Annotated in this window: 101 protein-coding genes, 3 tRNA genes and 3 pseudogenes (1 of these 107 only partly in view); 76 read left to right on the forward strand and 31 right to left on the reverse strand. The window is 48.7% G+C overall.

The features are described from left to right. From CCC32_RS00425 to CCC32_RS00440, 4 genes are all read right to left on the reverse strand, one after another. Positions 1-775, reverse strand: partial view of a ComEA family DNA-binding protein gene (locus tag CCC32_RS00425; RefSeq protein WP_287071423.1) — the beginning only. The gene continues 1,304 nt to the left of window position 1, outside the view; the window shows 775 of its 2,079 coding nt (coding positions 1-775); its start codon is at positions 773-775; its stop codon lies beyond the left edge, outside the window. 148 nt (positions 776-923) lie between these two features. Next, positions 924-3,887, reverse strand: a complete 2,964-nt coding sequence (secDF, locus tag CCC32_RS00430) for a protein translocase subunit SecDF (RefSeq protein WP_394358833.1) — start codon at positions 3,885-3,887, stop codon at positions 924-926. 258 nt (positions 3,888-4,145) lie between these two features. Further along, the gene (locus CCC32_RS00435; RefSeq protein ID WP_022316708.1) at positions 4,146-5,231 is read right to left on the reverse strand and encodes an endonuclease/exonuclease/phosphatase family protein; all 1,086 of its coding nucleotides are present in this window, start codon (positions 5,229-5,231) and stop codon (positions 4,146-4,148) included. A 4-nt stretch (positions 5,232-5,235) separates the two neighbouring features. Further along, positions 5,236-6,195: a rhomboid family intramembrane serine protease gene (locus CCC32_RS00440; RefSeq protein WP_287071428.1), complete on the reverse strand. Its 960-nt coding sequence runs from the start codon at positions 6,193-6,195 to the stop codon at positions 5,236-5,238. Positions 6,196-6,439: 244 nt separating this feature from the next. On the opposite strand from CCC32_RS00440, the gene CCC32_RS00445 reads away from it, so the two are divergent. After that, on the forward strand, positions 6,440-6,712 hold the full coding sequence (locus tag CCC32_RS00445) for an HU family DNA-binding protein (RefSeq protein ID WP_042519121.1): 273 nt from the start codon (positions 6,440-6,442) through the stop codon (positions 6,710-6,712). A 533-nt stretch (positions 6,713-7,245) separates the two neighbouring features. On the opposite strand, the gene CCC32_RS00450 is transcribed toward CCC32_RS00445, so the two are convergent. Continuing rightward, positions 7,246-8,307, reverse strand: a complete 1,062-nt coding sequence (locus tag CCC32_RS00450; protein ID WP_278840941.1) for a glycosyltransferase family 9 protein — start codon at positions 8,305-8,307, stop codon at positions 7,246-7,248. 36 nt (positions 8,308-8,343) lie between these two features. Beyond that, complete coding sequence (locus tag CCC32_RS00455) at positions 8,344-8,952, reverse strand: DUF4254 domain-containing protein (RefSeq protein WP_022316712.1); 609 nt, start codon at positions 8,950-8,952, stop codon at positions 8,344-8,346. A gap of 118 nt (positions 8,953-9,070) precedes the next feature. On the opposite strand from CCC32_RS00455, the gene CCC32_RS00460 reads away from it, so the two are divergent. From CCC32_RS00460 to rnc, 4 genes are all read left to right on the forward strand, one after another. Continuing rightward, on the forward strand, positions 9,071-10,096 hold the full coding sequence (locus CCC32_RS00460) for a 4-phosphoerythronate dehydrogenase (protein WP_044065185.1): 1,026 nt from the start codon (positions 9,071-9,073) through the stop codon (positions 10,094-10,096). A 155-nt stretch (positions 10,097-10,251) separates the two neighbouring features. Further along, positions 10,252-10,488 carry an acyl carrier protein gene (locus CCC32_RS00465; RefSeq protein ID WP_022316714.1) on the forward strand — a complete coding sequence of 79 codons (237 nt, stop codon included), beginning with the start codon at positions 10,252-10,254 and terminating at the stop codon, positions 10,486-10,488. Between the two features lie 361 nt (positions 10,489-10,849). After that, positions 10,850-12,112 carry a beta-ketoacyl-ACP synthase II gene (gene fabF, locus CCC32_RS00470; RefSeq protein WP_022316715.1) on the forward strand — a complete coding sequence of 421 codons (1,263 nt, stop codon included), beginning with the start codon at positions 10,850-10,852 and terminating at the stop codon, positions 12,110-12,112. Next, a complete protein-coding gene (rnc, locus tag CCC32_RS00475; RefSeq protein ID WP_287071668.1) occupies positions 12,105-13,124 on the forward strand; it encodes a ribonuclease III in 1,020 nt (339 codons plus the stop codon). Before fabF ends, rnc begins: the two co-directional genes overlap by 8 nt. A 617-nt stretch (positions 13,125-13,741) precedes the next feature. Here rnc and CCC32_RS00480 read toward each other — a convergent pair. The 3 genes from CCC32_RS00480 to CCC32_RS00490 all read right to left on the reverse strand — a co-directional run bounded on the left by CCC32_RS00480 (position 13,742) and on the right by CCC32_RS00490 (position 16,095). Next, a complete protein-coding gene (locus CCC32_RS00480; RefSeq protein WP_287071434.1) occupies positions 13,742-14,824 on the reverse strand; it encodes a C1 family peptidase in 1,083 nt (360 codons plus the stop codon). 100 nt (positions 14,825-14,924) lie between these two features. After that, positions 14,925-15,653 (reverse strand): tRNA 2-thiocytidine biosynthesis TtcA family protein, encoded by a 729-nt coding sequence (locus tag CCC32_RS00485; protein ID WP_042519113.1) that lies wholly within the window; start codon positions 15,651-15,653, stop codon positions 14,925-14,927. A gap of 73 nt (positions 15,654-15,726) precedes the next feature. Next, on the reverse strand, positions 15,727-16,095 hold the full coding sequence (locus tag CCC32_RS00490; RefSeq protein ID WP_022316720.1) for a DMT family protein: 369 nt from the start codon (positions 16,093-16,095) through the stop codon (positions 15,727-15,729). A 299-nt stretch (positions 16,096-16,394) separates the two neighbouring features. Between CCC32_RS00490 and CCC32_RS00495 the strand changes: the two genes are divergently transcribed. Further along, positions 16,395-16,973: a hypothetical protein gene (locus CCC32_RS00495; protein WP_022316721.1), complete on the forward strand. Its 579-nt coding sequence runs from the start codon at positions 16,395-16,397 to the stop codon at positions 16,971-16,973. An 11-nt stretch (positions 16,974-16,984) separates the two neighbouring features. Further along, a complete protein-coding gene (locus tag CCC32_RS00500; protein WP_022316722.1) occupies positions 16,985-17,509 on the forward strand; it encodes a hypothetical protein in 525 nt (174 codons plus the stop codon). 245 nt (positions 17,510-17,754) lie between these two features. Here CCC32_RS00500 and CCC32_RS00505 read toward each other — a convergent pair whose 3' ends face one another. From CCC32_RS00505 to CCC32_RS00525, 5 genes are all read right to left on the reverse strand, one after another. Then, the gene (locus CCC32_RS00505) at positions 17,755-18,780 is read right to left on the reverse strand and encodes an IS110 family RNA-guided transposase (RefSeq protein WP_042517114.1); all 1,026 of its coding nucleotides are present in this window, start codon (positions 18,778-18,780) and stop codon (positions 17,755-17,757) included. Between the two features lie 775 nt (positions 18,781-19,555). Continuing rightward, positions 19,556-20,110 carry an NADH peroxidase gene (locus CCC32_RS00510; protein WP_042519110.1) on the reverse strand — a complete coding sequence of 185 codons (555 nt, stop codon included), beginning with the start codon at positions 20,108-20,110 and terminating at the stop codon, positions 19,556-19,558. A gap of 250 nt (positions 20,111-20,360) precedes the next feature. After that, positions 20,361-21,998 (reverse strand): RluA family pseudouridine synthase, encoded by a 1,638-nt coding sequence (locus CCC32_RS00515; RefSeq protein ID WP_287071442.1) that lies wholly within the window; start codon positions 21,996-21,998, stop codon positions 20,361-20,363. A gap of 120 nt (positions 21,999-22,118) precedes the next feature. After that, entirely contained in the window at positions 22,119-22,352 is a 234-nt protein-coding gene (locus CCC32_RS00520) for a DUF4248 domain-containing protein (RefSeq protein WP_022316725.1), read from the reverse strand. Positions 22,353-23,059: 707 nt separating this feature from the next. After that, positions 23,060-25,036, reverse strand: a complete 1,977-nt coding sequence (locus CCC32_RS00525; RefSeq protein WP_287071445.1) for an AAA domain-containing protein — start codon at positions 25,034-25,036, stop codon at positions 23,060-23,062. A 368-nt stretch (positions 25,037-25,404) separates the two neighbouring features. Here CCC32_RS00525 and CCC32_RS00530 point away from each other — a divergent pair, with 368 nt between their 5' ends. The 4 genes from CCC32_RS00530 (at position 25,405) to CCC32_RS12620 (ending at position 30,149) form a co-directional block, all read left to right on the forward strand. Then, entirely contained in the window at positions 25,405-26,421 is a 1,017-nt protein-coding gene (locus CCC32_RS00530) for a YqiA/YcfP family alpha/beta fold hydrolase (RefSeq protein ID WP_044072183.1), read from the forward strand. 2,016 nt (positions 26,422-28,437) lie between these two features. Continuing rightward, positions 28,438-29,307, forward strand: a complete 870-nt coding sequence (gene dinD, locus CCC32_RS00535) for a DNA damage-inducible protein D (protein ID WP_044073934.1) — start codon at positions 28,438-28,440, stop codon at positions 29,305-29,307. Between the two features lie 108 nt (positions 29,308-29,415). Next, a complete protein-coding gene (locus CCC32_RS00540; protein ID WP_287071453.1) occupies positions 29,416-29,709 on the forward strand; it encodes a hypothetical protein in 294 nt (97 codons plus the stop codon). 29 nt (positions 29,710-29,738) lie between these two features. Next, positions 29,739-30,149 (forward strand): HNH endonuclease, encoded by a 411-nt coding sequence (locus CCC32_RS12620; protein WP_353755980.1) that lies wholly within the window; start codon positions 29,739-29,741, stop codon positions 30,147-30,149. Between the two features lie 386 nt (positions 30,150-30,535). On the opposite strand, the gene CCC32_RS00545 is transcribed toward CCC32_RS12620, so the two are convergent. Then, on the reverse strand, positions 30,536-31,051 hold the full coding sequence (locus CCC32_RS00545; RefSeq protein WP_353755982.1) for a regulatory protein RecX: 516 nt from the start codon (positions 31,049-31,051) through the stop codon (positions 30,536-30,538). Next, a complete protein-coding gene (gene prmC / locus CCC32_RS00550) occupies positions 31,039-31,872 on the reverse strand; it encodes a peptide chain release factor N(5)-glutamine methyltransferase (RefSeq protein WP_287071456.1) in 834 nt (277 codons plus the stop codon). The genes CCC32_RS00545 and prmC overlap by 13 nt, the downstream gene beginning before the upstream one ends. Before the next feature lie 156 nt (positions 31,873-32,028). Between prmC and metG the strand changes: the two genes are divergently transcribed. The 6 genes from metG to CCC32_RS00580 all read left to right on the forward strand — a co-directional run bounded on the left by metG (position 32,029) and on the right by CCC32_RS00580 (position 36,336). Next, the gene (gene metG, locus CCC32_RS00555) at positions 32,029-34,095 is read left to right on the forward strand and encodes a methionine--tRNA ligase (protein WP_022315713.1); all 2,067 of its coding nucleotides are present in this window, start codon (positions 32,029-32,031) and stop codon (positions 34,093-34,095) included. 113 nt (positions 34,096-34,208) lie between these two features. Further along, positions 34,209-34,349 carry a hypothetical protein gene (locus CCC32_RS00560; protein ID WP_231572921.1) on the forward strand — a complete coding sequence of 47 codons (141 nt, stop codon included), beginning with the start codon at positions 34,209-34,211 and terminating at the stop codon, positions 34,347-34,349. A gap of 120 nt (positions 34,350-34,469) precedes the next feature. Next, on the forward strand, positions 34,470-35,435 hold the full coding sequence (gene ribD, locus CCC32_RS00565) for a bifunctional diaminohydroxyphosphoribosylaminopyrimidine deaminase/5-amino-6-(5-phosphoribosylamino)uracil reductase RibD (RefSeq protein ID WP_022315715.1): 966 nt from the start codon (positions 34,470-34,472) through the stop codon (positions 35,433-35,435). 67 nt (positions 35,436-35,502) lie between these two features. Continuing rightward, a complete protein-coding gene (locus tag CCC32_RS00570) occupies positions 35,503-35,757 on the forward strand; it encodes a TIGR03905 family TSCPD domain-containing protein (RefSeq protein WP_042519097.1) in 255 nt (84 codons plus the stop codon). 93 nt (positions 35,758-35,850) lie between these two features. Continuing rightward, a tRNA-Arg gene (locus CCC32_RS00575) sits at positions 35,851-35,922 on the forward strand. Positions 35,923-36,018: 96 nt separating this feature from the next. Further along, positions 36,019-36,336 carry a DUF3467 domain-containing protein gene (locus CCC32_RS00580; RefSeq protein ID WP_022315717.1) on the forward strand — a complete coding sequence of 106 codons (318 nt, stop codon included), beginning with the start codon at positions 36,019-36,021 and terminating at the stop codon, positions 36,334-36,336. Positions 36,337-36,476: 140 nt separating this feature from the next. Here CCC32_RS00580 and CCC32_RS00585 read toward each other — a convergent pair whose 3' ends face one another. Continuing rightward, on the reverse strand, positions 36,477-36,890 hold the full coding sequence (locus tag CCC32_RS00585) for a DUF4878 domain-containing protein (RefSeq protein ID WP_042519095.1): 414 nt from the start codon (positions 36,888-36,890) through the stop codon (positions 36,477-36,479). 153 nt (positions 36,891-37,043) lie between these two features. After that, positions 37,044-37,694, reverse strand: a complete 651-nt coding sequence (locus CCC32_RS00590; protein WP_156145696.1) for a YiiX/YebB-like N1pC/P60 family cysteine hydrolase — start codon at positions 37,692-37,694, stop codon at positions 37,044-37,046. 547 nt (positions 37,695-38,241) lie between these two features. Here CCC32_RS00590 and rpsL point away from each other — a divergent pair. The 33 genes from rpsL (at position 38,242) to rplQ (ending at position 56,398) form a co-directional block, all read left to right on the forward strand. Continuing rightward, a complete protein-coding gene (rpsL, locus tag CCC32_RS00595) occupies positions 38,242-38,619 on the forward strand; it encodes a 30S ribosomal protein S12 (protein ID WP_022315720.1) in 378 nt (125 codons plus the stop codon). A gap of 137 nt (positions 38,620-38,756) precedes the next feature. Next, positions 38,757-39,233, forward strand: coding sequence for a 30S ribosomal protein S7 (gene rpsG, locus CCC32_RS00600; protein WP_022315721.1), 477 nt, complete (start codon positions 38,757-38,759; stop codon positions 39,231-39,233). Between the two features lie 25 nt (positions 39,234-39,258). Beyond that, positions 39,259-41,376, forward strand: coding sequence for an elongation factor G (fusA, locus tag CCC32_RS00605; protein ID WP_022315722.1), 2,118 nt, complete (start codon positions 39,259-39,261; stop codon positions 41,374-41,376). Between the two features lie 98 nt (positions 41,377-41,474). Further along, on the forward strand, positions 41,475-41,780 hold the full coding sequence (rpsJ, locus tag CCC32_RS00610; RefSeq protein WP_009228666.1) for a 30S ribosomal protein S10: 306 nt from the start codon (positions 41,475-41,477) through the stop codon (positions 41,778-41,780). Positions 41,781-41,804: 24 nt separating this feature from the next. After that, positions 41,805-42,419 carry a 50S ribosomal protein L3 gene (gene rplC / locus CCC32_RS00615; protein WP_022315723.1) on the forward strand — a complete coding sequence of 205 codons (615 nt, stop codon included), beginning with the start codon at positions 41,805-41,807 and terminating at the stop codon, positions 42,417-42,419. Continuing rightward, entirely contained in the window at positions 42,419-43,048 is a 630-nt protein-coding gene (gene rplD / locus CCC32_RS00620; protein WP_022315724.1) for a 50S ribosomal protein L4, read from the forward strand. Before rplC ends, rplD begins: the two co-directional genes overlap by 1 nt. Positions 43,049-43,069: 21 nt before the next feature. Beyond that, positions 43,070-43,414, forward strand: a complete 345-nt coding sequence (rplW, locus tag CCC32_RS00625) for a 50S ribosomal protein L23 (protein ID WP_022315725.1) — start codon at positions 43,070-43,072, stop codon at positions 43,412-43,414. Positions 43,415-43,422: 8 nt separating this feature from the next. After that, complete coding sequence (rplB, locus tag CCC32_RS00630) at positions 43,423-44,247, forward strand: 50S ribosomal protein L2 (RefSeq protein ID WP_042519092.1); 825 nt, start codon at positions 43,423-43,425, stop codon at positions 44,245-44,247. Between the two features lie 21 nt (positions 44,248-44,268). Then, positions 44,269-44,535: a 30S ribosomal protein S19 gene (gene rpsS, locus CCC32_RS00635; protein WP_022315727.1), complete on the forward strand. Its 267-nt coding sequence runs from the start codon at positions 44,269-44,271 to the stop codon at positions 44,533-44,535. Between the two features lie 29 nt (positions 44,536-44,564). Further along, positions 44,565-44,969, forward strand: a complete 405-nt coding sequence (gene rplV, locus CCC32_RS00640) for a 50S ribosomal protein L22 (protein ID WP_022315728.1) — start codon at positions 44,565-44,567, stop codon at positions 44,967-44,969. A gap of 9 nt (positions 44,970-44,978) precedes the next feature. Beyond that, complete coding sequence (rpsC, locus tag CCC32_RS00645; RefSeq protein WP_022315729.1) at positions 44,979-45,701, forward strand: 30S ribosomal protein S3; 723 nt, start codon at positions 44,979-44,981, stop codon at positions 45,699-45,701. 14 nt (positions 45,702-45,715) lie between these two features. Further along, entirely contained in the window at positions 45,716-46,144 is a 429-nt protein-coding gene (gene rplP, locus CCC32_RS00650; RefSeq protein ID WP_287071483.1) for a 50S ribosomal protein L16, read from the forward strand. Positions 46,145-46,146: 2 nt separating this feature from the next. Further along, positions 46,147-46,341, forward strand: coding sequence for a 50S ribosomal protein L29 (rpmC, locus tag CCC32_RS00655; protein ID WP_022315731.1), 195 nt, complete (start codon positions 46,147-46,149; stop codon positions 46,339-46,341). Positions 46,342-46,343: 2 nt separating this feature from the next. Then, positions 46,344-46,610: a 30S ribosomal protein S17 gene (rpsQ, locus tag CCC32_RS00660; protein WP_082026239.1), complete on the forward strand. Its 267-nt coding sequence runs from the start codon at positions 46,344-46,346 to the stop codon at positions 46,608-46,610. Positions 46,611-46,612: 2 nt separating this feature from the next. Further along, on the forward strand, positions 46,613-46,978 hold the full coding sequence (gene rplN, locus CCC32_RS00665) for a 50S ribosomal protein L14 (RefSeq protein ID WP_009231165.1): 366 nt from the start codon (positions 46,613-46,615) through the stop codon (positions 46,976-46,978). Between the two features lie 19 nt (positions 46,979-46,997). Then, positions 46,998-47,318, forward strand: a complete 321-nt coding sequence (gene rplX, locus CCC32_RS00670; RefSeq protein WP_022315733.1) for a 50S ribosomal protein L24 — start codon at positions 46,998-47,000, stop codon at positions 47,316-47,318. Beyond that, positions 47,318-47,875, forward strand: a complete 558-nt coding sequence (gene rplE, locus CCC32_RS00675; RefSeq protein ID WP_022315734.1) for a 50S ribosomal protein L5 — start codon at positions 47,318-47,320, stop codon at positions 47,873-47,875. Before rplX ends, rplE begins: the two co-directional genes overlap by 1 nt. Positions 47,876-47,878: 3 nt before the next feature. Further along, positions 47,879-48,181 (forward strand): 30S ribosomal protein S14, encoded by a 303-nt coding sequence (gene rpsN / locus CCC32_RS00680; RefSeq protein ID WP_022315735.1) that lies wholly within the window; start codon positions 47,879-47,881, stop codon positions 48,179-48,181. Between the two features lie 61 nt (positions 48,182-48,242). Then, complete coding sequence (gene rpsH / locus CCC32_RS00685; protein ID WP_022315736.1) at positions 48,243-48,638, forward strand: 30S ribosomal protein S8; 396 nt, start codon at positions 48,243-48,245, stop codon at positions 48,636-48,638. A 14-nt stretch (positions 48,639-48,652) separates the two neighbouring features. Continuing rightward, positions 48,653-49,219 (forward strand): 50S ribosomal protein L6, encoded by a 567-nt coding sequence (gene rplF, locus CCC32_RS00690; protein WP_022315737.1) that lies wholly within the window; start codon positions 48,653-48,655, stop codon positions 49,217-49,219. A gap of 18 nt (positions 49,220-49,237) precedes the next feature. Beyond that, the gene (rplR, locus tag CCC32_RS00695; RefSeq protein ID WP_287071497.1) at positions 49,238-49,582 is read left to right on the forward strand and encodes a 50S ribosomal protein L18; all 345 of its coding nucleotides are present in this window, start codon (positions 49,238-49,240) and stop codon (positions 49,580-49,582) included. Between the two features lie 6 nt (positions 49,583-49,588). Further along, positions 49,589-50,101 carry a 30S ribosomal protein S5 gene (gene rpsE, locus CCC32_RS00700; RefSeq protein WP_042519089.1) on the forward strand — a complete coding sequence of 171 codons (513 nt, stop codon included), beginning with the start codon at positions 49,589-49,591 and terminating at the stop codon, positions 50,099-50,101. A gap of 15 nt (positions 50,102-50,116) precedes the next feature. Beyond that, positions 50,117-50,293 carry a 50S ribosomal protein L30 gene (rpmD, locus tag CCC32_RS00705; protein WP_022315740.1) on the forward strand — a complete coding sequence of 59 codons (177 nt, stop codon included), beginning with the start codon at positions 50,117-50,119 and terminating at the stop codon, positions 50,291-50,293. A 29-nt stretch (positions 50,294-50,322) separates the two neighbouring features. Then, entirely contained in the window at positions 50,323-50,769 is a 447-nt protein-coding gene (gene rplO, locus CCC32_RS00710; RefSeq protein ID WP_022315741.1) for a 50S ribosomal protein L15, read from the forward strand. Positions 50,770-50,773: 4 nt separating this feature from the next. Continuing rightward, entirely contained in the window at positions 50,774-52,117 is a 1,344-nt protein-coding gene (secY, locus tag CCC32_RS00715) for a preprotein translocase subunit SecY (protein ID WP_022315742.1), read from the forward strand. 11 nt (positions 52,118-52,128) lie between these two features. Then, positions 52,129-52,926, forward strand: coding sequence for a type I methionyl aminopeptidase (map, locus tag CCC32_RS00720; protein ID WP_287071504.1), 798 nt, complete (start codon positions 52,129-52,131; stop codon positions 52,924-52,926). A gap of 3 nt (positions 52,927-52,929) precedes the next feature. Continuing rightward, a complete protein-coding gene (infA, locus tag CCC32_RS00725) occupies positions 52,930-53,148 on the forward strand; it encodes a translation initiation factor IF-1 (RefSeq protein ID WP_022315744.1) in 219 nt (72 codons plus the stop codon). Positions 53,149-53,161: 13 nt separating this feature from the next. Beyond that, positions 53,162-53,278, forward strand: coding sequence for a 50S ribosomal protein L36 (rpmJ, locus tag CCC32_RS00730; RefSeq protein ID WP_006950529.1), 117 nt, complete (start codon positions 53,162-53,164; stop codon positions 53,276-53,278). Positions 53,279-53,361: 83 nt separating this feature from the next. After that, positions 53,362-53,742, forward strand: coding sequence for a 30S ribosomal protein S13 (rpsM, locus tag CCC32_RS00735; RefSeq protein ID WP_022315745.1), 381 nt, complete (start codon positions 53,362-53,364; stop codon positions 53,740-53,742). A gap of 11 nt (positions 53,743-53,753) precedes the next feature. Beyond that, complete coding sequence (gene rpsK / locus CCC32_RS00740) at positions 53,754-54,140, forward strand: 30S ribosomal protein S11 (RefSeq protein WP_042519081.1); 387 nt, start codon at positions 53,754-53,756, stop codon at positions 54,138-54,140. 83 nt (positions 54,141-54,223) lie between these two features. Further along, complete coding sequence (rpsD, locus tag CCC32_RS00745; RefSeq protein ID WP_287071513.1) at positions 54,224-54,829, forward strand: 30S ribosomal protein S4; 606 nt, start codon at positions 54,224-54,226, stop codon at positions 54,827-54,829. Between the two features lie 11 nt (positions 54,830-54,840). Continuing rightward, positions 54,841-55,833 (forward strand): DNA-directed RNA polymerase subunit alpha, encoded by a 993-nt coding sequence (locus CCC32_RS00750; RefSeq protein WP_287071514.1) that lies wholly within the window; start codon positions 54,841-54,843, stop codon positions 55,831-55,833. A gap of 73 nt (positions 55,834-55,906) precedes the next feature. Next, positions 55,907-56,398 carry a 50S ribosomal protein L17 gene (gene rplQ, locus CCC32_RS00755; protein WP_287071517.1) on the forward strand — a complete coding sequence of 164 codons (492 nt, stop codon included), beginning with the start codon at positions 55,907-55,909 and terminating at the stop codon, positions 56,396-56,398. Between the two features lie 374 nt (positions 56,399-56,772). Here rplQ and CCC32_RS00760 read toward each other — a convergent pair. After that, a pseudogene (locus tag CCC32_RS00760) lies at positions 56,773-57,072 on the reverse strand (IS1634 family transposase); the annotation flags it as partial. Between the two features lie 397 nt (positions 57,073-57,469). On the opposite strand from CCC32_RS00760, the gene CCC32_RS00765 reads away from it, so the two are divergent. From CCC32_RS00765 to hydF, 4 genes are read left to right on the forward strand one after another with little or no spacing between them, the layout of a single operon-like run. Then, positions 57,470-58,942, forward strand: a complete 1,473-nt coding sequence (locus CCC32_RS00765) for a monomeric [FeFe] hydrogenase (protein WP_287071523.1) — start codon at positions 57,470-57,472, stop codon at positions 58,940-58,942. Continuing rightward, complete coding sequence (hydE, locus tag CCC32_RS00770; protein ID WP_042518156.1) at positions 58,926-59,957, forward strand: [FeFe] hydrogenase H-cluster radical SAM maturase HydE; 1,032 nt, start codon at positions 58,926-58,928, stop codon at positions 59,955-59,957. Before CCC32_RS00765 ends, hydE begins: the two co-directional genes overlap by 17 nt. 8 nt (positions 59,958-59,965) lie before the next feature. Then, complete coding sequence (gene hydG, locus CCC32_RS00775) at positions 59,966-61,387, forward strand: [FeFe] hydrogenase H-cluster radical SAM maturase HydG (protein ID WP_394358835.1); 1,422 nt, start codon at positions 59,966-59,968, stop codon at positions 61,385-61,387. Positions 61,388-61,394: 7 nt separating this feature from the next. Next, positions 61,395-62,591, forward strand: coding sequence for a [FeFe] hydrogenase H-cluster maturation GTPase HydF (gene hydF, locus CCC32_RS00780; protein ID WP_287071531.1), 1,197 nt, complete (start codon positions 61,395-61,397; stop codon positions 62,589-62,591). Between the two features lie 146 nt (positions 62,592-62,737). On the opposite strand, the gene CCC32_RS00785 is transcribed toward hydF, so the two are convergent. The 8 genes and pseudogenes from CCC32_RS00785 to CCC32_RS00815 all read right to left on the reverse strand — a co-directional run bounded on the left by CCC32_RS00785 (position 62,738) and on the right by CCC32_RS00815 (position 71,029). After that, a complete protein-coding gene (locus CCC32_RS00785; protein ID WP_287071533.1) occupies positions 62,738-64,045 on the reverse strand; it encodes a VapE domain-containing protein in 1,308 nt (435 codons plus the stop codon). 159 nt (positions 64,046-64,204) lie between these two features. Further along, positions 64,205-64,663: a DUF6078 family protein gene (locus CCC32_RS00790; RefSeq protein ID WP_287071535.1), complete on the reverse strand. Its 459-nt coding sequence runs from the start codon at positions 64,661-64,663 to the stop codon at positions 64,205-64,207. Positions 64,664-65,807: 1,144 nt separating this feature from the next. Next, entirely contained in the window at positions 65,808-66,101 is a 294-nt protein-coding gene (locus tag CCC32_RS00795) for a helix-turn-helix domain-containing protein (RefSeq protein WP_287071537.1), read from the reverse strand. A 7-nt stretch (positions 66,102-66,108) separates the two neighbouring features. Beyond that, entirely contained in the window at positions 66,109-67,665 is a 1,557-nt protein-coding gene (locus tag CCC32_RS00800; RefSeq protein WP_287071540.1) for an RNA-binding domain-containing protein, read from the reverse strand. Between the two features lie 96 nt (positions 67,666-67,761). Next, positions 67,762-68,673, reverse strand: a complete 912-nt coding sequence (locus CCC32_RS00805; RefSeq protein ID WP_287071543.1) for a hypothetical protein — start codon at positions 68,671-68,673, stop codon at positions 67,762-67,764. A 41-nt stretch (positions 68,674-68,714) separates the two neighbouring features. Continuing rightward, positions 68,715-70,001: a WG repeat-containing protein gene (locus tag CCC32_RS00810; protein WP_287071545.1), complete on the reverse strand. Its 1,287-nt coding sequence runs from the start codon at positions 69,999-70,001 to the stop codon at positions 68,715-68,717. A 105-nt stretch (positions 70,002-70,106) separates the two neighbouring features. Then, positions 70,107-70,172: pseudogene (locus CCC32_RS12625) on the reverse strand (zinc ribbon domain-containing protein); the annotation flags it as partial. 578 nt (positions 70,173-70,750) lie between these two features. Next, entirely contained in the window at positions 70,751-71,029 is a 279-nt protein-coding gene (locus CCC32_RS00815; RefSeq protein WP_287071547.1) for a hypothetical protein, read from the reverse strand. A gap of 486 nt (positions 71,030-71,515) precedes the next feature. Here CCC32_RS00815 and CCC32_RS00820 point away from each other — a divergent pair, with 486 nt between their 5' ends. Next, positions 71,516-72,796, forward strand: coding sequence for an ATP-binding protein (locus CCC32_RS00820; protein WP_502705596.1), 1,281 nt, complete (start codon positions 71,516-71,518; stop codon positions 72,794-72,796). Positions 72,797-72,991: 195 nt separating this feature from the next. After that, entirely contained in the window at positions 72,992-73,231 is a 240-nt protein-coding gene (locus tag CCC32_RS00825) for a hypothetical protein (RefSeq protein ID WP_022317505.1), read from the forward strand. Positions 73,232-73,392: 161 nt separating this feature from the next. On the opposite strand, the gene CCC32_RS00830 is transcribed toward CCC32_RS00825, so the two are convergent. Beyond that, positions 73,393-74,229 (reverse strand): carboxylesterase family protein, encoded by an 837-nt coding sequence (locus tag CCC32_RS00830; protein WP_287071554.1) that lies wholly within the window; start codon positions 74,227-74,229, stop codon positions 73,393-73,395. A gap of 235 nt (positions 74,230-74,464) precedes the next feature. Here CCC32_RS00830 and CCC32_RS00835 point away from each other — a divergent pair, with 235 nt between their 5' ends. The 7 genes from CCC32_RS00835 (at position 74,465) to CCC32_RS00865 (ending at position 90,861) form a co-directional block, all read left to right on the forward strand. Next, positions 74,465-77,623, forward strand: a complete 3,159-nt coding sequence (locus CCC32_RS00835) for a SusC/RagA family TonB-linked outer membrane protein (protein WP_287071556.1) — start codon at positions 74,465-74,467, stop codon at positions 77,621-77,623. A gap of 23 nt (positions 77,624-77,646) precedes the next feature. After that, positions 77,647-79,518 carry a RagB/SusD family nutrient uptake outer membrane protein gene (locus tag CCC32_RS00840; RefSeq protein WP_287071558.1) on the forward strand — a complete coding sequence of 624 codons (1,872 nt, stop codon included), beginning with the start codon at positions 77,647-77,649 and terminating at the stop codon, positions 79,516-79,518. Positions 79,519-79,638: 120 nt separating this feature from the next. Further along, positions 79,639-80,493, forward strand: coding sequence for a hypothetical protein (locus tag CCC32_RS00845; RefSeq protein WP_287071559.1), 855 nt, complete (start codon positions 79,639-79,641; stop codon positions 80,491-80,493). Positions 80,494-80,536: 43 nt separating this feature from the next. Then, positions 80,537-80,965, forward strand: a complete 429-nt coding sequence (locus CCC32_RS00850) for a nucleotidyltransferase domain-containing protein (RefSeq protein ID WP_231556887.1) — start codon at positions 80,537-80,539, stop codon at positions 80,963-80,965. Then, positions 80,956-81,363 (forward strand): HEPN domain-containing protein, encoded by a 408-nt coding sequence (locus CCC32_RS00855; RefSeq protein WP_022317511.1) that lies wholly within the window; start codon positions 80,956-80,958, stop codon positions 81,361-81,363. Before CCC32_RS00850 ends, CCC32_RS00855 begins: the two co-directional genes overlap by 10 nt. A 216-nt stretch (positions 81,364-81,579) precedes the next feature. Next, positions 81,580-85,494, forward strand: coding sequence for a pectinesterase family protein (locus CCC32_RS00860; RefSeq protein WP_022317512.1), 3,915 nt, complete (start codon positions 81,580-81,582; stop codon positions 85,492-85,494). A gap of 633 nt (positions 85,495-86,127) precedes the next feature. After that, positions 86,128-90,861, forward strand: coding sequence for a choice-of-anchor J domain-containing protein (locus tag CCC32_RS00865; protein ID WP_287071565.1), 4,734 nt, complete (start codon positions 86,128-86,130; stop codon positions 90,859-90,861). Between the two features lie 107 nt (positions 90,862-90,968). On the opposite strand, the gene CCC32_RS00870 is transcribed toward CCC32_RS00865, so the two are convergent. Further along, positions 90,969-91,847, reverse strand: coding sequence for a L,D-transpeptidase (locus CCC32_RS00870; protein ID WP_022316510.1), 879 nt, complete (start codon positions 91,845-91,847; stop codon positions 90,969-90,971). Between the two features lie 374 nt (positions 91,848-92,221). Here CCC32_RS00870 and CCC32_RS00875 point away from each other — a divergent pair, with 374 nt between their 5' ends. From CCC32_RS00875 to CCC32_RS00905, 7 genes are all read left to right on the forward strand, one after another. Beyond that, positions 92,222-94,111 (forward strand): rhamnogalacturonan acetylesterase, encoded by a 1,890-nt coding sequence (locus CCC32_RS00875; RefSeq protein WP_287071568.1) that lies wholly within the window; start codon positions 92,222-92,224, stop codon positions 94,109-94,111. Continuing rightward, a complete protein-coding gene (locus CCC32_RS00880; RefSeq protein ID WP_287071569.1) occupies positions 94,108-97,374 on the forward strand; it encodes a pectinesterase family protein in 3,267 nt (1,088 codons plus the stop codon). The genes CCC32_RS00875 and CCC32_RS00880 overlap by 4 nt, the downstream gene beginning before the upstream one ends. Positions 97,375-97,728: 354 nt before the next feature. Then, on the forward strand, positions 97,729-100,239 hold the full coding sequence (locus tag CCC32_RS00885; protein ID WP_287071571.1) for a helix-turn-helix domain-containing protein: 2,511 nt from the start codon (positions 97,729-97,731) through the stop codon (positions 100,237-100,239). 123 nt (positions 100,240-100,362) lie between these two features. Continuing rightward, complete coding sequence (locus CCC32_RS00890) at positions 100,363-101,217, forward strand: hypothetical protein (protein ID WP_287071573.1); 855 nt, start codon at positions 100,363-100,365, stop codon at positions 101,215-101,217. A gap of 186 nt (positions 101,218-101,403) precedes the next feature. Next, positions 101,404-102,741, forward strand: a complete 1,338-nt coding sequence (gene gdhA, locus CCC32_RS00895) for an NADP-specific glutamate dehydrogenase (RefSeq protein WP_022316504.1) — start codon at positions 101,404-101,406, stop codon at positions 102,739-102,741. Between the two features lie 8 nt (positions 102,742-102,749). Continuing rightward, a complete protein-coding gene (locus CCC32_RS00900) occupies positions 102,750-103,223 on the forward strand; it encodes a septal ring lytic transglycosylase RlpA family protein (RefSeq protein ID WP_022316503.1) in 474 nt (157 codons plus the stop codon). Positions 103,224-104,297: 1,074 nt separating this feature from the next. Further along, a complete protein-coding gene (locus tag CCC32_RS00905) occupies positions 104,298-107,288 on the forward strand; it encodes a PEP/pyruvate-binding domain-containing protein (protein WP_287071579.1) in 2,991 nt (996 codons plus the stop codon). A 632-nt stretch (positions 107,289-107,920) separates the two neighbouring features. Here CCC32_RS00905 and CCC32_RS00910 read toward each other — a convergent pair. Beyond that, positions 107,921-107,993, reverse strand: a tRNA-Pro gene (locus CCC32_RS00910). A 136-nt stretch (positions 107,994-108,129) separates the two neighbouring features. Between CCC32_RS00910 and CCC32_RS00915 the strand changes: the two genes are divergently transcribed. The 6 genes and pseudogenes from CCC32_RS00915 (at position 108,130) to CCC32_RS00940 (ending at position 113,989) form a co-directional block, all read left to right on the forward strand. After that, a tRNA-Phe gene (locus CCC32_RS00915) sits at positions 108,130-108,202 on the forward strand. A 341-nt stretch (positions 108,203-108,543) separates the two neighbouring features. Next, positions 108,544-110,403 carry a DUF8451 domain-containing protein gene (locus tag CCC32_RS00920; protein ID WP_287071581.1) on the forward strand — a complete coding sequence of 620 codons (1,860 nt, stop codon included), beginning with the start codon at positions 108,544-108,546 and terminating at the stop codon, positions 110,401-110,403. After that, positions 110,366-110,638: pseudogene (rhuM, locus tag CCC32_RS00925) on the forward strand (RhuM family protein); the annotation flags it as partial. The gene CCC32_RS00920 and the pseudogene rhuM, both read left to right, overlap by 38 nt. Before the next feature lie 740 nt (positions 110,639-111,378). Then, positions 111,379-112,653, forward strand: coding sequence for a glycosyltransferase family 4 protein (locus CCC32_RS00930; RefSeq protein ID WP_287071583.1), 1,275 nt, complete (start codon positions 111,379-111,381; stop codon positions 112,651-112,653). After that, positions 112,650-113,453 carry a glycosyltransferase family 2 protein gene (locus tag CCC32_RS00935; RefSeq protein WP_287071585.1) on the forward strand — a complete coding sequence of 268 codons (804 nt, stop codon included), beginning with the start codon at positions 112,650-112,652 and terminating at the stop codon, positions 113,451-113,453. Before CCC32_RS00930 ends, CCC32_RS00935 begins: the two co-directional genes overlap by 4 nt. A gap of 188 nt (positions 113,454-113,641) precedes the next feature. Further along, entirely contained in the window at positions 113,642-113,989 is a 348-nt protein-coding gene (locus CCC32_RS00940; protein WP_044071977.1) for a hypothetical protein, read from the forward strand. A 307-nt stretch (positions 113,990-114,296) separates the two neighbouring features. On the opposite strand, the gene CCC32_RS00945 is transcribed toward CCC32_RS00940, so the two are convergent. Continuing rightward, entirely contained in the window at positions 114,297-115,229 is a 933-nt protein-coding gene (locus CCC32_RS00945; protein ID WP_022315627.1) for a peptidoglycan DD-metalloendopeptidase family protein, read from the reverse strand. Positions 115,230-115,343 lie beyond the last annotated feature (114 nt).

Genomic DNA, 115,343 nt, shown 5'->3' on the forward strand with positions numbered 1-115,343 from the left:
ATCCCATTCCCATCTTCACCTTGTAGCGTCCGAGAGTGAGAGCCTTGAGGCGTCCGAGTTTCCTTATAGAGAGATAATATGAATAGAAGTCGTAGCCCATGCTGTTGCGGCCAGAGAAAAACGGTTCGCCGGCATCCTGCGCTCCCACGATGCCCAGTCTGAAATTGTCGGTATAGCGGTATTCGTAGCGAATGCTGTGGCGGTATTTATATCCCATATACCCGTTTTTGTCACCTTTCCGCTCGTAGAGAGGAATGTTGCCGGTGGCGGTGAGGATGTTCTCACCGTATTTGATGATGTTTTTGAGCGTCAGTGAGCTGCGCTTCTCCACGGGAGTTATCACTATGAAGTATGGCAACAGCCGTCGGTTGGTGAATGTCAGAGACCGTATCATGGCGAGTTCGGCTGTGGTTTTCATCTCCTGGTTTCGGTATATATATTCCAGGATGTCAGCCACCTCGTCATCGCTGAGGAATGGTATGCGCTCAAGGTCCTCGCGGGTGGCGTGGTTGATGTCAACCGGCGACTGTTCGAGGTCGCACAGCGCATCGTACATGGATTCCCACTGCGCCAAATCCTCGTCGCTGTCGTCCATCATTTCGCCTATAATCGCCTGCCAGGCGTGTTGCTGTGATGTAGCCTCCTCTTGTGCCGATGAGCAGAGAGAAACGGCGAGAAACAGAATGACAAGCATCCCGTACCTACGGATTATTGATCTAAACCTTGCGTTTGTGTGCATGTTGCGGTATGGTATTAGAATTGTGATTATATTCAATATGTTGCTTTTCAGCTTATATGATACAAAGGTAATGAAAAAAACGGACAAAGAGGTCGGGCTTGATTATTTCTCAAAAAAAAACATCACCCACAATCCTTCCGGATCATGGGTGATGCTGATAGGTTCTTATTTCAGAGAGATGCCGTTATGCCATCTCTTCGATAGCCTTGTCTCCACGCTGACCTTTGTCGCGGCGGCTCAATGTCATGTAGGCAATAGGAGCAGCAACGAAGATAGATGAGAGAGTACCGAATATCACACCGAGAATCATTGCGAACGCGAAGCTGCGGATGTTGTCACCACCGAGGATGAAGATACAGAGCAACACGATCAATGTAGTGAGAGAGGTGTTCACGGTACGGGCCAGTGTCTCATTCAGAGAGTTGTTGAATATCGTGAAGAAGTCGCGCTTCTTGTAGAGGCCGAGGTTCTCACGGATACGGTCGAATACCACCACCTTATCGTTGATAGAGTAACCGATAACGGTAAGGATAGCTCCGATGAACGTCTGGTCGATCTCGAGAGAGAAAGGAACGACGTTCCACAGGAGTGAGTAGAAGCCCAATACCACTACAGTATCGATTGCGAGGGCAACGCTGGCTCCGAGAGAGAATGCCAAGTTGCGGAAACGCAACAGAATGTAGAGGAAGATGGCGATGAGGGCGAAGATGACGCTGATGATAGCACCGTATGTGATATCCTTAGCCACCGACGGACCTACCTTTGCACTGCTGATGATGGAACCACCGGCACGCACGTCAGGATTCTTGAAAGCCTCTACGCTCTTCTGGGTTACCATACCCTCCTTGCTCAACGCCTTGAAGAGGATTTCCTCTACCTCGTCGTCGATTGTAGGGCTGTTAGACTCTATCTTGTAGTTGGTAGAGATACGGATTGTCTTGTGGTCAGTACCCAATGCCAATGCGCTTACAGAACTGTTAGGGAACGAGGTCTGCAGAGCTCTTGACACATCCTCCGGCTCAACAGCCTTCTCCAGTTTCACAACGTAGTTGCGACCACCGGTGAAGTCGATGCTCTTGCTCAAGCCGCGAACGAAGAAGCTAACCACGAATACTGCAATGAGAATACCAACTATTGTGAAGGTCTTCTTATACATGTTCATGAAGCCCACGTGGTTGTTCTGCAAGAAGTTGCGGGAGAGACGTGTGGTGAAGTTCTGTTTCAGCCACTTGTCCTTAGCCAGGCGGTTTTCGTAAACGAGGCGTGTGAGGTATACTGCGGTGAAGAATGAGCAGCAGATACCGATGATAAGAGTAGTGGCGAATCCACGTACAGGACCTGTACCGAATACGAACAGGATAACACCAGTGATGATAGAGGTGAGGTTGGAGTCGAAGATAGCCGAGAAGGCATTTCCGTAACCAGCCTTGATAGCCTCACGCAGAGCCTTGCCCTTGCGAAGCTCCTCCTTCGTACGTTCATAGATAAGCACGTTAGCGTCGACCGCCATACCGAGCGTCAATACGATACCGGCGATACCAGGCATCGTAAGCGCCGCCTGGAACGACGTCAGGATTCCGAGTGTGAAGAAGAGGTTGACGAGCAAAGCAAAGTTTGCCATCATACCAGGGATGAAGTCATACATGAGAACCATGTAGAGCATCAAGAGGATGAACGCCACGGCGAATGAGATGAGACCCTGCTGGATTGACTGTGCACCGAGTGTAGGACCAACCACGTCTTCCTGCACGATACGTGCCGGAGCAGGCATACGTCCGGACTTCAGAGTGTTTGCCAAGTCCTTGGTATCCTCAATGGTGAAGTTACCTGTAATCTGAGAGTTACCGCCTGAAATCTCGCCGTTTACGCGAGGTGCGCTATATACGGCACCGTCGAGAACGATGGCGATAGCCTTGTTGATGTTTGCCTTTGTCATCTCAGCCCAGCGGCGTGCACCGTCAGAGTTCATCGACATGCTTACGCTTGGACGGTTGCTCATCTGGTCGAACTCATCCTTGGCGTCGGTGATCACGTCACCTTCGAGCGGAGCATGGCCGTTGCTCTGTGTAACCTTCAGTGCATAAAGCTCATAAACGTTCTTTACAGAAAGTCCGTCAGCCGGCTTCGCACCCCAAAGGAGCTTGAGGTCAGAAGGCAGAACCTGCTTTGCGGCAGCAGAATAGATAATCTTGTTCACGGCAGCAGTGTCGCGCACGTTGGCATAACCAACAACGCTGAGAGAACCCTGTGGCGCGAGCTGCAGAACTGCGAGAAGCGGATTTGTCTTCTTTGCCTGTGCCATCTGTGCACTCTCAGAGCTTGCAGCAGCCTTGGCAGCGCTGTTCTTGTTGGCGTTGACCTTGAGCTTGGCAGGAGAAGTCTTCTCGGCAACCTCAGCCTTCTCGGCAGCGTCGTCCTTCTTCTCAGTGGCAGCGGTGTCTTTCTTCACCTCGCCGCCGTTAGCCATTGTCTGGTCGAGCTGGCGCAGGTAAGGAGTGATTTCCTCGCTGTTGTATGTCTCCCAGAATTCAAGGTTTGCGCTACCCTGGAGGAGCTTGCGCACACGCTCAGGCTCACGAACACCAGGCATTTCCACCATGATGCGGCCTTCCTGGCCTTCGAGCTTCTGGATGTTAGGCTGTACGACACCAAACTTGTCGATACGGTTGCGAACGACGTTGTATGAGTTGTCGATAGCCGACTGCACCTGTGAGCGGAGAGCCTTCTCCACCTCCTTGTCGGAGCTCTGGGTGCTTACCTGTCCCTTGAGCTGCTGTGTGGCAAAGATTTCTGCCAGGCGGTGGCCAGGTGCGTTCTGACGATAATACTTGATGAAGAGAGAGATGAAGTCGCTCTGACTTGTCTCTTCCTCCTTCTTAGCCTGTTCCATAGACTTCACGAAGGCAGCGTCTGTCTTGTGGTCAGCCAGTGTCTCCACTACGTCCGGAACGGAAATCTCCAAGATAACATTCATACCGCCCTTCAAGTCAAGACCCAGACCGATCTGGGTTTCGAGACATCTCTGGTAGGAATAAATGCCGAGGTACTTCACTGAGTCTTTGTAATCCTGCTGAGCAATAGGATCTTTTATCTTTGCTGCCTCGCTGTCATAATAGTTTGTGGCAACGGAGAAAGACAAATAGAAGATGCTTGCAAGGGTCATCAAGACTGCCAGTACAATTACAATTCCTTTGTTTTGCATTTTGTTTTTATTGATTTAATTATAGTTTTTCAGATATATCCTGCATCATTGCCTTGCTGCTCTGAAGCGGGACTCCGCAGGGGCTCCCCGAGGCTTTGATACGTGAAGTTTCCTGTCGGGGCATGATGGTTTCCGTGTGAGAAAGCACAATACAGCCCTACATAGCGTGCAAAGATACTGATTTTTTTTAAACTTCTTAAACTGTCAGTGTGTTTTTTTATCATTATGCAGAGATTTCTTTACAAATCCCCACAGAGGATAGTGGTCGGAGACATTGATGCTCCTGTCTACGGTGAAGTTGTAGGGGTGCCAGTCGTTGGAGCACATCACGTTGTCGATGCGCACGTAGATACGGTTGTAGTGATAGGATATGCCGGGACCGTTGGCTGTCGTCACGTAGCAGTCGGTGAGGGTTCTGGCGAGCAGATGGTGGCAATATGAGATGGGGGTGTCGTTGAAGTCGCCGAAGAGGAGGATAGGTTCTCCCTTGCGGCTTTCTATATATCTGATGACACCTTCCACCTGAGGCACCCTGCGCTTGGCTGCTTCGCCCAGGCGCACTATCATGCGCTTGGAGTCCTGGCGTACGGAACGGTTCTCCCAGTCTCCCTTTACGATATTGCGGAACTCGCTGCGCTCTTCCAGGGTGAGGCCCGATGTCTCGAAGTGGCAGTTTATCACCGTGGTGCGGTCGCCGTCGATAAGCACCTCGTAGGCTCCGCACATGCAGCCGGAGAGTTCGGGGTTGATGCGCGTCTTCGACAGTATGGGGAATTTGCTCAGCACTATCTGCACCTCGCCGTTCACGCCGTTGCGCATGGTGTCGATGTATTCGTATTCCTTCTTGAAGGCGTCGCGTATGACATCAGAAAACGCCGCCTCCTGCATGCAGACTATGGAGGCGCCGCTGCCGTTCACGTAGTCGGCTATCTTCTGTATGCTTGCCGAGTCGCCGTTGTGGAACATATACACGTTGTACGACATCACCTTTATGGCGCCGTCGGGAGTGGAATGCAGCATGTTGAGTGGTGAATAGAAATGTGCCGGAATGTAGCACAATACGTATCCCGCTAACGGTATGAGCGTGAGGCGCTTCCATGTGAGCAGAAACAATACGAGGAAGCCGCCGTTTATGAGCAGGAATATGGGGAAGACAAGTCCGACATTGGCAAAGAGGGGGTGCTCCACGGGGTTCAGCTTGTAGCTGTATCCCACGGCCAACATCACGCATACCGTGACGGCACTCGCTGCCGCCAGCATGTGCATAGTGAACTTCTTGACTTTGTCCATCCGCTTATTTCTTGCCGTTTTCAAAGAGTTTCCTCTTTTCCTTTTCGCTCAGACTGTCGTATCCGCTCTTGCGTATCTTGTCGAGGATATGGTCTATCTCCTCCTGTTCCTTGTTCTTGCGGGCGTTGTAGTCCCAGTCGCTCTCCCTGCTGCCTCCGCCGAAAGAAGAGTTGTCGTGACCCGGCTTCTTGAAGCGTGAGAAGAAATCTTTCAGTTTGTCGGCAATGCTTCTGCCGCCGGTGCTGCCATAGCCCGAACCATATCCGCCACCATAGAAACCGCCGCCGTATCCACCGTTGGGATGGCGCTGCCAATAGCGGATGAGCAGATAGCCGAAGAGCATGCCGCCGAGGTGTGCGAAATGTGCCACGCTGTCGCCTGGCATTCCGAGGCCGAGCGAAAGTTCAAGCACGGCATATATTGCAACGAACCACTTTGCCTTGATGGGCACGGGTAGCGGGAATATGAATATCCTCTCCTCCGGAAACAGCATTCCGAAAGCCAGCAGTATGCCGTATATCGCTCCGGAGGCACCCACTGTGGTCCATGTGTTGAGCGCGAACTCGTTGGCATGCACCGCCGTCATCACGTCGCCGATGCCGAACTCCGGATATGCTCCCTTCATCGTGAGATAGAAGGAGATGAACTGTGCCACCATCTGTATCAGACCGGCTCCGATGCCGCAGGTGAGATAGTAGGTGAGGAAACGCTTCGGTCCCCACACCGTCTCCACGATGCGTCCGAACATCCATAGGGCGAACATGTTGAAGAAGATGTGCGACAGACCGGCGTGCATGAACATGTATGTCACGAGCTGGTACAGGTGGAAGTCTGACACGAGGAAGAAATGCAGTCCAAGCAGACTGTTGAGGTTGATATTCAGTCGTGAGAAGACGAAATATGCCGCGAACATCAGCACATTTATTATCAACAGGTTTTTCGTTATCGTAGGAATATTGCGCATAATATTAAAACGTCATTATTTGATTAATTCAGGTGGCAAAAGTACTAAAAATATCCGTGAAATGCTATTATAGAGGGGGATAAGACACTTTTTTTAATCTTATTCATAACTTTTTCCTGATTTTTATTTGAATTTAAAAAGGATTGCGCTATATTTGCGAAACATTTTCCTGCGTAAACCTTGCTTCGCCAGCGTATTACGCATGTATACGACAAATTTATTAATCAAATAAAAAACATCAATTATGAACAAGACAGAACTTATAGACAAAATCGCTGAAGGCGCTGGTTTGACAAAGGCTGACGCAAAGAAGGCTCTTGAGGCTACAACAGCGGCAATAAAGGATGCTCTCGTAGCAGGTGACAAGGTGGCTTTGATCGGTTTCGGTACATTCAGCGTTAACGAGCGTCCAGCTCGTGAGGGTATCAACCCTGCAACAAAGCAGAAGATTACAATCGCAGCCAAGAAGGTTGCCAAGTTCAAGGCTGGTGCTGACCTCGACGAGGCTCTGAACTGATTTTTTTCAGAAAGCAACGCTTTTGGCATGATTGCCAAGAAATAAAATAGGGCTTCCCCCACGGGAAGCCCTTATTTTGTTTCTTTATTTTATCCCAAGCCGGTCATTAGGGCTTGTACGCCAACTCCAATATATCCATTGTCATCCATGATAATTGAACCAAAAACGGGCACGCTGCTTGCCCAACTGGGGCAAGTAGCTTTCTCAACTGGGGCAAGCACCTTGCCCCAACTGGGCAGATTTTACGCCAAGCGGTTGTCCAATAAGTTCATATTGCAATATCCATATTCCTATTTGCAGGATTCTGCCGACTTATGCAATTCCTGTCGTCCGAATTCCATTCATCTGATTCCCTTTCGCCTGACAATTATCTCTCGTCTTCAAACCATCCAGACAGTTTGCTGACAATCGGTTGGTAGTCAACTGACTGTTTGTCAGAATATTACAGCAAAAAACCAGATGGTCTGATGGTTTTGGCGTTTTTTTAGTTAGTTCCGTAAAACGGGTACGTTTAGTGATTTTTTCACCGTCACTTACTTTCTTTTCTCCTGTAGTAGAACGATGTCCACCCGTCCGGCAATCTGCTCCGGCGTGATGCCGGTCAGACAAGGATAGTCGCCCTTCGCACATATCTTGTTGCCGTAGATGCTGCATGGTCTGCACGGCATGTCGATCATCACGGCATTGCTCTCGCTCTGTCCCCAGCCCATGAATCCGGCGTAAGGATGGGTAGCTCCCCATACGCTCACCACCGGTGTGCCAACGAGGGATGCGAGGTGCATGTTCGAACTGTCCATCGAGAGCATCACGTCGAGATGGCTCATCAGTATCAGTTCCTTGTCTATTCCGCCGAGCACACGGGACGCTATCTCCAGGCGGGGGTTGCGCTCGCGCCATGCCGCCATGGTGTCCATTTCCGACTTGCCGCCGCCGAACATCAGTATTCTTGCGTCGGGATGGCGGTCGGAGATGATGGTCAGCGTCTTTTCCATCTGCTCCTTAGGGTATATCTTGCCTTTATGGGCGGCAAACGGTGCCACTCCTATCCACTGCTGTTCCTCCGGCTTCACGTTGAACGGTTCGGAGAGCTGCGAGAGTTCGTTGCCGCCGTCGGCAAAGATGGATTCAAACTCCACTTTCACAGGATAGCCCAGCTGTGCGAATACGTCGGCATAGTTGCTGAATGGTGTGGGCTGTTGCACGAGCTGCTTGTTCTCCATCGCCGTGATGGCACGTCGTCCGGCTCTATGCTTGTTGATATGTGCCACTTTGAAACGGTCGATATTGAACCTCATGCGCAGATATTTCGACCGCAGCACGCTGTGCAGGTCGGCGATGGCGGTGAAGTTCTTTGCCATCAGCCGGCGGTAAAGGGCGTTCAGCCCCTTCACTCCATGGTACTCGTTCTTGAGGTCAGCTTCCATAAACCCCACGTTGTGTGGCATGTGCTCGAAGAACGGGCGTGCGAATTTCTGGCTAAGCATCGTAATCCTGACGTCAGGATACTGCTTGGCCAGTGAATAGACTACGGGGACCGTCATTGCGACGTCGCCCATAGCCGAGAATCTTATTACCAGTATATGGTCGGTTTTCATTCGTGTGCAGAAGGCTGTGGAGCGTGGGCTCCCGCCTTATTTCTTGTTTGCGTAGAGGATAGGGTTAGTAGAAGGGTCGTTGTACATCTTCATCTGTCTGTACACCTTCATGTATTTCCTTCCCGCCTTTATGTCGTCGAGAAGCTGGTCTATGGCAGTGCCGAGGTCAACCTGCTGCTCCAGCAGCACGTTGAGCTTCTTCTGGCACTTGTCGATATGCTCATCGGATGCGTCGCTGCGGTCCACCTGCTCCTTCATGTGGTATATCTTGAGGGCGAGGATAGAGAGGCGGTCAACTGCCCATGCCGGACTTTCCGTATTGATGGTGGCGTCAGCCAAGGGCTTCACGTCATTGTATATCATGCGGAAATAACTGTCAATCTGCTCCACGAGGTCCGTGCGGTCCTGGTTGCTCCTGTCGATGCGGCGCTTCAGGTTGAGAGCCTCTACGGGGTCGATGTGCGGGTCGCGGATGATGTCCTCGAGATGCCACTGCACCGTGTCTATCCAGCACTTCAGATAGAGGCGGTTCTCAATGGAGTCGCGGTCGTACGGGTTGTTTATCTGTGTGTCAACATTGTCTTTCACATGGTAGTCGTTGATAGCCAGATTGAACACCTTGTTACATAGTTGTGAGAATGTCATGACTTTACGTTGTTTAAATTTGTGGCAAATCTAATAAAATAATTTTATATGACCAACTAAAACACAATAAATAACCCATCACGAGGTTATAAAGGCAACATTAAAGGTTTTATGAATCATGAAGATTATTGTTGACGACAAGATTCCGTATATTAGGGAGACGCTTGGCGAGATAAGCCCAGACGTTACCTACTTGAAGGGTGCCGACATATCTGCCGGCGACGTTGAGGACGCTGATGCACTGATAGTGAGAACTAGGACATGCTGCGACGAGAAACTGCTGCAGGGGAGCAAGGTGCAGTTCGTTGCCACCGCCACCATCGGCTACGACCACATTGACACAGAATACATGCAGAAGGCAGGGATAAGCTGGATGAACTGTCCGGGATGCAACTCCGGCAGCGTGGCGCAATATCTGCGTTCTACCCTCATCCTGCTGTGCCGCGAAAAGGGCATATCGCCAGAGAAAGACATCGTCGGTGTGGTGGGCTACGGTCATGTAGGCAGCAAGGTGGTGGCAGAGGCACGCGCCATGGGCTTCAAGGTGCTCGTGTGCGACCCACCGCTTGGCGACGGCGGCAGCACGGCAGAACATTTCGTTGACATGCGGCAGATAGAAAGAGAATGCAGCGTCATAACTTTCCACGTGCCACTCACTAAGGGCGGCAACCATCCCACTTTCCATCTTGCCGATGAGGCTTTCTTCGGCAGACTTGCCAAGTGTCCGGTGATAATAAACACGAGCCGTGGCGGTGTGGTAGACAACGGAGCCTTGCTCGCTGCCCTGGACAAGGGGATGGTGAAGGATGCCGTCATCGACACGTGGGAGGGAGAACCCGACATCTCCCTCGCACTATTAAATAAGGTATATATAGGTACGCCCCACATCGCCGGATACAGCGCCGACGGCAAGACGAACGCCGACAATATGGTGATTGAGGGCCTGTGCCGCCACTTCGGGATAGAGAACCGATGGCATATCCTTCCGCCTTCTCTGCCAGACGGTTTCAAGGCAGGCGACAGTGAAGACGACACGAAACTCGCACTCTATAATCCTCTGGAAGACAGCCGGCGACTCAAAAACGCTCCTGAGAAATTTGAGGAATTGCGTGGAAATTATCCTTTAAGAAGAGAAAAATTGTAACAAAACACGCTATTTTCTGCACAGTTATACCCTCTGTGTGCAAAAGAAAGTGCTTTTTTGTTGAATTTATTTGCACAAGTTATAAAAAATGCGTTCCTTTGCACCCGATTTACGAAATTGAATATAATTTAAACACTTTAAAAACATTAACTATTATGTCAGAAATTGAATCAAAAGTAAGAGCTATCATCGTAGACAAACTTGGTGTTGATGAGGCTGAAGTTAAGCCAGAAGCAAGCTTCACAACAGACCTCGGTGCTGACTCTCTCGATACAGTAGAGCTCATCATGGAGTTTGAGAAGGAGTTCAACATCACTATCCCAGATGACAAGTCTGAGTCAATCGCTACTGTAGGCGACGCTATCGCTTACATCGAGGAGAACGCAAAATAATTATCAGAAGTGATATAAATCGAAGGTGAAAGAAGTGAGATGAGACCGGTCTATGGATCTCACTTCACTTCTTTCACTTTTTTTTCTATTAAAGTTGATAAGTTGGCAAGTTGGTGGGTGCAAGCGGAAGGACAGGCAAATTATGCCGTCATAGGGCTTGCTGATCTGAAAGTCAAAATGTCAGTGAATCAACGGGTTTTCGAATTGCGGGGCAGAAGTCTCATGTCTATAAATTCATGACCATTAAGATAGCGAGTCAACGGCTTTGTGTGTTGGCCGGAAAAACGAGCAGTCATATAGTTTCCAATTGTCTTCTCGTCATCCCGACGTTCGTCAACCTTAAAAATAAAACAATTGAAATATGGAATTAAAAAGAGTAGTAGTAACAGGACTCGGTGCCGTTACACCAGTGGGAAACAATCCTGAGGAAACTTGGAAAAACCTTCTCGAAGGCGTAAGCGGAGCCGCTCCTATCACACATTTCGACGCATCCCAGTTCAAGACACAGTTCGCTTGCGAGGTGAAGGGATTCAACGTCAACGACTATATCGACCGCAAGGAAGCCCGCAAGATGGACCGCTACGCTCAGCTCGCCATGGCTTCTGCAGTACAGGCTGTTGAAGACAGCAAGATGGATCTGGAGAGCGTAGACAAGAACCGCATCGGTGTTGTCTATGGTGTAGGTATCGGCGGTATCAAGACATTCGAGGACGAGGTGGGCTACTATGCCACACATCAGGAGAATGGTCCGAAGTTTAACCCGTTCTTCATCCCTAAGATGATTTCCGACATCGCAGCCGGACAGATTTCCATCCGCTACGGTTTCCACGGACCTAACTATGCCACTACATCAGCCTGCGCTTCTTCAACCAACGCTCTGGCTGACGCATTCAACCTCATCCGTCTTGGCAAGGCAGATGCTATCGTTGCCGGTGGAGCAGAGGCTGCCATCTGCGCTTGTGGCGTAGGCGGTTTCAACGCCATGCACGCCCTTTCTACACGCAACGACGATCCGGAGCACGCTTCACGTCCATTCAGCGCAAGCCGCGACGGATTCATCATGGGTGAAGGTGCTGGATGCCTTATCCTTGAGGAACTGGAGCACGCCAAGGCGCGTGGCGCCAAGATCTACGCCGAGATGGTGGGCGAGGGCATGAGTGCCGACGCATACCACATCACCGCTTCTCATCCTGAGGGTCTCGGTGCATGTCTCGTGATGCAGAATGCTCTCAAGGACGCTGGCATGACACCAGAGGACATCGACTATATCAACGTACATGGCACATCAACACCTGTGGGCGACGTTTCAGAGGTGAAGGCTATACAGAAGCTCTTCGGTGAGCACGCTTACAAGCTGAATATCAGCTCTACCAAGTCTATGACTGGCCACCTGCTCGGCGCTGCCGGTGCCGTTGAGGCCCTCGTGTCTGTATTGGCTGTCAAGAACGACATCATTCCTCCTACTATCAACCACGAGGAGGACGACAAGGACGAGAACATCGACTACAACTTGAACTTTACCTTCAACAAGGCGCAGAAGCGTACCGTACGCGCTGCCCTCAGCAATACGTTCGGCTTCGGCGGACATAACGCTTGCGTAATCTTCAAGAAGTATGATGATTAATAATTTCATTGACCGCATGAGGCTTCCTTTCAGCAAGGACAAGGAGCTTCGTGCGGCTCTTTACGAAATCTTCGGTTTCTACCCACACAGGATACAATTCTACAAGCTCGCCCTGATGCACAAGAGTGTGACCAGGCGCAACGAGAAAGGAAAGCCACTGAACAATGAGCGCCTCGAATTTCTTGGCGACGCTATCCTCGACGCTATCGTTGGCGACATCGTATACCGCCACTTCGAGGGAAAGCGCGAAGGCTTCCTCACAAGCACACGCAGCAAGATAGTGCAGCGCGACACTCTGAACCGTCTCGCCACCGAGATGGGCATCACCCAACTGATAAAATTCGGCAAACATACTCCCTCCCACAACAGCTACATGGGTGGGAATGCGTTTGAGGCCCTTGTGGGAGCGATGTATCTCGACAGAGGCTACGAGGCTTGCATGCGATTCATGGAGAAGCGCATACTATCACAGCTCATCAACATCGACAAGGTGGCATACAAGGAGATAAACTTCAAGAGCAAGCTCATAGAATGGTGTCAGAAAAACAAGGTGAAACTCGACTTCAAGCTTCTGGAGCAGAGCCGCGAGGGCAAAAACAGTCCTATATTCAAATACCAGGTGCTCATAGAGGGCCTTGAGGGCGGCGTAGGCGAAGGCTATTCCAAGAAGGAGAGCCAGCAGCTTGCCAGCAAGATAACGCTGCAGCAGCTGAAACGCAAGCCGCAGTTCATCGACGCCGTGTTCACCGCCAAGGGCAACCGCACCAAGATGGAAGAGGCACCGGTGCTCACCGTGCCCGATACGGAGCAGAAGACCGACTTCATAATTCCTCAGGCGAAGGACGAGGGCACAGCCCCTGTATATTCAGACAAGGTGGAGGAGAAGAAGGTGGTCGTAAAAGAGAAGAAGGAGGCCGACGAGTTTGATTTCTCCGACATCCAGGCCACTCCCAAGGAAGTCACTTCAGAGGATATCATCGCGGCTTCAATGGCAGAGGCATACAAAGAATAAGATTCTCACAACCGGCATGCCCCCTGTGTGTATCAGGGCACAGCCGCATGCAGCGCAAATACGGGAAGAGAGCGTACGAAACCATAACGTACGCTCTCTTCCCGTATTTGCATTTATCCCAAATCAATCATTAGGACATTGATTTTTGGAGAGAAAAACCATGTGCCGTCGTCTGGAATACCCCCAGACTTCAATCTGATGCACAGAAGACTGTTTTGGTATTTTTACCTTCAGATATTTCTTTATTGCGATTATAATTATTTTATTTGCAATAAAACAAAATAGAGGATAGTTTTTTCATTAAACCCAAATCGGTCATTAGGACGCTCAATGTAATATTTTACAACTGCTTGCAGTCTTTTGTTTTTTATAAGGCGTCTTTTGCTTGTTTTTAATTCGCAATAGCTCGCTATTACTCATTAAAAGCCAAACAAAATCCACTCTTCTAAAAGAACAAAATCCTGGCCAGCCCTAATGACCGATTTGGGTTAAAAAGCAGCATGATATGGACACATCTGTAATACTCAATCCATTTGTAGCGGGAAGATCTTTTGCAACGTGGCTGGCAAAGGACTATTTGGGAGATACAGGCAGCCTGTATCTGTCGCCCTCTGTCATCAGTCTTCCATAGCCGGCAGAACGATGTTGTTGAGCATTACGGCGATGGTCTTCAGCCGCACATAGTCGAACGACATATACATCAGTCCGCCATACGGATTCTCCGTGCCCCACGAGTTCTTGCAGATGAAATACTTCCTGTCTTCCTTGTCGCGGGCAATGCCGATTATTGCCATGCAGTGGTCGTCGGTGGTGCGGAAAGTGTCAAACTCCCTCTGCCTCATCGTCTGAGAGCAGTTGCGCTTTGCCAACGGCACATCTGCCACACCGTCGGCGAATGAGAATCCCCGTTCACTGATGTCGCCCTCCCAACATACGGGATGGCCAGACCTGACAGACTTCTCCATCAGTTCCATCAGTCTGTCGATAGGCAGGTTGACGAAGCGTTCGTCGTTGTAGTTGTCAGTCAACTTCAATGCCACCTTCTTGTTCATCGGTTCGTGGGTGAAGCTGGTGAACGCCATATATTCGTCGGGCATACACACGCTATGCGTAAACTCCAGCGGCGTATATTCCATTCCCAGCATATACACATGCTTGGGCAGCGGATTGATGCTGCCGTCGAGCACGTTGTCGGCAGCCTGTCGGGCTTTTACAAGTCCCGATCCCCTGCCGACCTGTGCCACGAGTGTAGACCGCAGTTTGCGTACCGCCACATTCATGTTGGCGTCCGTGTGGTAGGAGTCGTAGGGCATCAGTCCGTAGGTCTGTATCAGTCTCACCAGCTGCGGCATCGTTCCGCGGAGCGTTATGTCGCTGCTGCCGTGGCTCAGATAATACCTGTCCGCCTGTTCCTTCATGAAATTTCGTGCCACATAAGCCACAGAGAGGTTCACCGAGTCGCCCCTCTGGATATGTTCCGTCTCTATCGTGGCAAGCATGGCGTATGCCCAGCATAGCGAACTGTGTCCCTGGTCTTTCACGGGTGTCATGCCGAGCCTCACCTCCGTGCGGAATTTCATCGGATTCAGCATCGTCTTTTTCTCGGTTTCGTCGCATGCTGTCATCACCACCGCTGCCAGGGCGATGATGAGCATCATGGCTATATTTGCGTTTGTTCTTTTCTTGATGTCTTTGTACATGGCATTCTCTGTATATGATGTTATTCTTCTATATAGTTGTTCTGCACAGGTCGGTAACCGGCGGCCAACCGACGGGAATGGACAAGCATCTTCGCTTTTGTCATTCCACGAGCTTTCCCTCAGCCTTCAGGGCGTTCCACATCGAGAAACGGGCCTCTGGCGCTATGCGCTCCATCTCCTCGAACAGGTGTGCCACGGTGGAGCGGTGGGAGTCGGTCTCATAGGGACACAGCTTCTTCTGTTTTTCATATCCGTTCGTCTCCGCATAGCGGCGGATGTCAGCCTCTTCTTCCATGCATAGCGGACGGATGATGGTGATGGGCATCTTGCGCATCGTGAGGCGTGCCGGCATAGTGGAGAAATGACCCTGAAACATCTGGTTCATCAGTGCGGTATGCAGTATGTCGTCCTGATGGTGGCCCAGCGCAATCTTGTTGCATCCCAGTTCCTGAGCTTTCAGGAACAGCTGCTTGCGCCTGTTCCAAGAACAGAGGAAGCATGGCGACTTGCGGTTGTCGGTGGTCATGTCGAAGTTTGTGGTCACGAGGTGGAGCTTCACGCCGAAACGCTGGCAGAAGTCTTCCAGATATCTTGTGTCGCTCTCATATCTGATGTTCTGCATCCTGATATGTATGGCGTGCACCTCAATCTTCGGACGGTTTATCGCCTGCTGTCTGCCTAGCATCTCTACCAGAAATAGTGAGTCCTTGCCGCCGGAGAGTCCGATGAGCACGCGGTCGCCGTCTTCTATGAGTTCAAACTCCTTCAGCGCCTTGCGGTAGCGGCGCATGAGCTTGGCTTCGAGCTTCTGTTCTTCGGTAGGTTTCATGTTCTTTTCTCTTGTCTATGTCGTTGTTTATGATTTCCTGTGCCGCCAGCCTTCGCCGGGCATCCGTCTCTCCTTATTTCAGAAACACCAGATACACCGCCGCCACGAGGAAGAAGAAGGCGAGGTAGTGGTTCCAGTGCAGCCCCTGGTTGCCGAACATCATGTTTATCATCACGGTGAACACCAAGAGGCTCACACACTCCTGTATCACCTTGAGCTGCACGAGGGTGAAAGGTCCGCCGTTCTCCACGAATCCGATCCTGTTTGCCGGCACCTGGCAGCAATATTCAAAGAAGGCGATGAGCCACGAGAAGGCGATAACGCCAATCAGGGGCCAGTTGCTCGATGTTCCCGTCTGCTGCAGTTTCAGGTGTCCATACCATGCCAGTGTCATGAAAATATTGCTTGCCAAGAGGAGCAACACAGTGTATAATCCGTTCATATTTTGATTTATCCTTTTAAATCGGCAAAGTTATGAAAATTTGCTCAAAAACAAGAATGTGGCAATGTTTTCGTGATGTTGCTGACGAAATATGTGGCAACAGGTATAGGTGGATAAAAAGAAAAACCTTGGTTTGACAAGATCTCAACGGGAATGCCTACTCCTTTTTAGGGGATTCCCTAACAAATATTATGGTTTTTATCCTTGCGCTGTTCTGCCATAAATAGTAAATTTGCAACGTGATAATAAACAGCGGGGCTTCGGCGCCGGAGATATTAACGACATAAAGACATTGTATCATGAAAAAGTTTTATTCCATAATCACCATTATAATGATGGTACTGACAGCCACGTTGACAACGGGCTGCACCGACGAGAATGAAGATGTGGCGTATAACCTCTGGGGCACATGGGAGGGAAACATGTATATGCAGAGCCAATACAACGGCAGAGTGTATCAGTCGAGCTATTCGGTGTTGGCGTTCGACAAGAACCCATATCAGTATGCCAGCGGAACGGGTTACTGGATTGACTATTACAGCAATGCCCCATGGGACTACTATTCAAGCCGCATACAGTGGAGGGTGACGGGCAACCAGGAGATACAGATATACTCTCAGAATGAGGGCCGCACATATTATATCTACAACTATAGCATGGGCAGCTATCGCTTCACGGGATGGATAGACGACGGACAGAACGACCCCGTATACTTTGAGCTCAGAAAGACATCGGAGCCAGACTGGGGCGACTACGACTGGGACGGATATTACTGGGATGACTATTACTACGGTTACAACTACTCTCCGGCTCGCTCGAAGTCTGTTGTTGAGGCTCCAGTGAGGGGAATAACCAGAAATGATGATACGAACAAATAAATGATACAAACATGAAACAGGTAAAGATCTTCACGATGATGGTGGCGATGCTGCTTATGGCAATCACAGCACATGCCGGAGTGAACAGCAAGAACACGATGCCAAATATCACCTATCCCTATGTGGACAACTGCAACACCCAATACTGCAAGATAGCCTCGATAACCTACGGCAGCACGATAACGATGGTGAAGCTGGTATACAATGTGGCGAAGGTGAATTTTGAAGACACAAAGAACATCGTCATGACCGACTCCAACGGCAAGGAATACAAGCTGAAGTTCATCAACGGACTGAAGGCCGGACAGGAAATGGAAATCGAAGGCAAGAGATTCATCACCCTCGTGTTCCCGAAGATAAAGAAGACTCCGACAAAGGCAAACATCGAATGGGCTGACGGCAATGGATTCATGTTCGAGGGAGTGGACCTGACACAGAGCGGACCGATACAGAGCGTGTTCGACAAGGATGCCCTGGAGAAGGAGCTGAACAGCAAATACGGCAACGGAATGCACTTCCAGGAGGTAGACGAATAACGGTGTCTGCCGGACCTGCTGCATACAGCTTACGCCAAACGGACATAAAGCATATATGTTATTTTTTCATTACGGCTTGTAGCCTCATGCCAAACCGGGCATCAGGCTCCAGGCAATCCCGGAAGAAAGATTTGGGATAAACAACGAGGACTGCGTGGCGGAAATGATTTTCCAATCACGCAGTCCTCTTTATCCCAAATCGCTTTCTATGTTAATATCCAAATGTTTTGACCATTATTTTCAATTTATGCTGAGATTTTATATTCAGGGGTGAATGTTTGGCGATTTCTGACCATGGCTGTGACCAAATGTACAAGTTTGTTCTTGACATTGTTCAGTGCAACCTGCTTCTTCTTTCCTCGTTCTACGAGGCGCATGTAGTACCTCGCCATAATGGGATTGAAGTTGACGGCAGCTAGTGCCGCTTGCGTCAGCATGGCCTTTATCTGGCGGTTAGCCATATAATGTACATGCGGATCGGAATGCACACTGGTTCCCGAATCTTTGCCAAATGGAGCTAGGCCGTAATAGCAGGCAATCTTGCGTGAGTCGTAGTTGAAACGCCGGAAGTTGTCGGTGTACACCATCAGGCACACAGCGTTCTGCGTTCCTATGCCAGGCACCGAGGTCACGATGGTGAACACCTCGGTGAGTTCCTCGTCCGACTTGATGAGATCGGCAATGCGCTTATCTATCTTCTCTATCTCCTTATTGAGTTCAGAGACGATGTGCCGTCCGCTCTGCGAAATCATTGTCTTGACTGGCGACTTCTCCATAGTGAGTCGCTTTTCGCCTCTACGCACCTGGAAACTGCATCTGTGTCTTACGATCATCTGACGGTATAGGAACAGCTCACGCAGTTGTGTAAGCGACTCGCTAAGAGGCTCGTACATAACGGCTTTATCGTAATTCCTCATGGCGTATTCTGCAATCATCGAGGCGTCAGCACGGTCAGACTTCAATCGTCTAAGACCAGATGCGTCTTTGATGCTCTTTGCGTTCTCAAGCCACATGTCGTAGCCTTTACCGTAGAGGAAGTTGCACAGTCCCTTGCTGTAGTCGCCCGTGTTCTCGCCACAGAAGAGCCACAAGGACGAGTCGATACCGCAGGAATTCTGCTCAACCCACTTGACCAACTGCCTATAGCCAGACACGGTTGTCTTGAACTCGTTGAACACTCTAGCAGCGGTTTCTGCCAGTCCGTCTGCAAAAAGGATAGCCACATCAACTTTTTCTTTCGAAAAATCAACTCCGATAAATAAATTCTTCATAACTTTGTACGAGTTATATTGTGTAGAATTGGTCAATAGTTGTATGGACTAACACTCTAACAAGGCTCAGAGCCGATAACTTTCTATCTGGTCTTTGCAACTATGTCGATGAGGACCTAAACGATTTATAGCTTTACGGCTGGGTCATTAGCTGGTTTACCTCTTCGACAGACCGATTCTACCTTTTTACAACAAAGGTACGAAACTGTCTTTAGCAATCATAGTTTTACCTTGATTATTTTGGAGTTTATGCGACTTCGTCGCAATCTTCTGCAAACTTAGAGGTCATTAGGGCTTGCTTGGATTTTGTGTTTTTATAAGAGTTGATTTTGTTTGGCTTTTAATGAGTAATAGCGAGCTATTACGAATTAAAAACAAGCAAAAGACGCCTTATAAAAAACAAAAGACTGCAAGCAGTAAATATAAAATACAATAAACGGCCTAATGACCGTTTTGGGTTTATTGTTGGTTGTAGTCAAGCTGACGAGGATGTTTGTCTGTCTCTGACAGCTGTTGGCAAACCAGGATATCTGTCAGCCAGTGTGCCTGGAGCCTCTGCGCCAACCTCCCAGATAGTGCCGACATGCGACATCAGTCCGCCGCTGATACCTACATATTAATTTTATGAAATAAATGAACAAAAAGACAAACGGTGCTTCTTACGCATAGAAACAAAAATGAGGTATGCTGCACAGAAATAATTCTGTGCCGCACACCCCATCAGTAGACTACCCCTTAAGTCCGGATATGGACTTAAGGGCTATGTCAGCAGTGGTTATTTGAAATATCTCTTGTAGAGGCCCATGAAGCCTGCGCAGTGGCGGGCCTCGTCCTTAGCCATTTCGTGAACGGTGTCGTGAGTAGCGTCCATACCGGCAGCCTTGGCGTTGCGGGCGATGCGGAACTTGTCCTCACATGCTCCACGCTCAGCAGCGATGCGAGCCTCAAGGTTGCTCTTGGTGTCTTTCAGCACGTCGCCAAGGAGCTCAGCGAATTTAGAAGCGTGCTCTGCCTCCTCGAAAGCGTAGCGCTTGAAAGCCTCGGCAATCTCTGGATAGCCCTCACGGTCGGCCTGGCGGCTCATTGCGAGATACATACCCACCTCACCGCACTCACCGTTGAAGTGAGTCTCGAGGTCCTTTATCATTTCCTCGTTGGCGCCCTCCTTGCGGGCAGCGCGCAATTCGTGTACTGTAGCGAAAGTATCTTCTTCACCCTCTACCAGCTCTTTGAACTTAGATGCTGGAGCCTTGCATACCGGGCACTGCTCTGGAGCAGCGTCACCCTCATAAACGTAACCGCAAACGGTGCAAATAAATTTCTTCTTCATAATGTCTTTGTTTTTATATGTTACTTATTTTCTTTTCTGAAAGCGCATCCTTTGATAATTGCTATTATAATTCAGTGCTTTTCTTCATTGGCAAAGGTAGGAATTATTTCAATATGCTGTACGCTTTTTCTTGATTGAATTTTTCTATTTTGGCATTAATTATATTGATTTAACCCCAATCTGCCCTTTGTAGTCCGTCTGTATTCTGACAAGTCCTTGGCTCAGGAAAATGTCTCTTGTCCAGCATCAGTCAGAGGTGGAGTCCGCCACGGGATTCCAGTTCCATTCTCTTGCCCGTCAGCGGATGATGGAATGACACATATTCGGCATGCAGATACATCCTGCCGCTTGTGGGGTGGCCGTATAGGGTGTCGCCAAGTATCGGCGTGGCGAGTCCGTCGGCATGGGCGCAGTGCACTCGCAGTTGATGTGTCCTTCCGGTGAGAGGATACAGCAGAATCTCCGTCTTGCCGTCGGCGGTGGAGATTATCTCATAGCGGGTTTCGGCAGGTTTGCCGTGCTCCTGGTCCACCACCTGTCGCGGACGGTCTGTCGGATCGGCGGCAAGCGGCAGGCGGATTGTGCCTTGGCGTGGAGCGTGGGGAATGCCGTCGAGTATTGCCCTGTAGCGTTTCTCCACCGTGCGTGATGCGAACTGTTCGTGCAGATTGCGCAACACGGTGTCAGACTTCGCCACTACGAGGAGTCCGCTGGTCGCCATGTCGAGTCTGTGGGCAGGCATCAGAAACTGGCTGCCGCCACGCTCCCGCTTCAGAATGTCAACAACAGACTCACGTGCCACGTTGCCCGGCACGGAGAGAATGCCGGCAGGCTTGTCAACCACTATCAGACTCTCGTCTTCATAAACTATATGCAGAACTTCGCAGCTCCCTGCGGCGCTGTCGTGCGGGTCGGCGTCCACATTGAGGCCCTGCAGCATGTGTGTGAGGATAGGTTTGCATTTGCTGCGGCAGGCAGGGTAGTAGTGCAGGTGGTGGCGAATCTCGGTCTTAGGCGACTTCCCCCACCAGAATTCCGCCATGCACACAGGATGCAGACCATGAAGATAGGCATACTGCAGGAGCTTTGGAGCGCAGCAGTCGCCGGCTCCCGATGGCGGCACCCTCTGTGGCGTGGCGGCGAAGATTGATGTCAGGTCGCAGCGTTCGCCACGGGCGTTGAGCATGGAATATTGGTCGAAGAGCCATTGCTGCAGACGGTCAGATTTCTCCTTGCGTTCCTGTCGCAGTGTGGCGATGCGGTTGTCGAGTTCTGCCTTCTGGCGGCGCGGCTCGGCGAGAGTCTCGTCCCATCTCTTCTTGATGCGGCGCAGTTCCGCTTTCTGATATTGGCTCTCTCTGACCATCTGTTCCTGCTGCTGGGCAGAGAGGGACTGGCCGGATGCTCTCAGGGCTGCGCGTCTCTCCTTTGCCTCCGCCATATACTGTCGGAAAGCCTGTATCTCGTTGTCGGCGGCAGTCTGCAGTTTGGCAGTCCTGTCTTTCAGAGCGGTATATTCCGCAGATTCCTTGATGCGTGCTATCTCATGGTTGATGGATGAAATCTCGCGCTCGTGGGTCTTGAAATATCCGTCGGGCTGCTGACTGTCATATACCGACGGCACGAAATATGGCAGGTCGTTCCTGCCTGCCAGCAGTCCGGAGTATGCGGCAAGGAATCCGAGGTCTCCTGTGGCGTCTGTCACCACAAGCACACCGAACATCTTTCCCTTCTCCACTTCGTCTCTCCACTGTCCGTTGCTGCCAATGTAGCGTTGCAGTTCGCCGGCAGCCAGCAGGCATAGCGGGTGTGGCGTATAGTTGAAGGGATAGGTGAAGCGCTCGGGGCGCTCTATATCGGTGTGCAAAGGGTGGAAAATCTCGTTCATACGGCAAAGTTACTGATTATCCGCCAACATCAGCGACGTGACGGGTGGAAAATAATCATGCCGATGGAAAATAATGCAGAAAAGCGGAATGGGGACACCAATGTCTGCCGGTGCCGCCTGTCATGGTTCACCGAGACGCTCCACGATGAGTTTCACCTCCGCCGGTGTGAACGACCGTACGGGCGGCATCTTGCCGTTTTTCAGCAGACGTCTTGACAGTTCCGGTTCCAGACTTATCCATCGGCATAGTTTGCGGAATGCCGACTCTGGTTGCAGGTTGGGACAATACATCTGCGCCAATTCTGTGCGCCCGTAGGCGCGAACCTTGAAATTCATTGCTTCGTTGTTTTTCATGATAAAAATTATTTTTAGTGGATTAAAAATGCTTCTCCCGTCGTGTTCCGACCACTGCCGGCAGGGGAAACGATATTGATATAAATATAAATCAGGGACCGCTGCCACTGATAAGAGTTTCGTTGTTCCACTGTGTATATATGTGATAATGCAAAGTTAGCAATTATTCCGCAAAGCGCAATGTGATTCTGAAAAAATATTTTCATGTTCCCTCGTCTGCCCGCCATCTTGATTATCCCTGATTTGTCATTAAGACGACCTGATGGATGATTGGGGGTTATATAATAAGGTGAGACAATTTGTTGGGTTGTCTTTTTGCAATCGTTTTCGTTACAAAAGCAAACATTTTATTAGTTTTATTCGTTTGTTTCTTCAAAATGTATTACTTTTGCATCAGTTAATACAACATGACACAAATATCATTCGCTATGTTCCGGGAGCGGAACACTGTCTGACCCTTGACAAACAAGGATAATGACAGCACAGACATCAAAAACAGATAAGATACAACAAAAGAGACAACGCAAATGCGATTCGATAAAAAGGAACGAAGAATATAGGAATAGGAAAATGAATGAATTTTTTATAGGTCATAAAGTTAGAACTGAATATAAAAGGGAAAAAGACAGTAAGTAAGGATGCACACAACACGAATACAAGTATGAAATGGAGCAGGATGTTCGTCATCCCGCTCCATTTTTCTTGATTCATACTCTGTCGGCATCCTCTTCTCCGGCATCCTCTTCGCCCGTGACATAAGCATAGAGTTTCTTGTAGAACGCCGTGTGGCTGAGAGTCTCGGCATTGCCCATGATCACGAGTTTCATTCTGGCACGCGTTATCGCCACGTTCATGCGCCGCAGGTCGGAGAGGAAACCTATCTGCCCCTCCTGGTTGGAGCGCACGAGAGATATGAACACGATGTCGCGCTCCTGTCCCTGGAATCCGTCCACCGTGTTCACCGCGATGAGCTTGCGGTAGGGACGGAAGAAGTCGCTCTGCTTTATCAGCTGTCTGAGATACTGCACCTGTGCCCTGTATGGCGAGATGATGCCCACGTCGATACTCTCTTCGAGGATGCGCTCCTTGCCGATCTTCTCGAAATAAGTCTGCAGGGTGTCGAGGGTGAGACGCGCCTCGCGCTTGTTTATCCTTCCGAAACTCTCACCCACAAACTGCTCGTAAGCCTCTGTGCCGGAGGTGTCTATCCATACCATCGGCTCGTCGTAGTCCAGTATTCCCCGGTGTTTCACCTCAGGAGCCGGTTCCACCATTCCGCCATAAAACCAGTCGCTCGAAAAGCGCATTATCCTTTCGTTCATGCGGTATTGCATTTTCAGCAGCGTCACCACCTCGGGCTTCTTTTCCACGATGCGCTCCATCAGCGTCTTGGCGAGTCCGCCACGCATCGCCTCGAAGCTCTTCACCGTTGGCGGCAGCTGACAATGGTCGCCGGCGAGCACCACTCTCGACGCCCTCTTCATGGCAATCCAGCATGCAGCCTCAAGTGCCTGTGCTGCCTCGTCGATGAATAGTGTGGTGTATTTCTGTCCCGACAACACGTGGTTGGCGCTGCCTACGAGAGTTGAGGCTATCACACGCGCCTCGCCGAAGAGCTGGGCGTTGATTCGGCATTCTATCTCTGTGGCGCGGCTCTTCAGGCGTTCCACCTTCTGGTGCCAGTTGTCGGCAGACCCCCGTTTGCGGTTCTGCCGCAGCTGGCGTATCGCCTTGCGGATGCTCCATAGTTCGGGATAGTCGGGATGCGACTCGAAGCGCCGCTCGTAGGTGAAGGAGAGCATCTTGTCATTCACTCGTGTGGGGTTTCCGATGCGCAGCACCGCCACTCCGCGGTCTACGAGCTTTTCGGATATCCAGTCCACTGCCATGTTGCTCTGTGCGCACACCAGCACCTGGCTCTCCCGCTTCAGCGTTTCGTATATCGCCTCTACGAGTGTGGTGGTCTTTCCTGTTCCCGGCGGACCGTGTACCACCGCCACGTCCTTTGACCTCAACACATTGTTCACGGCGAGTTCCTGTGCCGTGTTGAGCCATGGGAATTTTATCGCGTCGAACGAGAAGGTCTGCGCTTTCTGCTTTGAATAGAACAGGTCGCGCAGGTATGCCAGTCGGTTGCCTTTGGCGCGTATCACGCGGTCGAGGGCTTCGAACATCAGTTTGTAGCTGGTCTCGTCGAAGAATAGCTGCACACCCACATTCTCCGTGTTCTGCAGTGTCACGGCGAGTCCTGTCTTGTCGGGAATCACCACCACCATGCGGTCGGTGTCGGCATAGCTCACGGTTCCTGTGGCAATCAGGTCGAAAGCCTTTGCCGTGCCTTTGGCCTGTGTCTTGCCGGTGGGCAGCTTGTCTGCTGTCGCCTCGCTGCCCGTCGCCTCGTCGGTATGGAAGAAACACACGGGTTTTCCGAATTCGAAATTGTGTTCTATTTCGTCGTCGGCAGTGCGATACACCTCGATAGCCAGCTGGTTGAGCGAGTTGTAATAGCTCCTGCCGATCCTCACGGGATGCCATGCGTCGCCTCTGCGGATGCGTCGCGGGAGTCCCATGGCCTGCATCTGCCGTTTGAAGTTCTCCTTCTCCTCGTCGTATTCGGTCTGCAGCAGCGCTTTCTGGCGCAGCAGACTCATTATGGGGCTTTGTATTGTCTTGTCGTTCTCCATCTTGTTGTCTTTTCATTGTCAGGAATGGGGCATTGCCTGACGGAGTGTAAGAACAAAGGTAATGAATTATCCTGATAACGACAACCCGATTGCAGATTTTTGTGGCTGCCTCATGTCTGCTGTGGATATGATGGCATCTGCTGATAATCCCCCCCCCAACGGCATGATCCCCGATTCGGGATAATTCATTTTCCATTGTGCATTAATTCGTCTTTCGTTTTGTATTGAGCATGGATTATGCTACCTTTGCCTGATGAAAAAGCAGTGGGCAGTAGTCCACGTTGCACATATCGGAGAAACCGTTCCTGCAGCTCATCGGCATGTATGCCGGAAGCATGCGGAACCCGAATATAAAACAAGGGAAAAAGATGGAAAAGGAAAACAAATACGTATTGCAGTATCCCTCGATAATGAAGGGCAAGAAGATAATGTATGTCCACGGATTCATGTCGTCGGCACAGTCGGGCACGGTGGCGCGCATCCGTGAGATGCTGCCGTCGGCAGACGTAGTGGCGTATGACCTGCCGGTGCATCCGCAGGAGGCGATGGACCTCTTGAGGCAGAAATGCGAGGAACAGAAGCCCGACCTCATCATCGGCACGTCGATGGGAGGAATGTATACCGAGATGCTGTATGGCTACGACCGCATACTGGTGAACCCGGCTTTCCTGATGGGAGAGACGATGACGAAACACGGGATGCTGGGCAAGCAGACCTTCCAGAACCCAAGGCAGGACGGTGTGCAGGAGTTCATCGTCACCAAGAGTATGGTGGAGGAATACAAGGAGGTGACGCGGCAGTGCTTCGCGGCAGTCACCGACGAGGAGCAGGATAGGGTCTACGGACTCTTCGGCGATGCCGACACCACGGTGGCTGCAGAGACCTATGGCGTGTTCGCCGCCCACTACCGCCAGGCGATAAGTTTCCACGGCGAGCACCGCCTCATAGACAAGTCGCTCATCCATGCCGTCATTCCCGTGGTGCGCTGGATCGACGACCGTCAGGAGGGTCGTGAGCGTCCTATCGTTTACGTGAGCATTGATGCGCTGCGCGATGCCAGGGGCAGCCAGAGGGGAAGTGCGATGAAGGGTTTCCAGACTCTGCTCAACCACTATGCGATGTATGTCGTAGCCCCGTCGCCAAGCTACGACGAGGAGTATGTTGCCGAGGTGCGCCGCTGGGTCAACGACACGGTGAATGTGCCGGCATGGCAGCGCCTCACCTTCACCAACCAGGAGAATCTGCTCTATGGCGACTATCTCATCGCTCCCGTGGCGGAATGTGAGCGCTCCGGATTCATGGGCACTACGATAGCCCTCGGTTCCGACACGTTCAAGACGTGGGACGAGATAATAGAGTTCTTCAGCCGTCTCGGCGGACAATAGTTCTCATGGAGAACGTCTGTATTGATGGTAATCTTTGATACGTCAAAGTCTCCATTATTGCCTGATAGAGGTTTGTGACCAAAAAAACGATCAAAATTGTCAGATTGTCAGGTTTTTGCTGTAATGCTTTGATATACAAATGGTTAGCGACCTGATGGTTGTTTCCGATTGTCTGGATGGTTTGCAGATGAGAGGAAGTATCAGATGGCAGGAATTGCATGTGTTGGCAGAATCCAGAAAACAGAAGTATGGATGTTACAACATTAACTTATTGGGCAGCCGCCTGGCGCATTTTCTGCCCAAGTGGGGCAAGCAGCGTGCCCAAGTGGGGCAAGCACGTTACCCAACATGGGCAAGCACGTTGCCCCAGTTGGGCAGATTTTGTACTCTCTGACAGGATCATAGACTGCTGTCCATCAACCATAGGCTGGGGATACAGCGACATCACGGAATGACAAATGGGTTTAGGGTGTTTTATCTGTAACCCATACGCTCTTGGTTACAACCTAACATTCCCAAATGGGAGTAACAGATTACTCTGCCTCTGACTTCAGCCCCCTCTCGTTCTCCCCCGAAGGGGAGATGCAGGTTACTCCGTTTCTGTCATAGACTGGTGGTGCAGGTTACTCCGTTTCTGCCATAGACTGGTGGTGCAGTTCACTCCGTTTCTGCCATAGACTGGTGATGCAGTTTATTCCGTTTCTGTCATAGACTGGTGATGCCGTTTACTCCGTTTCTGCCATAGACTGGTGGTGCAGTTCACTCCGTTTCTGTCATAGACTGGTGATGCAGTTTATTCCGTTTCTGCCATAGACTGGTGATGCAGTTTATCCCGTTTCTGCCATAGACTGGTGGTGCGGTTTACTTCGCATACTGATGACCATTGGTGGTCAATTTGCAAAATTATGGATAACCACTGGTAAACAGGCAGTCAAGAGTAACCAGTCCCTCCCCTACGGGGGAGGATAGGTGGGGGCTGATGGCAATATGCAGAGTAACTTGTCCTTTCCCATTAGGAAGGTCAGGATGGCCCTAATGACCGATTGGGGTTAAAACAACATAAAACGGTATGATATTTCGATGATACATCAATGATACTTTTCTGTAAAGAGTTCGGAAAAGTATCATTGGCGTTACTCGTTGGCTTGCAGGATTTTAGTCGTTCTGTGAGACCGTAAAATGATACTATGATACTTTTTCGCGGAAAAAACATTCTTATGTTTATATTTTGTGCTTGATTATCGTTAACCACAAATCGGTCATTAGGCCGTTTAATATATAATTCTAATAACTGCCTGCTTGGATTTTGATTTGGGTTAACGAATCTAAAAGCTACGACATTTATAGATGCTAATTTTCACTATAACATGTCATTTTGTTTAAAAACGTAATAAAAACAGTAAAATATTTGCCAATATGAAATATTTTTCCTTAATTTGCAAACAAGACGATGCTGCTTATGTGATAGCGTTCATTCTGTGAGGATGAACAGGCATTTGGATGTATGGAATGATAGACAAATATTTGGTATGGTTTTAAGCCAACGTTTTTTCGACAAACAATATGGTCGAGATTAAGTTCGCTTCAATCCTTCATGGCAGAATTAAATGAATAGAATAAATGTTTCTTATAATTAGATGAATAAATGTTGATTGAATAATGTTGGTATGTTGAGCAATTGCTCACATCGAGCTCAGCCGTATTCGTGAGAAACCGGCTGAGTTTTTTTATGGTTATGCGCTTCCCTGTTGCATCGGTTGTAGAGTTGGTATTTGGCTATCAACTTTTGTCAGCGGATGCTCTCTGCAAAATAAACCGAAATTTCGACAGGCTTATGCGAGATTGTTGTGTTTTATGTTTATCTTTGCGCTCAAATACCCTATCTAATCAATGTTACCGCACTCTTCCTGTCGAACAAGCGCAGTATGCCGACGAGGTGTTAGGCTTTAGCTATAATCTTGGTCTTATGGGGAGTGTTTAGTGAGGAAAAAGAAGAAAACAAAGAAATATTATAACATGGATATTCAAAGAATAAATCAGCATACATCTGCTTTCAATGAGATAACGCATTACATTGAGAGCGATAATGGCAAAGAAAAGGTTGAAGTATGGTTTGCTCGCGAGCTTCAGTCGGTTCTTGGCTATGCACGTTGGGAGAATTTTACAATAGCTATAGGCAGAGCTGTGGAATCATGTAAGTCACAGAATATCAATGTGGATGATCATTTTCGTGAGGTCACGAAAATGATAAGCTTAGCAAAAGGTGCTAAGCGTGAAGTCAAGGACTATATGCTCACTCGTTTTGCCTGTTATCTCATAGCTCAGAACGGTGATCCAAAGAAAGAAGAAATAGCGTTTGCACAAGGTTATTTCGCATTGCAGACAAGGCGGGCTGAACTTATAGCTGAGCATTTGCAGCAAGTTTCACGTCTGGAAACACGCGATCGGTTGCGTGCTTCAGAAAAACAATTGTCTCGCAATATTTATGAGCGTGGTGTTGATGACCGTGGATTTGGTCGTATACGTTCAAAAGGTGACACGGCTTTGTTTGGCGGACATACCACCGAAGACATGAAACTTCGCCTCGGCATCAAGTCAACACGCCCATTGGCTGATTTTCTGCCTACGCTGACCATTGCTGCAAAGAACCTCGCAACAGAAATGACAAACTACAATGTGGAGCAGAAAGACCTTTATGGTGAACCGAGCATTACTGCCGAACACATTCAGAATAATGTCAGCGTAAGGCAGATGCTGGGGCAACGAGGTATAAGACCCGAAAACCTTCCTCCTGCTGAGGACATCAAGAAGGTGGAACGCAGAGTGGCAAGCAACGAGAAGAAAATAGAAAAGACTTCAAGCAAACTGCCAAAGAAGGTTGAGTGATGTTGAATACTTACTGACGATATAAAGGCGTTCAGCGAGGAAAACGAAAATAAAGATTGAGCATGCTGATAATAGTGGCTCATTGATTCTTATAACAGGTTGGAGGGTATGTCTAATATAGAAAGGTACGCAGACTTGCAAGCCGACTTCTACCATTATATGGTGAAATATGGCGGCATTGCCAAAAAGACAAGCGGTGACTATGTGACGAGAATGAAATTCTTGGCGCACCACTATCTTTTGGACGAAACGCTCACACAAGAGAAGATAGAGGACATATTGCGCCAAGAAGACCTGAAACGTGAGAGCAGGAGCGTTTACACCAGCAAGAAGAGCATCTCCGATTTTAGGGCTGGGCTCCACAAGTTTCTCGCTTTCATTCGGATTATTATGGTAGGATAAATGATTCTATCTTGCGGGAATTGAGAACCGTGGAAAACGACCATACGATCAAAGTAACTGAAAAGCAATCGATCATAAAATTGCGTTTGGGACAGGGATTGTTCTGCAACGAACTTATAGATTATTGGCATGGTTGCGCCATCAGCCAATGTCCCTTGACTTGGATGCTCATAGCTTCGCACATTAAGCCTTGGAGAGATTCCGACAACAAAGAGCGCTTAGACCCCTACAATGGTCTGCTGTTGCTCCCCAATTACGACAAACTGTTCGACTTGGGATATATTACGTTCAATCAAAAGGGGCAGTTGCTTTGTTCCCGACTGATAGACAAGTTTGACCGTAAGACCCTCGGGCTAAGCGGTGAACTGCACCTGACGAAGCTTGAGAAACCACATCTGAAATACCTTAAATACCATAACGAGAATTGTTTTCTGCTTTAGCGTTTACGGCATTGTGGGCGACAGCAATTGCAGCAACGTGATGTCGATCAGTTCAACGTCGGGCAAGATCCTACCCATAATCGCTTTGTCTTCTTCGGAGAACTCTTCGGCTTTTTCCAGAGCCACGGAAATGGTTCGCTCAGCCTGTTGAAGTTGGCTGCAAAACCAAAGGATATCGTTCGATGCTTATTTCATTTTCTGCGCTTTTACTTACATCCCTCAATTGGACGTTAGATTTTTATTTGTCCGCGAATTTAGAAAAGAAAAGCGGAAGGCGTAAACCATTTCACTATTCTTAGACTTTTCGCGCATTTATAAACACTCATTCCAAAAGATAAAGAGATATGGTGGGTTGCAAACTATGCTGTATCCCCGATGTAGGGAATTCACTGAAAATCATCCTCAGCCACTTCTTCCTCCCGGTATAATTCTCCCAGGCAGTTGCGTATTTCCTCCATGTCGTAACCTCTGCCGAGGGCATAGCGGATAAGCTTGCAACTCAGTTCGTAGTCGCTCTTCGCCTTCACGCTCTTCATCTTTGCCTTCAGCAGAGGGCGCAGCGAGTCGGTGAAACTCGTTTCCTCAATCTCGTCGATAACCCGCCGGCGGATATCCTCGCTGATATGCTTCATATAGAGAGCCTGGTCCACCTTGTGGCGCCCCCACTTGTCGTATCTCACCTTGTCGTTGGCAAAAGCTCGGGCATAACGCTCGTCGTCGATATACCTGCCCTCCGTAAGAGCATCCACCACACGGTTCTGGGCATCCTCAGCCAGTCCCCATAGCGTCATCTTGCGCCGCATCTCAAACGAGCAGTGTTCCGCACGTGAACACAGTGCGGCGAGCTTGTTGAGGGCCTCCTTTTCCGTAATTTCCTTCTTCCCCTTCATCATTTTCTGCATATAGTGTTCCTGTTCTTGCCGTAGATGTCCTTTATCGTCTTGATGCCCCGATATCCCATATCGCCGAGCATTGTCTCCATCTCGTTGGCATAGAGGGCGTTGATCTCGAAGCAAAGCCATCCCCCAGGGCGCAGCGCATGACATCCGTAGCCGGCGATGGCACGATAGAAGAGCAGCGGGTCGTCGTCGGGGACGAAAAGTGCCAGATGAGGCTCGTGGTCCAACACGTTGGAGTGCATGCCGCTCCTCTCCCTGCCGCAGATATACGGAGGGTTGCTCACTATGGCGTCCCACCTGTCGGTGTCGTGGGGAGCGTTCAGGGCATCCTGTTTCACAAAATTCACCCTTGCTCCGAGCCTTTCCGCATTATCCCGGGCTATGCCGAGAGCCTTGTCGGAGATATCCCATGCCGACACCTCCCGACTCTCATCGTCCAATGCCAAAGTGCAGGCTATGCAACCGCTGCCCGTGCCGATGTCGAGGATGGCAGGGTGGGGCAGGGCGGCGGTGAGGCCGGCAACGATGTCGCAGAGCTGCTCCGTCTCGGGACGTGGGATGAGCACACCAGGCGCCACACCGAAGATGCGGCCGGCAAACGGTGCCTTGCCGGTGACATACTGCACGGGTTCTCCCTCCTTCAGCCTTGTCATGGCGCAGGAGAGCACCTGTGTGTCGGCAGAAGACAGACTCTCCACACCGCCACACACGATATCCGTGAGCGACATGCCGAAAAGGTCGTCGAGAACGGTGCGGCATACAGCCTTCGCCTCGTTCTCGCCATATATGGCGGCGAGTTCTCGCCACAAGTCATTGTATCTCATCTCATAAGTGTTAGAATTGCAAAATTATCGTTTAACGCATTGACCTACAAACTTAATCGCCGATATTTAACGTGAAATTCGAAAAAAACACTAACTTTGCAGTTGAAAACTTGTGATACACATTATATAAATATAAGATAATACATTATTATATATATGGAAGAGAAGAATTTTAAGCGCACCACCGTGACCGCCGCCCTGCCATACGCCAATGGCGGAGTGCATATCGGCCACCTCGCCGGAGTGTATGTACCGGCAGACATCTATGTGCGCTATCTGAGACTGAAGAAACAGGAAGTGATGTTCATCGGCGGTAGCGACGAGCATGGAGTGCCTGTCACTATCCGTGCACGCAAGGAAGGCATCACTACTCAGGAGGTGGTAGACCGCTACCACTCGCTCATCAAGAAGTCGTTTGAAGACTTCGGCATTTCGTTCGACATCTACAGCCGCACGACATCGGCTATACATCATAAGTTCGCATCAGACTTCTTCCGCACACTCTACGACAAGGGAGAGCTGGAGGAGAAGACCGAAAACCAGTTCTGCGACGAGGTGACAGGAGAGTTCCTCACCGACCGCAACATCGTGGGCACCTGTCCAAGATGCGGAGCAGAGGGAGCCTATGGCGACCAGTGTGAGAAATGTGGAGCCACCCTCTCGCCAGACGAGCTTATCAACCCTACCAACAAGAACAACCCTGGCCACGGCCTGGTGAAGAAACCTACCAAGAACTGGTATCTGCCGCTCGGCAAATGGCAGGACTGGCTGAAGAAGTGGATATTGGAGGGACACAAGGAATGGCGACCGAACGTGTACGGACAGTGCAAGTCATGGCTCGACATGGATCTGCAGCCACGTGCAATGACCCGCGATCTGGACTGGGGTATCCCGGTGCCGGTGGAGGGAGCTGACGGCAAGGTGCTCTATGTGTGGTTTGATGCCCCTATCGGATATATCTCGAACACGAAGGAACTCTGCGACGCCAATCCCGAGACTTGGGGAACATGGCAGAAATGGTGGCAGGACCCAACATCGCGACTCGTGCACTTCATCGGTAAAGACAATATCGTGTTCCACTGCATCGTGTTCCCGACGATGCTCAAGGCTCACGGAGATTATATACTGCCGGACAACGTACCGGCAAACGAGTTCCTCAATCTGGAGAACGACAAGATTTCCACTTCCCGCAACTGGGCTATCTGGCTGCATGAATATCTCGTGGACTTCCCGGGAAAGCAGGATGTGCTGAGATATGTGCTCACGGCGAACGCTCCTGAGACAAAGGACAACAACTTCACCTGGAAGGACTTCCAGGAGCGCAACAACAGCGAACTCGTGGGTATATATGGAAACTTCGTGAACCGTGCGCTGCAGCTCACCAAGAAATACTGGAACGGCGTGGTGCCGGAGTGTGGAGAACTGACAGACTACGACAAGCAGACGCTTGAGGAATTCAAGGACGTGAAGAAGAAGGTGGAAGACCTGCTCAACGTGTTCAAGTTCCGTGATGCACAGAAGGAGGCAATGAATCTGGCGCGTATAGGAAACAAGTATATCGCCGATTGCGAACCGTGGAAGGTGTGGAAGACCGATCCGAAGCGTGTGGAGACAATCCTGTATATCTCGCTGCAGCTCGTGGCAAACCTCGCCATTGCGTTCGAACCGTTCTTGCCGTTCAGCAGCGCCAAGCTCCGCAAGATGATAAACATCGATGGCTGCGACTGGAACCAGCTCGGTGCTACCGACCTGCTGAAGGCTGGTCATCAGCTCAACGAACCGGAACTGCTCTTCGAGAAGATAGAGGACGAGACGATACAGCATCAGCTCGACAAACTGGCTGAGATAAAGAAGCAGAACGAGGCTGCTGAATACAAGGCAAAGGAAATCAAACCTACGGTGAGCTTCGAGGATTTCGAAAAGCTCGACATCCGTGTGGGAACGATAAAGACCTGTGAGAAGGTGAAGAAGGCAAACAAGCTCCTCAAGTTCACCATCGACGACGGTTCGGGCACCGACCGCACCATCGTCAGCGGAATAGCCAAGTTCTATAATCCGGAAGAACTCGTAGGCAAGCAGGTTTGTTTCATCGCAAACTTCGCCCCACGCAAACTGATGGGTATCGAGAGCCAGGGAATGATTCTCAGCGCAGAGAACTTCGACGGCAGCCTTAGCGTGACACGCATTGACCGCGAGGTGAAGCCGGGCAGCCAGGTGGGATAAGCATGAATGCAGGGGTGACCTGTACCTTTCCTTATAATGGGCAGGACAGGTTTTCCTCATCAACCGATATAACGGTGATGTCTCAGCGCCGATGTGGAATTAACCGCCGCCGGATGAGACAGGCGGCAATAGGAGGAATAACTATGAAGCGTACACCTAAGTGCTACAATGAGGAAGAGTTTGAACTCGACAACATCTATAACGATGATGACGATCGCTACGGAAAAGCGGGACTCTCTGCTATGTTTTATTGATTAGACCTCTATTGAATGACTAATAAGGACGGGCGTTTGGCGGAAAGGAACAAACGCCCGTCTTTTGATTACTCCTCCCAATCGGTCATATTGCCGTTTGGGGATAAAACTCTCAGGATTATGACCACAGATGAAAGATATATGATGCGCTGTCTGCAACTGGCAAAGAACGGGATGCAGAACGCCAAGCCAAACCCTATGGTGGGTGCCGTGATAGTGAGCGGCGGCAGGATTATCGGTGAGGGATACCACGTGTGCTGCGGAGAAGGCCATGCCGAGGTGAACGCCTTCGCTTCGGTGAAGGCGGCAGACGAACATCTGCTGAAAGAGGCTACGATATATGTCAGCCTCGAACCCTGTTCTCACTACGGCAAGACACCGCCATGTGCCGACCTCATCATCCGGAAGGGGGTGAAGAGGGCGGTAGTGGGCTGTGTTGACCCCTTTGCCAAAGTGCATGGCAACGGAATCAGAAAACTGCGTGAGGCTGGCATCGAAGTCACTGTGGGAGTGCTTGAGGAGGAATGCAACGAACTGAACAAGCGCTTCTTCGCATTCCATAGACTCAAACGTCCGTATATATTGCTGAAATGGTGTCAGACGGCAAACGGTTTCCTCGACGACTGTAATAAACCGCTGCGCATGTCTACTCCATACACGCAGATGCTCGTGCATAAGCTGAGGAGCGAATACGACGCAATACTCGTCGGACGAGTGACGGCGGAGAGAGACAAGCCGAAACTCAATGTGCGCCTATGGGCTGGCAATGACCCTAAGCGCATCGTGATAGACCGGGAGCATCCGTGTTTCGATGGTCTCTGCTTTGACAACGGCGACACCGTGCCCGGACAGATAGCCGGTTGGCTGCATGGACAAGGAGTGCAGTCGCTGATGGTGGAAGGTGGAGCGGAGACGCTGAAGGGCTTCCTGCGTGCCGGACTGTTTGACGAGATAAGAGTGGAGACGGCACCGGTAGTGGTGGACGGCGGTACGGCGGCTCCGATGCTGGCCGGAGAAGAACTCCGATTCACAGGCAGAGAGGTGTATGGACAGAATGTAATCGACACATACCACCGCATCGGTTAGGTCTGCCGATATGGGGAGACCGTGGGTTCAGACAATAATATTATGTAATATAAACAACGAAAACATTATGAAGATTTATGATTATATGACTCAGGGCACCTGCAGTCAGGCAATACACATCGAGCTCAACGACGACAATACCATCAACAACGTGTCGTTTACTGGTGGCTGCAACGGAAACCTGAAAGGCATCGGAAAACTCGTGGAGGGAATGCCGGCGGAAAAGGTGGTGGAGAAGCTGCGTGGTGTGACTTGCGGTTTCAAGAACACAAGTTGTCCGGACCAGCTCGCCAACGCCCTCAGTGAGATGTTGAAAGGTTGATGCCATTTTTTATCCGTAAAATGCGAGATAAACAAAAAAAAATGTTACCTTTGCAATCGTTACAAAAAACCGATGTGCGCAGAGGTGCATAGGGGTCTCATAGTTCAATGGATAGAACAAGTCTCTCCTAAAGATTAGATCCGAGTTCGATTCTCGGTGAGACCACATCAGTGATTACAGACAAGACGGATGGCGTAAACATTGCGGCCAACCATTATTGCCTTATTTTAAAAAAATATCAGAGACTTAAATTTTAAATTTATGGAAAATAAAGAAAAGCAGGAGGGACAGTTCCAGCTCGAACTTCCTCAGAATGTTGCTCAGGGTGAATATGCAAACTTCGCACTCATCACCCACTCACGTTCAGAATTCATCGCAGACTTCGCTCGCGTATTGCCAGGTCTTCCAAAGGCAGTCATCAACAGCCGTGTGATTCTCGCTCCGGAGCACGCCAAGCGTCTGCTCATGGCTCTTCAGGAGAACGTGGCTAAGTATGAGCACGAGTTCGGCAAGATACAGCTTCCTGGTCAGGAAGGCAAGACCATCGCTCCATTCAACGTAAACAAGGGCGAGGCTTGATCTATAGGCTAATTACGGATGCGGCAATCCCCGTTGATGGCGGATGGATGGCATCGCGGAAAAAATAATGACGGATGCGCAGTAGAGATGATACTCGATGCGCATCCGTCTTTTTGTTTGTTTGTCAGCAAGGCTGGCGGTTATTTGCCGATATCCAACTTCCAGTTGCCGTCCTCATCCTTGCGGAGCTTGATGTCGTCGGTGGTCTCGGAGCCGTCGCCCATCACTATCTTCATCTTTACTATGGCAGTCTTGCCGTCCTCTGAGATCTCCTCGCTCAGAGCTTCGTATGACTTGATGCCGTCCTGCTTCTCAAATTTCTTCGTTGCCTTGTCCTTCATCATGGCTACGAGCATCTGCTTCTCGTCCTCAATCTCCTTCTTGTCCTTGCCCTCTTCCTTCTTCTGATAGATGAGGTCCACATATCCCTCGTAGTCGCCCTTCTGGATGCAGGCAATTGACTTTTCGGCAACCTTGGTAGGAGTGTTGCTGTTGCATGATGTCATCACGAGTGTCAGGATAAGGACACCTAAAACTGTCATTAGCTTTTTCATAATTGTAGTTGGGTTTAGTTAATAATGTTATTTAAATAAATAGTGTTGTCATCGTTCGTTCCTTTGATGCTGTTGTAACTTGTTCTCTTTTGAGAATGTCGTCACTCGCTCTTTTGTGAATGTCGTCATCGTTTGTTCCTTTTGCCGGTGCCGTCATTGTGTGTCCTGGAATGTGACGATTCTCTTCAGCTTGCGGCATCTGAGAAAGTCGGAGGGGTAGATGACGTGGCTGAATTTCACTCCCGGCAGTATCGCGTCGTGGCGTATGCCGTTGGTGATGTCGATGCCGCATTTCTGGTATACATGTGCCACGAGCTGGCTGCAATACATCTTCGTGGTGTCGCTGTCGTTGTAGTCGTCGTCGAAGAGCGTGCCCCGTTTGTATATCCCGTAGGCAAGGCGGGCGCTCTTCTCTGCCGTTTCCCTGTCTCGGTATCTCAGCACGCATCCTTTTGATGCCCTGATGGTGGAGAAGAAATCCTCAGGCCGCTCCATCTTTACCCTGTCAACGTCGCCCTCGAAGTCCGGTTCGTCGGGTACGGCATGTACCACCATCTTCCTGCCGCATGAGTCAACGATGATGCCGCAGTGGGAGAAGTCTGACCCGCCGTCGGCTATTCTCACGGCGCGGCTGGTAAGTCCTGTTCCTTTGCGCAGCACTATGTCGCCCTCTTCAAGAGTGGTGCCGGCAGGCATTATGCAGTGAGCCTTCTCGTCTTTCTTGCTGCATGCTGTCAGGATACAGACAATTACAAATGTCAGTAGCCCGAATTTCTTGGGTATTGATAGAAGTGCTTTCCTCATCAGCTTGCTGTTGGTTTCTGCAAATATACGCAATAGTCGGAAATAAACAAAATTTTTACACCTTATTATATATATAGGAGCGAAAAATAACTTTCTGAAGTGTTTGCCTGGGTGTTGTACCTATTTTTTTGAAGCCATATCATCCGTGGTCGCTGAAAATGCAATATAGTCTGAACTTTTTCTTGAGACGTTCTGACTATCAGCTTTTGTCTGTGCCTTTTCCGTTTCGCCTTTGATGGCGGCTAAGGTGTATATGTGTGACGTGTATCTGTCGGCAGGACGTAGATGTTTTTTAATTTCTTCTTATTCAGCTTGTTATATTGCGTGTCTTAAGTCATGGTTTTGTTCTTGTTTTGCGTTACAAAACGTTAATAAAGTATATATCGTGTAAAATTATGAGTGTAAGAAAAGTTGTAAGACTCCATTTATTAGGTAATATAAAAAAAAGTTCCTACCTTTGCAACCCAAATTGGTCTTATGGCTGAGACCGTATTGTAATATCTTGATAATAACAAAATAATAAATATAAAATTAAAAATTAAAAACAATGCCTACAATTCAGCAATTGGTAAGAAAAGGCAGAAGGGTGCTTGTTGACAAGAGCAAGTCTCCAGCTTTGGACTCATGTCCTCAGCGTCGTGGAGTCTGCGTCCGTGTCTACACCACAACCCCTAAGAAGCCTAATTCGGCAATGAGAAAGGTTGCCCGTGTTCGTTTGACAAACCAGAAAGAGGTGAACTCTTACATTCCAGGAGAGGGACACAACTTGCAGGAGCACTCAATCGTGCTTGTTCGCGGTGGTCGTGTTAAGGACCTTCCTGGTGTGCGTTATCACATCGTTCGTGGTACTCTTGATACCGCAGGTGTAGCTAACCGTACACAGCGTCGCTCTAAGTATGGTGCTAAGCGTCCAAAGCAGAAGTAATCATAACCGAGAGGTTTAAAATCTAACATTTTAATCGTTTTGCTGGAGAATTGTTATAACAGGTTGAGTAAGCGGCTCAAGAGAGAGCACTGAAGAACATTGACAGCCCCAAGCAGAATTTATTTTCAAAACAAGAAATGAGAAAAGCAAAACCAAAGAAACGCGTGATCCTTCCGGATCCAGTTTTCAACGACCAGAAGGTCTCTAAGTTCGTGAACCACTTGATGTATGACGGAAAGAAAAACACCTCATACGAAATTTTCTACAAAGCATTGGATACCGTAAAGGAGAAGATGTCAAATGAGGAGAAGTCTGCCCTTGAGATTTGGAAGACTGCTCTCGACAATATCACTCCACAGGTGGAGGTTAAGAGCCGTCGTATCGGTGGTGCTACCTTCCAGGTGCCTACAGAGATTCGCCCAGACCGCAAGGAGAGCATCTCTATGAAGAACATGATCGCTTTCGCTCGCAAACGCGGCGGAAAGTCAATGGCTGACAAGCTGGCTGCAGAGATCATGGATGCTTTCAACAACCAGGGTGGTGCCTTCAAGCGTAAGGAGGACATGCACCGTATGGCTGAGGCTAACCGTGCGTTCGCTCACTTCAGATTTTAATTTTTTGATAAGGTAAAAAAGAATCATGGCAAAGCAAGATTTACATTTGACCCGCAATATCGGTATTATGGCTCACATCGATGCCGGTAAGACAACAACTTCTGAGCGTATCCTGTTCTATACAGGTAAGACTCATAAGATTGGTGAGGTGCATGACGGTGCCGCTACAATGGACTGGATGGCACAGGAGCAGGAGCGTGGTATCACCATTACCTCTGCTGCTACTACCTGTAACTGGAACTATGCAGGCAAGTCATACAAGATCAACTTGATCGATACTCCGGGACACGTTGACTTCACCGCTGAGGTGGAGCGTTCACTCCGTGTACTCGATGGCGCTGTTGCTACTTACTGTGCAGTAGGTGGTGTTCAGCCACAGTCTGAGACCGTATGGCGTCAGGCTGACAAGTATAATGTACCTCGTCTGGGTTACGTGAACAAGATGGACCGCTCAGGTGCTGACTACTTCGACGTACTCCGTCAGATGAAGGAAGTGCTGGGTGCCAACCCTGTTTCTCTCGTAGTGCCTATCGGTAGCGAGGAGACTTTCAAGGGCTTGATCGACCTTATCAAGATGAAGGCTATCTTCTGGCACGATGAGACAATGGGTGCTGAGTATGAGGTAGACGAAATTCCAGCTGACCTCAAGGACGAGGCTGAGGAATGGAGAGGCAAGCTGGTTGAGTCTGCTGCCGAATTCGACGAGGCTCTCATGGAGAAGTACTTCGAGGATCCTGATTCTATAACAGAAGAGGAACTCATGGCAGCTCTCCGCAAGGGTACTCTCGCAATGGAGTGCACACCGGTTCTCTGTGGTTCTTCATTCAAGAACAAGGGTGTTCAGACTCTTCTTGACTATGTTTGCGCATTCTTGCCATCACCACTCGATACACCGAACATCGTGGGTACTAACCCTGATACAGGTGCAGAGGAAGACCGTAAGCCATCTGAGGATGAGCCTACATCAGCTCTTGCGTTCAAGATCGCTACCGACCCATACGTTGGTCGTCTCGTGTTCTTCCGCGTATACTCTGGTAAGGTGGTTGCTGGTTCTTATGTATACAACACCCGCTCACGCAAGAAGGAGCGCGTTAGCCGTCTGTTCCAGATGAACTCTGCTAAGCAGATTCCTATGGAGATTATCGACGCTGGTGACATCGGTGCAGGTGTAGGTTTCAAGGATATCCGTACTGGTGATACTCTCTGCGACGAGGAGCACCCAATCGTACTCGAGTCAATGACATTCCCTGATCCAGTGATCGGTATCGCTGTTGAGCCAAAGAGCCAGGCTGACGTTGACAAGCTCGGTATCGGTCTCGCCAAGCTCGCTGAGGAGGACCCAACCTTCACAGTACACACTGACGAGCAGAGCGGTCAGACTGTTATCTCTGGTATGGGTGAGCTTCACCTCGACATCATCCTCGACCGTCTGAAGAGAGAGTTCAAGGTTGAATGTAACCAGGGTAAGCCTCAGGTTAACTACAAGGAGGCTATCACCAAGACCGTTAACCTCCGTGAGGTTTACAAGAAGCAGTCTGGTGGTCGTGGTAAGTTCGCTGACATCATCGTAAACGTTGGTCCTATCGACGAGGACTACAAGGAGGGCGGACTCCAGTTCATCAACGAGGTTAAGGGTGGTAACATTCCTAAGGAGTTCATCCCATCAGTACAGAAGGGATTTGAGAACGCAATGAAGAACGGTGTTCTCGGTGGCTATCCTATGGACAGCTTGAAGGTAGTTCTCGTGGATGGTTCATTCCACCCGGTTGACTCCGACCAGCTTTCATTCGAAATCGCTGCTCTCCAGGCTTACAAGAACGCTTGCGCTAAGGCAGGTCCAGTTCTTATGGAGCCTATCATGAAACTCGAGGTTGTTACTCCAGAGGAGAACATGGGTGACGTGATCGGTGACTTGAACAAGCGCCGTGGACAGGTAGAGGGAATGGACGAGACTCGTTCTGGTGCCCGTATCGTTCGCGCTATGGTTCCGCTGGCAGAGATGTTCGGTTATGTAACAGCTCTCCGTACAATCACTTCAGGTCGTGCTACAAGCTCTATGGAGTATGACCATCATGCAGCTCTCTCTAACACTATCGCCAAGGCAGTGCTCGAGGAAGTTAAGGGTCGTACAGACCTCCTGTAAAAAACACATATTAGAGAGAGAGGACGCCATTTAGCGTATGACTCTTAATTGACGTGCCTCTCTCTTTATTTCTTATATTATTAATTTCAAAATTAAAAATGAGTCAGAAAATCAGAATCAAGCTGAAGTCTTACGACCACAAGTTGGTTGACAAGTCAGCAGAGAAGATCGTGAAGGCAGTAAAGGCTACAGGTGCCATCGTTAGCGGTCCTATTCCATTGCCTACACACAAGCGTATTTTTACCGTTAACCGCTCTACTTTCGTTAACAAGAAGTCTCGTGAGCAGTTCCAGCTCAGCGATTACAAGCGTCTTATCGACATCTACAGCTCAACAGCAAAGACTGTTGACGCCCTGATGAAGCTTGAGTTGCCAAGCGGTGTAGAAGTAGAAATCAAAGTATAGTTTAATTTTTTAATATTAATTGAAATGCCAGGATTAATTGGAAAAAAAATCGGAATGACATCCGTTTTCAGTGCCGACGGTAAGAATGTACCGTGCACTGTTATCGAAGCAGGTCCTTGTGTTGTAACTCAGGTAAAGACCGTTGAGAAGGACGGTTACCAGGCCTATCAGTTGGCTTACGGCGAGATGAAGGAGAAGAATACCACTAAACCTATGCTCGGCGTATTCAAGAAGGCAGGTACAACACCAAAGAGACACTTGGCCGAGTTCAAGTTTGACGAGGAGTACAACCTCGGTGACACCATTACGGTTGAGATCTTCAACGACACAAACTTCGTTGACGTTGTAGGTACCTCAAAGGGTAAAGGTTTCCAGGGTGTCGTTAAGCGTCACGGATTCGGTGGTGTAGGACAGTCTACTCACGGACAGGACGACCGCGCCCGCAAACCGGGATCTATCGGTGCTTGTTCTTACCCAGCAAAGGTATTCAAGGGAATGCGCATGGGCGGACAAATGGGAGGTGACAGAGTGACAACTCAGAACCTCAAAGTGTTAAAGGTAATTCCAGAGCACAATCTTATTCTCGTTAAGGGAAGTGTAGCTGGTTGTAATGGTTCAACCGTAATAATTGAGAAATAATGGAAATTAGCGTATTAAATATCAAAGGTGAGGACACTGGAAGAAAGGTTACGTTAAACGAATCAATCTTCGGAATTGAGCCTAATGACCATGTTCTTTATCTCGATGTAAAGCAGTACCTCGCTAACCAGCGTCAGGGAACAGCAAAGTCTAAGGAGAGAAGTGAGCATGCTGGTTCTACACGTAAGCTCGGACGTCAGAAAGGTGGCGGCGGCGCACGTCGTGGTGATATCAACTCACCTGTACTCGTTGGTGGTGGTCGCGTATTCGGTCCTAAACCACGTGACTATCGTTTCAAGCTGAACAAGAAAGTTAAGTCTCTCGCACGCAAGAGCGCTCTTTCTTACAAGGCTCAGGAGAATGCTATAGTTGTTGTTGAGGACTTCACTTTTGAGGCTCCAAAGACTAAAGAATTCGTAAATGTTGCTAAAAATCTTAAAGTTGACGGACGTAAGACTCTCTTGGTTTTGCCAGAAGTAAATAAAAACGTATATTTGTCAGCTAGAAATTTGCAGCGTACCGAAATCATGACTGCATCGGCCCTCAATACTTACAAGGTTTTGAACGCTGATGTTCTTGTCGTGACTGAAAATTCGCTCAAGGCAATCGACGGAATCTTAACAAAATAAATTAATAGGAGACAGTAAATTATGGCATTCATTATCAAACCATTGGTCACTGAGAAGATGACTAAAATTACAGACAAGTCTTCTGTTGAGAAAACTTACAAGGTAAAGGGTGAGACACGCACAAAGAAGGCAGAGGCTAAGTATGGCTTCATCGTTCGCCCAGAGGCTGGTAAGCTCGAGATTAAGAAAGAAATTGAAAGTCTGTATAACGTTACAGTAATTAATGTAAATACGCTTCGTTACGCTGGTAAGCGCTCAAGCCGCTATACAAAGGCCGGACTCATCAAGGGTCAGAAGAACGCGTATAAGAAGGCAATCGTTACTCTGAAAGAGGGCGATACAATTGATTTTTACAGCAATATCTAAAATAAAAAATGGCAGTACGTAAATTTAAACCGGTTACACCGGGTCAAAGACACAAGGTTATTGGCACGTTCGAGGAGATTACTGCATCCGTGCCAGAGAAGTCTCTCGTTTACGGTAAACGTTCTACCGGCGGTCGAAACAACACCGGTAAGATGACTGTCCGCTATCGTGGCGGCGGTCACAAGAAGAAGTTCCGTATGATCGACTTCAAACGAGAGAAAGATGGTGTTCCAGCTGTAGTTAAGACAATTGAGTATGATCCAAACCGCTCGGCTCGTATCGCTCTCTTGTTCTACGCAGATGGAGAAAAACGTTACATTATTGCTCCCAATGGACTGCAGGTAGGTACTACCCTGATGTCTGGTAAGGATGCAGCGCCTGAGATTGGAAACACTCTCCCGCTCGCTAACATTCCAGTAGGTACAGTAATTCACAACATTGAATTGCGTCCTGGACAGGGTGCCCTGCTCGTTCGTTCGGCTGGTAATTTTGCTCAGTTGACTTCTCGTGAAGGCAGTTATTGTGTTATCAAACTCCCTTCTGGCGAGACTCGTCAGATTCTTAGTGCTTGTAGAGCTACTGTAGGTAGCGTAGGTAACTCGGACCACGCTCTTGAGTCGTCTGGTAAGGCAGGTCGCTCACGTTGGCTTGGTCGTCGTCCACACAACCGTGGTGTTGTAATGAACCCAGTTGATCACCCAATGGGTGGTGGTGAAGGACGTCAGTCTGGAGGTCATCCACGTTCACGTAAGGGCTTGTATGCTAAGGGACTCAAGACAAGAGCTCCAAAGAAGCATTCTAACAAGTATATTATTGAAAGAGCTAAGAAATAATCAAGTTAATTAGAGTAAATTATGAGTCGTTCATTAAAAAAAGGTCCGTACATTAACGTATCGCTCGAGAAGAAAATTCTCGCTATGAATGAAAGCGGAAAGAAGAGTGTCGTTAAAACATGGGCTAGAGCATCAATGATTTCCCCTGATTTTGTGGGTCACACTGTTGCAGTTCATAACGGAAATAAATTTATTCCTGTTTACATTACCGAAAACATGGTCGGCCACAAGCTTGGTGAGTTCTCACCAACACGTCGTTTCGGCGGACATGCTGGTAATAAGAAATAACAGGCAAACCATTGTAAAAAGAAATTAAAATGGGAGCAAGAAAAAAAATATCGGCTGAGAAAAGAAAAGAGGCCTTGAAAACAATGTACTTTGCGAAGCTCAATGGCGTTCCTTCTTCTCCACGCAAAATGCGCTATGTAGTTGACATGGTTCGTGGCATGGAGGTTAACCGCGCCCTTGGAGTTCTCAAATTCTCTAACAAGGCTGCTGCTGCAGACGTAGAGAAGTTGTTGCGCTCTGCTATCGCAAACTGGGAAACAAAAAATGACCGTAAGGCTGAAGACGGTGAACTTTATATCTCTAAGGTCTTCGTTGACGAGGGCGTTACAATGAAACGTATGAGACCGGCACCACAGGGTCGTGGTTACAGAATCCGCAAGCGTAGCAACCACATCACTCTGTTTGTTGATGCCAAAACTAATGATGAAAAATAATATAGTAGAATGGGACAGAAAGTAAATCCAATAAGCAACCGTCTTGGTATCATTAGAGGTTGGGAGTCAAATTGGTTCGGTGGTAAGAACTTCGGCGATAATTTGGTAGAGGATACCAAAATCCGTAAGTATCTTAACGAGCGTCTGGCTAAGGCTAGCGTTTCCCGCATCGTCATCGAGCGTACTTTGAAGCTTGTTACCATCACTATATGCACAGCCCGTCCGGGTCTCGTCATTGGTAAGGGTGGTCAAGACGTTGACAAGTTGAAGGAAGAGTTGAAGAAACTCTACGACAAGGAGATTCAGATTAATATTTTCGAGGTTAAGAAGCCTGAGCTTGACGCATCAATCGTTGCTAATAACATAGCAAGACAAGTTGAGGGTAAGATCGCTTACCGTCGTGCTATCAAAATGGCTGTTGCAAACACTATGCGTGCAGGTGCTGAGGGTATCAAGGTACAGATCACTGGCCGTCTGAACGGTGCCGAGATGGCACGTAAGGAAATGTACAAGGAGGGACGTACTCCTCTGCATACATTCCGCGCTGACATCGACTACTGTCAGGCAGAGGCACTCACAAAGGTTGGTCTGCTTGGTATCAAGGTTTGGATTTGCCGCGGCGAGATTTACGGCAAGGTAGATCTCACACCTAACTTCACACAGGAGAAGTCTAATGGCGGACGTCAGGGTGGCAAGCCAAGAGGTAACCGTAAGAGAAACAATAACCGTTAAAGTTAGAAACAAACATGTTACAGCCTAAAAGAGTAAAATACAGAAGACCTCAAGATGGACGTGGTAATAAAGGCAACGCTCACAGAGGTACACAGCTGGCTTTCGGATCATTCGGTATCAAGACACTTGAGGCAAAATGGTTGGATAGCCGCCAGATAGAGGCTGCCCGTACCGCAGCCAATCGTTATATGCAGCGTGAGGGTCAGGTATGGATCCGCATTTTCCCGGACAAACCAATCACTCGCAAGCCTGCTGACGTCCGAATGGGTAAAGGTAAGGGAGATCCAGCAGGATGGGTAGCCCCTGTTACTCCAGGACGCGTTCTTTTCGAGGTTGAAGGCGTTTCTTTTGACATAGCAAAGGAGGCTCTTCGTCTCGCAGCGCAGAAATTGCCTGTTAAGACTAAATTTATTGTTAGACGTGATTTCGATAAAAACGCTTAATTATGAAGATTAAAGAAGTAAAAGAACTCGAAACCAAGGACTTGGTAGAGAGAATAGAGTCAGAGGTTGCAAAGTACAATCAGATGAAACTTAATCATGCGATCACTCCTCTAGAGAATCCATCTCAGATTAAGTTGGCACGTCGTGACATCGCACGCATGAAGACAGTACTCCGCGAGAGAGAACTTAACAAATAACAATGGTCCAGATGGAAACAAGAAATTTAAGAAAGACAAGAACGGGTGTCGTTATCAGTAACAAGATGGATAAAACCATTGTTATTGCCTCTAAGTTCAAGGAGATGCACCCTATATATGGTAAGTTTGTCCAGAAGACAAAGAAATACCACGCTCATGATGAAAAGAATGAGGCTAACGTAGGTGATACAGTCCTCATTATGGAAACTCGTCCTTTGAGTAAGACAAAGAGATGGAGATTAGTTCAAATAATTGAAAAAGCTAAGTAAATATGATACAAGCAGAATCAAGACTTACTGTATGTGATAACAGCGGTGCCCGTGAGGCTTTGTGCATCCGTGTGCTTGGTGGAACACGCCGCCGTTATGCAAGTGTTGGTGACGTGATCGTAGTTTCTGTAAAGAACGTCATCCCGTCAAGTGATTTGAAAAAAGGTGCAGTATCTAAGGCTTTGATTGTTCGCACAAAGAAGGAGATTCGTCGTGCTGATGGTTCTTACATCCGTTTCGATGACAATGCTTGTGTTTTGTTGAACAATGCTGGTGAAATCCGCGGTAGCCGTATCTTCGGCCCTGTTGCCCGCGAATTGCGTGCAGTCAACATGAAAGTCGTTTCTTTGGCACCTGAGGTTCTTTAATATTTAAAGTAAGAGATTAATGAATAAGTTACATATTAAGAAAAACGATACAGTCATCGTTCTGGCCGGTGAGGACAAGGGCAAGACTGGTAAGGTGCTGAAGGTACTGGTTGACAAGCAGCGTGCTATCGTAGAGGGCGTGAATATGGTCTCTAAGAGCACAAAGCCAAGTGCTAAGAACCCTCAGGGAGGTATTGTAAAGCAGGAAGCTTCTATACATATCTCTAACTTGAGTTTGATAGATCCTAAGAGTGGCAAGGCTACTCGTATTGCAATTAAGATGAACGATGAGGGCAAGAAGGTCCGCATCGCTAAAAAGTCAGGGGAGGAAATCAAATAATGAATACAGCTGAATTAAAAACCGTTTACGCAGAGACAATCGCTCCTGCACTCCAGAAACAGTTCAACTATTCTTCTAAGATGCAGATTCCTGCCCTCAAGAAAATCGTTGTAAACCAGGGTCTCGGAGATGCGACACAGGACAAGAAGATCATTGATGTCGCTATCAACGAAATCACTGCTATCACTGGTCAGAAGGCAGTAGCAACATATTCTAAGAAGGATATCGCTAACTTCAAGCTTCGTAAGAAGATGCCTATCGGTGTTATGGTGACATTGCGTCGTGAGCGCATGTATGAGTTCCTCGAGAAACTCGTGCGCATCGCCCTTCCTCGTATCCGAGACTTCAAGGGTATCGAGAGCAAGTTCGACGGCCGTGGTAACTACACACTTGGTGTTACAGAGCAGATCATCTTCCCGGAGATCAACATCGACTCTATCGACCGCATCCAGGGTATGAACATCACTTTCGTGACATCTGCCAACACGGATGAAGAGGGTTATGCTTTGTTGAAGGCTTTCGGCCTTCCTTTCAAGAACGCTAAAAACGATAAATAAGATATGGCAAAAGAGTCAATGAAAGCTCGCGAGGTAAAACGTGCCAAACTGGTGGCACGTTATGCCGAGAAACGCGCAGCGTTGAAGAAGGTTATCGCAACTTCTAACGATCCTGTAGAGGCATACGAGGCAGCTCGTAAGTTGCAGTCTATTCCAAAGAATGCAAACCCAATCCGCTTGCACAACCGTTGCAAGATCACAGGTCGTCCAAAGGGTTATATCCGTCAGTTCGGTCTCTCTCGTATTCAGTTCCGTGAGATGGCTTCTGCAGGACTCATCCCTGGAGTTAAGAAGGCAAGCTGGTAATAAGCAGTTTCAATTTTTTAATATTGTCGGGGTAGGCCCGATTAATTAAACATTTTATATAATGACAGATCCAATAGCAGATTATCTAACGAGGTTGAGAAATGCAATCATGGCTCATCACCGTGTTGTAGAAGTTCCAGCTTCTAACTTGAAGAAGGAAATCACTAAAATCCTCTTCGAGAAGGGATACATCCTTAACTACAAGTTCGTAGAGGATGGTCCTCAGGGTTCTATCAAGGTTGCCTTGAAGTATGACCCACAGACTAAGGCAAACGCAATCAAGTGCCTTAAGAGAGTTTCCACCCCAGGTCTTCGTAAGTACGCTGGTTACAAGGAAATGCCGAGAGTTATCAACGGATTAGGTATTGCAATATTATCTACATCCAAAGGTGTAATGACTAACAAAGAGGCTGCCGACCTGAAGATCGGTGGTGAGGTTCTTTGCTACGTATATTAATTGGAGGATTGAATATGTCAAGAATAGGTAAATTACCAATTAGTATTCCAGCTGGAGTTACAGTAGCTCTTAACAACGGCGTTGTAAGTGTAAAGGGTCCTAAGGGTGAGCTTTCACAGAAGGTTGACAGCTCAATCATCGTTAAGATAGAGGATGGACATGTTGTTCTTTCTGTTGACGAGAACAGCCCTGTTAACTATAAGCAGAAAAATGCTTTCCACGGACTTTACCGTGCTTTGATCCACAATATGGTTGTTGGTGTAAGCGAAGGTTATCAGAAGGTCTTGGAGCTTGTAGGTGTTGGTTATCGTGTTTCAAACCAGGGAAACCTCATCGAGTTCTCTCTTGGTTATACACACCCAATTTTCATTCAGCTTCCTAAGGAAGTTAAGGTTGAGACTAAGTCTGAAAGAAATCAGAATCCTATCATAATTCTTGAGTCTTGTGACAAGGAGTTACTGGGACTTATCTGTGCAAAAATTCGTTCTTTCCGTATGCCTGAGCCTTATAAAGGAAAAGGTATCTTGTTCAAGGGTGAGGTTATCCGCAGAAAGTCTGGTAAGACAGCTGCAGCTAAGTAACTTTAATAATTTTCGATTATGACAACTAAGAAAGTAGAAAGACGAATTAAGATAAAATACAGAATACGTAAGCGTGTCAACGGTACAACCGAGCGTCCACGTATGAGTGTTTTCCGTAGCAATAAGCAAATTTACGTTCAGATTATCAACGACCTGACAGGCACTACACTTGTCTCTGCTTCATCACTCGGACTTGAGGCTATGCCTAAGAAGGAGCAGGCTGCCAAGGTTGGCGAGCTCGTAGCCAAGAAGGCTATCGAGGCTGGCATCTCTAAGGTGGTTTTCGACCGTAACGGTTATCTCTACCACGGACGAGTTAAGGAGTTGGCTGATGCAGCACGTAAAGGCGGTCTAATTTTTTAATCGATTATGGCAATGAATAAAGTAAAAATAAATAGTGACGTTGAGTTAAAAGACAGATTGGTTGCTATTAACCGTGTTACCAAGGTTACCAAGGGTGGCCGTACTTTCACCTTCGCTGCAATTGTCGTTGTTGGCGATGGAAACGGTGTCATCGGTTGGGGTCTTGGCAAAGCAGGTGAAGTTACTGCTGCCATAGCAAAGGGTGTAGAGTCTGCAAAGAAGAACCTTGTAAAGGTTTCTCTTCTCAAGGGTACTATCCCTCACGAGATCGAGGCTAGCTTCGGTGGTGCAAAGGTATTCCTTCGCCCCGCAGCAGCCGGTACCGGACTTGTAGCAGGTGGTGCTATGCGTGCTGTATTGGAGAGTGTTGGTATCAAGGACGTTTTGGCTAAGTCAAAGGGCTCTTCCAACCCACACAACCTCGTAAAGGCTACTATCGTTGCATTGAGCCAGCTGCGCGATGCATACACAGTGGCACAGACTCGTGGTATTTCACTTGATAAAGTATTTAACGGTTAATAAAGGAGAATTTTTATGGCAACAATAAAGATCAAACAGATTAAGAGTAAGATCGGTGCTCCAGTTGACCAGAAGCGCACTCTTCAGGCGCTGGGCTTGACAAAGATTTCACAGGTTGTAGAGCATGAAGATAATCCTACTATCCGCGGAATGATTAGAAAGGTACACCACTTGGTAAGTGTTGTTGATTAATTACTCGTAACATTAAAAAAAGAACAATTATGAAATTACATAATTTACAGCCAGCTGAAGGCTCTACACATTCACGTCGTCGTATCGGCCGTGGTACAGGTTCTGGACTCGGTGGTACTTCTACTCGTGGACACAAGGGTGCCAAGGCTCGTTCTGGTTATAAGAGAAAGATTGGCTTCGAAGGTGGTCAGATGCCTTTGCAGCGTCGTGTTCCTAAGTCTGGTTTCAAGAACATCAACCACAAGGAATACTTTTCTGTAAACCTTTCTACTCTTCAGACTTTGGCAGAGAGCAAGAACCTCACTAAGATCGGTCTTGCTGAGCTCAAGGAGTTCGGAGTAGTAAAGGGTAGAGTACTCGTTAAGATTCTTGGAAACGGCGAGTTGAAGGCTAAGCTCGATGTAGAGGCAAACGCTTTCTCTAAGACTGCTGAAGAGGCAATCAAGGCAGTTGGTGGTAACACAACTATAATCTAAGTAAATGAAAAAGTTTATTGAGACACTGAAGAACTGTTGGAAGATTGAGGATCTGCGTCAGCGCATCCTCATCACGATCCTGTTCGTGGCGATTTATCGTTTCGGCTCTTTCGTAGTGCTTCCTGGTATTAACCCTGCAATGTTGGAAAAACTGCAGAATCAGACAAGTGGCGGTTTGATGTCACTGTTGGATATGTTCTCCGGTGGTGCGTTTTCTCATGCTTCTATTTTCGCATTGGGAATAATGCCTTACATCTCAGCTTCTATCGTTATGCAGCTGCTTGCTGTCGCTGTGCCTTACTTCCAGAAGATGCAGCGTGAGGGCGAGAGTGGCCGCAAGAAGATCAACTGGTACACACGAGTATTGACTGTGTTCATACTCGTGTTCCAGGCTCCTTCTTATCTGATGAACCTCAAGGCGCAGGCTTACGGAGCTTTGGCTCCTGGTCTCGACTGGGGATCTTTCATCCTCACAGCCACTATCATCCTTGCAGCTGGTAGTATGTTTGTTCTCTGGCTCGGTGAGCGCATCACTGACAAGGGCGTCGGCAATGGTGTTTCACTTATCATTATGATCGGTATCATTGCCCGTCTTCCACAGGCTTTCATTCAGGAGACAAGTTCTCGCTTTACCGCCATCACAAACGGTGGTCTGGTAATGTTCATCATTGAGCTTCTCATCCTCTATCTTGTGGTTTGTGCTGCATTGCTCCTCACCCAGGGCACTCGAAAAGTTCCTGTACAGTATGCTAAGCGTATTGTCGGCAACAAGCAATATGGTGGCGCTCGTCAGTATATTCCTTTGAAGCTTTTCGCTGCAAACGTTATGCCTATCATCTTTGCTCAGGCTTTGATGTTCATTCCTCTCGCAGTGGTTCAGTATTCTACTGATGCCTCTAACGAAATCATCCGTTCTCTGATGGATCACCGTAGTTTGCTGTACAATATCGTGTTCGCAGTGCTTATCATTGCCTTCACATATTTCTATACAGCCATTACATTGAATCCTACTCAGATGGCAGAGGATATGAAACGTAATAATGGTTTCATTCCTGGCGTTAGGCCTGGTAAGGAAACAGCGGATTACATTGAGACGGTGATGAGCCGTATCACATTCCCTGGTTCTTTGTTCATCGCCTTCATTGCAATCATGCCTTCACTGGCAGCGTTGCTCAACGTGCAGGATGGATTTGCACAGTTCTTCGGTGGTACTTCTCTTCTGATTCTCGTAGGTGTCGTTATCGATACACTGCAGCAGATCGAGAGCCACATGATGATGAGACATTACGATGGTCTTCTCAACTCAGGACATGTTCGCGGTCGTAACGCTGGCGTTTCCGCTTACTAAGCACTGTGCAGATGAAAGTTTTTCTGAAGACTGAAGATGAAATTGAGTTAATGCGTAAAGCCAATCAGTTGGTGTCCCAGACACTGACTGAATTGGCTAAACGTATAAAGCCCGGAGTAACTACTCTATACCTTGACAAGGTTGCTGAGGAATTCATTCGCGACCACGGAGCAATCCCGACGTTCAAGAATTTCCCGAATCCCTATGGCGACCCGTTTCCGGCTAGTATCTGCACTTCCGTGAATGACATTGTGGTTCATGGAATACCAAGTGAAGATACTGTTCTCAAAGATGGCGACATCATCTCCATCGATTGTGGAACATTGCTGGATGGCTTCAATGGTGACTCTTGCTACACGTTCTGTGTAGGTGAGGTTTCCGATGAGATAAAGCAACTGTTGTCCACGACAAAAGAAGCTTTATACAAAGGAATCGAGAATGCGGTAGCCGGTCGTCATCTTGGCGACATCGGTTCTGCTGTTCAAGACCATTGCGAGAAAAAAGGTTATGGAGTCGTAAGGGAGTTGACGGGCCATGGCATAGGAAGAGAGATGCACGAAGACCCCCATGTACCCAACTATGGCCGGAGAGGTAACGGCATCCTGCTGAAGTCAGGAATGTGTCTTGCCATTGAGCCTATGATTACGATGGGAGACCGCAAGATTGCGATGTTGCCCGACCATTGGTCGATATGCACTCGCGACGGAAAGCCGGCTGCTCACTTCGAGCATACCTTGGCAGTGAGAAACGGTAAGGCAGAAGTTTTATCTTCGTTTAGTGAAATAGAAAAATTAGAAGCAAATTATTAAGTTATGGCAAAGCAAGCCGCAATTGAGCAAGATGGAACAATCGTAGAGGCACTCTCTAACGCCATGTTCCGCGTTGAGTTGGAGAATGGTTGTCCTATCACAGCCCACATCTCAGGAAAGATGAGGATGCACTACATCAAGATTCTTCCTGGTGACAAGGTAAAGGTGGAGATGAGTCCATACGATTTGACCAAAGGCAGAATAGTATTTAGATACAAATAAACTATAGAGATATATGAAGACAAGAGCATCATTGAAGAAACGTACACCCGACTGCAAGATCGTTCGTCGTAAAGGTCGTCTGTTCGTTATCAACAAGAAGAACCCTAAGTACAAGTTGCGTCAGGGTTAAAAAAGGGTTGGCACCCTGATTGTGAAGTCAGTCGTGTCGCTTTATTAACAAACAAATTTATTTATTTTATCATTTAACACAAAATGGCAATAAGAATTGTTGGAGTAGATTTGCCCCAGAATAAGCGTGGCGAAATCGCATTGACTTATATCTACGGTATAGGTCGAAGTAGTTCAGCAAAGATATTGGACAAGGCTGGTGTTAGCCGTGACTTGAAAGTCAACGAGTGGTCTGACGACCAGGCAGCCAAGATCCGTGAAATTATCGGCGCTGAATTCAAAGTAGAAGGTGATCTCCGTTCAGAGATCCAGTTGAATATCAAGCGACTGATGGACATTGGTTGCTATCGTGGAGTTCGTCATCGTAACGGTCTTCCAGTACGTGGTCAGAGCACAAAGAACAATGCTCGTACACGTAAGGGAAAGAAGAAGACTGTTGCAAATAAGAAAAAGGCTACTAAATAATAATTAGAGTTATGGCAAAGAAAACAGTCGCAAAGAAAAGAAATGTTAAGGTTGACGCTCTCGGACAGTTGCATGTTCATAGCTCCTTTAACAACATTATCGTGTCATTGGCCAACAGCGAGGGTCAGATCATCTCTTGGTCTTCAGCTGGTAAGATGGGCTTCCGTGGTTCTAAGAAGAACACTCCTTACGCTGCTCAGATGGCAGCAGAGGATTGCGCCAAGGTCGCTTTCGACCTCGGTCTTCGCAAGGTGAAGGCATACGTTAAGGGTCCAGGTAACGGTCGTGAGTCAGCTATCCGTGCTATCCACGGTGCCGGCATCGAGGTTACAGAGATCGTAGACGTTACTCCATTGCCACACAACGGATGTCGTCCTCCAAAGCGTAGAAGAGTTTAATCAAGAAGAATACCCAATCTGCCTTGCATCGCAAGTAGTTTTTTCTGGCGATGCAGGGCATCAACAAAGATTTTTTTAATATTATGGCTAGATATACAGGTCCGAAATCAAAAATTGCGCGTCGTTTTGGTGAGCCAATCTTCGGCGCAGACAAAGTTTTGTCTAGGAGAAACTTCCCTCCTGGACAGCATGGCAACAATCGTCGCAGAAAGATGTCTGAGTACGGTGTCATGTTGGCAGAGAAGCAAAAGGCTAAATACACCTATGGTGTACTTGAGCGCCAGTTCCGTAATATGTTTGAGAAGGCTGCAAAGGCTGAAGGTATCACCGGTGAGGTGCTGCTCCAGAACCTTGAGAGCCGTCTTGACAACGTAGTATTCCGTCTTGGTATAGCTCCTACACGTGCAGCTGCCCGCCAGCTCGTTAGCCACAAGCATATCGTAGTTGATGGCAAGGTTGTTAACATACCTTCATTTGCCGTTAAGCCAGGTATGGTTGTTGGTGTTCGCGAGAAGGCTAAGTCTCTCGAGGTTATCGAGACAGCGCTCGCTGGCTTCAACCACAGCAAGTACCCATGGATCGAGTGGGACGAGAACACAAAGAGCGGCAAGTTCTTGCACAAGCCAGAGCGTGCTGATATTCCTGAGAATATCAAGGAACAGTTAATCGTTGAGTTGTACTCTAAATAATCATTAAATTAATGGCGATATTAGCATTTCAAAAACCCGACAAAGTTGTAATGTTGGAGGCCAATGACAAATTCGGCAAGTTCGAGTTCCGTCCTCTTGAGCCAGGCTTCGGTGTTACCATAGGCAACGCGTTGCGCCGCATTCTGCTTTCCTCCCTTGAGGGTTATGCCATCAACACCATCCGCATAGCTGGTGTTGAGCATGAGTTCTCCTCAGTTCCTGGAGTTAAGGAGGATGTAACTAACATTATCTTGAATTTGAAGCAAGTAAGATTCAAGCAAGTAGTAGAAGAATTCGAGAACGAGAAAGTTAGTGTCACCGTTGAGAATTCCACAGAATTCAAGGCTGGTGATATCGGTAAGTATCTGACTGGATTTGAAGTGTTAAACCCTGATTTGGTGATTTGTCATTTAGACGCAAAAGCATCAATGCAGATAGACCTTACTATCAACAAAGGCCGTGGCTACGTTCCGGCTGATGAGAACCGTGAGTTCTGCACCGATGTCAACGTAATTCCAATCGATTCAATTTACACCCCAATCCGTAACGTGAAATATGCCGTTGAGCCATATCGTGTTGAGCAGAAGACCGACTACGACAAGCTCCTCCTTGAAGTCACTACGGATGGTTCCATTCACCCGAAAGACGCACTTAAAGAGGCTGCCAAGATCCTGATTTATCACTTCATGCTGTTCTCTGACGAGAAGATCACTCTCGAGAACACTGACGTTGAGACAAACCAGGAGTTCGACGAGGAAGTTCTCCACATGCGCCAGCTCCTCAAGGCACGCCTTGTAGACATGAACCTCAGCGTTCGTGCCCTCAACTGTCTGAAGGCAGCCGACGTAGAGACACTCGGCGATCTCGTACAGTACAACAAGACAGACCTCTTGAAGTTCCGCAACTTCGGTAAGAAATCGCTTTCAGAGCTTGATGATTTGCTCGAGAGTCTGAATCTGTCGTTTGGAACCGATATTTCTAAGTACAAATTAGATAAGGAATAATATCCGCATACAGGCGAAGGAGCCATCCGGCTCCTCCTGCCGTTGCGAAACTCCTTAAAACAAGAAACAAAAAATGAGACATAATAAAAAATTCAACCATCTGGGTCGTACTGCTGACCATCGCAAGGCAATGTTGACAAACATGGCTATCTCCCTGATCAAGCACAAAAGAATCACTACGACCCTCGCAAAGGCTAAGGCCTTGAAGAAGTTCGTAGAACCTCTTATCACACGTTCAAAGAACGACACAACAACTTCACGCCGTGTAGTTTTCCGTTATCTTCAGGACAAGTACGCTGTTACTGAGTTGTTCAAAGAGATTTCTACTAAAGTGGCTGATCGTCCAGGAGGATACACACGTATCATCAAGTTGGGCATCCGTAAGGGTGACGCAGCAGAGATGGCATTCATCGAGCTGGTAGACTATGATGAGAACATGGCCAAGACTCCAAAGGCAGCTGCCAAGAAGACTCGTCGTAGCCGCAAGGCTGCTCCAAAGGCAGAGTCTCCAGTAGAGGCACCTGCAGCAGAGGAGGCAAAGGCTGAGGAAGCTAAGGCAGAATAATTCTCCGAATATATCTCATAGGAATTAATCCGTCCCATCTCGGGGCGGATTTTTTTTTGGTGCGCTTATCCCAGATATTTATGCTGTTCCCCTCAGTGAGGAGCTGTGCTTCAACATAAATATATATATAATAGTTAAGTATTACTGTCTAAGTGATAAACAAGAGCATGCATCATACGATGATATTCACTGCATTGTAGGTCAGACGGAAAATTCTTCCTGTTGTCAACAATATCTTTGCTGTAAGGTTGAGGGTGCTACAATCTAGTATTGTGATAACTTGTTTCGTCCTATTCTTAACCCAAGTTTGACCCCTTATAAAATGTATTTCTTGGTGTTCAGCGTTTTACGCTTTTCATTTGTGCGACTGTGTACTACAAACTTTTCTGGATTTTGATTTTTCTGAATGGCATTTTCTTATACTTCAGTCGTTCATAAATATCATTTGCAGACTTATTCGGTTCGCTGCAAAGCCTCATTTGGACTTTCTCGCCAAGAGCATTCAGGGCCTCCGTGGTGCCTGCCTTCTGCGTTGACAACCTTCGTACTATCTCTGTCCAGTAGCATGTCTCACCTGTCTGTTTGAGTTTGTAGCGGATTGTATTGACTATCCAGTATGCGAGCAGTCCAATGAAGAGGTGGGCATCCGATCGGTCATCTTTCTTGTGGTGTATCAATGTTAACAGATACAAAGGTATGAATTTATTCAGCATGTTGTATATGATGGCACCTCATTTCTTTATAATTTCATTCAGTTCAGCAATGGATTGTATATATGGCATACTTGCAGTCTTTTGTTTTTTTAAGGTGTCTTTTGCTCGTTTCTGATTCTCAGTATCCCGCTATTACTCCTTAATCCTCGGATGAAATCCACTCTTCCCAAAATCACAATCCAGGCGGGCCTGATGGCCGATTAAGGCTAAAACAGGCGTCATTACCGGTATTTGGCTCCTCTTCTATCAAAAAAAATGAATTTCCTTTGCCTCTCTCAAAGCTTTCTTATAACTTTGCCCAAAGTTTTGCGCCAGACTGTTCTGGCTGTTGTTTAACCTATAAATCTGAAATAAGAATATGCCATTTACGAACAATGTCATGATTGTCCGTCACAAGCTGTTGACCGAACTTGTGAAGCTATGGAAAAATGACGAATTAGTAGACCGCATTGACCGTCTGCCTATCCAATTGAGTCCCCGCCGTTCAAAACACGAAGGACGTTGCTGTGTACACAAAGAGAGAGCAGTATGGAGATATAAGTCACTTCCGTTGTTGGGCATGACGATGGAAGACGAAACCGACGAGCTGACACCTCTCTCAGAATTTGCTTTCCGCGCCATGAAGAGAGCCGGCAGCGGTGCTCCAAGAGAAGATATCCTTACCGTTATCGACGAGGCTTGTTCATCCTGCGTTCAGATCAATTATGAAATCACCAATCTGTGCCGAGGATGTATCGCCCGCCATTGTATGACCAACTGTCCCAAGAAGGCCGTCCATCTGAAGAAGAACGGACAGGCATTCATCGACCACGACGCTTGTATCAGCTGTGGTATCTGCCACGACAGCTGTCCATACCATGCCATCGTATACATACCCGTTCCTTGCGAGGAGTCATGCCCGGTAAAGGCAATCAGCAAAGACGAGCGTGGCATAGAGCATATCGACGAGAGCAAGTGTATATACTGCGGAAAATGTCTCAACGCATGTCCGTTTGGCGCCATTATGGAGGTATCCCAGGTATTCGACGTGCTCTATAGAATCCGTAGCAAGAAGAAGCTCGTGGCCATCGTTGCCCCTGCAATCCTCGGCCAGTTCAAGGCAGAGAAAGACCAGGTCTACGGCGCACTCCGCGAGATGGGCTTTGCCGACGTCATCGAGGTGGCACAGGGCGCCATGGAGACCGTAGAGCGTGAGGGCCACGAGCTGCTGGAAAGACTCGAAGAAGGTCAGCCCTTCATGACCACCTCTTGCTGTCCTTCATACAAGGAGATGGTGAAGAAACACGCTCCCGACATGGCGAAATACGTTTCCGACACCCGTTCGCCGATGTATTACGCCGCCCGTCTGGCAAAGCAGCAGCATCCAGACGCCGATGTAGTGTTCATCGGTCCGTGCGTTGCCAAGCGCAAGGAAGCCCAGAGCGACGAAGCTGTGGACTTCGTTCTCACATTCGAGGAAATCTCTTCCGTGATCGACGGACTGGGCATCGACATGGGCACAACCACTCCATATAGCATGGCGGTGCAGTCGGTGCGCGAGGCACATGCTTTCGGAGAGTTGGGTGGCGTGACAGGCGCCGTGAAGGCATATCTCAAGGAGAAAGCCGAGTCATTGCAGGCAATCCAGGTTTCCAACCTGACAAAGAAGAACATCGCCATGCTGCGGGCTTACGGCAAGTCAGGAAAGGCTCCTGCCAAGTTCATCGAGGTCATGGCATGCGAGGGCGGATGTATCACCGGACCTTGCGTCCACAATGAGCTGAAAGCCGGAAAGCGCCAGTTCGACAAGGAATTGGGCAAGGAGACAAAGACCTATGATGATATGGATTGACAAACTACGCAGAGACCATGCTCTCGCGCCAGACGAATACCGGCAGCTGCTGGCAACGACAGACACCGATGCCGTGGAATATCTGCATCGGCAGGCGCGGGAGGTGGCTCTCAGGCAGTTTGGTCATGACATCTATATACGCGGACTGATAGAGGTGGGCAACCGCTGCCGCAACAATTGCTACTATTGCGGCATACGGGCAGCCAACATGTCGGTGGCGCGTTACGAACTGACAAAAGAACAAATCCTGACCTCTTGCCGGGAAGGCTATAAGCTGGGCTTCCGCACTTTTGTATTGCAAGGTGGCGAGAAGTCTGGCTCTTATGCTATGTGGGAAGACGTGGTCAGCGAGATACGCCTCGCCTATCCCGACTGTGCCATCACGCTCTCGCTGGGCGAGATGACGAGGAGCGAATACGAGGGACTGTTCCGTGCCGGCGCCAACCGCTATCTGCTGAGGCATGAAACATATAATGCCGACCATTACCGCAGGCTCCATCCGGAGTCTATGTCAAGAGAACACCGGCTGCAATGTCTGCAATGGCTCAAAGAAACCGGCTATCAGACCGGCACCGGCATCATGGTGGGCAGCCCCGGACAGACTCTGGACCATCTGGTGGAGGACATCTGCTTCATCCGGCGTTTCCAGCCGCAGATGATAGGCATCGGACCCTTCATACCCCAGCATGACACCCCCTTCAGGGATTGCCGTCCGGGAAGTGCCGACCTCACCCTGCGCCTGCTCTCCATCTTCCGCCTGATGTTCCCGTCGGTGCTGATACCAGCCACTACGGCGCTCTCCACACTCCTGCCCGACGGCAAGGCCCGGGGTATACTGGCAGGAGCCAATGTGGTGATGCCAAACCTCTCGCCGGCGGCATACCGCTCCAGCTATGCGCTCTACGACAACAAGGCGGCGATGGGCACGGAGGCAGCCGAAGGGCTGGCCCTGCTGAAACAAGAATTGGATAAAATCGGGTATCGTATATCTACGGCTCGTGGTGATTTTAAATGAATAATGACATGGACAAGATCTTTAATCCTGCCTCCGGTGAGGCAGAAGAGTTTATCAACCATCAGGAGATTCTCGATACGCTGCAATACGCATCGGAGCATAAGAACGATCGGGAGCTGATAGAGAATCTGCTTGAGAAGGCGGCGAAATGTGGCGGACTGACCCACCGTGAGGCTGCCGTGCTCCTGGAGTGCGACGTCCCCGATCTGGTAGACCGCATCTTCCATCTGGCAAAAGAGATAAAGCAGCGCTTCTACGGCAACCGCATCGTGATGTTCGCACCGCTCTATCTCTCCAACTATTGCGTGAACGGCTGCGTATATTGTCCGTACCACGCCAAGAACAAGACCATACCTCGCCGCAAGCTCACCCAGGAGGAAATCAAGCGGGAGGTCGTAGCCCTGCAGGATATGGGTCACAAGCGTCTGGCGCTCGAAGCCGGCGAAGACCCGCGCAATAATCCTATAGAATACATCCTGGAGTCTATCCGGACCATATACGGCATCCATCACAAGAATGGAGCCATCCGCCGCGTCAATGTGAATATCGCCGCCACCACGGTGGAGAACTACCGCCGCCTGAAAGACGCCGGCATCGGCACGTATATCCTCTTTCAGGAGACATACCACAAGAAGCACTACGAGGAACTCCACCCCAGAGGTCCCAAGAGCAACTATGCCTACCACACCGAGGCTATGGACCGCGCCATGGAGGGCGGCATCGACGATGTGGGCATCGGCGTTCTCTTCGGTCTCAACCTCTATCGCTACGATTTCGTGGGCCTCATGATGCACGCCGAGCATCTGGAGACAAAGTTCGGAGTAGGTCCACACACCATCAGCGTGCCCCGAATCTGTCCGGCAGACGATATCTCAACAGAGGACTTCCCCGACGCCATTTCCGACGAGATGTTCGAGCGCATCGTCGCCGTCATCCGCATCGCCGTTCCATACACCGGCATGATCATCTCCACCCGTGAGTCAGAGGCCGTGCGCCGCCGTGTGCTGGAGCTTGGCGTGTCGCAGATCAGCGGCGGTTCGCGCACCAGCGTGGGAGGCTATGCCGACTCAAAGCCGGAGCATACCGAGCAGTTTGACGTCAGCGACCATCGCTCGTTGGACGAGGTGGTGGGCTGGCTGCTCGATCTGGGACATATCCCGAGCTTCTGCACCGCCTGCTATCGCGAAGGACGCACCGGCGACCGCTTCATGTCGCTGCTCAAGGCCGGACAGATAGCAAACTGCTGCGGACCGAATGCCCTGATGACGCTGCAGGAGTATCTCGAAGACTATGCCTCGCCAGAGACCCGGGCGAAGGGACAGCAGGAGATTGCCAAGGCGTTGGAGCATATCCCGAACCCGAAGATAAAGGCGATTGCCACGAAGCGGCTGGAAGAGATAAAACAAGGAAAGAGAGATTTCAGATTCTGACACAGATATGGAGAATACACCACAGGTTTCCCGCTTGCATATAGCCCTCATAGGGAAGAGAAATGCCGGCAAGTCGTCACTGCTCAACGCATGGTTGGGACAGGACGTTTCTATCGTGTCCAGCGTTGCCGGAACTACCACCGACGCCGTGAGGAAGGCTGCCGAACTCCCCGGACTGGGGGCTTGTGTGATTATCGACACACCGGGATTTGACGACACCGACCAGCAGCTGGGACATCTGCGCGTTGGCAAGATGCAGACTGCCGTGAAGCAGGCCGACATCGTAATTCTGGTGGCTGTCGGACCAGTGCTCACGCCGGAAGAACGGGAGTGGGCTTCTTGGCTCAAGCTCAAGAAGACCCCCTGGCTCCTTGCCCTGGGCAAGGCAGACACCATGGAGGATGCAGAACAGGCAGCCGACCGTCTGTCCGGCGAACTGGATGTGCCCGCCGTGGCTGTCAGCGCCTTGCGCCGCAGCGGGTTCTCCAGGATGATGCAGCTGCTGCTCCAGCTCCTGCCGCCCGATTTCGGCAAGGAGACCATCACGGGCAGTCTTGCCGCTGAGGGCGACAGGGTGTTGCTCGTGATGCCACAGGACAAGGAGGCGCCGAAGGGACGCCTTATCCTCCCACAGGTGCAGACCATCCGTGAACTGCTCGACAAACGGTGCATTGTTTCCTGCTGCACTCCCGACAAGCTGGCTGCTGCTCTCGCCTCGTTCCGGGAGAGTCCACACCTGATAATCACCGATTCGCAGGTCTTTCCGCAGGTGTACGGACAGAAGCCAGCCGACAGTCGGCTGACATCCTTCTCCGTGCTCTTCGCCGCCTACAAGGGCGATGCCGTGGCGTTGAAACAGGGAGCGGAGAGCATAGCCCAGCTTACAGACCGTTCTCATGTGCTGATAGCCGAAGCCTGTGCCCATGTGCCGGCGGGCGAGGATATCGGCAGGGTGAAACTGCCGCGTCTGTTGCGCAAGAGGGTGGGCGAGGGCCTTCAGGTCAGTTTCGTCAATGGCCGTGATTTCCCCGAAGACCTCTCGCCATACGATCTCGTTATCCATTGCGGCGCCTGCATGTTCAATCGCCGTTATGTGTTAGACCGCATCCGTTCCTCACAGTCGCAAGGTGTGCCCATCACCAATTATGGCATGGCGATAGCCTATCTCACCGGCATCCTGCATAAGATAGACTTCGCAGGATAGTCTGTTGGAATATATGAAAAACTTGATTTCTCCAGAAACTGTCAGATTGTCTGGTTTTTGCTCTAACGCATTGATAATCTGATGATTATCGACCTGACAGTTGCTTTGGATTGTCTGGACAATTCGTCATCCTCAAGGGTGGAATGTCATTTGTCCACCAGTTCCACGAGGAACTCGTTGCCTCGCCATGTCCTCCTCGACGTCATTCCGGGCAGCGCCTTCAGCCGGCGGCTGAGTGTCGTGAGATTGGTAGAAGCCATTGCCGCCGCACCCGCCTTCTGGCGCAGATGCTGAAATATCGCCACCGTGGTCATATACTCACCCCTGCCGTTCTCCTTGCCGATGCGGAAATACTCTTTGAAGAAATCCTCCGCCGCCATAGTGCGCTGAAACCTGTCGTTGCTCATCGTCAGCAGCTCCGTTTCCAGTTTGTCGAAATACCAGCGGCGCCCGCTCTCTATCTCGCTCAGCGCCTGGGCATAGAGCTGGGTGTAGTCTATTGGCGTCGACACGTCGATGGGCCGGTTGAAATCCACACAGATGAAGCGGCGGCTCCCCGACGGGTCGCTCAGCACATTCTGCATGTTGCTCGTGGCGATGAACGATGCCCGGCGCGGCAGTTCCTCGATGGCGGTTCCCCACGGGCGCTTCATCTTCACCGCCGGCAGCTGCACCACATTCTTCAGAAATCCCTCCTGCAGCTTCGGCGAAATTTGGTTGAACTCGTCCAGATTGATGAGCAGCAGTTCCGACATCGCCCTCAACACCTGCTTCTTCTCTGCCAGCTGCAGACTGTCGCAATATCCCCATTTCAGTTCCGGCGGCAGCAGCCGGCGGCAGAACGTGCTCTTGTTGAAACCCTGGTCGGAGATGAGCAGCGGCACGTTGCTGTTGCCATACAGCTCCCCCGTCTTGCCCGTCCATTGCGCCACCATCCCCAGGAACCACGTGTGGAATCTCTCCCTCCACTCCGGGTCCTCCGTCGGCACCGTGTCGGCGAGTCTGCCGATATGGTCGCTGCCGTCCCAGCGGCCCTCACATTTGGCGAGGAAGTCGCCGATGGGGTCGAAGCAGCCGATGAAGTCAGACCCCACATAGTTTCTCACGTCATTGAACCCCACGGCGATGCCCGCCAACTGCACCTCCAGCGTGATTCTCTTCAGCGCCCTCATGTCGAGCATCAGGAACGTGCCGTTGCCGTCCCTTTTCATATACTCCGTGCATTCAGTCACCGTGTTGTATCTCAACACATACCTCCGCCTGATATGCTCCACCATCCTCACCACATGTGAGCACCTCGTCGGAATCCTCTCCCCGGTCTCATTCTCCGTGTTCGTCACTTCCGTTTCCTCACTCGTTTGAGTCCTGTTCATTCTCTCAAACCACTTCTCCGAGGTCTTGGCAGATATCCTCAACCTTCCCCTTTTGTTTGTTCTTATGCTTTTTGTTTTCATGGTATTGTCTGTTTTTTTAGCCAAATGGCCGATTTGGAATTTTAGTCTGTTTTGGTTCAGAATTGGGCACGGTGCTTGCCCAACATGGGCAAGGTGCTTTCTCAATAGGGGCAAGCAGCTTGCCCCGGTTGGGCATCTTTCCTGTCCGTTTCGTGCCCATTATTTATTTAAAAAGCTGACCATCTCTTCGTAGAAGTCAAACTCCACGTCGTCATACCCATAGTCGGCGAAAATCCTCTTTATCTTCTCCTGCTGGTTTTCCGTCAGTTTCCACGCCCCCGAGTCGTATCTCGAAAAGTCCCTTCTGTTGCTCATTGTCTTGATGATGTCGTGGCGTATGGCCTTATAGTCGCATGCCTTCACATTGCCGAGAGCCTTCTTGAATCCCCATGCCACCTTTATCTTCTTCATCTTATGAAACAGTTTGCATCCTTCCACCGGATTCGTGGTCGGCAGGATACATTTCCCACACAGGTCCTTCTGTTTCATCTTTCTGATGACATGCCATCTCGTGCATCTCTTCTTTATCTCGCAGTTTTCGTTCAAACAATGAACCCAATTGTACGGTGTCGTGAATTCTCCCTTCACGAAATCCGAATACTTGATTTCATAATGCATACTCAATGCTTTTTTAAAGTTTATAATTATATTATCCCGGTCCTTTGTTCAGCCCTGATGATTGATCAGAGCTTGGCGAGACAGTGATGCAGTCGTGCGCGCTTCGCTCCATCCCGTGTCCGCTTTCCAGTCCGTATGCCTATAAAATAAAGTCCATTTTCCCCTCATGTCATATTCCATCCCCTTCCATACGATTATTTCTTCTTATTCCCAACCATCCAGACAATCACCCGATGGTTTTCACCATGCAAAAAATGCGGAAGCGTCTGAATTACAGATACTTCCGCATTGGCGACCAGATGGCTGACGGTTTTTTTGAAAAAAGTGGGTGAATTGGATATTATGACCGATTAGAGCTAAATCGGTCGGATTTCCGGTCGGATTTCCGGTCGGATTATATTCCACATTCTCTAATGCCAATATCCGTTTCAAAACAACTCTTCCTGCATTCACGTGTGAACAGCATCCCGTAGAATAAGAGATTTATCTCCTTTCATTATCGCTATAAATCATATAGCAACACGACTATTCTATATTTGCACTCACTTTTTTATAAGAAAATGTTACATAATTTATGAAAATGTTTGTTTTGTTTAAATGAATTTAATAATTTTGTAGCGTTTCCACGCCGATACCATCGTCGTCATGACGTTTCGTGTCATTCAGATGTCCGGCAACAGCGATTGATGCCGATTGGGGAAGGGATGGGGACACGACATATAGAAGGCGTTTACTTGACGCTTTGTTCTTGACTCTCTGAAACTTCGCAAACTTTAGATACTGTCAACGAACCGAGCAACGGTAGATGTCTACGGGTGTGATTATATCACGGCCAGTGGAGTATTGTACCTATGTGTATTTTTTTGCATATAGGTTTCAACTACTCCATGTGGCGGCATATATATATCATATCGGCGTGGGCTCTAGCGTTGTCTGTTCTACAGTATCGGGCAATGCGAAGGCCTCAGAGAGTGGGACAGACGACGAGCGGTTCCCACGCTTGAACCAGTATGTGTTTTGTAAGTGTCTGTAAATCAAAAGAAACTTTACGGAATCAAGCGTAAATGATACCATAAAGTTCCCATTGTCTGCAAGAAATCAGTCTTGCGCTGTTTACATCAGAAAATGAATTGCTTGATGCAAATTAGCGATTAACATCCATTAACTCCGCTTTTGCTGTTTCAATGGCAGGAAGTTTCAATTCATCTTCATCCTCCAAATCGCTTAGAATTTTATCAGCAAGCCAAAGAGTTAGCATTTCCTTTTCGTCCACTTTGAAGTATGTTGCCATTTGAATTACTTGGCATCTTTTTGCTCGTCTGTCCCCGCGTTCAATCTTGCTGAACATGGGTGTGTCTATTTCTAAGTATGCAGCCACTTGACGCTGCAATATTCCTTGTTCGTCTCTAAGAGACCTTATCTTGTTTCCTAATAACATATCCGTTTTATTCTTTGTCTAATATTACGATTTCCCAATAGCCTCCATATCTACCACCTGTTCGTTTAATTTTGCCTAATTCACGAAGTTTACGTATTTGCTTCTCAACTCCTCGTGAAGACATATTCAATTGCATTGCGATTTCAGCGGCTGTTATATGTGGGTCTTGTTTTATAATATCTATAATCAAGTCCTTTGTTTCCGAACTTCTTTCCGAACTTTTCGTTTTTGTTTCCGAACTTCTTTCCGAACCAAGTATGTCTGTTTCCGAACTGTTGCTATTCGTTTCTGAACTTTCACGACATCCTTCATGAACAGGAATAGTAACCAAGAACGTCAAGCGGTCATCTGTAGTTTCAAAGATGGCACGTGGTGAACCATTCTCTGCTAACTTTGTTTGTATTGTTGGAACACCAGTTGAGCGACCCTCTGTAAGGTCAAGTTCTTTTAAGAAATCACCCAAACGACGGTTGCGATAGCGACGGCTTTTTAGCATATCGCCCTTTTCTATATCCTCCTTGGAGATGCTTCTGTCAGGTCCAGGACAATTGAGTATAGAGATTCCGCTTGGTTCAATGGTAATCTCTATTGGTTCATGCTGCAAGAAATCTCTGTGATATACAGAGTTTACAACTGCTTCCTCAATAGCATCGTATGGATAGTTCCAAAAACGTTCTGCCTCCTGCCTACCGGAAATCTTACGCACATGCTCTTTGAGTACATTGCTCTTGATGTAATCCATTGTCTGTTTTATCATCTGCGGAACACTGCCTTTGAATGTAACTTCTGTGAAATTGTTTGGATCATTCATCTTTCCGTTAGGGAATGTCACTACATCAATCTGAGTGTAAGGGAAGAACTTGCTTGGATTCTCGCAGAACATCATGGCTACCACATTGCGAAGCAAACGGTTTTCTTTTGGTCCTGTGTACAGTTCCATTTGGTCAAGTATGGTAGGAAGCGGAGTCGTTATCACATCATCAGCCAGTTTGCTACCCACTTTGACAAGATAATCACGAAGAAGCACCAGAGAAATATCTTCCAACTGGATGTCGCTATTGCCTCGTTCATCAAAAGGCACACGATTAGCCAACTCTCGTAATTCAACGAGCGCTTCGCCTCTTGCTTCAATGCTACTTGTACCACTGCGGATGTAGAAGTATTCTTTGGTTCCTTTCGCCGTTACATTTACAGGTACAGAATAAGGGCGATAACTACCAGCAGGACACCATATAACAATCAACTGCTTCCCATCTACTTCCTCTACAGAAGTTCGGGGTAAGTAGTATGGAGTCATTTTGTTGTTGTAGCCCACCATCTCTTGCAAAATGTTATCTATATTTTCCATTGGCACGCCTTCTACAGGTCGTATTGCCATGCCAGTCTTATCATCGGTATCTACACCTACAATGATATATCCACCACCAAGGTCATCAAAGTCATTGGCGAAAGCACATATACTGTGATATATGCTTCCTGGGTTCCAACCTTTCTTAAACTCAATGCGGTTGGATTCAATCTTCTGCTTGTTAAGCAGATCGTTTATGTTTATTGCGAGTGCCATAATTCATATGGTTATATTTAATCCAAGATTTTGTTATTTACGGTTGTAGATTCTTGTATGTTTTTCTACTCGTTCATATTATATATGAAGAATCCATCACAAACAGAGAATTTGTTGTTTTGAAAACTTTTCTAAGTCTCTTTTCTCTTCACATTTATAAAAAGAACGTACTATGAGACTGTTTTCTATACAATAATTAGTTTGCCCATATTTTAACCACATAATATATTTAACTTGCTGAAATTCAAACAACAAATATTCTGTCTTTATTGTTATGGGATTAATTTTATTATATGCAACTACTAAGGATAGTAGTGATTTTGGAAGATTGTTCACATCTACAAAAGGAATGTTTTCATTCAAGGTTCCTCCTACCTTGCTATTCATAAGAGGATAATAATGCCTTGTGAGTACATGGCAGTATGTATATATGTCCGCAAACACATTTATGTTATTAATTACTATTTTGTCGTATTTTTCCTTTTGGGGCTTCTCGTCAAAATACAATCGTACCTTATACATTATATGGAAAAAGACCGCTTTCATATAGGTCGTTTTTCCACTAATAACAATCGGATTTTCGGTCAAATTGTTAACTTCCTTCCATTTGCGGTTAAATAAAGGCTTTAATATTGTTATATATAATCCTTTTCCACTGTTCAACTGCTCACTCCAATCCAACATTAATTCCTCAAAAAGAGTTTTATGCCGTTTTCTCTCTTCATCCAATATATAACCATCATAATCATAAACATTTTTCGAAAAGTCTATGATTCCGTCTTTCCCCGTAGCGTATATTAGAATCAATAAATTAAAAGCGTAATCTTTTGCCTCTTTTATGCTAAAAATATCAAATACTTTATTATTATTATCATCACGTAAAATTCTCATGTTGTCAAACAGAAAATTCTTTTCATGCCATTTGAGTCGTTTTATATTTTTACGTTCACATACAAACTTATGCATATAACGTTCCAATGGAATCTTGCACTTTTCAAAAGTGTTCATTTCCTTTAGTTCTGTTCTTGTATAAAGCATTTGTCTTGATTTTAATTAAAAGTATCGTGTCCGAATCTGTCAACATATCCATATTTTCCATAACGTTGTACTACTGCAAAACCTTCAGAAAACTCAAACGCATCATCGTAATTAAATGGAATAACAATTTGGTTATGTTCATTGATGTATCCGTATTTTCCATCTTTTTTCACAGGTATCAAACCTTCATTAAAAGACCAACCGCTATAATCAATTTCATAAATAGGAGGTATAACTATCTGCCCTGTAGCTTTGTCCGCAAATCCATATTTATTGTTAATTCCAATAAGAACATATTTATCATCAAATCCATTTGCTATAAATGAATATTTGCAAGGAATTGTGAATTCTCCTCGAGTATTCACCAATCCTTCCCAACCGTTTTTGTCTTTAATGGTACAATATCCCTTTCTGAAACCTTCGATGTTTTGTGTCTCAAAAAAATCAGTTGCCTGTTTTCCATTTTTATAAATAAATGCTCCTTCAAATGCAGTTTTGTGCATAACGGGAAAACCATTCTTGTCATGTGAAAATGTCAATCCGCCTCTATATCTCATTGATAATCCTGATGAAAATGGGAAACCTGTTAGACCTGTTTGGAATGGAATTACAATTTTGCCAGTTTTGTCTATATACCCCCATTTATCATCAACAACACCATCTTCCCCTCCATCAATACTTACTCCCACAAGTCCTTCGCTAAAGCCACAATCATTATAAAGATTCTCATATTTACAGGGAATTACAAGTTTGCCATTCTTGTCCACAAAACCAATCAGACCATTTTTACGGACATCTGCCAACCCTTCACTAAATGTCCCACAATATTCATAATCAAATGGAACGACAACATTACCTTCTAAGTCTATAAAACCTGACGTTTCATTAATAAATGCAGCAGCCAGACTGTCATCTTTACAAAGATTTATATTATCATATTTACATGGAATAACCATGTTTCCTTGCCGATTAATAGCACCTTTTTTATCTCCAAGTGTTACTACGGAAATGCCTTTGTCATAATCTTTCGCATCATCGTATTTGCAAGAGATTATTTCATTGCCTAATTTATCGATAAAACCATATTTTTTCCCCTTGCAAACTCTAGCAAGCCCCTCATGAAATTCATAGAGTCTATCATATTTTTTAGTGGCTGCTGTCAACTCTTGTGAAACTTGGTTGATTGATATGTCTGCTATTTTTTTTCTACCAAATATTCCCCACAAGCCCCAGATTAAAAGCAACAACAATAAAATGAAGAAGAAAATAACACATTTCTTCTTTTGAGTAACTCTCATCTGAACTTTGTTTGTGTCCTCTACCATTATATCTTTAGTTTTGGGAGTACACTTCTCTTTAAAAGCGGAAATGTTATCCGTTATATCGAGATTTGCATGTAAAGGTTTACCGCAATAGCGACAAAACGAAGAGTCCTTATCTATAGACTTACCACAATATTTACAATACATACCAATGTAGCAATTTAGTTATTTCAATATAAACTTATAATCTGTGTGACATTATACTATTAAGTTGCAAAGCGTCATCCATTAAATGCTGTTTGGTATTATCCTCCAATGTTATTGCTCAGAGGTTAGATTAAACCAATAGACTTTCTTTTGATAGAATTGTCAATTATTGACTACAAAAGTAGGAAATCTTATTCAGACGAAAGAATAAATAACTGGAAATCTTTATTTTTGGCATCGCATTTCTATAATTTGAGGCGATTTGCAGTAACCAACGCTACAAATCGCCTCTCATTGGTATGCTCGGCATGAGCTTATTCTAATGGGTGCAAGTCCCTAACAAGCCCTAATAGCGGGAATTATATAGCCAATAGCAAGGGTGTCCACTGCGAGGTGGAATCTGAAAGAAGCAGGCGGCAAACATCTGGCCTAGCGTACAGAAACTTCATATAAGGCATATGACCATGGATGAGATTGCCAAACAAATCAAAGTCCTATAGCTATTCGGAACGGTCGGTGTAAATGAAGTGGGTAGATGGAAAGACAATGCCCTTATCCGAGGAGGTCTCACGGACGCTTCAAATAGTTTTTTTACGAAAGAAGTGAGATTTTAGCTCTTCCTTAGGCATTCTCTTCTTTTTTGGACTTGCACTGTTAGCATCCGAGCTTGCACTGTTGTTGGCGCTACTAGTAACTTGACATATTGTGTTATCACCAGAGATTGATAGGTCTAATCCAAACATATTAGTGCTTTTTGCAGGCAAACGATAGCGCATACCACGTCCATATCCGTAAGCCTCTAACAGATCATTTTTTACCATCAACTTCAGCAGCTCTGAAATAGCTGATTTGTGCATATTCAGTACATAACGGAGACGCTCGTTCGTGACGTCTCCCTCATCACATGCTAATCTTCCCGTCTGTAAAATAAGCCTGTTTAAACAGGCTTATTCTGCAAACAGGTGTTTAGGCGTTGATAATCAGGTAGTTGGAGGTGTAATTTAATTCTGGGAGGCACGGATTTGGGGCTCTTTGCTTCATATTATGCATTGAAAAAGGGCTGAAAAGGGCTGATTTTGCAAAATAAGCTTGTTTTTATGAGCTTATTTCTACAAAATTTGCAGATTAGGAGAAAATAGGCTATATTTGTAGCCTAAAATGCGATTGTTATGGAGTATACGGCAATTTTGGAGAAGCAGATATTGGGGAGATTGAAAGTTGACAATCCCTGGTGGACAGAAGGAAAGGTTCCATCTTTTTATGGAAAGATGAGTCCCAGACTATATCTTGATATCTTTTATCCCTTGGTGAAGGATGTCGACATTCAACGTGCTATTATATTGATGGGACCTCGGCGAGTAGGCAAGACCGTGATGATCTATCATTCGATAAAAAAGCTGATAGACGAAGGGGTCTCACCGCAGAATATCATTTATGTGTCGGTGGAGACTCCGATATATAACAATATTCTTTTGGAGCAATTGTTTAATCTGGCATGTCAGATTCTTGGCAAGGAGAAGGGCAAGGAGCAGTTTTTTGTCTTTTTTGACGAGATACAATATTTGAAAGACTGGGAGATAAATCTTAAGTCTTTGGTGGATACATACCACAATGTGAAATTTGTGGCATCTGGTTCTGCAGCTACAGCACTCAAGAAGAGCAGCAATGAGAGCGGAGCCGGGAGGTTTACTGATTTCAATCTGCCGCCATTGCTTTTCTTTGAGTATATCCATCTGCGCGGCTATGATATTATCATGCGTGAATCCAAAGTGGAGTGGGGCGGCATAGAGAGTGCTGTATATGATTCCATTGACATGGGCCAATTGAATGAGCTTTTTCTGGATTATATCAATTTTGGAGGTTATCCAGAGGTGGCTTTCTCAGCTCGTATTCAGAAAGATCCCAGCCAGTTTGTGCGTCATGACATTGTTGACAAGGTCTTGTTGTGCGATTTGCCGAGTCTTTACGGTATTTCCGATGTGCAAGAACTTAATTCCTTGTTTACTATGATAGCTTATCATAGTGGGATGGAGTTCTCGTATGATGGAATGTCGAAAGAATCAGGGGTTAAGAAGGAAACCATTCGTAGGTATATACAATATCTGGAGGCTGCTTTCTTGATAAAAGTGGTGAATAAGACCGATGATACGGCAAGGAGGTTTCAGCGCCAGACCACGTTCAAGATTTATCTGACGAACCCCTCTTTGAGGTGTGCTTTATTTGAGCCGGTGAAGATGACAGATGGAAATATCGGTGACATGATAGAGACGGCTGTTTATTCACAGTGGATACCGCGCGATGAGCGTATCGCATATGCAAACTGGAAAATAGGCCGCACTCAGGGAGAGGTGGATCTGGTAGGTATTAATGATGCCTTGCAGAAGCCAAGTTGGGCGGTGGAAGTGAAATGGACTGACCGTTTCTTCGACAGACCCTCAGAATTGTCTTCGTTGAAGTATTTCATGGAAAAGAATCATTTGTCTCAGGCCTTGGTCACAACTATAGGGCAGAGAGGCAGGAAGGATATGGATTTCGGCACACTGCATTTTATTCCGTCAGCCTGCTATGCCTATACTGTTGGCGAAAACACTTTGCGACAGGCGAAGAGAAGCTTTGGCTTGTGATATCTGTTAATAAGATTGGCGTGTTGCTTATCTGAAAATCCCCCAAAATCCAGTCAAGCTCTGATGAACGATTCTGGGCTAACGGGATAAACAAGGATTATATTCTAAAGAGTTAAAATCCGAGCAGGCTCTGATGGCAGATTCGGGGAAAAGCAGGACAAACAGAGATAAAAACAATAAAATCAAGATAAAAATATGACAAAGAAAAGCCTTCTTATCAAAGACACTACGGTGGATGAACGAATGGCAATCGTGAAGGAGTCGCTTAACTTCTGCGACGGTGATTGCGATGGAGTGGATATGGATGACATGTATGACGACTATATCTTCGGTCGTCGTGAACTTGCCGATATCAATCTGGAATTCAGCCGGAAACATGCCGGTGAGGTGGTGCCAAACCGTCCTTCGGCACCTCGCGGCTGCATGGGACGGTAACCATTTGCATTGGCATGAAAAAACGGATTGTCTGGAGCGTTGTTGGCTTCGGACAATCCGTTTTTTTTGTTTCAATTAAGGCTTTGGGGCTGAACTTCAAATGGTCATCAAAATTTGTTTGACTAAACTCCACCTCGCCCATCAACCCGATTCAAGCTGAATCACTTTATAGTCGTTTCATACACCGTTTCGGGGTCAGCCTTGCCGAAGTCCATGTCGCAGTAGGCTTTGGGGAGGTCGGACATGTCGAGGGTTATCTCCTTGTTTACGGGGCGGTCGGGGGCGAGCAGGGAGTGGGAGAAGAGCCAGTCGTAGGTCTTGCGCATATAGAAGAAGCGTGCCGGAGCACCGTGGTTGGCGCCCTGCAGCCAGGTGTAGCGCAGACGGGAGTCGTTGCCGGACTTCTCGAGGTCGTTGACCACCGATTTAGACTGGCTTATGGATACCGCCCTGTCGGCAGTGCCGTGGATTATCCAGAGGGGCAGCTTGCCGAGCGGCGTGCGGTCTTTCTTCGAACAGCCGCCACACATAGCCAGAGCCGCCGCCACTTTGTCGGGATATGTGCAGGCGAAGTCGAGGGTGCCATATCCGCCGAGACTCATTCCGATGACATACACACGGGTGGAGTCGCAGGCATAGTTCTGTTTCGTCCATTCCAGCACGTCGTTTATCTTCTTCGGGTTCCACGCTCCGCCGGGGTTTTGCGGCACCACCACCAGAGCGTCTACCTGCCTGCCCTTCACTATGGCGTCGAGTGGTCCGTAGCGTCTAACCCTGTTCAGGTCTCTTCCGCAGAGGCTCTGTCCGTGCAGGAATATTATCACCGGAGTCTCGTTGAGAGTGTAGTAATATTCCGTTGGGGTGTAAACCCAGAAGTTGTAGCCACCGGGTATGGCGTCTTTCACGGGGCGTATGAAGTCGTATTGGGCTTTAGTCTGTAATGATGCCGACAGGATGAGCGTCAGCATGAAAATGATTCTCCTTATTATATTTGGCATGTCTTTATGTTTTGTTCTAAGAGAAAACGCAGATGGGTAGTGGTTTATTGTGTCGGGAGGGGTGTAATGTGGTGTCGTTATTGGAATTTTGGGTAGGAAACGCAAGATGCAAGTAGAAAATAACGACCGGTTTATGTTAAAAACAAAAGAATTTTTATTAATAATGGTTACAAACACCTTGTCTGTCCGTTTCTCAACTATAAGGAAGAATACAATTATTTTAAAATCTATTTTTATGAAGACAAGAAAGATGTATAATTCAAGTGCCAACTTGAAAAAGATGTCCATCACGCTTGCTCTGTCCTCTGCAATGCTTTGTCCTGTGGCAGCCAATGCCGCAGGCAACGGAAACGTTGCCCCTTCTCCACAAGCTGTTCAGCAAAGTGGGGTAGTGAAAGGTAATATTGTTGACGAGACAGGACTGCCAATGATTGGTGTTACCGTTATCCCTATGGGACAGACAAAGAACGGTACTGTTACAGACCTCGACGGTAATTTCACCTTGAACAACGTTTCGGGAAAGGTGACTCTTGAAATTTCATACGTTGGATACAAGACCCAGAAGGTGCAGGCCACCGTCGGCACCCCATTGTCGCTCAAGATGGTTCCCGAGTCAAACCAGCTCGACGACGTTGTCGTTATCGGTTTCGGTACCGTTAAGAAGCGCGACCTCACCGGTTCGGTAGCCTCAGTGAAGTCAGACGTCATCCTTCAGACCCCTACCACCAGTGTTGCTTCAGCCATGCAGGGCCGTATCTCAGGTCTCGACATCAACGGCAGCGAACTCCGCATCCGTGGTAACCGTTCAATCAGCGGCGGCAACTCTCCGCTTGTGATCATCGACGGTGTGCAGGGCGGCAGCATGAGCGACCTCAACCCTAACGACATCGAGTCTATCGACGTGTTGAAAGACGCCTCCTCAACAGCCATCTACGGTTCGCAGGGAGCCAACGGTGTAATCATCATCACCACCAAGAAGCCGGAAGCCGGCAAGATGTCAGTGTCTTACGACGGTTACGTCACGGCAGCCTTCCGTCCCGACCGCGCCGACTACCGTTCGCCAAGCGACTACTACAACACCCGTCGCCTGGCAGCGCAGAACGCCGGACTCTGGAGCAGCGAGGCCGACGACCAGTCGCTCTTCTCAAGCAACGAGGCATACGCAGCCTATAAGGCAGGCGCATGGACAAACTATGAAGACCTCATGCAGAAGAAGACCACATGGAGCACCAAGCACACCGTGACCCTCTCTGGAGGAACAGAGAAGACGGCAGCCCGTTTCTCTGTGGGCTATGCCAACGACGGCGACAAGTGGAAGAAGAGCGGCGGTACCGACCGTTACACCCTGCGTGCCAACATCGACCACAATTTCCACAAGTGGATCAGTGCAGGAGTGACATTCCAGCTTGCCCATACCCGTTCAGAGTATTCACCATACATGAAGGCAAAGAACACCGGTCTTGAGCTGGGTTCACCTTATGGCGTATACAACAATGAAACCGGCGAGTACAGCATCGGCAACGAACTCGTGACATATCCGCTGGCAGCCGACGACTATGTTAACCCGCTGATCGACCGTATTGACGGCGACAGATACAAGAGAGAGACCTACGCTACAAACGTAGTGGCAAACGGATACTTGGATATCCACCCGATTGAGGGTCTCTCATTGCGCTCGACACTCAACACCCACATCACCAACTCCTCTTCAGGCGACTTCATTGCCGAGAACCACTCTACGCTTATCGAGAGCGGCAAGACAAGAAGCCAGTCTAACATGTCGAAGGGTTCTTCTACATACGTGGAGTGGAACAATGTGTTGACATACAACTTCAAGAAGCTCCTTCCGGAAGACCATCACCTCTCACTGACATTCCTCACCACATGGGGAAAGAAGGTAGCCGACAATCTGAGCGCTACATCCAATGGCCAGACACTGGCAAGCAACCTGTGGTGGAACATGGGCAGCAACGACGGTGGTGAGGGCGCACTCTCACACTCAAGCTATTATCAGCAGGCACAGAACTTCTCTTATGCCGGCCGTGTGATGTACGACTGGAAAGGCCGTTACCTTTTCCAGGCATCCCTCCGTCGTGACGGTTCTTCAAAACTCGCTCCGGGTCATCAGTGGGAGTGGTTCCCATCAGCAGCCTTTGCATGGCGTATCTCCGACGAGCCTTGGATGAAGCAGACCAAGTCATGGCTCGACGACCTGAAGCTCCGTGCCACATACGGTGTGTCAGGTAGCCAGAGTGTAAACGCATACGCTACATGGAGCGGTGTTACCTTCGCCGACTGGAGCTTCGGATTCCAGGATACACAGGCTAACCGCTACTTGCTCGGTGTGGTTGACAACGGTTACTACAAGATTGCCAACAAGACCACGAAGTGGGAGCGTTCAGCATCCTTCGACCTCGGTTTCGACGCAGTGCTCCTCAACAGCCGCTTGAACATCACCTTCGACTGGTATTCACAGAAGACCACCGACCTCCTTCTGCAGCGCTCACTGCCTACATCAGCAGGACAGGACGGTAAGTATGCCACTATGGTGAACATCGGTTCAGTGAAGAACCACGGTGTGGAATTCTCTATCAACAGCCGCAACATAGTGACAAAGGACTTCACATGGGGTTCTACACTCACATTCTCAGCCAACCGCGAGAAGATCGACGAGCTCTACGACAATCTGAAGGAACTGCAGACAGGTACAGAGAAGGAGACACAGACCTATATGGTAGGTCATCCTATCCACTCATACAAGACATTCAAGTATCTCGGCATCTGGACCACCGACGAGGTGAACGCCTGGACCGACGAGACAGCATACTACAAAGACGCAGCCAAGACACAGCGCTTCCAGGCTGGTGACATCAAGGTTGCCGACCTCGACGGCGACCACGTGATCGACCAGAACAAGGATATCGCTTATGTAGGTTCCACATCACCAGACTGGTTTGCTGGATTCAACAACGACTTCCGCTACAAGAACTGGGACCTCTCAATCTATTTCTATGCTCGCTGGGGACAGTGGGGCGAGAGCAAGGTGGCAAACTACGACCCTTCTACCGGTGGCATCTACTCTAACTTCGACTACTGGGTGGCAGGCACAAACGAGGGCGGCTCTCTGCCGGCACTCTACAAGGGCCGCAAGCTCTTTGACTACGTTGGCTACCAGAGCCTCTCTTACTGCGACAACTCATTCATCAAGCTGAAGAGAATCTCACTCGGCTACACATTGCCACGCACAGCATTGAAGGCAATGGGCGTAAATAACGTGCGCATCTATGCCACAATCAACGATCCTCTCTACTTCGTGAAGAATGACTGGCAGAAGCACTTCGATCCAGAGGGCAACCAGCGCAGCGTAACCGTTGGTCTTAACGTAAACTTCTAATCACCGTCAATAAAGGAAACAAAATGAAGAATTTCAATAAATATATTATCGCGGCACTGCTCGGTGGAACGACGATGGGATTCACCTCATGCTCGCTCGACGAATATAATCCAAGCAATGAGGGTGCCGACGCGGTCTTCGTTACCGAGAAAGGTATGGAGAACCTCGTGAACCAGATGTATTACAACTTCCGTTGGAAATTCTACGGACGTGAGGACCCTTGCCTCTATATGGAGGGATCGGCCGACATCTGGCAGAACATCGGATCAAACTACGACTACGGTAAGCAGCTCACACGCTGCGTAGACCTGCAGGGCGACCGCGGACAGTTTGCCAACGTGTGGAACCGTGTCTACGACAACATCAACGTCTGCAACACCATCATCGGCAGGCTCGACGACTGCAAGGAACTGTCGGCAGACAAGAGAAGCGACTTCGAGGGCGAGGCAAAGTTCATGCGCTCCTACTGCTACTGGTGGCTCACTGAGTTCTTCGGCGACATAGAGCTCAAGACCAAGGAAACCAAGGACCCGGAGTTCACAGCCAAGCGCACCGACCGCAAGACAATCTACGACGAAGTGATCATCCCCGATGCCAAGTTCGCTGCAGAGAACCTGCCTGTCACTCCTTATGAGGGCAACGTAGGCCGTTCTACCAAGAAGGCAGCCAAGGCACTCCTCGCACGTGTTCTTCTGACCCGTGCACAGTATGAGGAGGCAGGAAGCGACGCTCAGAAGGCTTTCTATCAGCAGGCCCTCGATGCAGCCCTCGACGTGATAAACAACAAGGCAGCTCTCGGAATCAGAATCTATGACACTTACGACGAGATATGGCAGGCAAAGAACAACAAGACGAACACCGAGTATCTGTGGGTGGCTACGTTCTCATCAGTATCTTCACTGAATGCCGACTCCAAGCCAAACCGTCTGCACTCATACTTCTCTCCGAAGCTCGTGGGCAACGCCGGTATCCAGAACACACAGACATCGTTCGACTATCCGGCAGAGTCAACACTCCTCATGCCTACATATTATTTCATGAACCTCTGGGAGGATTGGGACGCTCGCTACGATGCCGACTTCCAGGAAGCCTTCATGAACCCGTCGAAGTATCCTTACAAGTGGAAAGAGGCTGAGGCCAACAAGTATAACCAGCCAGAGCTCAAGGACAAGAAATCAGCAGTGAACGACACTCTGCTCTATTTCACCCGCAAGCACATCGACGACGAGACAAGCCGCAACTATGCCACTGTAGACATCGACGAGCTGTACGACACAGGCAACGTGAACGCTTATGGCGGTGCACCTCTGCGCAACTACAAGACCGATGCTGCCAACTACGACTCCAAGACTTCGCAGTATATCGCCGCTTCATTCCCACGCTTCAGAAAATACCGTATCTGGGATGGTGATGAGAACGGAACTATTCTCCTTATGGACCAGAAGGCAAACCAGAAGGCAAGCCATGCCGACGTGCCGATAATGCGCTATGCCGAGATGCCTCTCATCGCTGCCGAGTGCTATATCGCCCTTGGCAATCCAGGTGCCGCTGCCGACATGATCAACAACGAGATCCGTACGGCACGTGTAGTGAAGGCTGGCCACAGCCTGAGCGAGGCACAGGTGACTGCGTCACAGATGACCATCGACTGGATTATGGATGAGCGTGCCCGTGAGCTTTGCGGCGAGTGGCTGCGCTGGTTCGACATCAAGCGTGTTTACTCTCCACAGGGCAAGTTCGCTTCCACCATCATCGGCCGCAACCCGAGTATGACAAAAGACGACTGCATGCAGGAGTATCATGCCCTACGCCCGATTCCAAACACATTCCTCGACAAGCTCGAGAATGCGTCAGAGTTCGGTCAGAACCCTGGATACAATCCATATACGAAATAATGGCTGACGAGGAATTCCTCGTTGAATAGTAAAAAAAAGCGGAGTGTCATGGTTACAATACCATTGGCACTACGTCTTTTATTTAAATATAAACAAAGGACTATTTAAAAATTAAAGATTATGAAGAAAATTCTACTTTCAGCAATCGCCCTTATGGGTATGGTTTCAGCCAGCGCACAGGAGGCTACAACTCCTTACATCCTTTCTCAGGTTGAGGCAAACACTTATGCCGTTACGATGACAAACGATGAGATCACTGCCGCTTTCGATGCACAGTGGGTTGCAGACGCTTGGAATATCGGTGCCGCTCTTCCGGCAGGAACAGTGATGTTTGAGAACGACGACCTCGTCATCACAGCTGCCGTTGACAAGACTCCAGTATATACCGCAAACGGAAAGCTCTCTCAGATCAAGAAGGAGAATCCTGGTTATACTGGTTATGTTAATGCCGGTTCTACATTGGCTCAGAACAACTGGGAAGAAGGCATTACCATCCAGGACATTGCAGAGGTTAAGGCAAACAACCATGGTATCGTTGCCGTTACACCTAAGAAGGCAGGTGTGTTGAGCTTCGGTGTTTATGCCGGCAACAACAGCCGTGCGATCGGTATCTACAAGCTCGCTACCGATGACGAGAAGGCAGAAGGCGAGTTCGGAGCAATGATCGCAACGAACAACTTCCGCAACGATGGTGAGAACGGAACCGTTGAGAACGCTCCTGCTTTCGTTGAGGCTCAGGTAGAGGCTGGCCGTCAGTATGCTTTGATGGCCGGTGGCAACAAGAACCTCTGCTTGCACCAGATCAAGTTCGTTGCCCAGGGTGGTAGCGTAGACGGCATCAGCTCGGCAGAGACTACAACAGTAAAGAACATCACTGCCATCTACACACTGGCTGGCGCACAGGTGAGCAGCTTGCAGGACGGAGTGAACATCGTGAAGTATAGCGACGGCACATCAGCAAAGATCGTTAAGTAACAATCTCTCAATATGGACAACGTCCACACCGATTAGCGTATCGATGAAAAAACAACTCCCATCAGGCATTTCGTCAGGCGGGAGTTTTTTTCGTCCTTCCTTTGAACTTGTCAGGGAAAATGCTATATTTGCAAAAAATACTTGGTTTATGACGAACGATGGTATAACGATACAAATGATTAGGGAAACGGCAAGTAAGATACTTCCCGTTGATGCCCGTGTAGTCCTTTTTGGGTCACGTGCAAGAAATACCGCACGTGAAGATTCCGACTGGGACTTGCTGATTATATTGAATAAAGACCGTCGCAGCGTGTCTGATATAGAAAAGTATGCATGCCCATTCATGGAATTGGGCTATGAGAACAATGAGGAGATAAATCCTGTCGTTTATACCCAAAAAGAATGGGATGAGCGTAAGTTGACTATGTTTCACCATAATGTAGAAAGAGAGGGCGTAGATTTATGGCATTAGATATAGAATCTCAGAAAGAAATTGTCAAATATAGAGTAGAAAAGGCAGAAAAGACATTGATTGAGGCAAAAGATTGTGCAGCTTGTGGTCATTGGACATTAGCTGCAAATCGTTTGTATTATGCATTGTATTATGTCGGAAATGCTTTGTTGGTAGACAAGGGAATGTATGTAAAGACCCATGCAGGCATGATAGCAAAGATTAATGAGCATTTTGTCAGGACAGGTATCCTTACAAGAGAAGATGGTCGTACGATATCGATTCTTCAGAATATGCGTCATTCGGGTGATTATGACGATTGTTTTGAATGGGAAGAAGAGGACGTAAAGCCTTTTTTCGAAAAAACAAGGCTTCTTATAGACAAAATCAAAGGATTGCTGACATGCGTTCGGTATTGATATGATTAAAGAATGCTTGTGAAAGGCGTAAATATAGAAAAGGCAATTTAAAGGTTAAAGCGACATATTCAAAGGGTGTGTCGTAATATACGGCAGCCTGAAAACTGCCAAAGAAGGATATTTTAATATATTCATCTCCCCCTCCGGAGACCCGAATCTCAACAAAACTACTATAAACAAAACTACTATAAACAAAACTACTATAAACAAAACGATATGCTAAAGAAAATCAGAAATGCCGGTATCACCGCTTTGGCGCTATTGGCGTTGCAGCCAGCCTATGCTACCATCGAGGGCAGTCTCGACCCCACGTCGGTAGTGGCGCAATGGAGCAACTCATCAACCTATCCGAAAGTCATCGACATTAATTTCAGCGACGCCACATGGCCCGACACCTGGAAGGGAGAGACAGGAGTAGACTGTCCCGACTTTGCCAAGGGCGGTTATGTCAATGCCGTGCTGAAAGTGGGAGCCAACGGCGGCACAGCCGTGCAGTATCCTGTGCTCTTCCACAACTGCACTTTCGCCACCAAGAAGTCATACAACGGTTTCGCCGGTGCCACGGCAGCCTTCTGCCGACAGTATTACCTCGGTCAGAACAAGACCGGCAACAGCACCGCCACATTCAACGACTGGACCGTTGCCGGTCACACGCTCCATCTCGAAGACAACATCACATACGACGCCTCCGGCAACCCCAACTATGGCGAGGCAGGCTTCGTCCAGATGTGTCGCGACGCAGCTATCACAGATGCCGCCGGCAACAAGGTGTCGCAGCACGGATGGATAGAGATAGACCATATACCATACGTAGACCGTGTGCAGTGGTCGTGGTCGTCAACCTCCTGGGGCCGTGGCATAAAATGCGACTATAAGATTGGCGACGGCGAATGGAAACCGCTCGTATGGATGGGGTCAGAGAAACACAAGATGGGATGGACCGTCTTCTCCGACCAGGGCTATTTCATGGAGAACGTCATCAACGCCTCCGACGTGTCGCTCCGCTGGAGAGTGTGGGACGGCGAAGACCTCAAGAATCCCGTGCAGGTGGATGCCGACGGCAAATGTCCTTTCACCACCTCGCTCAACCCCTACGCCCAGATGCAGGCGCCACGCGTTCACAAGATACAGATTTTCGGTAGTGAGATAACCGCCGAACAGGCACAGTATGCCACAGACCATCCCGTATCTGACGTAGGCACCCTCTCCGACCTCGGCGGAGGCAGCGGTGAAGACGGTGAGACCGTCGCTCCCGACGACAATGCCGCCGTGGTGATATCCACCGTGGCACAAGACGGCACCGGCGACTACACCAAGATACAGGATGCCATCAATGCCATTCCCGAAGGTTCGCGTGGCATCATATACATCCGTCCGGGAGTGTATGAGGAGAACGTCTATGCCGGAAGGAAGAGCACGAAGAACAAATACTTCTCTCTCATCGGCGAAGACAAGCAGACCACCATCCTCACCTCTGGCGTAAGCCGCGGAAAAGGCAATGAGGACAATACCTACAACGACTGCGCCGCCCTCAACGTCTATGCCAGCCGCTTCTATGCCGAAAACCTCACCATCCGCAACACCAGCGGCAATGTGGGACAGGCAGAGGCACTCTTCACCAACGGCGACGCCCATATCTTCAACAACTGCATCCTCAGCGGCTATCAGGACACCTATAAGGCAAATGTGGGAGCACGCGGCTATTTCACCAACTGCACCATAGAAGGCGCCACCGACTTCGTCTACGACGGAGGAATGGAATGGTTTGACAGTTGCCGTATCCACCTCCTCAAGGGAGGCGGCTATATCACGGCACCTGCCGAGAGCGGCATGCCGATGACCAAGGTGATGTATCCCGAGCTCAGTGCCGACAAGTTCTATCCCGGTCTCTTCTTCCGCAACTGCACGGTGACGGCAGCCGATGGCGTTGCCGACGGCGCATACTATCTCGGCAGACCATGGAAGGAAACCTGCGGAGCGATGTTCATCGACTGCAAGCTCCCCAAGGCTATCAACGCCAAGGGATGGAAAGACTGGAGCGGCTCTGAAAACAAGGCATCGCTATACGAATACAAGAGCATCGATGCCGCTACGGGCAGTCTTGCCGACGTGTCGTCGCGTGCCAGCTTCTCACATCAGGCAACGGATGCCGAGGTGGAGGCATATATGAACCCTAAGTTCCTCTTTGCGAAATACAAGGATGAACCGTTCGACTACGAGAAGATTCTCCGTGGTGCGGCAGCGCCGATGAACTTTGTCGTGACCCCTAACGAGATCTCATGGGAGAGCGACGACAACGCTGCCGGATATATTATATATAAGGATGGCGCCTTCCTTCGTTTCACCACCGACCGCTCCCTCACCAAGGATGCTGCCGATGATGCCAGATACAGTGTGGCGTCGGTATCCAGGAAGGGAGTCGTGTCAAAGGCGGTCCTCGCTTCCGATGCTCTCCGCATTACGGCATTCCCTACGGCAGAAGGATTCGGGAAATATGCCACAGGAGGCCGTGGCGGTAGGGTGGTGAAGGTCACTTCGCTTGCCGACGACGGTTCGGAGGGCACCCTGCGCTGGGCGTTCCAGCAGTATCCCGGCGAACCTCTCACCATCGTGTTCGCCGTGAGCGGCGACATCCGTCTTGCCGACCAGCTCCGCATAAACCGTGCCGACTGGACACTCGCCGGACAGACAGCACCGGGCGACGGCATCGTCATCACCCACAACAAGATAAACTTGGGCGGATCGCAGAACTTCATCATCCGCAACGTGCGTTTCCGCTGCGGACAGAAGGATGTGAACGGACAGATTCTGCAGGACCAGGCACTCGGCGTGGAAAACTGCAACAACTACATCTTTGACCACTGCGTGGTGGGATGGTCGATGGAAGAGAACATGAACACCCAGGACTGCCACTTCCTCACCGTGCAGAACACCATCGTTCACGAAGGCCTCTACAATGCCGGCCACAAGAAGGGCAAACGAGGCTACGGCACCCAGTGGGGCGGTTCGCCGGCGTCTTATTATCGCAACCTGCTTGCCGACAACAAGTCGCGCTCGCCGCGTATCAATGGTGCCAGAGGCGAGGATTATGTTGTCTTCCTTGAGTATATAAACAATGTGAACTACAACTTCGGCGGCAACGGCGGATGCTACGGCGGCGAGAACACCGCCGACATAACATCATACAACGGTATGAACTCAGCCCACGAATGCAACTTCATCGGCAACTACTACAAGCCGGGACCTGCATCCAACAAGTCGGGTGTCGTGCTTGTCACTTCCAGCTACGCCCGAAGTGGCGCCACCTCCTGGGGACCGGCAAAATGGTATGTCAACGGCAACGTGATAGAGGGCGACGCCAACCGCACCGCCGACAACTGGAAGGCGATGAGCGCCGAACATTATTCGCTCTCCGACATCAGAGTGGATGAGCGCATCGTGCCGGAGCACAACTACTACAAGTATTCAAAGGCGGGCAACGTGGGCACCTACGACCCTGAGATGTATATGATATACAATGTGGAGAGTGGCGAACAGGCCTATCAGACCGTTCTCCGCACTGCCGGCACCATCCGTCGCGACGCCGTAGAGAAGCGTGTCGTTGAGGAGGCAACCACGGGAGTGAACCTCTACGGCGGTGCCACCTATGGTGCCAAGAAGGGAATCATCGACACCGAGGCTGATTGTGAAGGCTTCATACAGTATGCCACCGACTACACCGTGCCGACAGACACCGATGGCGACGGCATTCCCGACGACTGGGAGCGCCAGCATGGTCTCAATCCTGAAGTGGCAGACCAGAATATGGTCAATGCCCAGGGATACACGGCGCTTGAGGTATATCTCAACAGTCTGATGGGTGAGCAGCAGTCTTCTGAATTCCATGTCAACGCCATCCACTCCCTCCAGGCAGCTCCGCTTGTGGCATACGACCGCACTACCGCCACTCTGCGTGTCAGCCAGAATGCCGTGGGTGCAGTCCTCAAGGTGTATAACACCGCCGGACGCCTTCTTTCATCCCGACAGATTACGTCGGCCCTTACTTCCCTCTCCGATGTCAAGGCTCCCGTCTTCCTCGTCCGCATCGAGGGCAGCAAGGTGGCGCCACGTGTCATCAAGGTGGTGAAATAAGCTGATGTATCCAAAAAAAAGAATATCGCTCAGGTCTTTTTCTTGGGCGATATTTTTTTCCCATGCATTGGCAGAAGCCTGAAAGCAGGAATACGGATATTATAATATGCCATTATTGGGCAGCTGTCTGTCGTCAATTCTGCCCATCCGGGGTAAGCACCGTGCCCATGTTGGGTAAGCAGCGTACCCAAGTTGGGCAAGCACCGTGCCCATTTTTTGGTTAAAAGCCAGACAAAATCCAATCTTCTAAAAGACAAAATCCACGCAAGCCCTAATGACCGATTTGGGTTAAACACACGCTGAATTATTTCAGCCCAACAGATGTGCGTAATGTCTACATTCTTTCTGAAAAAACATCTTATTGACAACAAAATGTTATTTTTGTTATAATTTTTTCTATTATTTTTTTGTTATATTAAAATATTTATTACTTTTGCATCCAGTACTATACAGATTGCTGCATGTTTTTCTATAAAAAACTAAAAACGGTGCATGTCCTATAGAAAGGAAGACGGAAACAGAAGGAAATCAGAGCATACCTTGTTACATCCCTATGGTATAACGAAGAAACACGACATATCGACATATTTGGAAAATAACTTAAACATATACTAATTTTTAAACTTTTTATTTATGAGAAAGACGTTACAAAGAACATTCGGACTTCTCTTCTTCGCGCTTGTTGGCGTGATGACGGGAACGGCCCAGAACTCTTTCCCGTATTCTGTCGATTTCACGACGGCTGGCGACCTCGCCGGCTGGACAGCCGTGGATGACAGTCCTACGAAGGGAGTTACTTGGGAGTATGGAACGGGAGCGTACAGTCAGGCAGATGCTGCTCCTAAGATGTGCGCTATCATGAAAGAAGATGCTGCTTCTAAGCATGTTGATTATCTCGTTTCTCCAGAGTTTACCGCTACGGCAGGTGCTACCTATTACATCAGCATCAAGGCCCAGTATAAAGGTTATGCAAGGTGTGGCGTGCAGGTAGGCAAGAGCGCTACCGACATGTCGGCAAACTCAGTGATAAGTGAAAACGTTGCGAGCTCGTTCGGTAAATATGGTAATGGTTGGTTCGATTATAAGGGTGTTGAGCGCGCCAAAACGGCTAAGGTTGCTTATACGGCAACAGAGGACGGACCAATCTATTTCTCTCTCTATGCTCATTCTATGCTCGACGCTGATGACGGTGACTTCTTCTACGTTTACGGTATCGACATCGTGGAAGACAAACCAGGTCCTAAGGCATTGCCATATAGCGTAGATTTGGGCGACAACCAGAGAGGATGGGCAGCACTCGATGCAAGTGATGTTCCAGGCGTTACATGGGCAGAAGGTGAATTCTATGACAACACCTCTGATAAATATTTTCCTGGCGTTGTAAACAAGCACGACTGGGAAAACACATGGAACGACTACTATGTTTCTCCTGCTTTCACACTTGAGGCTGGCAAAAGCTATAAGGTGAAGACTCGTACATGGAAAAATACTGACCCGAGCGCATTCACACTCTCATTGATGCTTGGCACATCACAGACGGATGCAAGCACATTCCAGAAGATTACAGACCTCGAGATGCAGGCAGTCTACGATGCTACTGCTACTGAAGACCACGTGTTTGCCGTTGGAAAGGGCGGTGACTATAATCTGGCATTCCTCGCTACCACAACTACAGGTACCGACGAGGTGATAGCTCTCAGCTATTTCGATATCGCTGAGACTGATGAGACTCCAGAGATTACCATCGGTGGTGGCAGTGAAGGGCCTGAGACAACAGCTCTGCCATACAATATCACATTTGATTCTGCCGACAAGTTCGCTACATGGTCTACTCTCGACAACAGCGATGTTCCTGGCAAGACATGGGAGTTCAACGCTTCTGACTTCGCTGGTAAGCCATCTGCATTCATGGGTCCTGACGCAGGTTCTGCAACTTGCGACTGGCTGATCTCTCCAAAATTCGAACTCAAGGAGGGTAAGTCTTATGTAATCAAGTTTGACGGTGCTACAGGTGCCGACAACAAACTCAGCTTGCTGCTCGACTACTTCGTAGAGGAAATTAACAAGGACAACACTAAGGGTATCGGCTGGATTGGCGAGAAACTTCCTAAGATGGAAGGCGAAGAGGCTAAGACAGAATGGACTGTTGACATCAACAAGGATGGCGGATACTACTTCGCATTCCGTGCTCTCAACTGGACTCCAAACCAGGAGACCGACGCTATCAGCATCTATTCTTTCAGCGTTGCAGAAGCACCGGAGGGTGAGCCGGAAACACCGGTTGCTCTTCCATACGAGACTTCATTCCTTGAGGAGACAGGTGCAGCAGGCTGGACAGCTATGGACCGCAGCGACAACGTAAGCTCTACATGGTCTTGGAACTCTTGGGGCTATACAGAGTATGACGAAAACTGGCAGCAAGTAGGTGAGACCCACCCATGTGTTGGCTTCAGCTCAGACTGGGACACCAATGCCAACGATTATTTCGTTTCTCCATTGTTCACTCTCGAGGCCGGCAAGACATACGTTGTGAAGACTCACACTGCTACTAACAGATCTTGCTTCAACGACAAGACGACTTCATTCACTATGAAGCTTGGAACCAACAAGAAGGTTCAGGGCACATTCACACAGTCTATCGGCGATATCGAGCTCAACACAGTTTACGACCGTGATCCGAGCGTATTCGAGTTCACTGTTGAGGAATCTGGCAACTACTATGTGGCTTACAACATCTCTGACCCTGTCGGAAGCAAGGCTTATGGTTACATCTTCGACTTCTCTATCGCTGAGAAGGTAGTACCGGACGTGACAGCAGAGCTTCCTTACGAAATCACATTCGACTCTGCCGACAAGTTCGCTACATGGTCTACTCTCGACAACAGCGATGTTCCTGGCAAGACATGGGAGTTCAACGCTTCTGACTTCGCTGGCAAGCCATCTGCATTCATGGGTCCTGACGCAGGTTCTGCAACTTGCGACTGGCTGATCTCTCCAAAATTCGAACTCAAGGAGGGTAAGTCTTATGTAATCAAGTTTGACGGTGCTACAGGTGCCGACAACAAACTCAGCTTGCTGCTCGACTACTTCGAAGGTTCTAAGGATAAGGACAATTTCAAGAATATTACTTGGATTGGCGAGAAACTTCCTAAGATGGAAGGCGAAGAGGCTAAGACAGAATGGACTGTTGACATCAACAAGGATGGCAGCTACTACTTCGCATTCCGTGCTCTCAACCATACTCCAAACCAGGAGACCGACGCTATCAGCATCTATTCATTCAGCGTTACAGAAGCACCGGAGGGTGAGCCGGAAACACCGGTTGCTCTTCCATACGAGACTTCATTCCTTGAGGAGACAGGCGCAGCAGGCTGGACAGCTATGGACCGCAGCGACAACGTAAGCTCTACATGGTCTTGGAACTCTTGGGGCTATACAGAGTATGACGAAAACTGGCAGCAAGTAGGTGAGACCCACCCATGTGTTGGCTTCAGCTCAGACTGGGACACCAATGCCAACGATTATTTCGTTTCTCCATTGTTCACTCTCGAGGCCGGCAAGACATACGTTGTGAAGACTCACACTGCTACTAACAGATCTTGCTTCAACGACAAGACGACTTCATTCACTATGAAGCTTGGAACCAACAAGAAGGTTCAGGGCACATTCACACAGTCTATCGGCGATATCGAGCTCAACACAGTTTACGACCGTGATCCGAGCGTATTCGAGTTCAAAGTTGAGGAAAATGGCAACTACTATGTGGCTTACCACATCTCTGACCCTGACGGAAAGAAGGCTTATGGTTACATCTTCGACTTCTCTATCGCTGAGAAGGTAGTACCGGACGTGACAGCAGAGCTTCCTTACGAAATCACATTCGACTCTGCCGACAAGTTCGCTACATGGTCTACTCTCGACAACAGCGATGTTCCTGGCAAGACATGGGAGTTCAACGCTTCTGACTTCGCTGGTAAGCCATCTGCATTCATGGGTCCTGACGCAGGTTCTGCAACTTGCGACTGGCTGATCTCTCCAAAATTCGAACTCAAGGAGGGTAAGTCTTATGTAATCAAGTTTGACGGTGCTACAGGTGCCGACAACGCTACAAGCGTGATCCTCGACTACTTCGTAGGTTCTAAGGATAAGGACAATTTCAAGACTATTACTTGGGTTGGCGAGAAACTTCCTAAGATGGAAGGCGAAGAGGCTAAGACAGAATGGACTGTTGACATCAACAAGGATGGCAGCTACTACTTCGCATTCCGTGCTCTCAACCATACTCCAAACCAGGAGACCGACGCTATCAGCATCTATTCATTCAGCGTTACAGAAGCACCAGAGGGTGAGCCTGAAACACCGGTTGCTCTTCCATACGAGACTTCATTCCTTGAGGAGACAGGCGCAGCAGGCTGGACAGCTATGGACCGCAGCGACAACGTAAGCTCTACATGGTCTTGGAACTCTTGGGGATATGATGAGTATGACGAAAACTGGCAGCCAGTTGGTGAGAACCACCCATGTGTTGGCTTCAGCTCAGACTGGGGCACCAATGCCAACGATTATTTCGTTTCTCCATTGTTCACTCTCGAGGCCGGCAAGACTTACGTTGTGAAGACTCACACTGCTACTAACAGATCTTGCTTCAACGACAAGACGACTTCGTTCACTATGAAGCTTGGAACCAACAAGAAGGTTCAGGGCACATTCACACAGTCAATCGGCGATATCGAGCTCAACACAGTTTACGACCGTGATCCGAGCGTATTCGAGTTCTCTGTTGAGGAATCTGGCAACTACTATGTGGCTTACCACATCTCTGACCCTGACGGAAAGAAGGCTTATGGCTACATCTTCGACTTCTCTCTCGCTGAGAAGACTGCAGAGGTTCAGCCGGTGGCAACAACTCCTGTTACAGACCTCGCCGCTACAGAGGCCGGTGATCTCAAGACTATCAAACTGAAGTGGAAGAACCCGACCAAGGACGTTGACGGCAACGACCTCGCTGCTGACGCAGAGCTTTCAGTAAAGGTATTCGAGGGCGAGACTCTTCTTACTACTGTTGCAGGCGCTCCTGGCGCAGAGGGCAGCTATTCTTACGAGCCAGAGACCTACGCTGGTCTCCACGAGTATAAGGTTGTCGTAGTTTACAACGAGCTTGAGTCTGAGGCTGCTACAGCTACTCTTACAGTGGTAGTTAACGGTATCAACGGTGCTATCGTTATCCCAGCCGGTGCTGAGGTTTCTGTACGCACACTTGGTGGAGCATTGGTTGGCAACAACTTCTCTACTCTCGCCAAGGGTACATACCTCGTTACAGTGAAGACTGTTGACGGTAAGGTGAAGACAATGAAGGTTACAAAGTAATGAAGGCAATGAAGGTTACAAAGTAATCTGAATTCCCATAACAAATGATTGCCGCCCGGCATCCCCTTTCGGTGGATGTCGGGCGGTTTTACAAATTCTGATGTTTATTATAAGCTGTCTTTTGGAGCATGTTCTGCCTTCGTGGTGTCGCGCTTTATCTCCTCGGCTTTCATTTTCTCACGCTTAATTTCCGTGGAGTCTGGTTGGGGGAAGAGTTCCGGATGAGCTTCGCGCCAGTTCACCTCCTTGTCTCTCTTTCCCGGCAATACTATCACCGGCATGCCTTTAGTGACAAACTTCACCAGTTCGAGGATATTCTCATTCTTTATTCTCACGCATCCGTGGCTGCGTCTGCCGCCCACCGACCATGGAGCATCGGTGCCGTGGATGCCCGTGGAGTTGAATCCCGGAGTCACGATGCGGAAGAAGCGCGGACCATATTGTCCCGGGTTCTCGCTGCGCACGCCATTCTCGTCGGTATAGTGCCAGTTCTCGCTGTTCTGCACCTTGCCCGCCCTGAAGAAACCCTCCGGCGTGCGGCAGTCGCCCCTGCTCCTCTTGTTGCCGAATCCCTTTCCGCAGGCACAGGTGTACGACTTGCGCAGCACACCGTAGCGGTCGAACAGCTTCACCTTCATGTCGCCCTTGTCCACGATGATGAAATATTCGTATTCACTGTTGAGCAGACGGTTGCAGTAGTCCAGACTGTCGTGTGCCATCTTGTGCATGATGCCGGCGGCATAGCGGTCTTTGTCCGGCGACTCGTTCATATATTCTATCGCCTCCTCGGCAGTGCTGAACTTATGCTTTATCTTTATCGGTTCTTCCTCAATCTCCTCAATCTCGTTGGCAGATGCCAGCGGACCGTCATCCTGGGCCATCTCGTTGCCTTTGTTCGACGGCGAGCAAGCCTGCATTATCAGAGTCAGTATTGTGAGGAATATGGATAGGCGTATCGCTTTCATGTTTGTTTGATAAGATGTCATGTCTGTTTAATGTTTATTTGTTTGGTCTTTCTTTTTATAAGTTACTGTCATATTTTTTTTTCTTGTTCAACCTAAATCGGTCATTAGGCCGTTCAATGTAATATATTTGCCATCCCATAGACAGAAATCTCGGTTCCTATCTTTAAGTGGTTGGTGAAGGCAAGCCCTTCTTTCAGCTGCAAAGATAATAAAAAAAACTGACATTCTTTTCGTTTTCCTTTTCAAAGCGCATTTCCGTTATGTCGGAAAAGCCCTGATTTGCGGCATTTTACCGAATAATCCACCAAGTTTGTGCATTTTTCCCCGTGCTTAGCAACCTTAACCGCTAATTTTGCAGTCACTATTACTAACCAAATCAAAATCATACAACGAAGATGAAATTGAGATTCATTGCAGCAGCCGCTGTGGCTGCATGCACTGCATTATGTGTGCAGGCGAGAAAGGTGCATACCATAGGTGACAGCACTATGGCGACCTATGACCCGAACACCACCGTGACGAGAGGCTGGGGACAGATGTTCCAGCAGTTCTTCAAGGGTGATGTCACCGTGAACAACCGTGCCAAGAATGGTGCCAGCAGCAAGAGCTTCTATAAGGAGAGCGCCTACTGGCAGTCGGTGAAGAAACAGATAGAGCCAGGTGACTACGTGCTCATTCAGTTTGCCCACAACGACGAGAAGAGCAACGGATGCGACGGCGACGAGCTGAAAGCTTACTATCAGAGCATCGGCGATGAGGCAAAGGCAAATGCCTGCGACTATCGTGGAACTACAGCCAGCGGCACCTATAAGGACTATCTGCGCAAGTATGTGGAAGAAACTCGCGCCTTGGGCGCCACACCAGTGCTGGTGGGTGCGATATGCCGAAAATATTTCGACGGGAGCACCATTCGCAGAAACGGACGCCACGACCTCGGCGACAAGTTCGACAAGATAGAAGGCGGTAAGCTCACTACCGGCAACAAAGTGGCTGCCGACGACCATACATACGACTATCCATACCAGATGCAGGAGGTGGCAAAGGAACTGGGGGTGCAGTATCTCGATCTCACCACAGCCACAAAGGAACTCTATGAAAGCTATGGCGACGCCAAAGCCAACGCTCTGCTCTTCGATGGCAACGGCAGCACCCACACCTCAGCGATGGGAGCCACACTGATAGCCCGTCTGGCAGCACAGCTCATGCAGAAAGCTGGAATACTGTCAGAGAATATCAACCTGACGAGCGACCTCAGTGTGAATCCCTCAACTGTAGACCTCGGACAGGCATACAAGGGACAGACGGTGGTGAGAGAAGTGTCGGTAAACGGCTTCGATCTCGTGCCAGCCGACGGCAACGTGAGCATCACGGTGAGCAACGGACTGAAGATTTCTGCCGACGGCAGCGACTATTCATCCACAGCAACTCTGACCTACAAGGAAGGCAATCTTATCGGTTCCTTCAAGACAAGCTATGAGTTCGCCACAGCCGGCGACATCAATGAGTGTATCACCGTGAGCTGCGGCGACAAGACAGTCACCATCCCTGTAGTGGGCAAGTGTGTGGAACTAGCCGACGGAGTGGCAGCATCGGCATATTGGAGACTCGAGAAAGACGACAACTGCACCGTTGAAGGTCCGGTAGACCCTATCGGCGAGACATACAGCGAGATGAAACTCCAGAAATATTCCAGTCCAAACGCTAATACCACATGGCCCGAGGGCACAGGCTTCGATGCCACCCGCAAGACGCAGCGCAACATCATCGAGGGCGAGTCGTGGCCGGCAGGCGAAATCGACGAGGTTTCTACACGATGGATAGAGTTCGCGGTGAAGCCAGCCAAGGGTACCACTTTCAACGTGAACGAGATAAGCCTCTATGTGTGTGGATGCGGAGGCAACGGAATGCACTGCAAGATTTACTACTCTAAGGAGGCAGACTTCGCCAATGCCGTTAATATCGCCGACTTCTCTGGTTCGATGAAAGCCAACGACATGATGGAGGTAAAGGCAACACCCGTGATAGAACTCTCTGAGGGCGAGACGCTACGCTTGCGCGTATATCCTTGGTATGGCAGCGCAGCAACTGGCAAGACCATCTGTCTGAGCGACGTAAAAGTGGCAGGAGTGGCAGTAAGTGCCACAAATGGAGTGAAGAGCGTGGAAAACTCGGAACTGAAACCGGAGAAGATATACTACAGTCTCGACGGCATTCGTCAGAACGGCATTCTTGACGGTCTGAACATTGTGGTGGAGAACGGAGTGGCAAGAAAAATAATGAAATGAACAAACAGATTCTCAATATGAAAAAGACCACATTATCCCGAATTATCGTCATGGTCCTCGTAGCATGGATGGGACTGGGCGGTGCAATGGCGGCAGACGTCATCGATGCCAAAGACGCCACTATAAAATGGGCGTTTGACAAAAGTGCCGACAATGCGTCGGCTGCAGAGATATCCGTAGACGGAGCCATCTCGACTTCAAGTTTCTCGCTGGGCGAGAAACTGTATTTCAACGGACTGCAAAGCGGACTCTCAAAACTGAATCCGACAGAAAAGATAAGCAATGCCCGCGACGATGCATCATACGTAGTATTCAGCATCGTGCCGAAGAAAGGAGTCACCTTCACACCGAAGAGCGTAGCCTTCAAATCGCAGAAATGCGGTACCAGCGGCGGTACGCTCGACGTGGTGGCCCGATGCGGCGAGAAGAGCGAGGAACTCGTGAAGGGTTTCGCCCCGGAGCGCAACAGCGTGTCGGAGTCGAAGCTCGACATCACTTCACTCACAGGAGAGAGCGACAAGGTTGAACTGTATTTCTATGTGTATAATCTCGCTAACAACAAGCAGCTCGCCCTTGGCGACGTGGTGGTGACAGGCGATCTGAACGGTACTCCGGTCATTGTGCCCGTATATACGCTGAGCGTAGGGACAGCCGACGAGGCTGCCGGCACCGTCACCGTGAATCCGGCAGGCGACAAGTTCGACGAAGGCACGGTAGTCACTGTGAGCACTACCGAGAACTTCGGCTATCATTTCGCAGGATGGGCAGGAGCCGACAATGCCATCGTGTCTACCGACAATCCATACACCTTTGAGCTGACGGCAAACACATCGCTCACCGCAACATATACGAAGAACAATGTATACGCCCTGAACCTGACACTGCGGGGAGGAGCAAATGCCAACCTCGTGACATTCTCGCCAGAAGGCAATGTGGTGGACGGAGTGCATCACTATGAAGAAGGAACCGACGTGAAGCTCACGGCACAGGACAACCGTATCCTCACCTTCACCAACTGGGACGACAACTCGACAGACAAAGAACGCGAAGTGAAGATGGACGGAGAGAAGAACCTTACGGCAAACTTCTCTTGCACAGACTATATAGTGGGCTGGGACCTCTATAGCGACACACCGTCGCAGGAGCGTGCTGCCGACTACAAGGCAGAGAGCGACAACGCCGGACTCCTCTCGCTGCGCAACGAAGCCGGCAACACCACATCATGGCTTGCATGCGGAGCAGGTAAAGGCGGACAGAACGGTAAGTATGCCGCACGCTGCTGGAGAAAACTCACCGACAAATATTATTTTGAACTCTCATTCTCAACACTGGGATACACCAACGTGGTGCTGTCGGCTGCCGTAGGCGACGACTTCAACGCACACAGTATCGTAAACGCACAATACTCTATCGACGGAACAAACTATACCACCTTCGGCACATATAACCTGCCGGCCCGCGGATGGGACTCTGAAGAATTCGCCCTGCCGGCAGAGGCAAACGGACAGAAGCTTGTGAATGTGCGCTTTCTGCCAGACTATGACTCACCGCTCGTGGGATCAACAGGCGACTACGACGGACTGGCTGTGGCGGAGATTTTCCTGCTCGCCGACAAGGAAATCGTGGAAGACAACGAGGCACCGAAACTCATCTCGACAATCCCTGCCAATGATGCAGCCGACGCATCGGCAACAGGATCTGTGATACTGACATTCGATGAGAAAGTGGTGGCTGCAGAAGGAAGCAAGGCAACGCTCAATGGAGAGGCTTTGAAACCGACGGTGAGCGGCAAGACCGTGGTATATCAGTACAGCGGACTGAGATATGCCACTGCTTATACTTTCACATTGCCGGCAGGAATGATTCTCGACCGCAACGGAAACGCTTTCTCGGGCACAGAGATACATTTCACCACTATGGAGCGCCAGCAGCCAGAACTGCGTGTCTATGACGCAGTGGTGGCACAAGACGGCACCGGAGACTACACCACTGTGCAGGCTGCCATCGACGCCGCACCGCAGAACAGAGTGAAGCCATGGCTCATATTCATAAAGAAAGGTACATACAAAGAGCATGTTGACCTGCCGGTAACAAAGCCATATCTGCACTTCATCGGACAGGGACGCGACAAGGTGTTTATCAGTGATGACAAACTGTGCGGCGGACCAAACGCACTGAGCGTGGACAAGGGAGCTACATTCGTGGCACACGCCGCCAACCTGTATTTCGAGGGATTGAGTTTCGTGAATTCATACGGAGTGGAGAAGAACGACGGTCCGCAGGCGCTCGCCCTAAACACCGAGAACGACCGCATCGTGTTCAACAACGTGGGAATGTACAGTTATCAGGATACGTGGATAACTACAAGCAAATCCAACTATCGCCACTACGTGAAGAACTCCTTCATCGAGGGAGCCGTAGACTTCATCTACAACAGCGGCGACGTTTATCTCGACAACGACACAATCAATATCGTGCGCAAGAGCGGAGGATACATCGTGGCACCATCACACCAGAAAGACGTGAAGTGGGGATACGTGTTCATGAACAACGTGATAACGGCTCCTGGCGTACCGTCAGAAACATCGGTATGGCTTGGCAGACCTTGGCACAACTTCCCGAAGACCGTTTTCATCAACACGAAGGCTGAGGTGACGATACCTGCCACGGGATGGTATGAAACGATGGGCGGACTGCCTGTGCTGTGGGCTGACTACAACACTATGGACGCCGAAGGCAACCCTGTGGATCTCTCTCACCGCCGTGATACCTATTATTATATGAACGGCGACACAAAGGTGGAAGGCAAGGCAAAGAACTTCCTCACCGACGAGGAGGCAGCACAATATACGGTGAAGAATGTGCTCAGCGGTTCTGACAATTGGCAGCCGGAGCTGATTACCGAGGCTTGTGAGTCGCCAGCACCTGTAGTTGAGGGCGGAATGCTGAAATGGCAGCCTGTGCCATATGCCATCTGCTATGTGATAACGAAAAACGGCAACGTGGAAGGATTCACTACTGCCACATCATGCGAATATGAGGCAGGCAACGAATACCTGATACAGGCTGTGAACGAATACGGCGGACTGAGTAAGGCTGCCAAGGCAGACCAGACATCGGCAGTGGGCTCCGTAGAGACTGCTGGCGACACATTCAAGGCTACTGCTGTATATACAATCGATGGCAAAAGAATTGCTGATACGGCAAAAGGCATCAATGTCATTACTGACGGCAAGACATCGAGAAAAGTAGTGATGAAATAAAAAACAGTTGGTAGATTATTTATAAGTAGTCCAAATCTGGTTTCAGATTTGAGTAAAAGATTGTCTGGGGATTCCATGTGATGTGGCGTTCCCAGATTTTCTTATTCCAAATCGGTCACTATGGCTTGCTTGAATTTTGCTTTCTTTTATTCCAAATCGGTCGTTAGGGCTTGCTTGGATTTTGCTTTTAGAAGAGTGGATTTTGTTTGGCTATTAATGAGTAATAGCGAGATGTTGCGGAATATGATTTTTTTTTCATACTTTTGTATTCGTAAAACCAGTTGCTCCACCAATCCAGACATTGGGGATTAATCTGGCACAGAATCTGTCAAAACAAATTGTCCCGAATATACAATGAGGCTTATAACACTTGTCCTGTCATTATCATTGTCGCTGCTGTCTGCCGTCTCTGCTGCAGCCACACCGATTTGTCATATCCAGCGGTATGATGAGAACGACGGGCTCACCCAATGGCACGTCACGCAGATGGCACAAGACAGTCAGGGCATGATGTGGTTCTCGACATGGAACGGACTATGTCGCTTCGATGGTTACGAATTCCGTGGATTCAAAGGACGTGTAGGTGACGGAAGCCGATTGGCAACAGACCGCATGCGCAGCGTGTGGTTGTGTGATGACGGGAATCTGGGATGCAGGGTGGACGACGACATGTATCTTTTCAACCTCAAGCGTTACCGGTTTGAAAAAATCGGAGGAATGCAGCTGAGAGGGCGGAATGCCACGGCGGTGAAAGAAAACAGACCATATCGCCATCGCGATGGCGTGGGAAATCTGTGGAAGGTGTATTATGACGGCAGACTGACCTATACGCCAAGGGGAGGCAAGGAGACACCCTACGGTGACAGGAAAAGCCTGGAGGCTGCACGCTTCTGCCTCTCTGACAAGCAGGGCAACCTCTGGGTGGCTGCCACAAGCTGCATATACAAGATAAGTTTTCCGAGACAGAACGGAAATGTGGTGAGAAACGGTAATGGCGCTGAAGTCAAGACCGTCTTCGTGGATAGGTACAAGAGATACTGGATAGCCACTAAGGAAGACGAGACAGTGAGGATTTTCGACCGTGGCAACAAACTTGTGGGGTATCTTGCGCCGGATGGCAGGATTGTGGCGGGCTACACTAAATTCCGCTGTCCGATATACTGCATCACTCAGACCCGAGACGGGAGCATCTGGCTGGGAAGCAAGCCGCAGGGACTCTTCCGCCTGACCGGATGTCATGGTATGCAGGCATACAGAATAGATAAAATCGGAGGATTGAACAGCGACAATGTCTATGACATCAAGGAGGACCGTTGGGGCAGACTCTGGATTGCTACTCTTGGTGGGGGAGTGTGTTGCGTTGAGAATCCGAGAGCGGAAAGACCTGTAGTGGTGAAACCTTTCTCCGGATTAAGAAACTATCCCCACACTCTGGCAAAGAAGGTGAGGATGATACATCTGACCAAAGATGATGTTATGCTATGCACCACGACCGACGGACTGCTTGTGGCCAAACTGGTAGCGGGGAATGACGTCAGAAACATGGTGTTCCATTGCCACACTCGTGAGGCAAATCGCAAGGATGCCCTCAGTTGCAGTGCGGTGATGAACGTGGCTGAAGACTATAGAGGACGGATTTTTGTCAGTACGGAGAGTGGTGGAGTGAATATGATTCAGACGGGAAACCTGACGGCAGACAAACTGTCTTTCCGACATTATGATGAGGCTAACGGGATGCCCACCGATGTGGCTCTGTCGGTTGTAGGGTTTTCTCGCAAGATGCTTATGGTGGGAAGCGACAGACTGGTGATGTTCAACCCCGACAATGGAGATTATCTCTCGTTCGGAAAGAATTTCTTCCAGTCGGAATGCAGGTTCTCAGAGGCAATTCCCGTGAGATTGCCAGATGGGCGTTGGCTGTTCGGACTGCAAGACGGAGAGTATTATGTCGCTCCGCAGCAGTTGCGCAAGAGCACCTTTGTGCCGAGTATCGCCCTCACAGGCGTCAGCGTGCAGGGAGTGGAAGGAAGCTGCTCCGTAAATGCCATGGACACATTGGTGTTGGCGAGCAACGAGAGGAGCTTCACGCTGAGATTTGCCGCTCTCGATTATTCCGCCGATGTCCGCCTTTCGTATGCCTTCGCCCTCTTGGACGACGGTGATGAGGAAGACGTAAAATGGAATGACATAGGCCATAACCATTCTGCCACACTGCTCGACCTGGAGCCCGGAACCTATGTCGTGCTGGTGAGATCTACCAATGCCGACGGCGCCTGGGTAGACAACGTGAGAAGGCTGACGATAGTAGTGACACCGACATTCTGGGAGACTACTCCCGCCCGTGTGCTGCTCCTCTTGCTTTTGTTGGCGTTCTTCGGTTCTGCAGTATATACCATTATATATATAAGGCGTATAAAGCGTCAGCGCCGTGAAGCTCTCGACGCATACTTGAATCTGCTCAGTAACGGTACTGGCGGTGATGCCCATGAACCGGCACCGGCAGACACACCACTGCGCCCTGAACTCACGCATGAGGATGACGTTATGATGAGGCGCGTGTCAGCATTTGTCGACGAACATCTTGGCGATGCGGAGATAGGAGTGGGCGACATGGCAGCGGCAGCAGCCATGAGCCGGTCGGGGCTGCAGCGCAAGATGAAGCAGATCATGGGAGTGACGCCACTCGACTTCCTGCGTGAGGCGCGTATGAAACGTGCGTGCCATCTGCTCTCGTCAACCGATATCCCGATAAGCGACGTGGCATATTCTTGCGGATACTCCGACCCTAAATATTTCAGCAGAAGCTTCAAGGCATCAAAGGGAAAGAGTCCGAAGGAATGGAGAAACGGAGATGCAGAAGGGTAAAACTTCCACAAAATTGTTTCTTTTGCTCAATTTAGGATGCAATGTAAATAATAATTCCTATCTTTGTATTGTGCGATGGTGCGCACCATCGACACATATATATATTACGGACATAAACACACTATGATTATGAAAGGAAACGGATTATTTGCGGTAGTACTCAGTGCGGCACTGTTGGTGTCGGGCTGCGGTTCGATTAGCGACGGCGGCGCTTCGGGAGGATTTCTCGGAGCAGAGTTGGGAAGCATTCTCGGTTCCGCCATCGGCGGCATAAGCGGTGGACCAAGAGGCAGCGATGTCGGTACGATAGTTGGCATGGCCGGCGGTGCCGTGATAGGTGCCGTGGTGGGTGACGCTGCCGACAAGGCACAGCAGCGAAAGGCAGAACGCTACGACGGCAATTGCCGTGGAGACAACAGAAACGGGAATTACCGTGGAGACGACAGAAACGGCAATTCCTCGTATGACAGCCGGTCTTATGGCGATTCAGACGATGACGCCACAAGTGATTTCGACCCTGAGAATGGCGGTGACGACGTGATACAGTTTGATGCTCCTGCCGATAATACATCCGTTGAAGAACCGGATGTAGTCAGCAAGCTCCAGTCAGATCCGGCTCCAGTCAGCGCTTCGCCCCTGGAGCTCCGCAGCGTGAGATTCGTGGGCAAGGGCAACGGTCTTGAGCTGCATAGCGGTGAATTGGCAAAAGTGGTGGTGGAGGTATACAACAATACTCCGGAATATATGTATAATGTGAAACCCATGGTGATGGAGACTTCCGGCAACAAGCATGTCTTCGTTTCGGCTCCAATCATAGTGGAAAAAATCGCTCCCGGCAAGGGAATACGCTATACGGCGATGGTGAAGGCAGACAAGAAACTGAAAGACGGCAAGGTGCATTTCACAGTCTGCGCCCAAGAGTCGGCACAACTCCGCAAATCAGAAATCAGAGAGTTTGACGTCACTACAATAAGGTGAAAAAGCTCAGAAAACGAGTTTTTCGGTGCTATACCAGCAGATATTTAACAAATAGTAAGAACTAAAATAAAATTTTCTCGATTTTTCTTGCAGCGTATTTTGAAAATGCCTACATTTGCGATGTGATAATAAACACTTTGATAAAACACATAATTAACATAATCTTTTAAATAAAAACACATTACTATGGAAGTGGAGAAAATCATGCAACAGCTGGAGCAGAAGCATCCAGGCGAGTTGGAGTATCTACAGGCAGTTAAGGAAGTACTTATTTCCATCCAGGACGTTTACAACCAGCATCCTGAGTTCGAGAAAGCTAAGATTATCGAGCGCATCGTGGAGCCAGAGCGTATCATCACGTTCCGTGTGCCATGGGTTGACGACAACGGTGAGATTCATGTAAACCTCGGTTACCGCGTGCAGTTCAACAGCGCTATCGGTCCGTACAAGGGTGGTATCCGCTTCCATCCGTCAGTAAACCTTTCAATCCTGAAGTTCTTGGGCTTCGAGCAGACATTCAAGAATGCACTTACTACTCTGCCAATGGGCGGTGGTAAGGGAGGTTCAGACTTCTCTATCCGTGGAAGAAGCGACGCAGAGGTTATGCGTTTCTGCCAGGCTTTCATGACAGAGCTTTATCGTCACATCGGTCCTAACGAGGACGTTCCTGCAGGTGATATCGGCGTTGGTGGCCGTGAGATCGGTTACATGTTCGGTATGTACAAGAAGCTCACACACCAGTGGAACGGTGTATTGACAGGTAAGGGACTTGAGTACGGTGGTTCAAAGATCCGTCCTGAGGCTACTGGTTTCGGTGCTATCTACTACGTACATCATATGCTCGAGACTCACAATATCGACATCAAGGGCAAGACAGTCGCTGTCAGCGGTTTCGGTAACGTGGCATGGGGTGCTGTTACAAAGGCTACCCAGCTCGGCGCTAAGGTTGTTACAATCTCTGGTCCAGACGGCTACATCTACGACCCAACAGGTATCAGCGGTGAGAAGATCGACTATATGCTCGAGCTCCGTTCAAGCGGTAACGACGTTTGTGCACCATACGCTGAGAAATATCCAGAGGCTAAGTTCGTTGCTGGCAAGAAGCCATGGGAGGTTAAGGTTGACATCGCTCTGCCTTGCGCTACCCAGAACGAGCTCGGTGCTGCTGACGCAGACATGCTCCTCGCCAACAAGACATTGTGCGTAGCTGAGGTTTCTAACATGGGATGTACAGCTGAGGCTGTTGACAAGTTCATCGAGGCTAAGCAGCTCTTCGCTCCTGGCAAGGCTGTCAACGCTGGTGGTGTTGCTACTTCTGGTCTTGAGATGACTCAGAACGCTATCCACCTCGGTTGGACAGAGGCTGAGGTAGACGAGCGTCTGCATCAGATCATGAGCGACATCTATGAGCAGTGCGTTAAGTACGGTACTGAGGCTGACGGCTACATCAACTACGTGAAGGGTGCTAACATCGCCGGCTTCATGAAGGTAGCTCACGCTATGATGGCTCAGGGTATAGTATAATTCTTTTGATGAGAAAATACTTCATAATACTGATTTTATTGATTACATTTGGATGTCGTCTCTCTCTCCTCGCTCAGGAGAGAGGGGTGGCATCCTATTATTCTAACCGTATGCATGGCAGACGAATGAGCAATGGGGAGAAATACCATCGCGACAGTATGACGTGTGCCCATGCAAAGTATGCTCTTGGCACTTTGCTAAGGGTGACAAACGTGAAAAACGGCAAGAGTGTTGTCGTGAGGGTTACCGACCGCTGTTCGCGTCATGCACGCAGGATCATCGACCTTTCGATGGCGGCGGCAAAACAGTTGGGGCTGATGGCGGCAGGAGTGGGAACGGTCTTGGTGGAGCGTTTCCATCGCAAAAATGAAATTCCGTATCGTGGTGACGATGATGTGGAACTTCCGGAATTTGACTTGGAGGTGACAAAACCAGCTGACGGCTATGTGCCGGCATGGCAGCAGAAGAATGTGAAGAAGTAGGACGGCTGTTGTATTTGTCCTGGTGCAGAGTCTGGTCTCTTTTGTTTTTGTCAGCGGCTTGGAGTTTCTTTGTATTCCAGGTATTTCTTGGCATTTGGTTTTTCATGTGCTTTAGATCAGTTCATAAAAAAAAGTCCAGTATGCTCTCGCACGCTGAACTTCCACTAAAGCTATTTACCTTATGTCGCTAATTACATAAGTTTTGAAGCGCCGATATCACATCGTTCTTTAGATTGTTGTCCTGCGAAAAACAGGCAATCCAGCTTCATGAATTTCTTTTAAACCTCTCCAGGTTTTTAAATAAATATGTAAGTCAATAAATTAATTAATGTTATGAAAAGTCTTTATTATGAATCTCTTGTCTCAGACAATCCGCTTGCCGCCGATGCCTGTTCGTTTCGCCGCTGCTTCGTTTCCTGACACGGCATAACATTCCCGACAATTATTTCGTGCTTCTGTCAGCCTTGTTTCTCAGGCATGACATACGCAGTCAATGTCATCATATAGGATAATCCCTTTGCCGCAAGATAAACAATCATCCCTGCATTTTTAAGTTTTGAGAATTAGACTGTTGAATAACGCCTTTGTCGTTCCTCGTGTTGGCGCATGTTGCAACCAACTTACTTCATGCTTTAGATTTTTGGCATCAGGCTTTAATGATGCCTGTGCTCGTTGTGGTAAGAATTATCCATATACTTTCAGTGCAAATATACGTATTATACTCTTAATGGCGTAACTTTTCTTCTTGTATTCCTTTTCTTTTCACGTTTTTTAAAGGTTGGGTGTCGAATATCCCCTTTTCTTTATAAAAATGTCCCTTTTAATGTTGTTCGGCCACTTTGTGGCAGACTTGCTTGTCGGCAAACCGGACCTGTGGTTTAAGGTTTAATATGTTGTCTTTCATTCCAAATTGTTGACATATTGCTTGTGATTTTATATATACTTAATTTGTGTGTTAGCGAGAAAATGGATATATTTGCATCAAGAACCGATTTCATCAGCATTGCTGACACATAACGGAAGCGGTGCAAAGATGTGAATTGCAGGCAATACAAACAAATAACACTCCAACCTATGAACGAACAAGCGCCCCAGCAATGGAATAAGTTTTATCTCAAGGATGTGTCATTCAAGAACCTGATGACGCATCGTATTTTCAATGTCCTCATCATCGCTAACCCCTACGACGCCTTCATGCTCGAAGACGACGGGCGAGTGGATGAAAAGATTTTCAATGAGTATACTGAGCTCGGCCTTCGCTATCCGCCCACCTTCACTCAGGTGAGCACCATGGTGGAAGCCTCCGAAGTGCTCTCCACCACGAGCATCGACCTCGTGATATGTATGCCTGGAAATGCCGACAACGACGCCTTCACCGTGGCGAGGGCGGTGAAGAGGGAGTTTCCGGATATCCCGTGCGTGGTACTCACGCCATTCTCGCATGGCATCACGCAAAGGATAATGAACGAAGACCTCTCGATATTCGAATACGTGTTCTGCTGGCTCGGCAATACCAATCTCATCCTCTCTATCATAAAACTCATCGAGGACAAGATGAACCTCGAACACGACATCGACGAGGCGGGAGTGCAGATGATACTCCTGGTGGAAGACAGCATCCGCTTCTACTCCTCCATCCTGCCCAACCTCTATAGCTACATCCTTACCCAGAGCCAGAGCTTCGCTACCGAGGCGCTCAACTCCCACACCGCCACGCTGCGAATGAGAGGAAGGCCAAAGGTGGTGCTCGCCAGAACATACGAGGAGGCGATGGACTATTTCGTGCGCTTCCCCGAAAACATTCTCGGCGTCATCAGCGACTGCCGTTTTCCGAAGGGAGGCGTGAAAGACTCTGAGGCAGGACTCAAACTGCTGTCGGAGTTCCACCGCCGTGCCCCGTTCCTGCCGCTCATTATGGAGAGCAGCGAGACGGAGAATGCCGAGAAAGCCGAGAAGTTGGGATTCCGCTTCATCGACAAGAATTCAAAGAAGATGAACATCGACCTGCGCAATGTCATGGCGGAGCACATGGGATTCGGAGACTTGATCTTCCGCGACCCCAAGACCCATGAGGAGATACGCCGCATACGCAACCTGAAGGAGTTGCAGGACAATATCTTCAGCATCCCAAATGACTCCATGCTCTACCACCTGTCGCGCAACCACGTGAGCCGTTGGCTCTGTGCCAGGGCGATATTCCCCGTGTCGGAATTCCTTAAGACGGTGACGCTGGAGAAACTCAGAGACGTGGACCAGCATCGCCAGATCATCTTCGATGCCATCGTGCAATACCGCCACATGAAGAACGTGGGAACGGTGGCTGTGTTCAAACGCGACCGCTTCGATGCCTACAGCCACTTCGCCCGCATCGGCGACGGTTCGCTCGGCGGAAAGGGCAGAGGACTCGCTTTTCTGGACAATATCATAAAGACACATCCCGAATTCAATGAGTTTGAGGGGGTGAAGGTGTCGATACCGAAGACCGTGGTGCTCTGTACCGATGTCTTCGACCAGTTCATGGACAACAACAACCTCTATCAGCTGGCACTCAGCGATGCTCCCGACGAGGAAATACTCCAGGCATTCATCAAGGCGCAGCTGCCAGACCAGTTCATCGACGACTTCAAGACCTTTTTCGAGGCTATCCGCCATCCTATAGCGATACGTTCCAGCAGTCTGCTCGAAGACTCACACTACCAGCCCTTTGCCGGCATATATTCCACATATATGATACCCTATCTCGACGACAAGGACGAGATGCTGCGTATGCTCGCCGCTGCCATCAAGAGCGTGTACGCCTCGGTGTATTTCAAGGATTCCAAGGCGTATATGACTGCCACGCGCAACGTGATAGACCAGGAGAAGATGGCGGTAATCCTTCAAGAGGTGGTGGGCAAGCAGTATGGCGACCATTTCTATCCTAATTTCAGCGGTGTGCTTCGTTCCATCAACTATTATCCTTTAGGATATGAGAAGTCGGAGGAGGGTATCGCCAGTCTTGCCCTCGGACTCGGAAAGTATATCGTAGACGGTGGACAGACGCTGCGTGTCAGTCCGTATCATCCCACCCAGGTGTTGCAGACGAGCGACATGGAGATTGCCCTGCGCCAGACACAGACGCAGTTCTATGCCCTCGACATGAAGCGCGTGGGAGTGGACTTCAAGGTGGACGACGGTTTCAATATTCTGAAGCTCAAGGTGAAGGATGCCGAAAACGACGGCGCTCTCAATTTTATCGCTTCCACCTATGATGCCAACGACCGGGTGATTCGCGACGGACTGTATGATGGCGGACGCAAGATAGTCAGTTTCAACGGTGTGCTGCGCCACGGAGTGTTCCCGTTGCCCGAACTGCTGAAACTGTCAATGCACCACGGCGCCGACAGTATGCGCCGTCCGGTGGAGATTGAGTTTGCCTGCACTCTCAATGATGACCGCACTGGAGAGTTCTATCTCCTGCAGATACGTCCTATCGTGGACAGCAAACAGGTGCTCGACCAAGACATCATGAAAATTCCTGATGACAAATGTCTGTTGCGCTCGCACAATTCCCTGGGACATGGAGTGAGCGACGATATCGTGGATGTGGTGTATGTGAAGACCGACGAGAACTTCACGGCATCTGACAATCCCGTGGTGGCGATGGAGGTGGAGCGCATAAACAAGAAATTCCTTGCCGACGGCAAGAATTATGTGCTTGTGGGACCCGGCAGATGGGGCTCGAGTGATTCGTGGCTCGGTGTGCCGGTGAAGTGGCCGCATATCAGTGCGACGAAACTCATCGTGGAGACCACGCTGAAGAACTACAGTGTGGATCCGAGTCAGGGCACTCACTTCTTCCAGAACCTCACCAGTTTCGGTGTCGGCTATTTCACCATCGACGAGAATAAAGGCATGGGATTCTTCCGCAAGGAGATTCTCGACGCTATGCCTGCCGTAGAAGAGACACCGCATGTGCGCCACGTTCGTTTCAGCAAACCGTTGCATATCATGATGGACGGAATGAAACAGGAGGGACTGGTAATATGCGATACGGAAGATGCGAAAGGGAATGACGCACGATAATGGCCGCTTCTCCTCCTTGTTGGATAGTTGGAAGCAGATAGGTGCTGACAGGCTGAAATATACATTGGTATTGTTACACCCTATGTTGTTTTGTAACTTAAAAGCGAGGAATGCTGACAGTTTATTACATTATATCCTTGATGTATATCAAGAATTGAGTGTATTTCGGAACAAATACATGAAAAACACTTGCAATTTATTGTTATAAGCAATACCTTTGCAACGTGTTTTTCATAGTATTAGATTTAAGGTTAACAAGGTTGGAGTACAGCGGTACTCCTTTTTTTATGTCCTTACGTCTCGTGCGGCGCTTTTATGAAGTTCACAAATCTTGATTTTCTTCATGTGGATTGGTGTGTTTTGGATTACTTCTTCTTCAGCTACAATATAATAAACCCAAAACGGTCATTAGTCCGTTCAATGTATAATTTTAATAACTGCTTGCAGTCTTTTGCTTTTTATAAGGCGTCTTTTGCTTGTTTTTAATTCGCAATAGCTCGCTATTACTCATTAAAAGCCAAACAAAATCCACTCTTCTAAAAAAGCAAAATACAAGCAAGCCCTAATGACCGATTTGGGATAAAGTAACAAGGGCTAAAATATTGCCATGCAATATCCTAACCCTTGTATTGTCGGGATTACTGGACTCGAACCAGCGACCCCGTCGTCCCGAACGACGTGCGCTACCAACTGCGCTAAATCCCGTTTATTAAAGTGATGCAAAGGTAGTGCATTTTTTGATAATAGCGAAATTTTTCGGGATAAAATTTTGGAAGTACGAAAAAAAAGCGTACCTTTGCACTCGCAATCGAGAAATGGTTGCGATTTTTATTAAGACAATGGTGCCATAGCTCAGTTGGTAGAGCAAAGGACTGAAAATCCTTGTGTCCCCGGTTCGATTCCTGGTGGTACCACAGTTCACGAATAGAGTTGCCTAATATGGTGACTCTTTTTTTATGCCGCCATCTCTTAGTTGGTAGAGCAAAGGACTGGACGAGTCTAAATTATGACATTTTTCACTTATTAATTATTTTATATGGTCCGCAACTTGCTGAAGTCCGGATTTCTTTATAACTTTGTGCCCTGCAGATGGGAGTGTTTTTCTTCTTTTTTCACACACTAGAATATTAAAAAAATACGAATATCTGCATTTTTTTTAATTATACCTATTAATGTGTTGATAATCAAATAGTTAAATCGTAAATATGTAACTCTTCTTACTACCTAAATTGACGAGGAACCATAGATAATAGGAATGACACAAGAAGACATAAAAGACATGATGCTCTACGGAGAACGCATCAACGTAGAATATAAAGAGGCGTTCAACGAACTTCCCAAATCTTTTTGGGAAACCTACTCCTCGTTTGCCAATACAATTGGCGGACAGATAGTGCTTGGCATAAAAGAGCATCGCACAAAATCAACCCTGCAAGAACGTTTCGAAATACAGGGGGTAAACAATGCAGCAAAAATACTGAAGACACTGTGGGACACCGTGAACAGTGACAAGGTGAACCGGAATATTCTGCTCGATGAGAATGTGGAAACGATTGACTATGACGGCAAACAACTCATAGTTGTCACAATTCCTATGGCCAACTATACTGAACGCCCAATCTACATAAACCGAAACATTCTTGGAGGAGCATACAAACGCAACTACGAGGGCGACTATCATTGCACCGATGATGAAGTGAGAGCGATGTTGCGTGATGCCAACGAAAACGGCAACGACGGGGCTTTGGTGGACAACTACACTATGGACGACATTGACTTGCCGACACTTCACGCCTACAGGAACAGGTTTGAGGTGCGCAATGTAGACCATGTGTTCAACCAACTGGATGACAAGGAATTCTTGAAGAACATGGGCGGATACACTATCGACCGCAACACCAAGCGCGAAGGACTCACTGTGGCAGGACTCCTGATGTTTGGCAAGGGACTGCCTGTGCGTGAACGTTTCGACAATCTTCGCATGGACTACATCGACCAGACCAATCTGGTAGGAGAGAGCAGATGGAGCGACCGATTGACGTATGACGGTACTTGGGAAAACAACTTGTTCAATTTCTTCACCCGCGTGATACCTAAACTCACAGCCGATCTAAAACGCCCATTCAAGCTTGAAGGGATGGAACGTGTGGATGACACACCCGTACATAAAGCTGTGCGCGAGGGACTTACCAATATGATTATCCACGCCGACCTGTTCATAACAGGAGTGCTGAAGGTGGTGAAAAAGGATAACGGAATGTTGTTCTCTAATCCTGGTTCGCTGAAACTTCCTATTGAAGACATCAAACGAGGCGGCAATTCAAAAGCGCGCAACCCCAGAATACAGAATATGTTGCGAATGGTTGGCTTTGGCGATAATATCGGCAGCGGATATCCTACGATATTAAAAGCTTGGAGCGAACAGAATTGGCGTTGTCCGACATTACTTGACCGCAGCGAGCTGAGGCAAGTTGACCTCACTCTGCCCATGATCAGCCTCTTGCCTGAGCAAACGCTCCTCGAAATGCAACAGGCCATCGGTAAAGATGAGTATGCACGGTTGTCTGCCAACGAACAATTGACCTTGGCTTATGTGTGGAATGGCGACGAAATAAGCAACACAATATTGCAGCAACTCTTGTCGCTCAATTCTATTGAAGCCGGTCGACTGCTCCATAATTTGGTGGACAATGGCTTGCTGACACAGGACAGCAAGGGTCGCTGGACCACTTATAAAATCTGTAGAGAAAAAGACAAAGGCGAGGAAAGAAAAGACAAAGGCGAGGAAAGAAAAGAAAAAGGCGAGGAAAGAAAAGACAAAAGCGAGGAAAGAAAAGAAAAAAGCGAGGAAAGAAGCGATAAAAGGAATTTACTCAACCTCTCTCCTATTGAAACACAGGTTCTAAGGTTGATACAGCAAGACAAAAAGGTGACTTATGAGTCGATTGGCAAGGAATTGACAATTGGGCAAACCAAGGTGTACAAAGTGTTAGGCCATTTAAAAGAACTGAACGTAATTGAACGAATTGGCGGACGCACCTACGGACACTGGCACATTTTGCTGGCAGACATTTCAAGTGAGAACGAAATTCTGCAAACAGATAAGCAAAGATGATAAGCTCTATCAGTTGGCGGAAATATATTGTACTACACAACAGAATATCAGTCAACATGTGGACAACATATATAAAGATGGCGAACTGACCATAGAGGCAACTAACAAGAAATTCTTGTTAGTTCGTAAGGAGGGCAATCGCCAGGTAAAACGTAACATTGACCACTACAATCTTGATATGATTATCGCTTTGGGGTATCGTGTGCAGTCGCTAATAAGAATTATATTCTGCCGTTTACCGTTAGATTACAATTCCTGGTGGTACCACAGTTCACGAAGAGAGTTGCCTAATATGGTGACTCTTTTTTTATGCCGCCATCTCTTAGTTGGTAGAGCAAAGGACGTCTCGATGGATTTATGGTGATTGATATGTCTTGAAACTTGTTCTGCTTTGTCTCCCGGTTCGATTTTGATATATAACCTCATTTTTCCAAAAAATCGTCAACCATCTGGTTGTGGATGCGAAAGTCATTGATATACAGGTATTTCCGCCTTTATTTGCGCGCTGAAACCATCGGGTAATTGTCTGGATGGTTGGAGAATAAGAGGAAGGAATCGTATGGAAGTGGATGGCTTGCCTTACTACTGTCTGGTAAGACTTTTGCATGCAATATAAATTATGGCTTACATTTCTCTGGTTGCTTCTGCTTTGCCGACAACAAAGCCACAACCATGGGCAAGGTCGTAAAACTGCAATAAATGGGCAGCATGCTTGCCCATGTGGGGCAAGCAGCTTTCTCACTTGGGGCAAGCACCTTGCCCCAAGTGGGCACGGGGGGTACCCAAAAATGTGCCCAAAGTTTCCATGGAAAGAAACGTTCGTTAAGGAGATGCTAAATACTGATTTTCTCTGCAAATGTGCGGAGAAAGATTCTGAACTATTGTCCCCGTGCCGCGATTTTTTATCGCACATAGGTTTGGCGTTATTCAATAAATTCATAATTTTGCAGTTGAAACAAAAAGGAGACGAAAATCATGAGAGTGCTAATCGTAAACACCAGTGAGAATGTGGGCGGAGCCGCCGTGGCGGCAAACAGGCTCATGGACGCACTGAACAACAACGGCATAAAGACAAAGATGCTGGTGAGAGACAAGGCCACGGACAATATCACCGTGGCGCAGCTTGACAAGTCGTGGCACCAGAGATGGAACTTCCTCTGGGAACGCTTCGTCATCTTCTGCCACCTGCGCTTCAAACGCGACAACCTCTTCCAGATAGACATCGCCAACGCCGGCACCGACATCACCCGGACACGGGAATTCCGCGAGGCAGATGTAATACACCTGAGCTGGGTGAACCAGGGCATGCTGTCCATCGGAGGCATAAAGAAGATCCTGGCAAGCAAGAAACCGGTGGTGTGGACGATGCACGACCTGTGGCCGGCTTCGTCGATATGCCATTACGCCCGCAACTGCCACCGCTATGAGAGCAGGTGCGGCAACTGTCCGCTGCTGCCCGGCGGCGGATCCAGAAATGACCTCTCTGCCAAGGTGTGGCGCCGCAAGCGTCAGGCCCTCGGCACCAACAGCATACTCTTCGTCACCTGCAGCCGCTGGCTCGCCGACAAGGCTAAGAAGAGCGGACTGCTCAGCGGCCAGAAGGTGATGAGCATCCCCAATCCCATCGACACCCACGTGTTCTGTCGGGAAGACCAGGAGAAGGCACGCATCTATGCCGGACTGCCAGCCGACAAGCGTCTGATACTCTTCGTGTCGCAGCGCGTCACCGACCAGCGCAAGGGAATGGACTATTTCATCACCGCCATGAACAAGATGGTGGAGCAGCATCCCGAGATGCGCCAGAACACCGGCATCGCCATCCTCGGCGGACAGGCAGAGGAACTTGCCGGGAAGCTGCCGTTGCCGTCGTATCCGCTGGGCTACGTGAGCGACGAGAAGAAGATAGCGAGCGTATACAATTCTGTGGATATGTTCGTGCTGCCGTCGCTCGAAGACAACCTGCCCAACACCATCATGGAGGCAATGGCATGCGGAGTGCCGTGTGTGGGATTCAACACCGGCGGCATCCCTGAGATGATAGACCATCTGAAAAACGGCTACGTGGCAGAATACAAGAGCGTGGACGATCTTGCCAAAGGCATGCATTGGGTGATGTGTGAGGCCGACCGCGAGGCGCTCGCCGCCGAGGCGCTGCGAAAGGTGAACACCTGCTATTCGCAGTATTCTGTGGCAATGAAATACATCGAGGCTTATAATGAGGCATTGGCCCTAAAACGCTATAAACTATGATAAAGATTACTCTGATCACCGTTACATACAATGCCGAGAAGCTCTTGCAGCCCACTCTCGACAGCGTGTTCCGGCAGAATTATGCCGCTCTGGAGCATATCGTCATCGACGGAGCTTCTACCGACGACACCGCCGTAGTGGCAAAAGACTATATGGAACGCTCGTTCGCCTCTGACAATGGTCATGAAGTGAGATTGCTCGTGGAGCCTGACAATGGCATCTACGATGCCATGAACAAGGGACTGCAGATGGCAACCGGCGACTATGTGTGCTTTCTGAATGCCGGCGACTCGCTGCCTGCCGACGATACCATCGCCGAACTCGTGGCAAACACGGGAGTGGACAGCTATGTGGCTGCCGATGGGGGAGAGGACGCACTGCCTGCCGTGCTCTATGGCAATACCGACATCGTGGACGGGAACCGCCAGTTTCTTGCCCACCGCCGGCTGTCGCCTCCAGAGAAGCTTACGTGGCGGTCGTTCCGCCACGGCATGCTCGTATGCCATCAGGCGTTTTACGCCCGCACCGACATCGCCAAGCACACGCCCTTCAATCTGATGTATCGCTATTCGGCAGACTTCGACTGGTGTATAAGGATAATGAAACAAGCTGAGGACAAGAACCTGCCGCTCGCCAACAGTGGCATCGTGCTCGCCGATTATCTGAAAGAAGGCACCACCACACGCCATCACAAGGCGTCGCTCGGTGAGCGTTTCAAGATAATGGCGACATATTACGGTCTTTTAACCACTTATCTGCTCCACGCCTGGTTTGTGGTGAGGGCTGTGGTGAAGCGTTGACGTTTTTTATATCCTTTAGGTATTAATAACTAAAAATATTTCTCATTTATCTGACTAAAGGCTACATTTGCAGCGTGAACAGTGGATTGTTGCACGATGTCGCTGCCGTGGATACGGTGGCGGGTGGCAATAAGATTCCTGTTTCGTATCTTAACTTAATAATATAAACTAAAAAGGAGACAGAAGAAATGAGAAAATCAATTATCGCAGCTGTCGTGATGGCGGCTTTGAGCTTTTCGGTAAGCGCCAGCGCCCAGACCGTATGCCAGAAGAAGTGTGACGGCAAGACACAGTGTGACAAGGCAAAGAAGGAATGCAAGAAAGACGGCAAGAAGGACTGCAAGATGCAGTGTGACAAGGCAAAGAAGTGTGACAAGGCTGCCACCTGCTGCAAGGCGAAGACTAATGGCGTAAGTTCTGCCGCCATGAAGGATCCCAAGATGGCTTCCTGCTGCAAGGTGAAATGCGACAAGAAGAGCGCTACTTGCGACAAGAAATGCAAGACTGCCGCTAAGAAGTGTGACAAGAAGAAGTAATGATAAATTCCAAGCGGCCGCAGGCAGTTATAAATAACTGCATAATGACCGTTGGGGGATGAATATCTCACGATGAGGGCTATCGGTTTCCGCCGCTAGCCCTTGTTGTTTTTTTGAGGGTGTCATTCCGATTGTCCATGTCGGGTCCAAGGCGGTCTGATGACCGGTTGGGGTAGGATGATGCCGTGGCAAAGTGTGCAGGTTGACGCCAATAAGAAAGGCCACCAGGAATATTCCTGATAGCCTTTTCCTTGCCTGTGTTGTTTATACAGTTTCGCTATGGTTCGATAGTGTGTGAGCACCCTCGTTATGAGTATCTCAGGATCTGTCCCGGCTTCACGCGCATGTTCTTGCTGATGTGGTTGAGCTTGCAGATCTTGTCGATTGTGGTGCCGCGCTTTCTGGCGATGGCAGCGAGCGTCTCGCCCTTTGCCACTTTGTGGTAGCGCACGTCGCCACTCTCCACATTGTCTCCGATGTTGTTCGAGTTGTTGTCGTTTGCGGCAGCCAGATCGTCGTTCTTGCCGCGCTGACGTGTGGCAGCCAGCGACTCCCTGTTGTAAGACTCCTTGCGGAAGAGGTATGTGTCGCCAGTCACGTCCTGGTTGCGGAAGTCGAACATCAATGCCGGGTTGAGAGCCACTCCGCAGAGACGGGTCTCGAAGTGCAGGTGAGAACCGGTGCTTCGTCCGGTGTTGCCGCCCAGTCCGATAGGGTCTCCGGCACGTACCTGCTCGTTTTCTGCCACGAGATGCTTCGACATGTGTCCGTAGATGGTCTCCAGACCGTTGTTGTGGCGTATCACAACGTAGTTGCCGTATCCGTTTGCCTCATATCTCACGATGCGCACCTTTCCGTCGAATGCCGCACGGATGGTGTCGCCGATATATACCTTGATGTCGAGACCCTTGTGCATGCGTCCCCAACGGCTTCCGAAGTTGGAAGTGATGATTCTGCTGGATGTAGGCATGCAGAAATGTTTCAGGTTTATGCTGAAAGAGTCTGGAAGTTCTGTGGCGCGGTGAGCGTATCTGTTGTTCCAGTCTTTGTATAGCTGAGCTGAAGGAGCTCCAGCCTGTTCTCTTTGTATGAGTTCGCGAAGTGCGAGAGTGTCAACTGCTTTAAGTTTCTTGTCTACTGGTGCCTGGCGTGCCAAGAGGTCTTGTGCTGCTGCTGGTACTGTGGCCAGAGCCATGACTGCCGTTAATGCCAGTGTCTTGATTGTCTTTTTGAATTGCATAAAATAAATATTTTATAATGCAACGGTATGTCTTCCTGTCTGTCGCATTATGTTTGTGTAAGACTAATCATGATGACGGACTGTCAATCGCGCGTTCGTCATTGTGATTAAATT

It is taken from the genome of Prevotella sp. LMAG:51, assembly GCF_008680225.1.
Lineage (GTDB): Bacteria > Bacteroidota > Bacteroidia > Bacteroidales > Bacteroidaceae > Prevotella > Prevotella pectinovora.

What these genes read in the sequence shown, in the direction of transcription:
- CCC32_RS00435 (WP_022316708.1), bottom strand. Translation starts at nt 5,231, where the DNA reads ATGGACAAAGTCAAGAAGTTCACTATGCACATGCTGGCGGCAGCGAGT.
- CCC32_RS00440 (WP_287071428.1), bottom strand. Translation starts at nt 6,195, where the DNA reads ATGCGCAATATTCCTACGATAACGAAAAACCTGTTGATAATAAATGTG.
- CCC32_RS00445 (WP_042519121.1), top strand. Translation starts at nt 6,440, where the DNA reads ATGAACAAGACAGAACTTATAGACAAAATCGCTGAAGGCGCTGGTTTG.
- CCC32_RS00450 (WP_278840941.1), bottom strand. Translation starts at nt 8,307, where the DNA reads ATGAAAACCGACCATATACTGGTAATAAGATTCTCGGCTATGGGCGAC.
- CCC32_RS00455 (WP_022316712.1), bottom strand. Translation starts at nt 8,952, where the DNA reads ATGACATTCTCACAACTATGTAACAAGGTGTTCAATCTGGCTATCAAC.
- CCC32_RS00460 (WP_044065185.1), top strand. Translation starts at nt 9,071, where the DNA reads ATGAAGATTATTGTTGACGACAAGATTCCGTATATTAGGGAGACGCTT.
- CCC32_RS00465 (WP_022316714.1), top strand. Translation starts at nt 10,252, where the DNA reads ATGTCAGAAATTGAATCAAAAGTAAGAGCTATCATCGTAGACAAACTT.
- fabF (WP_022316715.1), top strand. Translation starts at nt 10,850, where the DNA reads ATGGAATTAAAAAGAGTAGTAGTAACAGGACTCGGTGCCGTTACACCA.
- rnc (WP_287071668.1), top strand. Translation starts at nt 12,105, where the DNA reads ATGATTAATAATTTCATTGACCGCATGAGGCTTCCTTTCAGCAAGGAC.
- CCC32_RS00480 (WP_287071434.1), bottom strand. Translation starts at nt 14,824, where the DNA reads ATGTACAAAGACATCAAGAAAAGAACAAACGCAAATATAGCCATGATG.
- CCC32_RS00485 (WP_042519113.1), bottom strand. Translation starts at nt 15,653, where the DNA reads ATGAAACCTACCGAAGAACAGAAGCTCGAAGCCAAGCTCATGCGCCGC.
- CCC32_RS00490 (WP_022316720.1), bottom strand. Translation starts at nt 16,095, where the DNA reads ATGAACGGATTATACACTGTGTTGCTCCTCTTGGCAAGCAATATTTTC.
- CCC32_RS00495 (WP_022316721.1), top strand. Translation starts at nt 16,395, where the DNA reads ATGAAAAAGTTTTATTCCATAATCACCATTATAATGATGGTACTGACA.
- CCC32_RS00500 (WP_022316722.1), top strand. Translation starts at nt 16,985, where the DNA reads ATGAAACAGGTAAAGATCTTCACGATGATGGTGGCGATGCTGCTTATG.
- CCC32_RS00505 (WP_042517114.1), bottom strand. Translation starts at nt 18,780, where the DNA reads ATGAAGAATTTATTTATCGGAGTTGATTTTTCGAAAGAAAAAGTTGAT.
- CCC32_RS00510 (WP_042519110.1), bottom strand. Translation starts at nt 20,110, where the DNA reads ATGAAGAAGAAATTTATTTGCACCGTTTGCGGTTACGTTTATGAGGGT.
- CCC32_RS00515 (WP_287071442.1), bottom strand. Translation starts at nt 21,998, where the DNA reads ATGAACGAGATTTTCCACCCTTTGCACACCGATATAGAGCGCCCCGAG.
- CCC32_RS00520 (WP_022316725.1), bottom strand. Translation starts at nt 22,352, where the DNA reads ATGAAAAACAACGAAGCAATGAATTTCAAGGTTCGCGCCTACGGGCGC.
- CCC32_RS00525 (WP_287071445.1), bottom strand. Translation starts at nt 25,036, where the DNA reads ATGGAGAACGACAAGACAATACAAAGCCCCATAATGAGTCTGCTGCGC.
- CCC32_RS00530 (WP_044072183.1), top strand. Translation starts at nt 25,405, where the DNA reads ATGGAAAAGGAAAACAAATACGTATTGCAGTATCCCTCGATAATGAAG.
- dinD (WP_044073934.1), top strand. Translation starts at nt 28,438, where the DNA reads ATGGATATTCAAAGAATAAATCAGCATACATCTGCTTTCAATGAGATA.
- CCC32_RS00540 (WP_287071453.1), top strand. Translation starts at nt 29,416, where the DNA reads ATGTCTAATATAGAAAGGTACGCAGACTTGCAAGCCGACTTCTACCAT.
- CCC32_RS00545 (WP_353755982.1), bottom strand. Translation starts at nt 31,051, where the DNA reads ATGCAGAAAATGATGAAGGGGAAGAAGGAAATTACGGAAAAGGAGGCC.
- prmC (WP_287071456.1), bottom strand. Translation starts at nt 31,872, where the DNA reads ATGAGATACAATGACTTGTGGCGAGAACTCGCCGCCATATATGGCGAG.
- metG (WP_022315713.1), top strand. Translation starts at nt 32,029, where the DNA reads ATGGAAGAGAAGAATTTTAAGCGCACCACCGTGACCGCCGCCCTGCCA.
- CCC32_RS00560 (WP_231572921.1), top strand. Translation starts at nt 34,209, where the DNA reads ATGAGACAGGCGGCAATAGGAGGAATAACTATGAAGCGTACACCTAAG.
- ribD (WP_022315715.1), top strand. Translation starts at nt 34,470, where the DNA reads ATGACCACAGATGAAAGATATATGATGCGCTGTCTGCAACTGGCAAAG.
- CCC32_RS00570 (WP_042519097.1), top strand. Translation starts at nt 35,503, where the DNA reads ATGAAGATTTATGATTATATGACTCAGGGCACCTGCAGTCAGGCAATA.
- CCC32_RS00580 (WP_022315717.1), top strand. Translation starts at nt 36,019, where the DNA reads ATGGAAAATAAAGAAAAGCAGGAGGGACAGTTCCAGCTCGAACTTCCT.
- CCC32_RS00585 (WP_042519095.1), bottom strand. Translation starts at nt 36,890, where the DNA reads ATGAAAAAGCTAATGACAGTTTTAGGTGTCCTTATCCTGACACTCGTG.
- CCC32_RS00590 (WP_156145696.1), bottom strand. Translation starts at nt 37,694, where the DNA reads ATGAGGAAAGCACTTCTATCAATACCCAAGAAATTCGGGCTACTGACA.
- rpsL (WP_022315720.1), top strand. Translation starts at nt 38,242, where the DNA reads ATGCCTACAATTCAGCAATTGGTAAGAAAAGGCAGAAGGGTGCTTGTT.
- rpsG (WP_022315721.1), top strand. Translation starts at nt 38,757, where the DNA reads ATGAGAAAAGCAAAACCAAAGAAACGCGTGATCCTTCCGGATCCAGTT.
- fusA (WP_022315722.1), top strand. Translation starts at nt 39,259, where the DNA reads ATGGCAAAGCAAGATTTACATTTGACCCGCAATATCGGTATTATGGCT.
- rpsJ (WP_009228666.1), top strand. Translation starts at nt 41,475, where the DNA reads ATGAGTCAGAAAATCAGAATCAAGCTGAAGTCTTACGACCACAAGTTG.
- rplC (WP_022315723.1), top strand. Translation starts at nt 41,805, where the DNA reads ATGCCAGGATTAATTGGAAAAAAAATCGGAATGACATCCGTTTTCAGT.
- rplD (WP_022315724.1), top strand. Translation starts at nt 42,419, where the DNA reads ATGGAAATTAGCGTATTAAATATCAAAGGTGAGGACACTGGAAGAAAG.
- rplW (WP_022315725.1), top strand. Translation starts at nt 43,070, where the DNA reads ATGGCATTCATTATCAAACCATTGGTCACTGAGAAGATGACTAAAATT.
- rplB (WP_042519092.1), top strand. Translation starts at nt 43,423, where the DNA reads ATGGCAGTACGTAAATTTAAACCGGTTACACCGGGTCAAAGACACAAG.
- rpsS (WP_022315727.1), top strand. Translation starts at nt 44,269, where the DNA reads ATGAGTCGTTCATTAAAAAAAGGTCCGTACATTAACGTATCGCTCGAG.
- rplV (WP_022315728.1), top strand. Translation starts at nt 44,565, where the DNA reads ATGGGAGCAAGAAAAAAAATATCGGCTGAGAAAAGAAAAGAGGCCTTG.
- rpsC (WP_022315729.1), top strand. Translation starts at nt 44,979, where the DNA reads ATGGGACAGAAAGTAAATCCAATAAGCAACCGTCTTGGTATCATTAGA.
- rplP (WP_287071483.1), top strand. Translation starts at nt 45,716, where the DNA reads ATGTTACAGCCTAAAAGAGTAAAATACAGAAGACCTCAAGATGGACGT.
- rpmC (WP_022315731.1), top strand. Translation starts at nt 46,147, where the DNA reads ATGAAGATTAAAGAAGTAAAAGAACTCGAAACCAAGGACTTGGTAGAG.
- rpsQ (WP_082026239.1), top strand. Translation starts at nt 46,344, where the DNA reads ATGGTCCAGATGGAAACAAGAAATTTAAGAAAGACAAGAACGGGTGTC.
- rplN (WP_009231165.1), top strand. Translation starts at nt 46,613, where the DNA reads ATGATACAAGCAGAATCAAGACTTACTGTATGTGATAACAGCGGTGCC.
- rplX (WP_022315733.1), top strand. Translation starts at nt 46,998, where the DNA reads ATGAATAAGTTACATATTAAGAAAAACGATACAGTCATCGTTCTGGCC.
- rplE (WP_022315734.1), top strand. Translation starts at nt 47,318, where the DNA reads ATGAATACAGCTGAATTAAAAACCGTTTACGCAGAGACAATCGCTCCT.
- rpsN (WP_022315735.1), top strand. Translation starts at nt 47,879, where the DNA reads ATGGCAAAAGAGTCAATGAAAGCTCGCGAGGTAAAACGTGCCAAACTG.
- rpsH (WP_022315736.1), top strand. Translation starts at nt 48,243, where the DNA reads ATGACAGATCCAATAGCAGATTATCTAACGAGGTTGAGAAATGCAATC.
- rplF (WP_022315737.1), top strand. Translation starts at nt 48,653, where the DNA reads ATGTCAAGAATAGGTAAATTACCAATTAGTATTCCAGCTGGAGTTACA.
- rplR (WP_287071497.1), top strand. Translation starts at nt 49,238, where the DNA reads ATGACAACTAAGAAAGTAGAAAGACGAATTAAGATAAAATACAGAATA.
- rpsE (WP_042519089.1), top strand. Translation starts at nt 49,589, where the DNA reads ATGGCAATGAATAAAGTAAAAATAAATAGTGACGTTGAGTTAAAAGAC.
- rpmD (WP_022315740.1), top strand. Translation starts at nt 50,117, where the DNA reads ATGGCAACAATAAAGATCAAACAGATTAAGAGTAAGATCGGTGCTCCA.
- rplO (WP_022315741.1), top strand. Translation starts at nt 50,323, where the DNA reads ATGAAATTACATAATTTACAGCCAGCTGAAGGCTCTACACATTCACGT.
- secY (WP_022315742.1), top strand. Translation starts at nt 50,774, where the DNA reads ATGAAAAAGTTTATTGAGACACTGAAGAACTGTTGGAAGATTGAGGAT.
- map (WP_287071504.1), top strand. Translation starts at nt 52,129, where the DNA reads ATGAAAGTTTTTCTGAAGACTGAAGATGAAATTGAGTTAATGCGTAAA.
- infA (WP_022315744.1), top strand. Translation starts at nt 52,930, where the DNA reads ATGGCAAAGCAAGCCGCAATTGAGCAAGATGGAACAATCGTAGAGGCA.
- rpmJ (WP_006950529.1), top strand. Translation starts at nt 53,162, where the DNA reads ATGAAGACAAGAGCATCATTGAAGAAACGTACACCCGACTGCAAGATC.
- rpsM (WP_022315745.1), top strand. Translation starts at nt 53,362, where the DNA reads ATGGCAATAAGAATTGTTGGAGTAGATTTGCCCCAGAATAAGCGTGGC.
- rpsK (WP_042519081.1), top strand. Translation starts at nt 53,754, where the DNA reads ATGGCAAAGAAAACAGTCGCAAAGAAAAGAAATGTTAAGGTTGACGCT.
- rpsD (WP_287071513.1), top strand. Translation starts at nt 54,224, where the DNA reads ATGGCTAGATATACAGGTCCGAAATCAAAAATTGCGCGTCGTTTTGGT.
- CCC32_RS00750 (WP_287071514.1), top strand. Translation starts at nt 54,841, where the DNA reads ATGGCGATATTAGCATTTCAAAAACCCGACAAAGTTGTAATGTTGGAG.
- rplQ (WP_287071517.1), top strand. Translation starts at nt 55,907, where the DNA reads ATGAGACATAATAAAAAATTCAACCATCTGGGTCGTACTGCTGACCAT.
- CCC32_RS00765 (WP_287071523.1), top strand. Translation starts at nt 57,470, where the DNA reads ATGCCATTTACGAACAATGTCATGATTGTCCGTCACAAGCTGTTGACC.
- hydE (WP_042518156.1), top strand. Translation starts at nt 58,926, where the DNA reads ATGATGATATGGATTGACAAACTACGCAGAGACCATGCTCTCGCGCCA.
- hydG (WP_394358835.1), top strand. Translation starts at nt 59,966, where the DNA reads ATGGACAAGATCTTTAATCCTGCCTCCGGTGAGGCAGAAGAGTTTATC.
- hydF (WP_287071531.1), top strand. Translation starts at nt 61,395, where the DNA reads ATGGAGAATACACCACAGGTTTCCCGCTTGCATATAGCCCTCATAGGG.
- CCC32_RS00785 (WP_287071533.1), bottom strand. Translation starts at nt 64,045, where the DNA reads ATGAAAACAAAAAGCATAAGAACAAACAAAAGGGGAAGGTTGAGGATA.
- CCC32_RS00790 (WP_287071535.1), bottom strand. Translation starts at nt 64,663, where the DNA reads ATGCATTATGAAATCAAGTATTCGGATTTCGTGAAGGGAGAATTCACG.
- CCC32_RS00795 (WP_287071537.1), bottom strand. Translation starts at nt 66,101, where the DNA reads ATGTTATTAGGAAACAAGATAAGGTCTCTTAGAGACGAACAAGGAATA.
- CCC32_RS00800 (WP_287071540.1), bottom strand. Translation starts at nt 67,665, where the DNA reads ATGGCACTCGCAATAAACATAAACGATCTGCTTAACAAGCAGAAGATT.
- CCC32_RS00805 (WP_287071543.1), bottom strand. Translation starts at nt 68,673, where the DNA reads ATGAACACTTTTGAAAAGTGCAAGATTCCATTGGAACGTTATATGCAT.
- CCC32_RS00810 (WP_287071545.1), bottom strand. Translation starts at nt 70,001, where the DNA reads ATGAGAGTTACTCAAAAGAAGAAATGTGTTATTTTCTTCTTCATTTTA.
- CCC32_RS00815 (WP_287071547.1), bottom strand. Translation starts at nt 71,029, where the DNA reads ATGCACAAATCAGCTATTTCAGAGCTGCTGAAGTTGATGGTAAAAAAT.
- CCC32_RS00820 (WP_502705596.1), top strand. Translation starts at nt 71,516, where the DNA reads ATGGGACCTCGGCGAGTAGGCAAGACCGTGATGATCTATCATTCGATA.
- CCC32_RS00825 (WP_022317505.1), top strand. Translation starts at nt 72,992, where the DNA reads ATGACAAAGAAAAGCCTTCTTATCAAAGACACTACGGTGGATGAACGA.
- CCC32_RS00830 (WP_287071554.1), bottom strand. Translation starts at nt 74,229, where the DNA reads ATGCCAAATATAATAAGGAGAATCATTTTCATGCTGACGCTCATCCTG.
- CCC32_RS00835 (WP_287071556.1), top strand. Translation starts at nt 74,465, where the DNA reads ATGAAGACAAGAAAGATGTATAATTCAAGTGCCAACTTGAAAAAGATG.
- CCC32_RS00840 (WP_287071558.1), top strand. Translation starts at nt 77,647, where the DNA reads ATGAAGAATTTCAATAAATATATTATCGCGGCACTGCTCGGTGGAACG.
- CCC32_RS00845 (WP_287071559.1), top strand. Translation starts at nt 79,639, where the DNA reads ATGAAGAAAATTCTACTTTCAGCAATCGCCCTTATGGGTATGGTTTCA.
- CCC32_RS00850 (WP_231556887.1), top strand. Translation starts at nt 80,537, where the DNA reads ATGAAAAAACAACTCCCATCAGGCATTTCGTCAGGCGGGAGTTTTTTT.
- CCC32_RS00855 (WP_022317511.1), top strand. Translation starts at nt 80,956, where the DNA reads ATGGCATTAGATATAGAATCTCAGAAAGAAATTGTCAAATATAGAGTA.
- CCC32_RS00860 (WP_022317512.1), top strand. Translation starts at nt 81,580, where the DNA reads ATGCTAAAGAAAATCAGAAATGCCGGTATCACCGCTTTGGCGCTATTG.
- CCC32_RS00865 (WP_287071565.1), top strand. Translation starts at nt 86,128, where the DNA reads ATGAGAAAGACGTTACAAAGAACATTCGGACTTCTCTTCTTCGCGCTT.
- CCC32_RS00870 (WP_022316510.1), bottom strand. Translation starts at nt 91,847, where the DNA reads ATGACATCTTATCAAACAAACATGAAAGCGATACGCCTATCCATATTC.
- CCC32_RS00875 (WP_287071568.1), top strand. Translation starts at nt 92,222, where the DNA reads ATGAAATTGAGATTCATTGCAGCAGCCGCTGTGGCTGCATGCACTGCA.
- CCC32_RS00880 (WP_287071569.1), top strand. Translation starts at nt 94,108, where the DNA reads ATGAACAAACAGATTCTCAATATGAAAAAGACCACATTATCCCGAATT.
- CCC32_RS00885 (WP_287071571.1), top strand. Translation starts at nt 97,729, where the DNA reads ATGAGGCTTATAACACTTGTCCTGTCATTATCATTGTCGCTGCTGTCT.
- CCC32_RS00890 (WP_287071573.1), top strand. Translation starts at nt 100,363, where the DNA reads ATGATTATGAAAGGAAACGGATTATTTGCGGTAGTACTCAGTGCGGCA.
- gdhA (WP_022316504.1), top strand. Translation starts at nt 101,404, where the DNA reads ATGGAAGTGGAGAAAATCATGCAACAGCTGGAGCAGAAGCATCCAGGC.
- CCC32_RS00900 (WP_022316503.1), top strand. Translation starts at nt 102,750, where the DNA reads ATGAGAAAATACTTCATAATACTGATTTTATTGATTACATTTGGATGT.
- CCC32_RS00905 (WP_287071579.1), top strand. Translation starts at nt 104,298, where the DNA reads ATGAACGAACAAGCGCCCCAGCAATGGAATAAGTTTTATCTCAAGGAT.
- CCC32_RS00920 (WP_287071581.1), top strand. Translation starts at nt 108,544, where the DNA reads ATGACACAAGAAGACATAAAAGACATGATGCTCTACGGAGAACGCATC.
- CCC32_RS00930 (WP_287071583.1), top strand. Translation starts at nt 111,379, where the DNA reads ATGAGAGTGCTAATCGTAAACACCAGTGAGAATGTGGGCGGAGCCGCC.
- CCC32_RS00935 (WP_287071585.1), top strand. Translation starts at nt 112,650, where the DNA reads ATGATAAAGATTACTCTGATCACCGTTACATACAATGCCGAGAAGCTC.
- CCC32_RS00940 (WP_044071977.1), top strand. Translation starts at nt 113,642, where the DNA reads ATGAGAAAATCAATTATCGCAGCTGTCGTGATGGCGGCTTTGAGCTTT.
- CCC32_RS00945 (WP_022315627.1), bottom strand. Translation starts at nt 115,229, where the DNA reads ATGCAATTCAAAAAGACAATCAAGACACTGGCATTAACGGCAGTCATG.